This is a genomic window from Amycolatopsis dongchuanensis (assembly GCF_039542405.1).
Taxonomy (GTDB): domain Bacteria; phylum Actinomycetota; class Actinomycetes; order Mycobacteriales; family Pseudonocardiaceae; genus Amycolatopsis_E; species Amycolatopsis_E sacchari.
The window spans coordinates 1-112,862 of the sequence record NZ_BAABIB010000075.1; the positions used below are offsets into that span (position 1 = coordinate 1).

The window sequence follows — 112,862 nt, forward strand, 5'->3', positions numbered from 1 at the left end:
ACCAGCCGCCAGCCTCCCGGCTCCACACCGGCGTCACCAACGTCAACGCCTCATACAGCTAGCACTGATGGCTCGGAGCGGTTTGCCCGGAAGTCCGAGGAGGACGTGATGAGCGGAGCGGCGCGCAGCCTGAGCAAGGACGAGGCTTTCGAGGAGGTCCTCCAGCTGCAGACCGACGGCGTGATCCTGCTCGAGGGCGCGGCGACGGCTGACCAGGTCAGCCTCGACGGCTGGGATCCGGTGCTCGCGCAGAAGTCGAACGGCAACGTGGCCGGAGTGGTGATCCGCTACCTCCCCAGCGGCACCTTGACCTCGGGCACGCCGAGCGGGGGTTCCGCGCCCGACCGGCTCGACCCGCGCAACGCGCTCGCCCTGATCCGCTTGTGCCAGTGGCTGAGCGACAACTACGGCGTGACCGAGCTCTACCACCTGGGCATCAGCGGCGGCGGCACCGACGCGGAGGGCAATCCGCGCGTCGACTGCCACGGCCAGGGCCGGGCGGTCGACTTCGCCGGCGTGCGCGGCAGCACCGCCGACGCCGGAGAGTTCGGCCTCACCGTGCGGGACGACTGGGGCACCGCCGACACCACCTTCACCCCGGGTGGCGACTGGCCGGCCGGTACCGGCGAAAATGTCCAGTACCGGCTGGACGACCCGGCAGCCGACCAGTTCGCGGCCGGTTTTTTCCGTGACGTCTACGCGTTCATCACCAGCGAGTGGCAGGACAGGTCGGACGGTCCCGACGATCCCGGTGGCTCGTCGATCGGCGAGCACAGCTTCGTGATGAACCCGGACCACCCGACGTCGTCACCAGGCCGGCCCAACGGGCGTGAGGCGCACCGCAACCATCTGCACATGCAGATCGGAAAGACCGGCACCGAATAGGGTGGTTCAGGCGCTTTGCCCCGTTCAGGTGATGCCGCTCTGCCGAACGGCTGACCGCGCGGGAATCCGGTAACGCCGGTTCGAAGGCCCGCGAGTTCCATCTCGACCTGCGAGGACACGGTTGGGGTGGCGGAATGGGCGACAGCGCGGAGAGAACCCCGGGGCGTGGCGTACTCGAAGGGGCGTTCCAGGTACTGGACGTGCTGGCGGCCGAGCGCGGCGGCGCCGGGTTGAGCGAGGTCGCGCGTGCGGGCGGGCTGCCGAAGGCCACCGCCTACCGGCTGCTCGAACAACTCGTGGGAATCGGCGCGGTGCAGCGTCACGGGCAGCGGTACTTCGTCGGCAAGGTCCTCGCACGGCTCGGCCAAGCCTGGCAGCCGCACCCGCAGCTGCGGGAAGCGGCGGTCGGGCCGGTGCGGACACTGGCGTCGCTGTCGGCCACGGCGGTGGCGGTGACCGTGCTGCACGGCGACCGGGTGCGGATCGTGGCGGCGACGCGCGGCGCTCTCGGTGAGCTCCCGCAGATGCGGGCCGACAGCGATCTGGCCAGCCGGACCGCGGCCGGCCGCGTACTCCTGGCGGCGCAGCCCGGCGCGGACCCGCCGGACGGGTACTCGCAAGCCGAATGGCGGCGCATCCGTGATGGACTGCGCCACGAGGCGACGATCGCCGTCGACCACCAGGAGGCCGTGCCCGGGATCTGCTGCGTCGCGGCACCCGTCGTGCTTCCCCGCCAGCAGGGCATCGCCTCGATCAGCGCGCTGGTGATCAGCCGCACGGTCCCCAAGCAGCTGCCCGACCTCCTCGTGCGGGCCGCCGCCGAGGTCACCCGCAACCTCGGGGTCCGCTGAGCGAACCAGCGACTTCCGATCAGGCCGGGCGAGGTGGACACTCGGGGGCGATTCCCGCGGCGGCTCTCGTGCGTCGAGCATGGAGGGGGCACATGCCAGCGGTTCCCGTGCCGGCGCCGGTTCCGAGCGCGGCGGCCACCTTGCCGTGGAGCCAGACGCTGCTCGTCGCGCTGATCATCGCGGTTGCCGTGCTGCTGGCCGGACTGATCGTGATCCTGGCCCGGGCCAAGGCACCCCGGTCGGACGCGGGTGGCAGCGTGGTGCGCAGCTGGATCGCGGTCAGCCTCGTGCTCGGCCTCGTCCTGTTCACAGCGTTCGCTTTCGCCGTCGATGACACCGCACTGAGAAGCACGCTGGTCGGCGGTCTCGCAGCGAGCGTGGGCTCGGCTGTTTCCTTTTACTTCTCGGCCAAATCCTCCGACCAGGCACGCCAGGACCTCCTGAGCGCGGCGATCGGCACGGAGCTGGTACCCGACCTGGAGGGGATGACGGAGGCCACCGCCACGGCGACGCTCGGCCTGACCTCCCTCAAGCTGGAGCGCGAACCCACCAGTTCCCCCGACCCCGCGGCGAAGGCCGACAACCAGGACCCGAGCGCCGGCACGATGAGTCCCAAGGGGACCGCCGTGCGCGTCCACTTCTCGGCTTGACAGGTCGGGGATTGTCCGGACTCGGCCAGTCACCGGCCAACGAATTAGATCTCGGCACCTTCGGGTTCGCGGTACTGGCCGTCATATCGCTGATCAGGATGATCCAGCCGCCGCTCACGCCTCCTTCCGCGAAACCGCGGGCCACCAGCGCGAGCGGGCAATTGGGTCACGACCCCAACGCGGCCTTCTATTCAAGCTCGATGGCACGCTTTTGAGAACCGGAGCAGGGGTGGCCCTTCACCCGGAACACCCGCCGGTCCGATTCCCCGCGAGCATCGACGGGCGGTCTACGAGGGCGACCGGGGGCCGTTGTGCACAATGCGGTGCGACCTTCGGCCTCCAGTACGACCACGTTCTTCCGGTCGCCCTCGGTGGCGGGACGACCTCAAAGAACCCTTCAACCGCTCTGCGGGACGTCCTGATTGGACGGAAAAGGGAATCAGCGCCTTCCCTGCTACCGGCTTTTCTGGACCGGCCCCGTCCACGCGTACAGCCTGTTCGACGCCCGCGCCGACCGCCAAGGCTCTCGGCGGTACGTGCCGGAGCCTATTTCTGTCCCGCGCGATGCAATTTGCATTCAGTATCTACCGAACAGCGACTGTCCGCCACGTTGATGACAGCAGTCGCGTCGCGTATCCGTCGCGAGACGGAACTGAGCCTTGACGGCCCCCGCAGGTGGACGTAGCGTTTCGGGCAAGTTAATCGAAGTCCTTCGATCGGAACAGTCCACCGAAGCGTCGCGTGTCCTTCGGCAGTCCTGCCTTCGACCACTGTGGAGGGTCCTGTTGTCGGTTTACGAGCCTCTCGCCACCTCCGCGCCATCGGTCGACGACCACGGCCCCCACTTCGCCGTGGAGGTGGTCCAAGACGTGCGCATCCCCTCGGGGACCCCGGGCACCACGCTGTCCGCGGACCTGTTCCTCCCCGTCGCCGCCGGGCTCGTGCCGGCTCTGGTGACGGTCCTGCCCTACCGCAAGGACGCGACGTGGGGCATCCGCGATTTCCCGACCTCCAGGTGGTACGCGGAGCGCGGGTACGCCTGCGTCCTGGTCGATTTCCGTGGTGTCGGTTCGTCGGACGGGTCGCAGCGCCCCCCGTTCGATCCGGGGGAAGCCGACGACGGGGTGGCCGCCGTCGAGTGGGCCGCCCGGCAACCGTGGTGCAACGGGAACGTGGGGATGTGGGGGCACTCCTACGGCGCGGTGCTGGCGCTGCGCACCGCGAGCCGCGGGCCCGGGCACCTCAAGGCGATCCTCCCCGTGATGGGCATGCTCGATCCGGAACGGGACTTCGCGCATCCGGGCGGTACTCGCGGCGGACTCTTCCCCGTGGCCCGGTGGGGCATGCAGACGTTCTTGAACCAGCTGCTCCCCCCGCTTCGCCAGTACGGCACCGCCGCGGAACAAAAGCGCTGGTCGGACCGGTTGCGCAACGCGGAACCCTGGCTGCTCGACCTCGCGCGGCGAACACCGGGAGATCCGGCCTGGCGCACCCGGGTGGTGGACGCCCGGGCAATCACCACACCCACCTACTGCATCGGCGGCTGGCAGGACATCTTCTGCGACGGCACGATTCGCGCGTTCGAGGAGATCGACGCGCCCAAGAAGCTCCTGGTCGGTCCGTGGACCCACACGATGCCCGATATGTCGCAGCTGGCACCGGTCGACTTCCGGGCACTGAGCCTGCGCTGGTGGGAGCACTGGCTGCGGGAGAGGGACACCGGCCTGTTCCACGAGCCTCCCGTCACGCTCTACGTCCAAGGCGCGGAACCGGGGTGGCGCGGCTTCGATTCCTGGCCGCCCCCCGGCGGACAAGTCCGGCTCGCCACCGGTGCCGACACCGTCCTGCGGCCACGACCCGTCCCGGAGAAGGGCGAGGTGATCTCGGTGTGGTCACCGGACCCCACGGTGGGGACGGTGAGCAGTCTCTGGGCGCTGCCGGCCGAGGATTCCGTCCTTCCGCTGGACCAGCACGAGGACGACATGCGAAGCCTGTGCTGCACCAGCGAACCGCTGGAGCGGGACGTGCTGATCGCCGGCCGTGCCCGGCTCTCGGTCGGCACACTGCCCGGGTCCCCGAGCCGTCCCATGGTGGCGCGGCTGAGCGAAGTCGATGCGGACGGCCGGTCCCGGCTGATCACCGTGGGACTCGCCGTCGCCACCGGACCGGTGACGGAGGTGCCGTTCACCCCGACCTGTTACCGCGTGCGTCGCGGAAGGCGGCTCAGAATCGCCCTGAGCAACGGGGATTTCCCTCGCTTGTGGCCCGTATCGGCGGTGAACGGGAACACCCCGATGCACCTGGTGAAGGTGGCGTTGACCCTGCCCGCCGCTACACTGGGCTCCGCAGATGTCGTACCGCTGCCGCGACCCGCTCCCGATGCCGGTCCGCCGTCGACACCGATCCACCCGAGCTGGACGGTCAGCCGTGACATCGTCCACAGTGGAGTGAAGGTGGCGCTCGGTCAGGAACTGGTCGCGCGGACTCCCGATGGGAAACACCTGCTGGAGCTTCGCCACGACGCGTCCGCCTCGGTGAAACGCGCGGAGCCGGGCGCCGCGCTCACCGTTGCCAGCTCGTACGCCAGGGCTCACCTGTGCAGCGGCGAGAAGATCCTCGCGCGCGGGGAGCTGCGGATGACCGCGACCACGGTGACCTTGTCCGGGGAGGTGGCGGTGGACGGGGCCACCATCTTCTCCCGCACGTGGGAAGTGGCCGTTCCCGATTCGGCGGCCACGCAGCCGACACCAAGGGACGGTGACCGCGATGCGTCCCAGTGACCTCGACCCGGCAGCCCGGGGAGGGCAGTTGCTGGCCGAGCACGGCGCCGACAGGTCCGAGAGGTTCGCCCGGGCACTGGCGGCGCTGGGGGTGCGGCCAGGAGACCGGGTGGCCACGCCGGAGCCGGGCGCCGTCCTGCCCGCGGACGCGTCGTGGCGCGTCATCGTGGTGGGGAAATCGTCCGGGCCGCTCGGCTTCGCCGAACTGGTGGAGGGGAACGAACCCGGGTTTCCCCTCGCGTCGTGGGCCCGGACGGCCCGCTCGGGCACATCCGCACCTCGGGCACGACGGGCACACCGAACGAGTGGGCCGCGCCAGCGCTCGGGGTGCGCGTGCACGATCACTACGGCCAGACCGAGACCGGGAGGGTCATCAACAACCACCACGATCCCCGGCTCGCCGCACCGCTCAAGCCGGGCACGATGGGCCGACCGATGCCGGGCTGGACGGTGCGGGTGCTCGCGAGCGACCGCGACGAACCGGTACCTCCGGGTGAGACCGGCCGAATCGCGGTCGACCTGCCTGCCGGCCCCCTGGCGTGGTTCGGCGGCTACGACGGCGGGGTGGATCCCGGGAAGTTCAGCGCGGACGGCCGCTGGTACTTCAGCGGCGAAGCCGGTCACGTGGACGACCGGGGGGGACTTCCACTTCACCGCCCGCGACGACGACGTGATCATCACGGCCGGTTGCAAGGCGGTGGAAAGCGCCGTGGTGGCGGTACCGGACGAGGTACCCACGCCGGGTTCATTTCGTCGACGAGCTGCCGAAGACACCGAGCGGGAAGATCCAGCGGTTCGTGCTGAGGCAACAACGGCGGTAAGAACTCGACCCGGCCACATCCGTCCCGCGGCACTGACGCGAAGCAGTGCCGCTGTTCCCTTCTAGAGAGGTCTGGACACATGAAAGGCAACGGTGCCTCATTGGTTCGGCGGCGTCCTCATCCCGGAAAACCCCGCTGGCGGAAGGCCGCCGCGGCGTTCGCGGTGGGGCTGGCCGTGGTGTCCCTGACGGCCGCGTGCGGCGGCGGCACGGGCAGTGGTAGCGCGGATCGCGTGCTGAACATCGGCTTCCCCGTCCCGCCGGAAAGCATGGACCCGGCCAAGCTCAGCACGGACGCCTCCCTGTACGCCAACCTGGCCTACGACCCGCTCATCTACCGGGCGCCCGACGGTTCGCTCCAGCCCCGGCTGGCGACCTCCTGGAACTACGTGGGCACGGGCAACAAGCTGTTCGAGCTGAAGCTCCGGTCCGACGTGCGGTTCAGCGACGGCTCCCCGCTCACGGCGGACGTGGTCAAGACCAACATCGAGCACTTCAAGAAGACCTCGAGTTCGGCCTCGCTGCTGGCCGCCGTCGCCTCCATCGAGGCACCCGATCCCCTCACCGTGCGGGTGTCGCTGTCGCAGCCGAACCCGATCCTGCCCGTTTTGTTCACCCAGGATTTCCTGGCGGGGAACGTCGCGAGCGGCCCCGCGCTGGCACAGCCCGACACACTGGCCACCCAGTCGGCCGGCGCGGGACCCTACGTCCTGGACCCGGCGACAACCGTGTCGAAGGACCACTACACGTACGTGCCCAACCCGCAGTATTGGAACAAGAACGCCGTGCACTACGACCGGGTCGTGGTGAAGGTGCTGACCAACGCGAACACCGCGCTGGCGGCGATCAAGACCGGTCAGGTCGACGTGCTGCGCGCCGACTACACCACCGCCGACGCGGCGAAGTCCGCCGGCCTGCAGATCGCCCAGACCCCGTTGAGCTTCATCGGGCTCAACCTGACCGACCGCGCCGGCCAACTGGTGCCCGCACTCGGGGACGTCCGGGTCCGCCAGGCGCTCAACTACGCCGTCGACCGGCAGAAGATCACCAAGGCGTTGTTCGGCGAGTACGGCACACCGACCGAACAGATCCAGCTCCCCGGTGAAGACGGGTACAACCCGCAGGACTTCTACGGCCACGACCCGGCGAAAGCACGGCAGCTGCTCGCGGAAGCGGGCTACCCCAACGGGTTCACCCTGCCGGTGCTGACCAGGACGACCCGCGGCACCGACCTCATCATCCAGGCGATGGCCGACGACCTCAAGCAGTTCGGTGTCCAGGTCCAGCTGACCACGCAACCGGACTTCCAGAAGTACACCCAGGACCTGACGAGCGGGAAGTACCCGGCCTACGGGGTGCTCGCCGGGGCTCTACCGATCTACGCGATGGGTCAGCTGCTGTTCCTGCCCAACGCCTCGGTGTACAACCCGCAGAAGAGCAGTGACGACCAGTTGCAGTCCCTCTACGAGCAGGCGTCGGTGGCCGACGACGCGAACCGGGCGCGGCTGGACCAGCAAGTGGTGCGCAGGCTCGTCGAGCTCGCCTGGCTGGTGCCGGTCGTGTTCACCCCCAACCTGTACTACTCCCGGCCCATGGTGGGCGGCGTAGAGGCGACCGCGAAGGAGCCCAAGGCCAATCCGGTCGAGTGGTTCCCGAAGAGCTGAGCGGGAGGAGACACGCATGAGGCGACTGATACTGCGGCGGCTGCTGATCTCCGTCCCGCTGGTGATCGGGGTTTCGCTGCTGACGTTCCTGTTGCAGGCACTGACTCCCGGCGACACCGCACGCGCCATCCTCGGCATCAACTACACCCCGGAGGCCTATGCCCAGCTGCGCCACCAGCTCGGCCTCGACGAACCGCTGCTGACCCAGTACTGGCACTGGCTCACCCAGGCGCTGCGAGGCGATCTGGGTGTCTCCCCCATCAGCGGGCTGAGCGTGGCGTCGGAGATCGCGAGCAGGCTGAGCGTGACCGTCTCCCTCATCCTGGTCACGACCCTCGTCGCCGCGGCGCTCGGCATCGGGCTCGGGGTGTTCAGCGCGGTGCGCGGCGGCGCGCTCGGCCGGACCGTGGACGTGTTGTCGCTGGCCGGCCACTCCCTGCCGAGCTTCTGGCTCGGGCTGGCACTGGTGACGGTGTTCGCGGTCGGGTTGCGGGCGTTCCCGGCCACCGGGTACGTCGCGCTCGACGCGTCCCCGGGGCAGTGGGCGCTGAGCCTGGTGCTCCCGGTCACCGCGCTGGCCGTGCACGGCATCGCGGTCATCGCCAAGCAGACCAGGGACGGGATGCTCGAGGTGTTGTCGCGGGAGTTCGTGCGGGCGCTGCGCGCCCACGGGGTCTCCGAGCGGTCGATCGTCTTCCGGCACGCGCTGCGCAACGCGGCCATCCCCGTCGTGACCGTCGTCGGCATCGTGTTCGTCCACCTGCTCAGCGGCACCGTGCTGGTGGAGACGGTGTTCGCCATGCCGGGCCTCGGCGGCCTCGCCGTCGACTCGACCACCCAGCACGACCTGCCGATGATCCAGGGCGTCGTGGTGGTGTTCACGTTGATCGTCGTGGCGGTCAACCTCCTCGTCGACCTCGCCTACAGCTGGCTCAACCCGAAGGTGCGTGTCCGATGACCGTGATCCCCCAAGCCGCGACAGCACCTGTGCAGCGGGCCAGGATCCCGCGGGCCGTCGCGCGACGGCCACTCGGCCTGGTGTGCCTCGGCTTCCTCGTCCTGGTCGTGGTCGCGGCCGTCGCGGCGCCCCTGCTCGCGCCCTACGACCCGACGGCGACGGACCTGTTCCACACCAGGTCCGGGCCGAGCGCGCTCCACCCGTTCGGCACCGACAGCCTGGGGCGGGACGTGCTCAGCCGCCTGATGTACGGCGGACGCGTGACACTCACCGGCGTCGGGGAAGCGGTGCTGACCGCACTCGTCGTCGGGGTGTCCGCCGGTCTGGCCGCCGGGTTCGCGGGTGGCTGGACCGACCGGATCGTCTCCTGGCTGGTCGACCTGCTGCTCGCCATCCCCGTCGTGGTCACGCTGCTCGTCGTGGTCGCGGTCGTCGGCAGCAACGAGACTTTGGCGATGATCGCGTTCGGGTTCCTAGGCTCCCCGGCGCTCGCCCGCGTGGTCCGCGGAGCCACCCTCGTCGTCCGCCAGGAGCTGTACATCTCCGCGGCCTACGTGGCCGGTCTGCCGACGGCCTACATCGTTACGCGGCACGTGCTACCCCGCGTGGCGGGACCCATCATCGTGCAGACCGCGCTGTTCGCCGGCTCGGCCGTGCTCGCCGAGACCGGGCTCGGCTACCTGGGCCTCGGCGTACAGCAGCCGACACCCAGCTGGGGCAATGGCGTCGCCGACGCCTCTCACGCCATCGACCAGCAGCCGTGGCTGCTGGTCCCGTCCGGGCTCGTGATCGCGTTGACGGTGCTCGCGTTCGGGCTGCTCGGCGACACCGTCCGCGACGCGACCGTGCAGCGGGACGCCCCGCCACAGCCGCGCCCGAAGGCGCGCCCCCGGCCGGCAGAGTCCACAGCGGACAGTGGCGAGCCGGAACCGGCCGCCCTGCTGTCCATGCGGAACGTGACGGTGGCGCTGAACGAACCCGGGCTTGAGGTCCCGCTGATCGAGGACCTCAGCCTCCACGTGGGACGCGGCGAGACGGTGGGGCTCGTCGGCGAGTCCGGCTGTGGGAAGTCGATGACCGGCAGGGCGGTGCTCGGGCTGCTCCCGGCCGGCGCGGCGGTCACCGGGGGCCGGATCCGGTTCGGCGACGAGGACCTCACCACGCTGAGCCAGACCGGGCTGCGCCGGCTCCGTGGCGCGGAGATCGCGCTGATCTCCCAGGAACCGCTGGCGAGCCTCGACCCGGTGTTCACCGTGGGCCACCAGCTCGACGAGCTCGTGCGGCGCCACCGGCCCGGCAGCCGCAAGGCGGTGCGGGCCCGCAGCATCGAACTGCTGGAGAAGGTCAACCTGCCCGAGCCGGAGCAGGTCGCGCGCCGGTACGTGCACGAGCTGTCCGGGGGGATGGCGCAGCGCGTGTCGATCGCCATGGCCCTGTCGGGGAATCCGAAGCTGCTCATCGCCGACGAACCCACCACCGCGCTGGACGTCACGGTGCAGGCGGAGATCCTCGACCTGCTGCGGGGGCTGCAGCGCGACACCGGGCTGGCGATCCTGCTGATCAGCCACGACTGGGGCGTCGTCGCAGACCTCTGCTCACGGGCCTACGTCATGTACGCCGGCCAGATCGTGGAAACGGGCGAGGTCACCGAGCTGTTCGAGCGGCCACGTCATCCCTACACCACCGGGCTGCTGGGGTCGATGCCGCGCCGCGGCACCCCGCGGACGCACCTGCCCGGTATCCCCGGTTCGGTGCCCGAGCCGGGTCACTGGCCGGCCGGCTGCCACTTCGCGGACCGGTGCGCGCTCGCGACCGAGGAGTGCACCCTCGCGCCGATCCCGTTGCTCCAGGTCGAACCAGGGCACCGGACACGCTGCGTGCACCACGAGGACGTGGCACCAGGACAGGCCACACCGGTCGACGCGGTCGGGAGGACGGCGTGAACACATGCTCCGCTCCGCTGCTCGACGTCGCCGACCTCCGGGTGCGGTTCGCCGTGCCCGGCCGGCACGGGCGGACCGTGCCGGCCGTGGACGGGGTCTCGCTCCGGATCGGCCGCGGCGAGACGCTCGGGCTCGTCGGCGAGTCCGGTTCCGGCAAGTCCACGCTGGGCAACGCCATCCTCGGCCGGGTACCGGTGGCGGAGGGCCGCATCCTGCTCGACGGGGAGGACATCACCAGGCTCAGCGGGAAGCGCCGTCGCCCGCTCGCCCGCCGCCTCCAGGTCGTGTTCCAGGATCCGTACAACTCGCTCAATCCGGCGCGCACGGTGGGGCAGACGCTCGCCGAGCCCCTGCGTTTCGGCGAGCGGCTGACCAGGGCCGAGATCCTCGCCAAGGTCGCGGACACGCTACGCCGCGTGGGCCTGACCCCGGACGCGGCGCACCGGTATCCGACGCAGTTCTCGGGCGGCCAGCGACAGCGGATCGCGATCGCCCGCGCGCTCGTACCGGAGCCGGAACTGGTCGTGTGCGACGAGCCCACGAGCGCGCTCGACCTGTCGGTGCAGGCGCAGATCCTCAACCTGCTGCTGGATCTGCAGCAGCAGTTCGGCTTGAGCTACCTGTTCATCACCCACGACATCGACGTGGTGCGGCACGTGTCGCACCGGGTGGCGGTCATGTACCGAGGCCGGATCGTCGAACAGGGAGACGTCGAACAGGTCACGTCGTACCCCTCCGACCCCTACACCCGCGCGTTGCTCAGCGCCGCGCCCGTGCCCGATCCCCGGGAGCAGGCGCGGCGGCGCGGCGCCCGGACGGCGTCCTGAACGGGAGAGTGCCGATGTCAGGCAGACAGCACTTCACCGGTTCCCGGGTGCCTGACCCGGGAGTCCGCGCCCTCGTCGCCACGCCGAACCGGTGGCAGCGCTGGCTCGACGTCGAGGCCGCGCTGGCACTCGCCCAGGCCGAGCTGGGGATGATCCCCGACAGCGCCGCCAGGGCGATCTCCGCCTCCGCCGATCTCCGGCGGCTCGACGTGCCGCGCATCGAGCGGCGGATGGCCGAGATGAGCCACCCGTTGATGCCGTTGATCGCCGAGCTGGCGGAAGTCGTGGGAGAGCCGGACGGCGGGTGGGTCCACTGGGGAGCCACGTCGCAGAACATCATGCAGACCGGTGACGTGCTCGTGACGCGGGACGTGCACCGGATCCTCCTGCGGTCGCTCGCCGGGTTGCTGTCGGTCGCCGCCGACCTGGCCGACCGGGGAGCCGAGGTGGTCGTGGCGGGACGCACCCACGGGCAGCACGCCGTGCCGGTGACCCTGGGGTTCAAGGTCGCGATCTGGCTCGACCAGCTCGCGCGCCACGGGACCCGGCTCCGGCGGCTGGAGGACGACCTCCTCGTGGCGATGGTGGGCGGCGCGGCCGGGACTTTCGCGTCGTACGGTGCCCGTGGGCCCGAACTCCAGGGACTGGTCGGGCGGCGGCTGGGCCTGGGCTCCATGGCCCTGCCCGCCCGCACGATCGCCGACCCGTTCACCGAGTACGTCTGCGTGCTGGGCCTGCTCGCCGCCACCGGGGCCGCGATGGCGCGGGAGGTCCGGACGCTGATGAAGCCGGAGTTCGGTGAGGTGCGGGAGGGCGCGCCGCCGGGAAGCATCGGCAGTTCCACCATGCCGCACAAGCGGAATCCCCAGCTGTGCGACCACGTCCTCACGCTGTCGGCCCGGCTCCGGGCGCTCGCCGCGCCGGCGCTCGAAGCGATGGTGCAGGACCACGAGGCCGACGGCGCGCAGTCGGCGCTGCTGGACGGCGTCGTCGCCGACGCGTCCGTGCTCGGCGGCGACCTGCTGGCCTACCTGGTCGCGCTGGTGAGCGGTCTGGAGGTCGACGAGTCCAGGATGCGGGTGAACCTCGCGCTGACCGACGGACTGATCAATTCGGAGGCGGTGATGCTGGCGCTCGGGGAAAAAGTCGGCCGCCAGCGGGCGCACGGCCTCGTCGGCGAGGCGGCCGAACGCGCGTCGGCCGGCGAGGGCCGGTTCGCCGACCTCCTCGCGCAGGATCCCCGGATCGCACCTCACCTCACTCCCGGCGAGGTCAAGGGACTGCTGGACCCGAGCCGGTACACCGGCCTGTCCGCCACCTTGGCCCGGCAGACGGCCGAACGCGCCCGGTGCGCCGCCGCCGAGCTCACGACGGAGCACGAGCCGGCGCGTTGACGGGGACGGGAACCGCTCGCGCCCGGCGCAGCACCACCACGCAGCACACCGCGCCGAGCACGAGCAGCACCGCCAGCAGTACCAGCACGGTCCGGGCCGCGTCCGCGTAGCCGAGGGCGAACACCTCGTGCAGCCGGGCCTGGAAGGGCCCGGTACCCGGCTGTGGGACGGCTCCCGCGGATCGGTGCACCTCGGTGAGGAACGCCGCACGGTCCCCCGGCGACAGACCCGCGGCGGAGGTCTCCGCGTGCCCGCGCATCCCCGCGACGAGCAGGCTGGCCAGCACGGCGCCGACGACCACCCCGCCGAGAGCCGCCCCGATCTGGCGGGACGTGCTCAGGCACCCGGCGAGCGCAGCGGTCATCCCCGGCGGGGTTCGCCGGAGCGCTTCGGTGACCAGCGGAGCCAGCAGGCACGCCATCCCGCTCCCACAACAGGCCAGCGGCAGGACGAAACCCGCGGGCCCGGCGCCGCGAGCCGCGACCAAGGCCAGGGCGACCAGGCCACCCGCGTAGACCAGAAACCCGGCCACCAGAACGGCGCGGCCACCCATGCGGGCCGACAGGCGGCCGGCCAGCGGCGCGATCACCGTGAGCACCGCCATCAGGGGCATCGTCGTCAGGCCCGCCTCGGCCGCGCTCAGCCCCAGCACGGACTGGAGGTCGAACGTGAGCACGAGCAGCAGTCCCAGCAGGACGAACTGGACGACCCCGGTCAGCACCACGAGCAGGGTGACCCCCCGGTCCGTGAACAGGGCCAGCGGCAGCAGGGGGTCGGCCTCACGGCGGTGGCGCTCCCAGAGGACGAAGGCCAGCAGCAGGACGCCCCCCGCGAGCAGGACCTCCGGAATGGTCAGCGGGCCGCCCGCGACAGCACCCCAGCGGTACCGCTCCCCCTCGATCAGACCGAACATCAGGCAGGCCAGGCCCAGGGTGACCAGAGCGGCACCGGCGGCGTCGAGCCGGCTCCTGCGACGAGCACGCACCGCGGGCAGGTACCTGCTGCCGAAGAGGATCCCGAGGACCGTGATGGGCGCGTTGACTAAGAAGATCCAGCGCCAGCCCACGTGGGTCACCAGCAGCCCGCCGACCACCGGACCCAGCACGGCCGCGAGCCCGAGCACGCTGTTGTAGAACCCCAGCGCCGTGCCTCGGCGGTTGTCCGGGAACACCGCCGCGATGATCACCAGTGGCTGCGGGGAGATCATCGCCGCGCCGACACCCTGCACAGCGCGCGCCGCGACGAGCGCGGGCACGTCCGGCGCGAGTCCGCAAAGGACGGACGCGAGCCCGAACACCCCCAGCCCGGCGAGGAACAGGGTCCGTGCGCCGAACCGGTCCGCGAGCCTGCTCATCGTGATCAGCAGTACCCCGAACACCAGCTGGTAGACGTTGTTGATCCACAGCACGCCGTCGAGCCCGGCACCGAGCCCGGCTGAGAGGTCCGGCACCGCCACGTTGACGATCGTGGTGTCCATCAGGATGGCGAATGACCCGGCGCACAGCACGATCAGCGTGCGCCAGGCCCGCCACGGCGGGTTCCCGGTCATGGCCGGACTGCCGCGCTGATGGCCCGCAGGTTGCCCAGCACGTCCCCGACCAGTTCACGCAGATCGTCCTTGGAGAAGAACGTCTCCGGATAGCGGCTGGCGAGACTGAGCCTCCCGGCGTAGGTGTAGACGCAGTGCCACGGGTAGCCGACGGTCCGGTCGCTGAAGACGATGATGCGGCGTGGCAGGCTGAGCCCCGGCAGGTCCGGGAAGGCCGGCCTGGCGCCGATGTTCGTGATCAGGACCTTCGCCACGTGCTGTTCGAGCGGACCGTCGACGGGGCGGGTCGGGTCGGTGGCGAAGAGCTCGCCGGATCTCAGTGCCGCGACTGCCGAGGTCAGCTGGCCCTTGACCGTCGCGCCGACCTGGACCATGTCGGACTCCGGGGCCACCTCGACCTCGGCGCGGTGCAGGCCGAGCAGGTTGGTCGTGTCGGTCGCCGAGGCGGGCGGCGGAGTCACCTGTGCCCGGACGTTGACCCGGCTCAGGCACGCCATCCTCGCGGGCCCCGGGGTGGCCGAGCGGCGGCGCAGGCTTGTGAGCACGGCGCCGCAGACGAGCGCGTGCACGGAAGTGCCCAGCGCACGGGCGGCCCGCACCAGCCGGGCCGTGTCCTGCTCGTCGAGCTGGCTCGTCAGTTGCACGGCTCGGTGGTCCAACGGCGCGAAGATCGGCGGGGCGGGCCGGAAGCCCGCTCGTTCGGCCAGGAGCGCGGCGGGCGAACGCGGCAGGGGTTTCGGCGTGATCCGGGGCGTCCGGCCGCCGACCAGCTCGGCGTAGAACGTCCACAGATCGGTGAGCATCTCCTCCGTGGCCGCGTTGTCCGCGACGGCGTGGTCGACGCACAGCACCACGAAACCGGCTGCCGGGCCGCGGACGAGCCGGAGCTCCGAGACCGCGGACGCCGGATCCCAGTCACGGCGCGCCATCGCCCGCAGCGTGGTCTCGTCACCGTCTTCCACGACCAGCGCGGGCGAACTCTCCTCCGGCACCGTCAGCAGATGCCCGTGGCGGTCTTCGACGACCCGGCCGCGCAGGACGGGATAGCGGCGGCAGAGCACCTCGAAGGCCCGCGCCAGCGCCTCCTCGTCGACGGAGCCCGTATAGGCGAAGGTCTGGGCGGCCACCCGGTTGAGCAGCGGCACTTCCGTCACGTCGAGGCGGCGCTCGAGCACCGCCTCGCGATGGCGATCCAGCGCGGCCACCGGCCGGCGATTCGCCTCCGCCGCCGCGTGGATCGTCTCCGCGTAGGCGTCGAGCATCCTGTTCCGGTCGAATCTCGCACGCTCGGGCCGGATCGGACCGCCGGCGCGCTGCGCCACGGCGTCGGACCACGCGGCGGCGATCGCATACGGTTCCGCGGGAGTGACCAGTCCGTGGCCCGAGACGATCGCGGCGCTGTCGCCGACGTCGGTCGTCACCGGCACCGCACCGCACAACATGCCCTCGATCAGGCACAGCGGGGCCGCTTCACCGTAGGCGGACGTCAAGGCCACCACATCGGCGGCGGAGTAAACCTTCGCCATGTCGTTCCGCACCCCGAGCAGGTGTACCCGGTCGCCGGCGTCCGGCAGCAGACCGGCCAGTTCGGCGTTGCCGGACCGCATGCCGGCACCGCACAACAGGACGTGCGCGTCCGGTTCCTTCTCCAGGTACAGCTGCGCCGCCTCGAGGAACAACGGAACGTTCTTCATCCTGTCGTAGCGGGCCGCCATCACGATCACGGGAGCGGACCGTCTGATACCGAGCGCGCGCCGTAGGTCGGTTCTCGCCGTCGCGTCGTGGCGGAAGCGGCCGGTGTCCACACCGTTGGGAATCACCTTCAGGATCTCGCTCGGGATTCCGGCCCTGGCATAGGCTTCGCTCGTGGTGTGGGCGCAGCAGACTGCCGTGGTCACGTATCCGGCCTCGATGCCCGCCTTGAGCACGGCCAGGCTGCGGCCCTGGTGCTCCGGGTCCGTCCGGTGCAGGCACACCACCACCGGGCGCCGGGGAATTCGCGCGTACCCGAGAAGCCTCAGCGGCTGCTCTTTGAGCGACAGGACCACGTCCGCGCCACCGACCAGCCCGGCGGCCATCGCCACCTCGCTCTCAGTCGGCTCCCGGAACGGCTCGTCGCCCGTCCGGTCGAAGGCGTGCACCGCCACCCCGGCCGAGACCAGCCGGCGGTAGCACGCGTCGCTCGTCATCGGCTGACGGGAAGCCTCACGGGAGACCTCGCTGTGCAGGCTCAACACCGAATGGTCCTGGTGCGGCCCGTGCAGGCCGGCTACGAGGTCCGTGTGCAGGATCCTGGCTCCGCCGTGGAAGAAGCCCTCGTACAGGGACAGGACGCGCAGCGGCTGGGTGCTCATCGGCCGGCCTCGCTTCCGGCCGTCCCGCTCCACCGCAAGGCGACACCGCCCCAGGTCATCCCGCCGCCGAACGCCACCAGGAACACCGTCGAGCCCGGGCTCAGCCTGCCGTTCTGCACGGCGTCGTCCAAGGTGAGCGGGATGGAAGCCGCCCCGGTGTTGCCGAACCTCGCCACGGTCAGGTGCATGGTGCCGGGGTGCAGCTCCAGGCCCGCGGCGAGATCGGCGAGCATCACGCCGTTGGCCTGATGCGGTACGAGGAGATCGATGTCGCTGGGACGCAACCCGGTCGCGTCGAGCAGGTCCGAGACCACCGCGGGCATCATCTTCGCGGCCAGGCGGCGGACGTCACCGCCGTGCATCGTGAAGAAGTGCCGCCCGCGCGCCACGGTGTCGGCACTCGCGGGTTCCCGGCTGCCGCCGGCGGGGATCTTCACCAGGTCCGCGGTCGATCCGTCGGAGGACAACGTGGTCGCGAGCACAGCGCCCGCATCGGGCGTCTTTCGCAGCACGACCGCACCCGCGCCGTCGCCGAAGAGCACGGCGGTGCGCCGGTCCGAGTAGTCCAGAACACGCGAATAGGTGTCCGCGCCTATGACGAGCGCGGTCGTCCGCGCGGGATCCGCCAGGAGCATCGCGTGGGCGACCACGAAGGCGTAGACGAAGCCACTGCAGACGGCGTCGACGTCGAACGCGGCGGCACGGGTGGCGCCCAGCAGCGCTTGCACGTGACAGGCCGTGGCGGGCATCGGCTGGTCAGGAGTCGAGGTGGCCAGCACGAGGAGGTCGACGTCGGCAGCGTCGAGCCGGGCCGCGGCCAGCGCCCGGCTCGCGGCCAGCGCAGCCAGGTCGGAGGTGGCCTCCCCGGGCGCGGCCACCCGCCGTTCGCGGATGCCGGTCTTGTCCGTGATCCACTGCGGGACCACGCCCACCCGGGACGCGAGCTCGGTGTTACCCAGCACCGTTTCCGGAACGTGGGAACCGGTTCCCGAAATCGTGACAGTCATTTTGACGGCGCCTTCCTTCGGATGACGGAAAAGAGCGGAAAGTTCTATCGGGAGGGCATTCGGACGGCACCGTCCAGGCGAATGACCTCGCCGTTGAGCATGGGGTTTTCCACGACATGCGCGACGAGTGCGGCGAACTCCTCGGGGCGCCCCAGGCGGCCGGGATGGGGGCTGTGCGCGGCGAGCGCGCGGCGGCTGCCCTCAGGGAGCGCCTTGATCATCGGGGTGTCGAACACGCCCGGCGCGATGGTGTTCACCCTGATCGCGTGCGCCGCCAGTTCGCGCGCCAGCGGCAGGGTCATGGCGGCAACACCGGCTTTCGATGCACCGTATGCCGCCTGCCCCACCTGGCCGTCGTACGCGGCGATCGACGCCGTGCACACGATCACGCCACGTTCCTCACCGACGCACGGGACAGCCGCGATGCGCTCAGCGGCGAGGCGAACCACGTTGAACGTCCCGATGAGGTTGGTACGGACCGTCTCCGCGAAGTCCTCCAGCGAGGCCGGCCCGCGACGGCCAAGCACACGCGCTGAACCGAGAACACCCGCGCACGTCACCACTGTCCGCAGTGGACCGAGATCGGCGGCAACCTCGAGTGCCTGCGCCACCTGGGTTTCGTCGGTGACGTCCGCGGCCGCGAACACCACCCGATCGCCGAAACCGTCCGCGACGACCTTCCCGTTCGACGACGGCCGTCCCACGAGAACCACCGTGGCACCCGCGTGGTGGAACCGCCGCACCGTGGCCAGGCCGAGCCCCGAACTTCCCCCGGTCACGAGCACGACACTATTCGCAATTTCCATACCAATGCCCCCAGGCCGCGCGCGAGCGCGTTTCGACGTATGAGGAAAAAAGGAATGGCACGACCGTGTGCCGGAAGCGGAGCGGCAGCCGATTGGCCGTCCGGGCGAACGATTCAATGCTACGTTCAGCGCCGGCACCTGTCGTCGGCCCTCGTGACGAATTTGCCGTCCACCTGAAGGAGGAGCACTCCAGGCCCTCGCTCCATCCGGCGGCGGGCGCCGGATCATTGGCATGTGGGATGCCGTCAGCTAGGCTTCGGATCGAAGCACTTCGAGACGCGAGGCGGGATGAGGACGACCATCTACGATGTGGCGCTGCACGCCGGCGTGAGCATCTCCACGGTGTCCCTGGCACTCAACTCGCCCAACCGCGTCAAGCCCGCGACGCTGCAACGCATCCTCGCGGCCGCCGACGAGCTCCAGTACGTGCCGAAGGCCGAGGCCGTCGTCCGCGCCCGACGGGGCGTCCGGCGAATCGGTGTGATGGCGCCGTTCACGTCGTACCCGTCCTTCAGCCGGCGGCTCAACGGGGTCATCAAGGCACTACGCGACGACGCGTGGGAGATCGTGCTTTACGACCAGGAGTCGGCCGCGTTCACCCTGCCGAGCCTCGCGAGCATCCCGCTGACCAACAAGCTCGACGGCCTGATCGTCATGGCACTGCCAATCGACGACCCCAGCGCGGACCGCATCCTGCGCCAAAAGCTCGCCACCGTGCTGGTCGAGGTGCAGCGCCCCGGGTTCAGCAGCGTCACGATCGACGATGCCGCCGGCGGCAGGCTCGCTGCGCGCCTGTTGCTGGAACGTGGGCACACGCGGTTCGGCTTCATCGGCGAACAGAAGGAGACCGCGGACGTCACCCTGCCCGCGGAATCGAGGCTCGAGGCGTACGGGCAGACTCTGGCGGCGGCCGGGCACCCGCTCTCCCCCGACCGGGTCCTCGCGGTTCCGCACGCCATGCAGCCGGCCCGCGAGGCCGCCCACGTGCTGCTCGGCTCGCCCGAACCTCCGACCGCGATCTTCACCCACGACGACGTGCTGGCCGGTGGTGTGCTCAAGGCCGCCCGTGAACGGGGGTTGCGCGTACCCCAGGACCTGGCGGTGATCGGATTCGACGACGCCGAGATCGCCGAACACCTGGGCCTGACGACGATACGGCAGCCGCTCGAGGAATCCGGCGAGATCGCGGCCGAGACCCTCGTCAAGCAGTTGACCATCCCGGATCCCACGCTGCGTCACGTCACGCTGAACCTCACGCTCGTCGAGCGGGAAACCGCCTGAGGAAGTGCCTTCAGACGACGTTCGACTCGTGCGCGAACCGGGCGAGCTGAGTGCGGTCGCGCAGGTCGAGCTTGCGGAGGATGCGGGAGATGTGGGTCTTGACGGTCGACTCGGCCACGCTGAGCTCGTTCGCGAGCTCGGAGTTCGACAAGCCGAGCGCCACCAGGCGTAGCACCATGCGCTCGCGGCTGCTCAACAGCAAAGCCTGCGGCGCCGGCCCGGCCCGGTCGACCGTGCCCTCCCGGTAGTGACTCAGAAAGCTGGTGGCGAATTGCGGTGAGAGCCATGCCTGATTTCTGGAGAGGGTGACGATGGCCTCCACGATCCGATGGGGGCCGTCGTCTTCGGTCACATAACCGTCAACTCCACGACGGACGGCGAGCCCGACGTCCAGCTGCTCGGCGTTCGCCGTCATCAGGAGAATTCTCGGGGTACCGTTCGTGATCATTCCGGCGATACCCTCTTTGAGAATTTCCTCAGTGCGTTCCGAAGCTTTGCAGTAGCGCAGGACGACAGCGGGGTGCCGACTTTCCAGCAGTTCGGCCATGTCTTCACCCTGGTCGTCAGCGTGCCCCACGACCTCCACCTCGCCGTATTCGCCGAGCACCAGCACCAATCCGTGCCGGATCACTGGCGAACCGCCAACGATCATCGTGCGAACAGGCATCGCGCACCCCGCACTGACGGCCCCACCACGCGACCTCGCGAGAGACCGCCGACGGCGGCTGTCGACGGCACAGGCGGTCGTAGCCGAAACTTTTCCCCCATGCTCCCTCACCAGAGTCGCGTCGATGTCTTTCCAAGATCGACGCTGACCCCGGCCGAACCACGCCGGTACGGCGAGTCCGGCACTCGAAGCTAGCAGCCAGCCGGACGTTCGTACTGTACTGGAGGCGCACATTTTTATCCAGAACGCGCACGAGTAATCCGCCCGCTGGCGCGGAGACACGTTCCATGAAGCGGAATATCAGTTCTGCGGGAATTGATCAAAACGTAGACCGCGTAATCCTCGAGATGAGCTGCAAACGGTCAAAGCGCCACTGAGCCCGCAGTTCACCGGATGCGCGTGCGACACCGGCCTGACCCGGCAGGTTTCCTCCAGCGCGCCCGAGCATCCGCGGGCCGACCAACGGACCGGGGTCTCCCTGGACGGCGGCGGGCCGCCCACGGTTCAGCCTTTCCTTGCCGCGGCGCTGCGCCTGCTGTTCTCCCGCCAAGTCCCACAGGCGCTCATGCTGCACCAGCGACGCGGTCCGTTCTTGCTGGTGTCGCAGAACAGCCATCCGCAGCCTGCCGTCGTGGCCGAGGCATTTCTTTGATCCGGCTGCAGTCCGCGCCGACCGCGGCTTCCGCCGCGGAGCAGGCCCGCCCGGTTCGCTCCGTTGGTCCCCGCGTTCACGGACCATTCGACCCGCCGATGTGCTCCAGCTGTTCAGGCATCGTGGTCCTCCCGAGCCCTGGTGGCGGCGGTGCGCGGCTCGGCCGCGGGCCCGGGGTTGACGTTCGAGGTCACCCGGGTGCCGGAGGCCATCGGTGCCATGCGCCACCGCACCTCCATCAGCAACCCGAAGAAGCGGTGACCAGCGCGGTGGGTGACCCAGCCGTCGGGGCGCTCCCCCTCGGACGCTGTATTCCGCCGGGGGCCGAGGGTGAGGAACGTGGTGACGGGGCCGCTGACGTCGTGTCGCCCGCCACGGGGAGCGGGTCTTCCCGCAATGCGGCGGGAACGGACGCCGGCGCCGCGACAGTGCTGTGCTGTGGCTCATGAGCCGGGTGGCCGCCCGCAGTGGCTGCGGAAAACGGGCGACTTCCGGGGCGCGGGTGAGCAGTTGCGCAGGTGGGTCACAGCGCCTGCACCGCTTCGCCGAATTTCCTGGCGCGCAGGGCGGTGCCGCAAATGAGGCTGGGCTTCAGCCTGAGCTTGGTGACGTCGTAGTCGATCGCGTCGGCGATGGCGGCGGAGTGGGTGGCACCGATGATCGGGTGGGGCAGCTTGGTGTCCAGCGCCCTCGCGCAGAGGGTGAGCAGCAAGGTTTCGCAGAGCAGGTCCAGGTCCAGGCGCACGAGCTTGCGCTGGACCACCTTCTGCGGAGCACTCGGGCGGGTCGCAGCACGTCGACCCCGGGGAACCCCGGTATCCAGAGGAGCGGAAATCGTTCGCCGCCCGCCGGCGGCCGCGGCGAGAATGAGCGGATGATCGCCGCCGCGCCCCGGGGACCTGTCGAGACACCGCGGATCGTTGCCGAGCTCGCCGCGGGACGGCCGGCGAAAGCCGTGTGGGAGAACGAACTCGGCGGGCTGACCTTCCAGATCGGCTCGGGTGGCACGCGGCAGTTCGTGAAGTGGACTCCGGCGGGCAGCGGTATCGACCTCGCGGCCGAGGCGGTGCGCCTGCGCTGGGCCGCCGAATTCACCACGGTGCCCCACGTACTCGGCGAAGGCGCGGACGAAACCGGGTCCTGGATCGTCACGCGCGGCCTGACCGGGCGCAGCGCGGTGGACGACCACTGGAAACGCGACCCCGCCACCGCCGTGCGCGCGATCGGCGCGGGCCTCCGGGCGCTGCACGACACCCTGCCCGTCGCCGGCTGCCCGTTCGACTGGTCGGCCGAGGCGCGGCTGGAGAACGCGCGGACCCGAGCGGCGGCGCACCTCGACGTGCTCGCCGACATCCCGCCCGTCGACCGGCTCGTGGTCTGCCACGGCGACGCCTGCGCGCCCAACACCCTGATCGGTGACGACGGGCGGTGCACCGGGCACGTCGATCTCGGCGCGCTCGGTGTCGGCGACCGCTGGGCCGACCTCGCTGTCGCGACCTGGAGTACACAGTGGAACTACGGTCCGGGCTGGGAGGAACCGCTGCTGCGGGCCTACGGGGTCGAGCCCGACCCGGACCGGACCAGCTACTACCGGCTGCTGTGGGAAGTGGCGGACTGAGGCACCTGCTCGCCGCGGGGCTGGGGCTTGCGGAACACCAGCAACAGCACGGCGCCCACTACGACCGACAGCACCCCGAGCGCGCCGATCCCGCCCTGCAGACCACCGGTGAACACGGCCAGCCCCGCCACGACCAGCGGCGAGAGGAACTGGCCGACGTACGCCGTGCCCGTCCAGAGCCCCGTTCCCCGGCCGCGCTGGGGGAAGTCGACGTTGTCCAGCACCCAGGACACGAGCGTCGGGAAGAGCAGACCGCTCGCGAAGCCGGTGACGACGGCTCCGACCATCACCACGGCGACGTTCGACGTGGCGAACACGACCACGAGCCCGAGCCCCGAGATCGCGAACTCCACGGGCAGCAGCGTTCGCCTGCCCAGCTTCGCGAGCCGCCCGTAGAGCGCCGCGCCGACGGCGATCGCGACGGCGAGGACGCCGGTCAGCAGGCCCGTGGTCGCGGGGGACGTGATCCCGATCGAAGTGAGCACTGTGGACAGTTGCACGATCAGCACGTAGAAGACGACACCGCCGAAGAGCGTGACCCCGCACGGCGCGGCGAGCGCGCGCCACGGCACACCGGCCGGGCGCGGATCCGCCGCTGCCGTGGATCGCCGGGGCGACCACAGCAGCCACGTCATCGGGACGACGAGCACCAGCGCGATCGCGTAGACCCAGAACGGGGTGCGCCAGCCGGCGGCCCCGAGCGCACCGCCGAGCGCGATGAACGCGACCCCGCCCAAGGACGCGGTCGTCGCCTGAAGGCCGATGTAGCGATCGCGCTTCTCCTTCCAGTAGTCGCCGACCAGTGTGGTCGCCGCCGTCGTGATGCCCGCCTCGAACACCCCGACGAGCACGCGGCTGCCGATGATCGCGCCGAGGCTGTCGAGCCAGAGCGGCGCGGTGCCCGCGATGGCGTAGCCGACCATGCCCGCCTGCAGCACCCGCAGCCGGCCGAGCCGGTCGACGATCTGCCCGGCGACCGGCGCGGTCAGCCCGATGACGAGCGCGGGCACGGTCAGCACGACCGGTACCAGGACACCGGCCCCGGGCACGGCCGCGAAGTGCGCGGCCATGAGCGGGAGCACCGGTGCGATGAGGACGGCGCCCATCACGGGCAGGGAACTGGCCGCCAGCAGCAGGATCAGCTGCGGCAGCCCGGCGGTTCGGGACGTCTCGGTTTTCATGGTGACCTCACGACGTTGTGGGGACGGAACAGGACGGTTTCAGGGACGCGTGCGGGGACGGGGCCGGGCGGCCGGGATCGGGTGCGGTTCCCGCCCGGCGACGATCGTGTTGCGGAGGGTGCCGATGCCCTCGACCGCCATCGTCACGACGTCTCCCGGCTGGAGCGGGGGCAGGTCGGTCCGGCCGCGGCCCCACAGCTCGGCGAGGCAGCCGCCGTTGCCGCACGTGCCGGAGCCGAGGACGTCGCCGGGACGGACCTCGGTGCCGCGGCTGGCGTAGGCGACGAGGTCTTCGAACGGCCAGCCCATGTTGGAGAGCAGGTCACGGCCGATCTCGGTCCCGTTGACCGCCACCGTCATGGCGAGTGCGAGGAAGCCTTCGGGGTCACGGTAGGGCTCCAGTTCGTCCGCCGTGACCAGGACGGGGCCGAGCGTGGTGGCGAAGTCCTTGCCCTTGCAGGGGCCGAGCCGCACGGCCATCTCGCGGTACTGGAGGTCGCGTGCCGACCAGTCGTTGAGGATCGTGTAGCCCGCGATGTGGGCGGACGCGTCGGCTGGGGCGATGTCGGCGCCGCCCCGGCCGATGACGGCCGCCACCTCGCACTCGAAGTCGAGCCTGGCGCAGCCGGGCGGCACCGCGACGTCGTCGTGCGCGCCGACGAGCGCGTACGGGTTGGTGAAGTAGAACGTCGGTGCCTCATACCATTCGGCACCCACCCCGGCACCGGCCGCCATCCCCTCGACGTGCTCCTCGAACGCGACGAAGTCGCGCACGGTGGGCGCTTCGAGCGGCGGCAACAGCCGCAGCCCGGCCAGCGGGACGGCGTCACCGTCGGCCAGGGCACGTGCTCCGGCGTCGGCGAGCCCGCCGGTGCGGAGCAGGTCGAGCACGGTGGTCCCGGCGGGCAGGCGCAGCACGGTGTCGTCCCGCACGACCCCGCACCGCACCTGCCCGCAGGCTTCGGCGATCGTGGCGAAGCGCATCGGCCGGCCTCACACGGGCGGGGCCAGGAACAGGCCCTTGTCCGGGTCGTTGAACGACTTCCGCGCGACGAACTCGTCCATCCGGTTGGCCGTGCCCCACTGGTCGGACACCTCGGGATCGGTGAAGTCGTGCAGCCCGGGGTGCCAGGTGTCCTCGTCCAGGCGCTCCAGCTCGGTCGTGTACTCCACCGTGTTGCCCTGCGGGTCGAGGAAGTAGGAGAAGGTGTTGTTGCCCGCCTTGTGCCGTCCCGGTCCCCAGATCTTCTCCACGCCCGCCCGCAGGAGCCGTCCGGTGCCGCGCATGTACTCGTCGATCCCGCGCAGCTCGAAGCTCGCGTGGTGCAGCGAAGGGTGCGGGCAGCGGGCGATGGCGAAGCTGTGGTGCCACGGGTTGCACCGCAGGAACCACATCATGTGCCCCATGTGCGGGTGGGTGAGGATGTCCGACAGGGCGAACCCGAGGTGCCGCTCGTAGAACGCGACGGTGCCCTCGGGATCGGCGGAGTTGACCACCACGTGCGACAGCCGCACGGGGATCGACTCGCCCTCCTCGACCTTGCGGTGGGCGCGCTTCGCGACGTCCGCGGAGATCTCGATCGTGCGGCCCTCGTTGTCGAAGAACCGGAACCCGTATCCGCCACCGGGCGTCGCCACCGTGCCCGGTTCTGACACGAGCGTCACACCGTCCCGCGCGAGCCTGTCGGCGAGCGCGTCGACGTCGGCCGGGGTCGCGGCGCCGAACGCGATGAGGTCGATCCGCTTGTCCGCGGACTGGCGCAGCCGCACGACGTACTGCTCGGGCGAGCCCTCCGCGGCGAGGAAGGACAGCCCGGAGTCCGTGGCGACCTCCGTCAGCCCCCACTGTCCTTTGTAGAATTCTCGCTGGGCGGCCAGGTCGGGCACGCCGAGGTCGACGTGCCGCACGTGGGTGATCAGGCGTGGAACCGCCAGGTCCGGCATCAGGATTCCTTTCCGGGGACGAGCCCCAGTTTCTGGGCGGTACCGCCGGCGATCGCGGCGCGGTCGGCCGCGTCCAGTCCGGCGGCGTCGAGGCGGGCGACCGGATCGGGCACCCCCATGTCGAAGGGGTGGTCGGACCCGAGCACGACCCGGTCGGCGCCGACGGCGGCGACCAGTGCGCGCAGTGCCTGCGGCGTGTGCACGAGGGAGTCGAACCAGATCCGGCGCACATACGCCGACGGGGGTTCGGCGCACCGGCGGGCCTCCGGGCGCACCTGCCAGGCGTGGTCGGAGCGGCCGAGGTAGGTGGGCAGGTAGCCCCCGCCGTGTGCCGCGACCACCCGCAGGTCCGGGTGGCGGTCCAGGACACCGGCGAAGATCAGGTGCGAGAGCGCGACGGCGTTTTCGACCGGCTGCCCGACCGTGTTGGCCAGGTAGAACCGGTCCAGCCGCTCGTCGAGCGAGCAGCCGAACGGGTGCAGGAACACCACGGCGCCGGTCTCGGCGGCGCGTGCCCAGAACGGGTCGAGCCGTTCGTCGGACAGCTCGACACCCGGGGCGAAGGAGGAGATTTCCACGCCCTTGAGGCCGAGACCCAATGCGTCGTCCAGCGCCTCCACGCACAAACCGGCGTGCTGCAAGGGAACCAGTCCGAACCCCACCAGCCGCTCGGGCGCCTGGGCGACGACGGCCGCCACGCCCCGGTTCGCCGCCCGGCAGACGGCGGTCGCGAGATCAGGGCCGGCCCAGTAGTGGTAGTGCGAAGGGGACGGCGAGACGACCTGCACGTCCACCCCCGCCGCGTCCATATCGGACAGACGCCGGGCCACGGTCGTCAGCGCGGGCAGGGCCGCCCGGACCATCTCCCCCGACACCGCCATCGACTCCGCCCCGTGCCGCCGCAGCTCGACCGCGCGGAGTTCCGCGAGCCCCGGCTCGTCGGCCACCAGCGCCTCCACCTCGGCGACGAGGCAGTGCGCGTGCACGTCGACCACCAGCTCCGTGTTCACGGTTCCTCCACGAGCAGCGAGCGGACCCGGCCCAGCAGGCCCGGCAGGTCACCCTGCTCACCGGCCAGCAGCCACCGGCACATCTGCACCGAGCCTTCGACGACCGTGCGGGCACGGTCGAGCCGGCGGGCGGTGAACGCCGACCACAGGTCCTCGTCCAGGGTTTCGCGCGTCGTCAGCAGTTCGGCCAGCACCAGCGCGTCCTCGAGCGCCTGTGCGGCGCCCTGCGCCATCGTCGGCGGGCAGCAGTGCGCGGCGTCGCCGATGAGCACGGTGCGCCCGCGGTGCCACGGCCCGTCGAGGAAGTGCCACTCGAACCACGTGTAGTGCACCCGGGAGGGGTCGGTCAGGTTCGCGCGGATGTCGTCCCACGGGCCGTGGTAGTGCTCGGCGAGCCCGCGCATGGTCGCCAGCCGCTCCTCGGCGGAGAGCCCGCTCCGGTCCTGCGCGTCCTCGACCAGGTAGGCGTAGAGCGTGTCCTCACCGGTCGGGCAGTACCCGGCGATGTAGGCCGCGCCGCCGTAGCAGAGGTCGGTGCGCGTCACCGACGACGGCCGTTTCACGAAGGCGCGCCAGATCCCCATGCCCACCGCCTCGGTCCGCAACCGGACGCCCAGCGCGTCACGGGTCCAAGACCGCACGCCGTCGGCGCCCACGACAAGGTCGTAGCGGGTGCGCGTGCCGTCGGAGCAAGCCAGGTCCACCCCGTGGTCGTCCTGGGTGAGCGAGACGGGCCGGACCCCGGTCCGGATCTTCACCCCCAGTCCGGTGGCGCGGTCGACGAGCAGGCGCGCCAGGTCGGGGCGGTAGATCCCCACTGTGGCGGGAAGATCGGGGCCGCCGGTCCGGCTGTCCGGTACCTCCGCCAGCAGCGTGCCGTCGGGTGCGCGCAGGCCGGCCGAGTTGAAGGCGTACCCCGCCCGGCTCACCCCCTCCCACACGCCGAGGCGGCGCAGCACGCGCAAAGCGTTGCCCTGCAAGGTAACCCCCGAGCCGAGGGCGCCGACCTCCCCCGCGGTCTCGATCACGTCCACCGGCACACCGGCTTCGGCGAGGAGGATGGCGGTGCCCAGCCCCGCCATCCCGGCCCCGACGATGCCGACCAACCGGACCGCGGTCACGGCGCGACCACCCGCGTGCGCTGCTCGCCGAGCCCGGTGATGGTGCCGGTCATGACGTCGCCGGGGCGGAGCAGGCGGCCGTGGGCGATGCCGTTGCCCGCCGGGCTGCCGGTGAGCAGCAGGTCGCCGGGGCGGAGCGGGGTCGTCCGCGACGCGGCGGCGACGAGGGCCGCGACGTCGCAGATCATGTCTTCGGTCGACTCGTCCTGCATCACCTCGCCGTTGAGCTCGAGCCGGATCCGCGGGTGTTCCGGCACGAACGCGGCCGGCACCAGGTACGGGCCGAGCGGGGTGAAGCCGGGGGCGTTCTTCGCGCGGTACCAGTCCGCGCCGAGTGCCGGCATGTCCTTGCGGAACACCAGATCCCGCATCGTGAGGTCGTTGGCGATCGTGTAGCAGGCGACGTGCTCGAGCGCGCGGTCCCGCTCCACGCGGAACGCCTCGCGGCCGATCACGGCGGCCAGTTCGAGCTCCCAGTCGTGCTGCCGCGAGTACCCGGGCAGGACGACATCGTCGTAGGGACCGGTGATGGCCGAGGGCAGCCCGATGAACAGGAAGGGATCGCTGTCGGCGGTGCGGCGTTCCATCGCCGCGACGGCCTCGGCCCGGACCTCGGACTCCGGCCGTTCCCCCGCGGCATGCTTGACCGCGAGTTCGACGACGTGCGTGCGGTAGTTCGCACCCGCCTGGAGGATCTGGCCCGGCACGAGCGGAGCCCGGAGCTGTTCGCGCGCCAGCGGCCGCGTCGTCTCGCCGGTCAGCGTGAACAGCTTGCGCAGCACCGGATCCCAGTCCTGCAGCAGGGCGTGCACCGTCGGGGCGAGATCGGAAAGGTCGCGCCAGCGCGGGTTTTCGTCGAACCCGACGACGAGCGCGGGACGCTCGGCGCCGCCGTCGGCGACCGTGGCGAGGGCGAAAGGGGCAACCACAGGCGGTCCTTCCGTTTGCTGTGACGGCCACTACTATCTGCTCGTCCCAGCGCATCGGGGAAGCCGAAATGGCTGATGCCCCGTATAAGGCGGACCGATGCGGTTTTCCTGGCGGCCCTCAGTCCTGGCGGGCCAGGCTCCGGGTCGTCTCCACGAGGACCGACCTCAGCCACGCGTGCCCCAGGTCGCGCGTGTGCAGCGGGTGCCACCACAGCGTTTCCACCACGGGCACCACGTCCCAGGGGCACGGCAGCACCCGCAGGCCGCCCCGCGCGGCCAGGATGTCCGCGAGGTGGCGCTGGACGAGCCCGAGCCGGCGCGTGCCGACGATGTACAACGGCAGCACGAGGAAACTCTCGACGACGGCCTGCACCTTCGGTTCGATACCCAGCTGTTCCAGCTGCCGCACGGCGGACAGGAACCGCGTCGGCCCGTGGTAGGTGAGCACCCACGGCATTTCGGCGACGTCGGTCATGGTGAGGACGTCACCCACGGCGTCGTTGTCCTCGTCGGCCACGCACACCCATTCGTCGGTGAACAGGGCGATCGAGGGGACGTCGAACACGAACCCGCGCGGCAGGATCATGCCGTCCACGCCGCGGAGCCAGTCGGCGGGATCGCCCGCGAGCGTGGCCGGGTGGGCTTCGAACCGCAGCATGACCTCCGGCGCCTGCTCCGCGAGCACCTGCGCGACCCGGGGCCCGATCACGGCCATCGCGTAGTCGGAGGCCTGCACCGTGAACGTGCGCTTGGAGGTCGCGGGGTCGAACACGGCCTCGCTGGCGAACACGCGCTCGACCTCGTTCAGCGCGTGCGAGGTGCGGAGCCGCAGCGCCTGGGCGAGCGGGCTCAGCTCCGACGTGTTGCCCGAGCGGACCAGCAGCGGGTCGTCGAAGTGCCGCCGCAACCGGGCGAGCGCACCGGAAAGCGCGGGCTGGGACAGGCCGAGGCGCGCGGCGGCGCGGGTCACCGACCGCTCCTCCAGCAGCACGTCCAGCGACACCAGGAGGTTCAGGTCCAGGTTCGACAGCTTCATCGCGGCCCCCACATCGCTCTCGTTGATGTGGCAATCAGGGAAGTCAGCGTAACCGATGACGGCGGCCGCGCGGCCCGGTCGGCGTGGCCTATAAGCGGGACCGATAACGGGTATCCGCGGAACGCGCTTTCCCAGCGGGGCGCGGGGCGCGAAGGTGGACACATGAGTGACGACGGTGTCGGTGAACCGCGGGTCGAGGACCTGGGCGGCGGGCTCTACGCCTATGTGCAGCCCGACGGTGGCTGGATGATCAACAACACCGGCATGCTCGTCGGGCGGTCGGGGACGGTGGCCGTCGACACCTGCTCGACGGAGCGGCGGACCCGCGCCTTCGACGCCGCGATGCGTGCCGTGTCGCCGGGGCCGGTGCACACGCTCATCAACACGCACAGCCATCCCGACCACACCGCGGGCAACGGCTGGCTGCCCGGCGCGACGATCGTCGCGCACGAGGACACCAGGGCGGAGCTGCTGGCCATGGCCGCCGCACCGCCGTTGACCGGGATCTTCGAGCCGATCGACGAGGGCTCGCTGCCGCCGGCACCCCCGTTCCTGACCTACCGCGACGGCGTGACGCTGTGGGTCGACGACCTGCGCTGCGAGGTCCGGCACGTGGGCACCCCGGCCCACACCACGAACGACTCGATCATCTGGGTGCCGGAGCGGTCCGTCCTGTTCGCCGGCGACCTGCTGTTCGCGGGCGGCACGCCCTTCCTGCTCTCCGGTTCGGTCGCGGGTTCGATCGCGGTCCTGCAGGACGTGATCGCCCCGCTCGCCGCCGAGACGATCGTGCCCGGCCACGGCCCGGTGTGCGGCCCCGACGTCATCGACGACGCACTGGGGTACCTGCGGTTCGTCCAGGAGGTCGCGAAACAGGGCGTCGAGGCGGGGCTTTCCCCGCTCGAAGCCGCCCGCGAGTGCGACCTCGGCGAGTACGCCGGGTGGCTCGACAGTGAGCGAATCGTCGGCAACCTGCACCGCGCGTACGCCGAGGAGAACGGGGCCGCGCCCGGCGCCCGCATCGACATCCCGGGCGCGTTCCGCGACATGGTCACGTACAACGGCGGCCGCCCCCTGACCTGCCGGGCCTGAGGGCGCGCCTGCCAGGCCGTGATCCACGCTCGGCCCGATTCAGTGATTCCACTGCAGCGGCACGCCCGCGCGGTGCCGTAGAACGGCTCCAGTTCGCTGACCTGGACAGGAGGCCACCATGACCGAGACGATCACCCCGGATCGCACCGTGCTGACCGACAAGGTCCTCTCGCACGCCGTCTACACCGCGACCATCGACGCCCCGATCGAGAAGGTCGACATCGCCGAGTGGCTGCGCACGCTGCCGGACAAGGAGTACCAGCGCTGCGCGCCGCCCGACCACAAGGCCGCGGGCTACACGGTCACCGACGACGGCAGGCCGATGTCCATCAACGTGGAGATGATCGGCACCGGCCTGGTCATCCAGCACTACGTGTACGAGATCGCCGAGAAGGACCACTGCCACATGGTGTCCCTTTCGGACGTGTTCACCCCGAGGGGCTGGACCACCACCCAGGTCATCTGGGACCTCAAGGCCGAACGCATCGACGAGCACACCAGCAAGTACACCAACACGGTCACCAGCCACCCGACCGCCGACTTCATGCGGTTCATCGAGGCGCAGGGCCAGACGTTCGAGGAGGCGGCCGCGGCCCGGCAAGCCGCGTCGGGCGACCACTGCCGCAGGGAGACGCCGCTGTACGCCGCGAGCATCGCGCGGCACGCCAACCGGAACAAGTAGCCACCCCCTCCGTGAGGGGCCCGCTTCCCGGGCGGGCCCCTCACCACCCGACCCTGGAGATCCGCGCATGTCCGGCTGGCCCGAGGGCATGGCCCCCGACCAGGCAACCCTGCACGCCCGCAACGAACTGACCATCCCCGCCGCTCCCGAACCCCTGTGGGACCGGCTCGTCGACGCCACCGCCTGGCCTGCCTGGTACCCCAACGCCCGCAACGTGCGTGTCCTCGGCGCCACGGAACTCGCCGAAGGCGTCCGCTTCCGGTGGACGACCTTCGGCCTGCGGGGCACGTGCACCGTCACCACCTTCCGGCCATACCGCGAGCTCGCCTGGAGCAGCGCCTTCCTCGGCTCGCGCGCCCACCACCGCTGGCGGTTCACCGCCAAACCCGACGGCACCACCACCGTGGTCACCGAGGAAACCCAGCGCGGCCTCCTCCCCGGCCTGTTCACCTCGCGCGTGCGCGCCGGGCTGCTGCACTGGCACCAACGGTGGCTCGAAGGACTCGCCTGACGCGGCGGGAGGTCAGTCCAGCCCCGTCCGGGCACTCAGCAGCCCGGCGAGCTGCACCCGCGACGTGACGCCCAGCTTCGGGAAGATCCGGTACAGGTGCGATTCGACCGTGCGGTGCGAGAGGTAGAGCCGGCCCGCGATCTCGCGGTTGGACAGCCCCTCGGCCACCATCTGCACGACCTGCAGCTCCTGCGCGGTGAGCAGCTCCAGCGCGTCCGGGGCGCGCTGCGAGCTCGTCTCCCCGGAGGCGCGCAGTTCCCGGCGGGCACGCTCGCCCCAGGGAACGGCACCCAGTGCGTCGAAGGTGTCCCTGGCGACGCGGAGCACACTCCGCGCTTCGGCGGGGCGGCGCCGTCGGCGGAGCCACCCGCCCAGCGCGAGCTGCAGCCTGGCCCGCAGGAACGGCCATCCCGCCAGGCCCTCGTCCAGGGTGCGCTCGAGGGCTTCCCCCAGCTCGTCGTCGCCGGCGGTGATGGCCCGTGCGTAGCGGATCAGCACACCGAACCGGGGCGACGGCTCCCGCCCGCCCAGTGGTTCCAGTTCCCGCAGCAGCGCGACGGCTTCCTCGCGATGTCCACTGTAGACGGCCGCTTCGGCCAGATCCGCGATCGAGAACGCACCGACCAGGTGGTGGTGCGCCGGGTCGCCGGGCTCGACCACGCGCCGCAGGTACTCATACGCCTCGGCGTGCCTGCTCTGCCCCAGCGCGGAGAGCGCGCGGATGTACTGGACGAGCGCGAGCATGCTGGCCACCGAAGCCGGCAGCGCGACCCGTTCGACCGCGGCCGTCAGCTGCTCGGTCACGTCCGGCTGCCCGCGCAGGGCCGCGATCCCGGCCTTGGCCATCTGGGCACCCAGCGCGAACAGCGGCTGCGCCGTCTCGGCGGTGAGCCGGTCGGCCTCGTCGGCCGCCGGGACCGCGACCGCCAGATCGGCGACCTCCACCGCCGTCCACGCCCTGGCCATCTGCACCTGGGCGAGCAGGCCGAGACTGCCCCGCTCGCGCAACTTCGCGGCGGCCGAGCCCAGCAGGGCCAGCGACCGGCCGTAGTCCCCCACCAGTGTCGCCGCGAGGCCCAGCACGTGCAGGGAGCGGGGGTCGTCGTCGGCGCTTCCGCCGAGTTCTTCCAGGACGGCAGCACCCCGTTCGACGGGCGCCACGCACGCTCGGATGTGCGCGAGCCGGGGATCGTGACGAACGGCGGGCGGCAGCCGGTCGGCCGCAGCCAGGACCTCCCGGCCAGCGCCGTGCCGGTCCAGACCACCCCAGTAGCACCGCAATCCCGTGGACATCAGCAGGTTCAGCGCGAGATCGTGGTCGGCCACGGCCTCCGCGGTCGCGACGAGCTCGTGCACCCGCGCCGGGTCACCCGGCGGGCCGTCCTGGTAGGCGTCACCCAGCCACATCGACCGGGCCCGCTCCTGCTCGCCCAGCTCGAGCGCGTCGGCCTTCCGCAGCAGGCGGAGCACCAGCTCGCGGCGGCCGAGCTCCGCCGCGCCCTCGGCGGCCTGGAGCAGCAGGGCGCCCCGGCGCTCCGGGTCCGGGGACAGCTCCGCCGCCCGTTCGAACGCGGCGAGCGCGGTGACGGTGGCACCCCGCCGCCGTGCCCGGTGACCGGCCTCCGCCAGGCGGTCCGCGACGTCCGGGTCCGGGCCGAGCGCAGCCGCCGCCCGGTGCCAGACCTGCCGGTCCGGATCGGCGGCGAGGACCCGCGCGAGCGCCGAGTGCGCGGCGTGCCGTTCCGCCGCGCTCGCCGCCTGGTAGACGGCCGACCGCACGAGCGGGTGCCGGAACCGCACCCGGGACTCTTCGAGGGTGATGAGCTGGGCCGCCACCGCGGGTGCCAGGTCCGCCACGGACAGGGCACGGCCGGTGACGATCCGGCCGGCCTCGATCGTGGCGGACAGCAGCCCCTCGTCCTCGGCCGAAGCGATCCGCAACAGCGTCCGCGTCTCGGGCGGGAGTTCGTCGACCCGTGCGGCGAAGGCCTTTTCCAGCCGGGCGCTCAGCGGCAGGCGGGCGGGCAGCGGGTGCGGTCCCGGCGTCAGCGCCGAGGGCAGTTCGAGCAGCGCCAGGGGGTTGCCGTCGGCCTCGTCGAGGATCCTCGCCCGTGTCCCGGAATCCAGTGCGGGGTAGCGGGAATCGAGCAGGGACCGGGCCGACGCCTCGCTGAGCCTGCCGAGGTGCAGCTCGGGCAGACGCGTTTCCACGAGCGGGCTGTCGTACCCGTCGCGCACCGTTGCCAGCAGGAGGAGCGGCTCCGGCTCCGCCCGCCTGCCGACGAAGGCGAGGACCTCGGCGGTCGGGCGGTCGAGCCAGTGCGCGTCCTCGGCCAGCAGCACCAGCGGCGCCCGCGCGGCCGCCTCGCTCAGCAGCTCCAGCGTCGCGAGGCCGACGAGGAACAGTTCCGGCGCGGGTCCCTCCGCCAGGCCGAAGGCCACCCGCAGGGCGTCGCGCTGCGGCGGCGGGAGGTGGGCCGCGCGGGGGAAGACCGGCCGCAGCACCTGGTGCAGACCGGCGAACGGCAGCTGCGCCTCGGACTGCACCCCGGTGGTGCTCAACAGCTGCCGGTCCCCCTCGGCGGCGGCCTCCCGGGCCACCGACAGCAGGGCCGACTTGCCGATGCCCGCCTCCCCGGTCACCACCAGCGCGTGGCCTCGCCGGGGCAGCTCCCGCAGCAGGCCCACCACCAGCTCGACCTCACGTTCACGGCCGACCAGCAACGCCACGCGCCCACCTCCCCCGCCACCGGCGCTGTCCACATCGGACGCGATGAGCGCGCTCCCCGGCCGCCGTGATGTTAAGGGTCTTAACATTAGCCGCAGCGGATCCCGTGGCGCAATGACGCGATCAGGGCGCGATCGCCGGGGAGTCCAGGAGCGCGGCGATCGAGCGTGCGGCCAGCTCTTCCGCGTTCTCCCCGACGCCGACGGCCCGGAGCCTCCCCGTGATCCGCAGCAGCGCGGCGCCGTGCACCAGTGACCACATCGGACCGGCGACCGCGAGCGGGTCCTGCCGCCGGATCAGCTCAGCCGTCTGGCAGGCCTCGATCGCGCCGACCAGCGCCAGGAACGACCGCCGTCCGGCCGGACGGAGCTCACCGGCTCCGTGCTCGACGAACATCACCCGGTAGTAGTCCGGATGTGCGACGGCCCACCGGACGTAGCCGCGCGCCAGCGCGAGCAGCCGCTCACGAGGGTCCTGGTGGCCTCCCGCGATCCGGTCGAGCTTCGTGCTCAGGAGACCGAAACCGTGGTCGGCCACCTCGGCGAGCAGGGCGTCCTTGTGGGCGAAATGCCGGTACGGCGCGGCGGCGCTCACCCCGGCCCGTTTCGCGGCCTCCGTCATGGTGAAGCCCTGCGGCCCCTTTTCCGAGACCAGCTCCAGCGCGGCGGCGATCATGGCCCGCCTGAGGTCTCCGTGGTGGTAGGACCCGGCCGGCTCGTCACCGCGAGGAGTTGCGGGACCACCGCGTGCCATGCGGGCGATCCTAGCCCGGCCCCGCCGTCTCAAGCCCGGTCCCGGCAGGCGAGTGCGTCCCGCAGCCCCGCGCGGGTGGTCACCCCGAGCTTGGGGAAGGCCCGGTACAGGTGCCCGCTGACGGTCCGGGCGGACAGGAACAGCCGCTCCGCGATCTGCTTGTTCGTCAGCCCCGCCGCCGCCAGCTGGGCGATCTGGAGCTGCTGCGTGGTGAGGGTGGCGGGTCCGGCCGGGCGGTCCGGCCCGAGGCCGGCGGCACGCAGTTCCGCGCGGGCGCGGTCGGCCCACGGCACCGCCCCGAGGCGGGTGAACGTGTCGAGCGCGGCGGTGAGCGGAACGCGGGAGCGGGGGCCGGCACGCAGCCGCCGCAGGCGCCGGCCGTAGGCCAGCTGGACCCGCCCGTGCTCGAACGGCGAGCGGTCCGCGCCGGGCAGCGCGAGCGCCCGCTCGAACAGGTCCTCCACCTGGTCGTCGGGGGCGGTCATCGCGGCGGCTCCGGCCACCTGGAAGGCCAGCCGCGGCGACAGCCCGGCGACCCCTGCGGCCCGCAGTACGCCGGCCTCGGCCGCCGCCACCTCGGTGCCACCGGTCTGCAGGGCCGCCTCGACCACGAGCAGCGCGGCCGCCGTCGCCGTCGGTACGTCGGCGGCGGGGTCACCCGCCTGCCTGGCCGCTGTGGCGTACCGGAGTGCGTCCGCGTGGTTGCCCGCGCCCAGTTCGGCCAGCGCCCGGGTGTGGAGGGCCTTGCGGCGCACGCCTTCCGCACCCCGCCGGGCCGCCCAGGTGACCATCCCGTCGGTCAGCGCCTTCGTCGTCGCCGGATCACCTCGTGCGGCGGACACCAGCGCGCGCAGGTGGTGGAACCGCCAGGCCAGGTGCGGATGACCGATCCGGCCGCACAACTCGAGCCCGCGGTCGGCGTGCTGCCCGGTCTCGTCCCAGTTCCCGGCGGTGAACGCTTCCAGGCCGAGGAAGTACCACGCCCGGGCGGCCGGGGGTGACGCGTCTTCCCGCGCGATCCGGTGCAGGAGGTGCCGGATCGGCCCGGTCCGGTCGAAATCTCCGGCGGCGGGGCACAGCCGCATTACCAGCAGGGGGTCGGCGTCGTGCTCGCAGAGCGCGGCGACGGCCGAGTCGAGGCGGTCCGGGGCCGGCTCGGCCAGGACGCCGTCCTGGGGCGAGGCGAGCGGGTACCGGGTCAGCCGGTCCCGGTACGCCCCCCACGGTTCCGGCCCGCCGCACAGCCGGGACAGCTCGCCGAGCACGCCCAGCGCGTGGGTCGTGGCGAGCGCACCGGCCCCGGGCGCGGCCGCGTCGATCTCGCCGAGCAGCATCCGATGGGCGACCGCCACGTCGCCCTCGTCGAGGACGAGCAGTGTCGCCGCCGTCGCCGCGGCGTAGAGCCGTCCGGCCGCGTCCGGTCCCGCCTGCCGGGCCTCGGCGAGCAGCGTCCGCCCCCATTCGGCCTGGCCGGTCTGGTCGGCGTTGAGCCACGCGGCCTTCGCCAGGCGACGGCCCCGGTCCGCGCGGACCGGGCTCAGCCGGCCGGCCCGCACCAGCGCGTCGGCGGCCCGCCCGGTCTCGCCCCGGCCCAGGTGCCGCTGCGCGGCCTGCTCCAGCAGCGCGGCCACCGGCCCGTCGGGTCCGACCGCCGCCAGCCCGAGGTGCCAGGCACGGCGTTCCAGCCGGTCCCGCGTCGCGCGTGCGAGTGCCCGGTGCGCGGCCCGGCGCTGCTCGGGCGACGCCGCCCCGACGACGGCCGACCGGGTGAGCGGGTACCGGAAGGTGACCACTCCCCTGTGCTCGTCCACGTCGATCAGCCCGGCCCGTTCCGCGGCGGCGAGGTCGTCGTGGGCGGCCGGGCCGAGCGCGGCGCGGACGGCCCGCAGGTCACCCTCGGTGTCCAAAGCGGACAGCAGCACGGCGCGCCGCGTCCGCGGCGACGACGGGATGTCCGCGGCGAAGGCCTCGTGCAGGCGGGCGGGCAGGGGTATCGGCTCGCCGATTCCTCGGCTCCCCTCACCCAGGACCGGGGGCAGTTCCAGCAGTGCCAACGGGTTTCCCCGCGCCAGGTCCAGCACGGTGGTCCGGACCATGGGGTGCAGTGCCGGGAACCGCGCCCGCAGCAGGGTCGCCGCCGCGACGTGGTCCAGTGGGGCGAGCGGCAGCCGCGGCAGCCCGCAGGACGCGAACGTGCCGCCCTGATACGGCCGGGTCGCGACGAGAAGCCCGATCCGGGTGCCGGAAAGGCGCCGGCTGACGAACGCCAGCACGGCGGCGCTCGCTTCGTCCAGCCAGTGCGCGTCGTCGATGAGCAGGAGGAGCGCGCGAGTGGCGGCGGCCCGCCGGAGGATCGCGAGAACCGCGTGCGCGACGGCCGGTACAGATGGGACCGGTCCATCCGCGAGGCCCAACGCGACCCGCAGCGGCAGGAGCAGCTGACCGAGCGCGGAGAACGGCAGCGCTGTCTCGGCCCCCACACCGGTCGCGCGCAGCACGGTTGTCCCGCTCGCGCTCATCTCGGCCAAGCGCAACAGGGAACTCTTGCCGCTGCCCGGTTCTCCGGTCAGCACCAGTGCGCCGCCGTCGGCGTCCGCGGCACGCAGGAAAGCGAGCAGCCGGCGCTGCTCGTCCTCGCGGCCGACCAGACCCGTGCGGCCGCCGGAACGCGGCGCCTCCACCGGGTTCACGGCCGCGCCCTCCCGGGCCGGAAAATCAGGGCAGTCCGCACCGCCTGTTCGTACCGCGCCCGCGGTGGCCCCCACACCCGTGCGGCCACTGCAACCGCTTCCGTCTCCTCGGATCCCGCATCAGTGGTCCCACTGAAACCGGTCGCTCAGAGCGGCACCTCCGCGTGGACGACGGTGCCCCGCCCCGGCGGGGACTCCAGCCGGAACTTCCCGTCGAGCGCCAGCACCCGGTCGGCGAGACCGAGGAGACCGGTGCCCGTGTCGCCGACGGCCGCGCCGCCCACCCCGTCGTCGGCGACCTCGACGACCAGGGTCCCGTCCTGTACCGCGAGGTCGATGGTGACCTCGGTGGCCGCCGAGTGCTTGATGGCGTTCGTGAGCGCTTCGGACACCAGGAAGTAGACGTTGGCCTCGACGATCTCGGCCGGGCGCGCGGGGATCGAGCAGCGCACCGACACCGGCAGCGGGCTGCGTGCGGCGAGCGATTCCACCGCCGCGGCCAGGCCGCGTGAGCTGAGGATGGCCGGGTGGATCCCCGCCGCGACCGCGCGCACGTCCTCGATCGCCGCCTCGGCCTCGGAGACCGCGTCGTCAGCGAGGCCGGACAGGTGCTCCGGCAGCTCCTCCTTGAGCAGATGCAGGTGGATGAGCAGCGCCACGAGCCGCTGCTGGACGCCGTCGTGCAGGTCCCGTGCGGTCTGCCGCCGGATCCACACCGTCGTCTCCATGGTGCGGCGCTGGGCGGCGCGGGCCTCCTCCGCGCGGATCCGCTCGGCCTCGTGCTCCCGCAGGGCCCGTTCGGCCGCGCGGTGCCGGGTCATGTCCGTGAACGCCACCACCACGCCCCGGCCGTCCTCCAGCGCCAGGGGTGCCGACCACCAGGAGACCGGGAACATCGTGCCGTCCCGGCGGATGAGCCAGTCGTCGTCCGAATGGGCCGGCGAACCGGTGAAGCGCGGCGACAGCATGCTGCACTCCTCGGCCGGGTACGGCTCCCCGGTCACCCGCTTGTAGTGCATCGTGTGATGACTCGACTTGCCCTTCAGCTGGGCGAGGTCGTCGTAGCCGACGGTACGGACAGCCGTCGGGTTGGCGTAGAGGATCCGGCCCGACTGGTCGCACACCCAGACCGGCTGCGGGACGCACTCGAGGATCGAGGCGAGCAACTGTTCGGCGGAAGGCACGTGCCCAGTCTGTGGCCGCGGCGCGGCGGGGGCGATCAGTCATCTGACTCGTTCACCGCGTCCCCGCGCCCGGCGAGCCCGGCCGGATCGACCGCGGTGAACCCGGCGATCGCGGCACCGGACAGCAGGAGCACACCGGCCGCGTGTGCGGCGGGGGCGTCCGCGATGGTCAGCAGCACGAAGCCCGCGACCAGGCAGGCGGCGGCCACCGGGGCGGCCGGGAGGCGGCGGGACCGGGAAACCGGTGCCGGTGCCACCGCGGCGCCGGGAGCCCGCCCGGGATCGAACCGGCCGGACAGGCTCAGCCGGAACAGGTAGCCCAGCGCGGGCAGCACGATGAGCGCACCGGCCACCGTCGCGACGACCAGGCAGACCAGCGTCCGCGTGTCCGCGGCGGCCATCCGCAGGGTCAGGCCGGGCAGCAGGAACGGCCGCTGCGCCACCGCCCAGCCCGCCACCAGTGCCGCGACCGCCGTGGCCGCGGCGAGCCGCGCGACCCCGAAGGACCGGCGGGCCACCAGCGCCAGCGACACGACACCGGCCGCGCCGGACACCACCACCGCCACCACGCCCCAGCCCGTGACGAGCCCCAGGAAGATCCGGTGGGCGTCGTGGTCGACCACGACCAGCCCGCCGATCGCCACGGCCCCGCACAGCGCGCCCGAGATCAGCGCCCGCAGCCGGAACGCGCGCTCCAGCTCGGCCGCCCGCAGCCGCCGGGCGTCGGCCGCCAGGTACACCGCGCCGAGGAAGGCGCTGGTGAGCACGGCCAGGCCACCGGCGAGCACCGAGGTCGGGTTCACCCACGAACCGACGAGGTCCCCACCCGAGGTGCCCACGGGGACGCGCCCGGAGGCCAGGGCGCCGATGACCGCGCCCAGCATGAACGGGGAGACGAGGCAGGCAAGGGCGAACGCGTTCTCGACGAGCGGCACGGGTCTGCCGATCGCCGTCTGCATCGCGTAGGTCAGCCCGCGCAGCACGATGCCCAGCGCCGCCAGCCCCAGTGGCACCGACAGCGTGGCCGACACCGAGCCGATGACGGTGGGGTACGCCGTCCACAGGACTGTGACGACGAAGATGAGCCAGACGTGGTTGGCCTCCCACACCGGTGCGTTGGCCTGGTGCGCGTGCTCGCGGATCCGGTCCGCGGCCGGACCCCGGCCGGCGAGCAGCTGCCACAGCCCGGCGCCGAAGTCCGCGCCGCCGAGGACGGTGTAGAGCACCAGGCCGATGAGCGCGAAAAGCAGGGGTAGCACCGCCATCGGATCACGCTCCTCCTGGTTGGCGCACCGACGGCGCGTCCGGAATGGACAGTGCGGGCAGCGGGGCACGAGCGAGGACCCGCAGCACCCAGATCAGCCCGGCGATCAGCAACGCGTACACCGCGGCGAGTGCGCCGTAGCCGAACGGGACCGTCGTGGCACCGGTGACGGCGTCCTCGGTCCGCATGACGCCGTACACCACCCAGGGCTGCCGGCCGACCTCCGTGGTGACCCAGCCCGCGATCAGCGCCACGTAGGCCACCGGAGCGCTGACCACCGCGGCCCGGTAGAACCAGCGCGTCTCCGGCAACCGCCGCGACCGCCGGACCAGGACGAGGAAGACCACCCCCAGCAGGGCCAGCAGCGTGCCACCGCCGACCATGGTCTGGAAGGCGTACCGCACGACGTTCACCGGCGGCTGGTCCGACAGCGGCACCGAGTCCAGGCCGGTGACGGTCGCGCCGGGATCGTGGAACGCCAGCAGTGACAGCAGGCGGGGGATCTCGATGCCCCAGATGACGTGCCCGTCGGTGTAGTAACCCAGCAGGTGCTCCGGAGCCCCCGCCGTGGTCGTGCCGAGCCCTTCGATCGCGGCCAGCTTGACCGGCTGCTGGACGGCCACGTCGCGGGCCACCCAGTCGCCCACCAGCACCTGCAGGGGTGCGGTGACCGCCGCGGCGGTGAACGGGATGGCGAACGCGGTGCGGTGGTAGCGGTCCCATCGGCCGCGCAGGCGCGCGAACGCGTAGGGCGCCGCGACGGCGAACCCGGCAACGAGATAGCCGGCGAGGTACATGTGCACGAACTCGTGCCAGAAGTACGAGTTGCCGAACAACGCGGTCAACGGCTGCACGTCCACCACGCGCCCGTTCTCGATCCGGAACCCCTGCGGGTGGTTCATCCACCCGTTCACGGCGATGACCATGAACGATCCGGTCAGCCCGCTGATCACAACCGGGATGCCCGACGCGAAGTGCAGCCGCGGGGACAGGCGGTCCCAGCCGTAGGCGTAGATCCCGAGGAAGATGGCCTCGACGAAGAACGAGAAGCCCTCGATCGCGAACGCCAGCCCGAACACGCTGCCGAAGGTCGCGGTGAACGAAGGCCACAGCAGGCCCATCTCGAAGCTGAGCACGGTCCCGGTGACCACGCCCGCCGCGAACAGCGCCACCATCACCTTCGTCCAGCGCCGGGCGAGCACCCGGCACACCGCGTCCCCGGTGCGCAGATAACGCCACTCCGCCCACAGGACCATCGCCGGGAACGCGATACCGAAGCACACCAACGGGATGTGGACCGTGAACGAGAGCGCCTGGAGCTGCCGGGCCTGGTCCAGGTACTCGGGCCCGGGGATCACGACGCGCTCCCGGCAGGCACGACCTCGACGACCACGTGCTTCATCAGCGGCTGGTCGCTCTGGCTGCTGTAGTCGCCGAGGGCGCACAACACGTTCAGCTCCGGCATGTACCCGGCCACGCTGCCGCGCGGCAGGTCGTACGCCACCGCCCGGTACCCGTACACCGACCGGGTGCTGCCGTCCCTGGCGAAGCTGGTGATGTCGATCAGGTCGAACTCGCCCAGCCCCCGCTCGGCCATGTCCGCGGCGTTCATGAACAGCAGCGTCCGCAGGTTGCGCACGCCGCGGTACCGGTCGTTGTCCGAGTAGATCGTGGTGTTCCACTGGTCGTGGGAGCGCATCGTCGACAGCATCAGGCGCCCGGGCGGCAGCACGACGTCCGGCAGCGGTGCGGCGTGGAACCCGGCGCGCCCGCTCGGCGTCTGGAACACCCGCTCCCGCGCGGGCTGGCGGATGCGGAAACCGAGGGGACGGCGGACCCGGCGGTTGAAGTCCTCGAAGCCGAAGAGGACCTTCGCCATGGTGTCGCGGATCCGGTCGTAGTCCTCGACGTAGTACTCCCACGGGGTGGCGGAGTCCGGCAGCGTGGCACGGGCCATCCCGGCGAGGATCGCGCATTCGGACTTGAGGTGCGGCGAAGGCGGCGTGCGCTTGCCGTAGGAGAGGTGGACCATGCTCATCGAGTCCTCGACGGTGACGCCCTGCTCGCCGGCGCGCTGCACATCCCGTTCGGTCCGGCCGAGGCACGGCAGGATCAGGGCCCGCTTCCCGTGCACGAGGTGGCTGCGGTTGAGCTTCGTGCTGACCTGCACCGTCAGCTCGGTGTTGCGCAGCGCCGCGAACGTGGTGGCGGTGTCGGGCGCCGCCAGCGCGAAGTTCCCGCCCAGCGCGACGAAAACCTTGACCCGGCCGGCCAGCATGCCCTGGATGGTGCCGACGGTGTCCAGACCGTGTTCGCGGGGCGACCGGATCCCGCACACCTCGTCCAGCCGGGCCAGGAAGTCCTCCCCCGGCCGGTGGTCGATCCCGCAGGTGCGGTTGCCCTGCACGTTGCTGTGCCCGCGCACGGGTGACACGCCCGCCCCTTCACGCCCGAGATTTCCCTTGAGCAGCAACAGGTTGACGATTTCGCGCACGGTGTCGCAGCCGTGTTCCTGCTGTGTGACCCCGAGGCACCAGGCGATGATCGTGCGGTGCGCGGCCACGTAGCGCCGCGCCAGATCACGCATCTGCCGCTCGGGCACGCCCGACTGCCGGACCAGCTCGGACCACGCCGTGGCCCGCACGGCTTCGCGGTAGCGGTCGAAGCCCTCCGTGTACCGCTCGATGAACTGCTCGTCGAGCGCCCCCGGATCGGTTTCGGCGTGCTCCAGCACCGCCTTCGCCACGCCGCGCAGCAGTGCCAGGTCGCCGCCGATGCGGGGCTGCACGTTCATCGTGCCGGTCCGGGTGGCGTGGAACGTGCCCATCGCCAGGAACTCGTGCGGCACGATCGTGCGCCGGGAAGCCGCCTCCACCAAGGGGTTGACGTGCACGATCTGCGCGCCGCGCCGGTGCGCCCCGGCGAGCGTGGTCAGCATCCGCGGCGCGTTCGAAGCGGCGTTCACCCCCATCACGACGATCAGGTCCGCCAGGTCCCAGTCGTCGATGTCGCACGTGCCCTTGCCGGTGCCGAGCGCCGCGGTCAGCGCCCGGCCGGAAGCCTCGTGGCACATGTTCGAGCAGTCCGGCAGGTTGTTCGTGCCGAACTCGCGCACCCACAGCTGGTAGAGGAACGTGGCCTCGTTGGACAGCCGGCCCGAGGTGTAGAACGACGCCTCGTGCGGGCTGTCCAGCCCGCGGAGGGTGGACCCGACGAGCTCGAAGGCGTCGTCCCACGAGATCGGGACGTAACGGTCGGTCGCGGGATCGTAGGTCAGGGGCTCGGTCAGCCTGCCCTGGTCCTCCAGCGCGAAATCGGTCCACTCCGCGAGCTCGCTCACGGTGTGCCGGGCGAAGAAGGACCGGTCCACCCGCTTGCGGGTCATCTCCCACGTGACGTGCTTGATCCCGTTTTCGCAGATGTCCAGGTGCAGGCCGTGCCGGTCGTCGGGCCAGGCGCAGCCGGGGCAGTCGAAACCGCCGTTCTCGTGGTTCATCCGGAGGATCGCGCGGGGCGCGGCCACGTACTCCCCCGATTTGGCGACCACGTTGAGGACGCTGCGGGCGGCGCCCCACCCGGCCGCCGGCGCGGAATCGTCCTTCTGCGAGAACGGCTCGTCGCGGTTGGGACCCCGCCCGCGCGCCGGTTCGCCAGGCGCGCCGCGGCCGAGTTCGTCCCCACGAAGAGCGTCCGGTTCCAGCGTCATGGTCTCGTCCCCTCTGTGTCACGCATGGGAAGTCCGCCCCCTCGATCCTCGAAGCGAGCAGGTGCGGACGCCATTACGCGCGCCCCACAGCGGTGCGTGGGGTTATCCCCACACGCGACGACGGAACCGGCGCTCGGCCGTCCTCAGTGGACTGGAAACCTTCGCCGCACGCGGCTCACTGACGGCCGAGGAGCGAGTCGGCGACGTGCTGGAGGTGCTTCCGCATCTCCTCGCCCGCGCCGTCCGGGTCGCGGTCGCACAGCGCCTCGACGATCCCGGTGTGTTCCCGGTGGTAGCAGCGGCGCAGTTCCGGGGTGGAGGTGCGGCGCTTGAGGCTGCCCCACACGGGCAGCGACCGGGCCGTGTTCATCACGTCGAACATGCTCATCAGCAGCCCGTTGTGCGCGGCCGTGGCGATGGACCGGTGGAGCCTGGCGTCCCAGCGCTCGAAACCGTCGAAATCGTCGCAGGCGCCGCCCGCGGCGAGGCATTCCCTGATCCGGTCGAGGTCGGCCTGCGTGGCCACCCTGGCCGCGAGCGTCGCCACCTGCGGTTCCAGCAGCTGGCGCACCTGCATGATCTCGGCCGGGCTCGTGTCCGCGGGCGCGCCGTCGAGCTGCCGCGACGCCTGCTCGGTGAGGAACGTGCCCCGGCCGACGTGCCGGACGACCAGCCCCTCCCGTTCGAGGGCCTCCAGTGCGCGGCGGACCGCGCTGCGGGGGGCGCCGAGCCGGCCCACCAGGTCCCGCTCGGTGGGCAGTTTGCCCCCCGGAACGAGGGTCCCTTCCGCGGTCCCCGCGCTCACCAGCGCGCGCAGCGCCTGCTCCACCGTCGTCACCGGCACACTGTACCGCACCGCTATTTGACCAATCGAGACCAATTGGTGCGGCAGCAACCTTTTTCTTCGCAGCTCTAGCCTCGCGACCACTTGTTCGCGTAGGGTCCTGGTGGTCAGATTGGTAATTATTGGTTAAGATTGGTTCAGCATATGAAGCTGGTGACCTTCGCCGCCGGGGACGCACCCCGGGTCGGCGTCGCCGATCCGGAGGCCGGCCTGGTGCGGGACGCGGGCGGCCTGCTCCCCGCGGGGACCGGCCTGCTCGACGTGATCGAGCGGTGGGACGAGCTGGGCCCGGTGCTCGCCGCCGGGGCGGCGGACCTGCCCGCGGTGCCGCTGGAGTCGGTGCGGCTGCTGGCCCCCATCCCGGTGCCGCGGCGGGACGTGTTCTGCGTGGGCAAGAACTACCGCGAGCACGCGGCGGAGTTCGGGCGCAGCGGGTACGACTCCCCGAGCCGCTCCGAGGAGCTGCCGGACAAGCCGATCTTCTTCACCAAGGCCACCACCGCGGTGATCGGACCGGACGCCGAGATCGACCCCCACCACGGCGTGACGAGCGAGCTCGACTACGAGGGCGAGCTGGCGGTGATCATCGGCCCCGGCGGGCGCGGGATCAGCCGGGAAAACGCTTACCAGCACGTGTGGGGCTACACGATCCTCAACGACGTCACCGCCCGCGACCTCCAGCGCGACCACAAGCAGTGGGTACTGGGCAAGTCGCTGGACACCCACTGCCCGATGGGGCCCTACGCGGTGACCGCCGACGAGGTCGCCGACGTGGCCGGGCTCGAACTGGAGACCACGGTCAACGGCGAGAACCGGCAGCTCGCGCTGGTGAAGGACCTGATCTTCGACATCCCCGACCTGATCTCGACGCTGTCGGCCGGGATCACCCTGCTGCCCGGCGACGTGCTCGCCACCGGCACCCCGGTCGGGGTCGGCATCGGCTTCACCCCACCGAAGTTCCTGCGCAGCGGCGACGTCGTCGAGGTGGCGGTCACCGGGCTCGGCGTCCTGCGCAACCGCGTCGCCTGACCAGCAAGGAGAAGCAATGCGAATCAACGGTAAGGACCTGGCCGTGGAGGTCGAGGGCGAGGGCCCGGCGGTGCTGTTCGTGCACGGCCTCGGCGGCACCTCGAACTTCTACCAGATCCAGGCCGGCGCGCTCGCGGCCACGCACCGCGTGATCCGCGTCGATTCCGCGGGCGCGGGCCGCTCCGGCCTCGCCGACGGCATCAGCGTGGAGTCCCACGCCGACGACCTCGCCGGGGTGCTCGACGCCCTCGGTGCCGAATCCGCCGCGGTGGTCGCCCATTCCATGGGGACACTCGTCGCGCGGGTCTTCGCGAACACCTACCCCGGCCGGATCACCGCACTCGCCCTGCTGGGCGCGGTGCGCGAACCGGCCGAGGCCGGGCGCCAGGCCCAGCGCGACCGGGCGGCCGTGCTGCGGGAAAAGGGCACCGCCGCGGTCGCGCCCGGGGTGGTCGCGAACGCGCTGTCCGAGACCACGCGGCGGGACAAGCCCGAGGTGGCCGCCTTCGTCCGGGAACTGGTGATGCGCCAGGACGCCGAAGGCTACGCCCGCAACTGCGAAGCGCTCGCCGCCGCCACCGACCCCGGTCCGGTCGACCCGGCGCTCCCGCTGCTCCTGCTCACCGGCGACCAGGACAAGGTGGGGCCGCCCGAGGCCAGTCACGAACTGGCGGACGCCCACGGGAACGCGACCGTCGACGTCCTGCCCGGCGTGGGGCACTGGACCGCGCTCGAAGCCGCCGACGCCGTCACCGAGCACCTGCGGAAGTTCCTGTAACAACCTCAACGAGGAGGAGGGCACCGATGCCCACGACCACCAGCAAGATCCTGTTCCGCGACGTGCGCATCCTCGACTCCACCGGCGCGGAGCCCTATCCCGGCGACGTGCTGGTCGAGGACGACCGCATCGCCGCGGTCGGCACGGTCGAGGCGGCCAGGGCCGAGGGCGCGCGCGTCGTCGAGGGACGCGGCCGGACGCTGATGTCGGGCCTGTGCGACGCGCACACGCACCTGTCCTGGAACAACTCGGCGGACCTCGAAGGGCTCGGCAACACCCCGGTCGAGGAGCACCTGCTGTTCTGCCTGGAGTCCGCGCGCACCTACCTCGACTCCGGCTACACCATGTGCCTCGGCGCGGCGTCGGCGAAGGAACGGCTAGACGTCGTCACCCGCGACGCCATCGACTCCGGCCGCTTCCCCGGGCCGCGTTACCTCGCGAACGGGCCCGAGATCGCCGTGACCGGCGGCGCGATCGTCAAGTCCATCACCAAGTTCGCCGACGGGCCGGAGGGCATGCGCAAGGCCGTGCGGGAGCTGGTGGCGATCGGCGTGGACCAGATCAAGCTGTCCATGACCGGGGAGGAGTTCACCGGCGACCTGCACGCAAACGACACCTTCTTCTCGGAGGAGGAGCTGGCGGCCGCGGCGGCGGAGGCGCACCGGTTCAACAAGCGGGTGTGCGCGCACGCGCGGAGCGCGGAAAGCGTGAAGATGTGCGTGCGCAACAAGGTGGAGATCATCTACCACGCCAGCTTCACCGACGCCGAGGGCATGGACCTGCTGGAGGCCAACAAGGACTGGGTGTTCGTGGCGCCGGCGATCAACTGGCTGATCGCGACCCTGTACGAGGCCGAGTCCTTCGGTTACCCGCAGGAGGCCGCGGAGGCGGCGGGCTACAAGATCGAACTGGACGCCGCCGTCGAGGGCCTGCGGGAGATGCACCGGCGCGGGATCCGGGTGCTGCCCGGCGGGGACTACGGGTTCGCGTGGACCCCGCACGGCACCTACGCCCGGGATCTGGCGCACTTCGTCGACCTGCTCGGCTTCACGCCCATGGAGGCGATCATCGCCGCCACCGCACAGGGCGGCGAGATCATGATGCGCCCGCACGAGCTGGGCAAGGTCCAGCCCGGCTACCTGGCCGACCTGCTGCTGGTCGACGGCGACCCGCTCGCCGACATCACGATCCTCCAGGACCAGACCCGGCTGAACTACATCATGAAGGACGGCCGGTTCCACAAGGAGGCCAGCGAAGCGCCGGCCAGCCTGCCGCAGCCCGTCTGACAGGTGCACGGGGTGCGGGGCCACCGTCTGAGTCCCGCACCCCTTTTCGCCCAGCATCGAGGAAACCCATGGCCTTGTTCGTCTGCCGCACCTGTCCCCGCTACGACAGCGCGGCCACCGGCACCTTCTGCCACGCCCTCCGCGCGGCCTTCGAGCGGAACGCGGGCACCGCACCCGGCGACGTGCGGTACGTGCAGTGCCTCGGCGGCTGCCCGGACGACGGCGTCGCCGCCGTCGACGGCCCTGGCAAGGCGCGGGTCCGCTTCACCGGCCTCACCGCCGACGACGCCGATGTACTGGCCGAGGCGGCCCGCGCCCACGACGCCTGCCTGACCGGCGCCCCGGGCGACTGGGAAATCCCCGCCGCGCTGCAGGACCGCATCAGCTCCATCACCCTCAAACGGCGGCCCACCGGCCCTCCCGGCGACTGAGCCGGGCGGCCTCGGCACCACCGCCGGGTCAGTCGCACCAGTACAGGGACGTCGGCGTGTCCGCCAGCACGCGTTCGCGGTCCGCCTCGTCCGGCAGCCAGACCGCCAGCCGGTCGAGCAGTGCCGCGTCGTCGGGCAGGGTCTCGCCCCGCAGGAACGCGACCGGGTGCGGCCAGTCGGTACCCCACACCACCCGCTCGGGAACACGGCGGCACACGGTCGCGGCGAAAGTGTCCACATCGGAGTATGTCGGCGGCCCGGTCACCGAGGAGAGGTAGAAGCCGGAGATCTTCACGTAGACGTGGCCGCGCTCCGCGAGCCGGAAGAGGGTGTGGGCGGTGGCGCTGTCCGCACCCGCCGGCTGGGGCGTCCACCCGAGGTGGTCGATGACCACGCGGCACGGCAGCGCGGCGACGACGTCCTCCCACCGGGGCAGGACCTCCTCACCGGAACCGGCGACGAGCTGCATCACCCAGCCGCGATCGGCCACCTTGCGCGCGAGGACGCGCAACTCGTCGGCCGTGGGAACGCGGTTCTTCGTGAGGTACACCCGAACACCGCGAACACCCGCGGCGTGCAGGTCCCACAGTTCCGCGAGATCCACGTCGGGGTCGACGATGACCACGCCCCGGGTGACGTCCGGCCCCAGCTCCGCGATCGACTCCAGCACGTTGAGGTGGTCGGTGCCGTAGTTCGACGGCGCGACGACGACCGACCGCGACAAGCCGAGCCACGTGCGGAACGACCGGTAGTCCTCGGCGGTGGCCTGCGGCGGTTTCGGTCCGCTGCCGGGAAAGCGGTCGTCGAAGATGTGGTGGTGGGTGTCGGTGGCCAGCGGCCCGGCGCGCAGTGCGGGCGGGGCCGTCTGGGTGGTGTAGGGGACCCCGGTCATGCCCTCACCGGTCCGCGGCGCGGTCGATGTGCCAGATCTCGTCGAGCATCCGGGAGCACTGCCGCGCCGAAACCGACCACCGGGCGCACCGTGCACCTCGCGGACCAGCTCCGCGCCGGAGGCGAGACGAACGGTGCGAGGGGACGTGCTGCGTGGTCACCGTCGTCATCGGCGTGACCTTCCCTCCGGTGTCAGTGGAAGCGCCACGCTACTTTTGCTATAGCACCGTGTCAAGAAGTGGCTTAATCTCACGCCGCGCGCGGGATGGCGGCACGAGTCCGGCCCGCGGCCTCGGCCAGGCGGGCGGCGAAGGTGCTGTCGGCTTCCGCGCGCGCGGCGATCCCGGCGAGTTCCGGTCCACCCGGGAGCAGCAGCAGGTCCACTCCCGCGTCAACGGCGGCAAGCGTGGTGTCGAGCAGGCCGCGGCCGTGCGTCGTGCTCGGGGTGTCCAGGTCGTCGCTGACGACGAGGCCGTCGAAACCCAGCTCCTCACGCAGTTCCCGCACGATCACGGGCGAGGTCGACGCCGGTTCGGCCGGATCGCTCGCCGCCACGACGACCGGGCCGGTCATGATCCCGCGCAGTCCTGCCGTGATGGCGCGGCGGAACGGCGTGTCCGCCACGCGCTCGCCGGTGGACGTCACGTCGTGCAGTGCGGGGTCCGCCGCGAGCTCCGGATGGCCGGGGAAGTGCTTGGCCACCGCGAGCACACCCGCACTCTCCACACCGGACACGAACGCGGCGCCGATGCGCGCCACTTCCTCCTCGTCGAACGGCAGCGTCCTGCCCTCCAGCCAGGAGTTGGCACCGGAAAGGACGTCCAGGACCGGCGCCAGGAACATGTTCACGCCGAGGGCGCGGGCGGCCCGGCCGACCGCGGCGGCGGCCGTGGCGATCTCCTCGTCGGGCAGCCCACGCAGCGAATCCGCAGCAGGAAACGCGGGAACCAGGTCGTGGAGCCGCGCGATGCCCCACGGTTCCTGGTCCACCGCGACGAGCACCGGCGCACCGGCCTCCGCTTCGACCGCCGCGACGAACTTCCGGAAGTCCTCCGCGGTCTCCTCCGCGCGCCGTTGGGGCGTCATCTCCCGCGCCACGTACTCCTCGCGGGTTTCGCCGATCAGCACCGACCGGGTGCCCCGCCGCAGCAGGTCCCGCAGCCAGGGCCCGACCGCCAGTTCACCCGCCACGGGCAGCAGGACGGTGTGCGCGTCTCGTTCGTGCGCGGTCATGGCCGCCTCTTCCCCAAGGGTTGGTTATACGATTAACTAGACGGCAGCGTACGCACGGATCCTTTGCCCCGCAAGCACAGCGGTAAGCTGACGGCCGGCACGAAGGGGAGCAGGCGTGACAGTCACGATGAACGACATCGCGCGAGCGGCGGGGGTCTCCCAGGCAGCCGTGTCCTACGCGTACAACCAGCCGCACAAGCTGTCGGCGGCGCGGCGCGAGCACATCCTCACGGTCGCGGCCGAACTCGGCTACGCCGGGCCGAACCCCGCCGGGCGCACCCTGCGCACCGGGCGCGTCGGCGCGATCGGCCTGCTGATCACCGACACCCTGGGGTACGCCTTCGACGACCCCGCGGCGGTGCAGCTGCTCAAGGGCATCTCCGAGGTCGGCGAGTTCGCGGAGGTCGCCCTCACCCTGCTCCCCTGCCCGCTGGAATCGCCCCGCCTCACCGAAGGCGGCGGCGTCCTGGTCCGCGGCGCGGTGGACGGGTTCCTCGCCTACGCCATGCCGGACGGGCATCCCGGCATGGCGACCGTCGTGGCGCGCGGCCTGCCGATCGTGGTGATCGACGGCTCCGATCTCGGGCACCTCCCCCGGGTCGGCATCCCGGACCGGAAGGCGGCGCGCGAGATCGCCGCACACGTCCTCGGCCTCGGCCACCGGCGCGTCGGCGTCCTCGTCGACCGCCTGGTGCCGGACGGCGCCGCGGGCCCGGTCACCCCGGCCCGCGAACGCGCGGCACGCGACCTGGTGAACAAGGAACGCTTGGCGGGCTATCGCTCGGCCTTCCGCTCAGCCGGGGTCAGCCGGCGGGAGACGACCGTGATCGAGGCGGGCGGCTTCGACTACGCGGCCTCCCGCGCGGCAGCCGCCGCGCTGCTGCGGGACCGGTCGCTGACCGCGGTGCTCGCCGCGACCGACGTGCTCGCCCTCGCGACGATCGACGCGGCCACCGAGCTCGGCCTGCGGGTCCCCCGCGACCTGTCCGTCACCGGGTTCGACGACATCGCCGAGGCGGCCAAAGCGGATCTCACCACGGTCCGGCAACCCCTCGTCGAGAAGGGACGTCAGGCCGCACGGCTGCTGCTCGACGTCATCGCGGGCGAGCAGGCCACCGCGGTCACGCTTCCCACCGAACTCGTGGTCCGCGGCAGCACAGCGCCTCCGCGACGCCGCTGAGTGATACGAATAACCCGCGACGCCACAAGGTGTGCAGCCGCGCCGCCGATCATTGCACACCTCGTGCCTCCCGCCCCTCGGCCTCGTCTCCTTACGCTGCGGACGACACACCACGACCATCCACTGAGGAGAGCCGAATGACCGAAACCTACGACTACGTCGTGGTCGGAGCGGGATCGGCCGGGTGCGCACTCGCGGCACGGTTGTCGGAGAACCCGGACGTCACCGTCGCGCTGGTGGAGGCGGGACCGATGCCTGCCGGGCGGTTGTTCGAGATCCCCGCCCTGTTCTCCCAGCAGCTCAAGACGTTCTACGACTGGGATTTCGAGACCGAGCCCGAACCGCACCTCGGCGGCCGCCGCGCCTACCTGCCACGCGGGCGCGTCGTCGGCGGGACGAGCTCGATGAACACGATGCTGTACGTGCGCGGTCACCGCTACGACTACGACACGTGGGAACGGCTCGGCAACAAGGGCTGGGCCTACGAGGACGTGCTCCCGTTCTTCAAGAAGTCCGAGGACAACCAGCGCGGCGCCGACGAGTTCCACGGCGTGGGCGGTCCGCTGACCGTCAGCGATCCCGTGTCCGTCCACCCGCTGCTCACGGCGTGGGTGGAGGCCGCCCAGAACGCCGGCCACGCCCCGAATTCCGACTTCAACGGCGCCGAGCAGGAAGGGGTCGGCTACTACCAGGTGACCCAGCGCGGCGGGCTCCGGTGCAGCAGCGCCGTGGCGTTCCTCGGCCCGGCCGCCGGACGTCCGAACCTGACCGTGCTGCCGTCCACACTCGCCTTGCGGGTGCACTTCGACGGCGACCGCGCGACCGGACTCGACGTCGACCACGCCGGCACGGTCCGGCGGATCGGGATCGACCGCGAGGTCGTGCTGTCGCTCGGTGCGTACAACTCGCCGCACCTGCTGCTGCAGTCGGGAGTCGGCCCGGCGGACGAACTGCGTGCCGCGGGTGTCGCGCCCCGGCACGACCTCCCCGACGTCGGCCGGAACATGCAGGACCACGCGGGCTGTTTCCTCAGCTTCTTCAGCAGCACTCCCCCGGTGCTCGGCCCGGACACCTCCGCGGAGGAGCGGCGGCTGCGGGAGGAGGGCACCGGCCCGATGGCCTGGACCGAGGTCGGTGGCTTCCTGCGGTCCGGCGACGACCTGCCCGCCCCGGACATCCAGGTGCACGCCGCGCTGGGCATCGTCCGGGACCAGGGGCTCGCCGCCCCGCTGGAACCCGGTATGTCCTTCGGGCCCTACGTGGCGCGTCCCGCCAGCCGGGGCAGCGTGACGCTGCGCCACTCGCACCCGTACGCCAAGCCTAGGATCCGCCACAACTACCTCGCCGACCCCGACGACCGGGCGCGGCTGCGGGAAGGCGTGCGGATGTGCCTCGAGATCGCCCGCCAGGCTCCCTTGACCGACCTCGTCGACGGGAACCTGAAGACGGCGGCCGAGGCCGGTCTCGCCCCGCGGTCCGACCGCGACGCCGACATCGACGAGTACATCGCGAGCCAGGCGTTTTCGTTCTACCACCCGTCCGGCACCTGCATGATGGGCAAGGTCGTCGACTCCCGCCTGCGGGTCCAAGGCCTGGAGAACGTGCGCGTGGCGGACACGTCGATCATGCCGACGCTGGTCACCGGCAACACCAACGCGCCCGCGATCATGATCGGCGAACGGGCCGCGTCGTTCATCCTCGAAGCTGTTTCCTAAGCGGCGGAGCCGCTTGCTCCCGCGCCGTCGACCGGCACCGCCACCCGCACCGCTACACATGCCACTTTCACAACATCCTCGAAGGAGATGACTGAACCGATGCGGGACTACCTGCCCGAGGACGTCGACCCCGGTTCGCTGGTGACCGTGGACGGCGAGCTCGACACCGACGTGCTGATCATCGGTTCCGGCATGGGCGGTTCGGCGCTGGCCTGGGCGTTGCGGAACTCGGGTGCGCGGGTCCTCGTGGTCGAGCGCGGCGGTTTCCTGCCGCGTGAGCCGGAGAACTCCCGGCCGGAGGAGATGCACCTCAAGGGCCGCTACAAGAACGCCGGCTCGTGGTACGACGGCTCCACCGGGCGCCCGTTCGCGCCGGGGACGTACTACTGGGTCGGCGGCAACACCCGGTTCTACGGCGCGATGCTCCCCCGGTTCCGGCGGAGCGACTTCATGGAGGTGCCGCACGCGGAAGGCGTGTCGCAGGCCTGGCCGTTCACCTACGACGACCTCGAGCCGTACTACGGTGAGATGGAGCGGGTGCTGCAGGTGCACGGGCAGGTCGGCGAGGACCCGACGGAACCGCCGCACTCGACGCCGTACCCGCACCCGGCCCTGCCCCACGAGCCGGTGATCGAACGCTTCTCGGAATCCCTGCGGCGACAAGGGATGCACCCCTTCCACACGCCGAACGCCATGAACGTCACCACGCTCGCCGACCGGGCCGCGGTGACCGCGGCGGACGGGTGTCCCGACAACACGGGCATGAAGTCCGACGCGGAGAACCGGCTGCTGATCCCCGCCCTGAACGCGGGCGTGCAACTCCTGACGCACGCACGCGCGACCAGGCTGATCACGTCGGCGGACGGCACGAAGGTCGTCGCCGCGGAGGTCGAGCACGAGGGGCGCACCATCCGGATCAACGCCCACCGGTTCGCGCTCGCGGCCGGTTCCGTCAACTCCGCCGCGCTACTGCTGAAGTCGTCCTCGGACCAGCACCCCGAGGGTCTCGGCAATTCGTCGGGGTTGCTCGGCCGGAACTACATGGTGCACAACAGCACGTTCTTCGTCGGGGTGAACCCGCTGCGCACCAACCGGACGAAGTGGCAGAAGACGTTGGGGCTCAACGACTTCTACGAGGCCGGCAACGGGGTCCCCTATCCGCTGGGAAACCTGCAGATGCTCGGAAAGCTGCAAGCCCCGATGCTGAAACCAGCCCGCCCGTGGGCGCCGATGTGGGCGTTGAAGTTCATGTCGGCCCGCAGCATCGACATCTACCTCACCAGCGAAGACCTGCCCTCGCGGGACAACCGGGTGCGCGTCGATGGCGACCGGATCATCATCGACTGGCAGCCGAACAACCTGCGTGCGCACCACGAACTCGTGTCGCGGGTGACGAAGCTCGTGCGCCGGTCCGGGTACCCGCTGACTTTCACGCAGCGCATGGGGATCGAGACGAACTCGCACATGTGCGGCACCGCAGTGGCGGGCACCGATCCGGCGCACAGCGTCCTGGATCCCCAGTGCCGCAGCCACGACGTCGGCAACCTGTGGCTCGCCGACTCGTCGTTCTTCCCGTCGTCCGCGGCGCTGAACCCGGCGCTGACGATCGGGGCCAACGCGTTGCGCATCGCCCCGTCCATTGTGGATGGTCTCGATGGCTGACCACCGGGTCGAGCACGACATGCTGGGTGACGTAAGAGTGCCCGCCGACGCGTACTACGGCGTGCACACCGTGCGGGCGCTGGCCAACTTCCCCCTCAGCGGGGAGACGTTGCGCGCCCGCCCGCACTTGATCACCGCGCTCGCCACGGTGAAGCAGGCGGCCGCGGGGGCCAACGGTGAGGTCGGCGCGCTCGACCGCACGCGCACGGAGGCGATCGCCGTCGCGTGCGCGGAAATCCGGCACGGGGCGCTGCACGACCAGTTCGTCGTCGACCTCATCCAGGGCGGTGCCGGGACGTCGACGAACATGAACGCGAACGAGGTCATCGCGAACCGTGCGCTGGAGTTGCTGGGCCACCGGCGCGGCGAGTACTCGGTCCTGCACCCGCTCGATCACGTCAACCTGGGGCAGAGCACGAACGACGTCTACCCGACAGCGGTGAAGCTGGCCCTGGACAGCCATGTCGGCGAGTTGCTCGGCGCGCTCGGCGGCCTGCGTGCGGCGTTCGCGGCCAAGGCGGGCGAGTTCGCCGACGTGCTGAAGATGGGCCGCACGCAGCTGCAGGACGCCGTGCCGATGACGCTCGGCCAGGAGTTCGGGGCGTTCGCGGCCACGATCGGAGAGGACGAGCAGCGGCTCGCGGAGGCGAGGCTGCTGCTGCACGAGCTGAACCTGGGCGGCACGGCGATCGGCACCGGTCTCAACGCCCGCCCGGGATACCGCGCGGCGGCGCTGGCGCACCTGCGCTCCCTCACCGGCATCCCGACGCTGGTGTCCTCACCGGACCTCATCGAGGCCACCCAGGACGTCGGCGTGTTCGTGCAGCTGTCCGGGGTGCTCAAGCGGGTGGCGGTCAAACTGTCCAAGATCTGCAACGATCTGCGGCTGCTGTCCTCCGGGCCGCAGGCGGGTCTGGGCGAGATCGGGCTCCCGGCGCGGCAGGCGGGGTCGTCGATCATGCCCGGCAAGGTCAACCCCGTGATCCCCGAGGCGGTCAACCAGATCGCGTTCGAGGTCATCGGCAACGACCTGACAGTGACCCTCGCGGCCGAAGGCGGGCAGCTGCAGCTCAACGCGTTCGAGCCGGTCATCGCCCGCGCGCTCACGGCGAGTCTGGACCACCTGACGGCGGGGGCGCGGGTGCTGGCGGACCGCTGCGTGCGGGGTATCACCGCGAACAGCGACCGGCTGCGGGAGATCGTGGCGTCCTCGACGGGTCTGGTCACGGCGCTCGGCCCCGCGCTGGGCTACGAGACGGCGAGCGCCATCGCGCTCGAAGCGCACCACACCGGCAGGCCGCCACTCGACCTCGTCCGCGAACGCGCCCTGCTCACGGAGGAGGAGGTGCTGGCGCTCACGACACCGGAGGCCCTCACGGGCCGGTGAAGGAGTGCAGCCGAACCGCTCCCCGGAAGCCGCGCTGGGAACCCCAGCTCCGGCCCTCCGGGGAGCGGTTCGGTGTATCCGGAAGGCGCCTGGTCCGTGCGGGGAGGCGGGTGAGCTGTGGGCGTTGAGGGACCAGCTTGACGCCCCAGCCCAAGTTCGGAGCTGCGAAGCTGCTGGTGCTCACAACCCCGGACCACTCACCGAACGGTGAAGCGCGAAGGGGCGGGAACCCGATCCGGGTTCCCGCCCCTTCGTGTGTGTTTCCCCGCGCGGGAACAAAACTCCCCGGCATCGAGAAGGCGATCCCACACCCGTGGAGGCTACGGCTGTGGGATCGCCTCGATCAGTGTCCCGTCAGAGGTGTTGTTCCGTGGCCCTCGTCTGGCGGTACTCGTCCTGCCGTTCGTCGGTCACGTAGGCGGGCACGGGGAAATCCCACCAGCCCGGGACCCACGGGCCGGCCGCGTCGCGGTCGGTGGGGACCTCCACGAGTGCGGGGCCGCCGGACTGGACGGCCTTGTTCAGCACCGGTTCGAGCGAATCGGCGTCGGTGACCTTCCACGACTCGATGCCGAAGGACCGCCCGAGCGCCGCGAAGTCCGGGCTGTATGGCGTGCCGTCGGGGTGCGAGAACTCGGTGCCGATGTGCCGCGACGTCTGCTTGCGCTGCCCGCCCCGGATCGACATGTACCCCGCGTTGTTCTGCACCACGAACACCACCGGCGCGCCCGTCGTCACGCTCAGCGCGATCTCCTGCGCCGTCATCAGGAAGTCCCCGTCGCCGAGGACGCACACCACGGTCCGGTCCGGCCTGCCCAGCTTCGCCCCCACCGCCGCCGGAACCGCCCAGCCCATGCTGGAGAACCCGCCGGACGTCAGGTGCGTGCGCGGCTCGTACACCGGGAACGTCTGCTTCACCGCGCCCTGCGTGTTGCCCGAGCCGACGACCACGATCGCGTCCCCAGGGAGCACCGAGCGCAGCGCGCCCAGCGGACGCTGCGAGGTGAACGGGAAACGGTCGCTGTCACGCCGGATGGCGAGCTTCTCCTCCCAGTCCCTCTTGAGCCCGGCGAGTTCTGCCAGGTACTCGGACCGGTCCGGGGACGCGGAAGGCAGCGAGTCGACGATCGCGGCGACCGTGCGCTGCGCGTCGGCCACGATGCCCACCTCGGCGGGGTAGTTCTTGCCGATCTCGTGGGGATCGATGTCGATGTGGATCAGCTTCGCGGGCGGGATGGAGAAGCTCACGCCCTTGGCGTAGCTGGACGCCGACCAGTCCGTGAACCGGCAGCCGATCGCGACGACGACGTCCGCCGCACTGGCCACCGCGTTGCCCACCAGCGTCCCGGTCTGGCCGACGCTGCCCGCGAACAGCTCGTGGTCCTCCGGGAACGCGCTCTTGCCGTTCCACGTCGTCACCACCGGGATGCGCCACCGCTCGGCAAGCGCCCGCACGTCGTCCGCGGCGTCCGAGGTGATGGCGCCACCACCCACGACGATCACCGGACGGCGTGCCTCACGCAGCACCGACACCGCGCTGTCCACGGCCTCGGGGTCCGGGTGCTGCTTCCCGACCGGGATCCGGCGCCGCAGGTCGTGCAGGTCGACCTCGGCGGCCTCGGCCTGCACGTCCATCGGCACTTCGAGGTGGACGGGGCCGGGCCTGCCGGTGAGCATCGAGTTGAAGCACCGGTGCAGCACGAACGGCAGCTCCTCGACCCGGGTGACCACCCAGTGCCGCTTGCTCACCGCCTCGGCCACCTTGGGGAAGTCGTTGGCGGTGTAGCGCTCCAGCTCCTGCAGCAGGCCGTGGCCCCGCATGTGGGTCGGCGGGCCGCCGGTGATGACCAGCACGCTGGTCGAGTCGGTGAAGGCGGTGCCCATCCCGATGACGGTGTTGCTGGCGCCGGCGCCGATCGAGGTCACGGCCGCCATCGGGCGCCCGGTGGCGCGGTAGAAACCGTCCGCCAGGTGCACGGCGCTCTGCTCGTGGAACGTCTGCACGAACGGGATCTTCGACTCCTCGTCGAGGAAGGCGTCGGTCAGCGACCAGATCCCGTGGCCGGGGATGCCGGCCACGTAGTCGACGCCGTAGTTGCGCAGCGTCTGCGCGACGATCTGACCTCCGGTGAGGACAGGCATGGGGTTGCTCCCAACTCGCTCTGGTGTTCGGTGTTCCTCGTCATGCGCCCTTGCGGGCCGCCCAGGCGAAGCCCTGGGCGCACAGCCGCGTCACGGCGGGGTTCTGGAGGTCGTCCAGGTCGTGCCCGACCGCGCTGTAGAACACGCGGCCGCTCCCCCACGTGCGCGTCCACGCCTGCGGCATGGTGCGGCCCGCCAGCCACGGCAGGTGCTCGCCGTCGAAGGTGGTCTCGGCCAGCACGGTGTTGTTGGGGTCGACCGACATGTAGTACTGCTCCGAGGCCACCCGGAAGTCCAGCACCCCGCGCGTGATCTCGTGTTGCTTGTCCACAATGGACACCTGGTAGGGGTGCTTGACCCCTTCCCCGGCGGGGTGTTCCAGGAAGCTCCCGCCGAGGAGCAGGTGGTACCTGATGCTCAGCCGGAAGGCCGCGGCGGCGCCGTGCCACGCGGCGATCCCGGTGCCCGCCTCGACCGCCGACAGGAGGCTGTGCTCCTGTGCCGCGGACAGTCCTTCCGCGAGGAGGGCGTTGTTCCAGTTGAGCGCGATCAGGTCGTAGCCGGTGAGGTCCGCGTCGAGCGCGAAGATGTCGTTGGTCTCCTCCACGTCGAAGCCCAGCTCGGCGAACAATGGCTTGGCCCACTTTTCGGCGATCTCGTAGGGCTTGTGCCCCGGCCAGCCGCCGTAGAGGTACAGCACACGGGTCATGGTTGCTTCCTTTCTGCCGTGACCGCCATCCTCGCCGCCCGGGCGCGAAGCCGCTCCGCGATTTCGATGGCGTCCCCCTCCGGGGCCGTCGACTTCCGTTCCGGCTTGGCCACCAGCAGGTACACCAGCCCCACCGCGGACACGACGAGGAAGCCGATCAACGCGATCCACCGGTCGACGAACGGCGTGTCGGCGTCCCCTGTCGGCGCTGCCAGCAGGATCATCGCGAGCACCCCGTAGACCAGCGCGGCGACGTTGATCGCCAGTCCCGACCGGCCCAGGGTCCACGCGCCCGCGGGCCGCCAGCCCTTCAGCCGCATCCGCAGCGCGGCGAGGACGACCAGCTGGAACGCCGCGTACCCGGCGAGGACCTGGAAGGCCGCGATCCGCACGAGCGAGTCCGGGGAGAAGTAGACGAACACGAAGATCAGCAGCGGCGCCACGTTCACGGCGAGCAGGGCGTTCCTCGGCGCGCGGTGCTTGCGAGTCACGCGCGAGAACAGCCGCGAGCCGGGGAACATGTCGTCGCGGGCGAAGGAGAACACGATCCGGCTGGCCGCGGCCTGCTGGCTCATCACCCCGGCGATGAACGACGTGATGGCGACCGCCAGGACGATCTTGGTGCCGACCGTGCCGAGCGAGGCCTGCAGGATCGCGGGGATCGGGTTGGCGTCCTGCCCCGCGATGATCGACTGGAGGTCGGGTGCGGCGAGCGCGTACCCGGCGAAGGCGAACAACGCCGCGAGCCCGCCGACGACCACCGTCAGCTGCATGGCCTTCGGGATGCTGCGGGCGGGGTTGGGCACCTCTTCGGCGACCTCGCCACACGCCTCGAACCCGTAGTACAGGAACAGGCCGACGAGCGACGCGCCGAGGAACGCGCCGAGGTAGCCGCCTCCGTCACCGGTGCCGATGCCCTCGAAGAAGATCGACACGGAGTTGTGCCGCTGGAAGATCAGCAGGTACAGGCCGACGAGGATGATCCCGATCAGCTCCGCGGCCAGCCCGATCTTGGAGATCAGCGCGAGCGTGCGCGTGCCGAAGCTGTTGCAGACGAGGCAGACCAGGGTCACGGCGACGGCGATGACGAGCCGCTGGCCCGGTGAGGACGAGATCCCCGGCTCCTCCGCCGTGCCGCCGAACAGGCTCGCCACGAAGTCCGAACTGAACAACGCGGTGCTGGTGATGCCGATGGTGATGCAGCAGATGTAGGTCCACGCGGTGAACCAGGCGTAGCGCCCGTTCCACAACCGCCTCGACCACTGGTAGAGCCCGCCCGCGAGCGGGAACTGCGAAACCACCTCGCCGAAGACGAGCGCGACCAGCAGCTGCCCGAGCCCGATGACCACGATCCAGAAGATCGACGGGCCGCCCGCCGCGGACAGCCCCACGGCGAACAGCGACACCACCCCGACGAGCGGGGACAGGTACACGAAGCCGAGCGCGAAATTCCCCCACAGGCTGACTTTCCGGTCGAAGCGTTGCTCGTAGCCGAGTGCGGCGAGCAGCTCCGCGTCCTCTCGGGACGACACCGGTCCTTGCGGTGAGGCGGAAGCACTCCCCTTCACCGCTCTTGCTGCGTTCTCCGTAGCTGACATGACGACCTCCGTTGGCCGGGGGGTTGGTGGGTGGGATCAGGACTCAGGAGTGGCTGAAGTGGTCGGTCCACTCCAGCCGTGCGCCGCCGTACCGCGCGACGCGGATGTCGCCGGAGCGCGCGTGTCCTTCGAAGTTCTCCAGGCGGGACGCCCGGCCGCAGATCTCCCCCAGCTCGGCGCTCGACGCGGCGTCCCGGATCTCCTGGTAGGTCACCGTTTTCAGGTACTTACCCACCCAGAGCCCGCCGGTGTAGCGCGCGGCGCCCAGCGTGGGGAGCACGTGGTTGGTGCCGATCACCTTGTCGCCGTACGCGACACACGTCTTGTCACCGAGGAAAAGCGCGCCGTAGTTGCGCATCCGGTGCAGCGCGACGCGCGGCTCGGCGGTGAGGACCTGCACGTGCTCGCTGGCGTACTCGTCGGCCAGCGCGTACGCCGCGTCGAGGTCCGGCACCACGATCACCTCGCCGTGGTCGCGCCACGCGACTCCGGCGACCTCCTTGGTGGGCAGGCCGGGCAGCAGCTCCTCGATGCGCTGGATCGTCCGCGCGGCCAGGGTTTCCGACGTCGTGATCAGCACGGCGGGTGAGTCGGGACCGTGCTCGGCCTGCGACAGCAGGTCGGTCGCGACCACGAACGGGTCCGCCGTCTCGTCCGCGATGACCAGCACCTCGGTCGGCCCGGCGAACAGGTCGATCCCGACCTCGCCGAACAGCTGCCGCTTGGCCTCGGCCACGTAGGCGTTGCCGGGCCCGGCGAGCATGTCGACCGGCGCGATGGTCTCGGTGCCGAGCGCGAGCGCCGCGACGGCCTGCACCCCGCCCATCACGTAGATCTCGTCCGCGCCGGCGAGGTGCATGGCCGCGACGCTCACCGGCGGCGGCGCGCCGCGGTCCGGCGGGGTCGTCGCCGCGACGCGGTCCACACCGGCGACCTTCGCGGTCACGACCGTCATGTGCGCCGACGCCGTCAGCGGGTACCGTCCACCCGGGACGTACGCCGCCGTCGCGCCAATCGGGATGTTCCGCTGTCCCAAGTAGACGCCGGGCAGCGTCTCGACCTCGAAGTCGGCGAGCGAATCCCGTTGCGCCTGCGCGAACCCGCGCACCTGCCGCTGCACGAACCGCAGGTCGTCGAGCACGGTTTCGGGGACCGACGCCACGACCTCGGCGATCTCGGCGGGCCCGAGCCGGTAGGAGTCCGGGCTCCACGAATCGAACTTCTCCGACCAGCGGCGGACGGCGGCGTCGCCGTTCTGCCGCACGTCGGCGATGATCTCGGCGACGCGATCGGCGATCTCCGGCGGGGTGCTCCGCCCGGTCGCCGCCGCGATCGGTTGCTTCACAACGGTGTTCATTCACGCAGTCTCAGCGAACCGGCACTGCCGACGACAGGCACAACCTGTGTAATATCCGAACCGTTCGTTGCACACAGTGGAGATCCGATGCCCGAAGCGCTGACCGTACGCACCGCGCTGGATCTCGAGGTCTTCCACCGGACCACGGTCCACGTCTACGCCGGGGAAAACCAGCTGGAGCGCCCCGTGCGGTGGGTGCACACCGGCGAGATCCCCGACATCCACCGGTTCCTCTCCGGCGGGGAGATGCTGCTGACCGCCGGTCTCGGCATGGGGGACACGGCGGCGCCGCAGCGCGCCTACATCCGGCGGCTCGCGGAGGCCGGGGCGGCGGTACTGGTCGTCGAACTCGCCGGGCGCATGTTCGAGTCGATGCCGGAGGCCGTCATCGACGAGGCCCGCGCGCTGGGCCTGCCGCTCGTCGGGCTCGCCGACGAGATCCCGTTCGCCGTGGCCTCGGCGCAGGTGCACGAGGTCCTCGTGGAGCAGCGGGTGCGGCAGCTGATCACCGAGGAGGCCACGGGACAGGCCTTCATGGACCTCCTGCTCGCGGACGAGGACTACGTCGGCATGGTCGGGGAACTCGCGAAGCGGACCGGTTGTCCCGTCGTGCTCGAAGACATCGCGCACCGGATGCTCGCCTACGGGGGCGCCACCCCGGAGGGGGATGAAACGGTGGCGCGGTGGGACGTCCATTCCCGGGCGATCCACGAGAGCCACCAGAACCTGCTGACCGGCGCGCGCCGCACGCCCGTGTCGTTCAGCGACGTCGCCGCGTGCGCGCGCCGCCCGGTCGTGCTGCGGGGCGAGTCCTGGGGGTGGCTGCACCTGCTGCACGGCGGTGTGCAGCCCAGCACGTCGGATCTGCGCGCGCTCGAGCGGGCGGCGGCGGCCATCGCGATCACGCTGCTCAGCGAGCGCGAGAGCGGGGCGCGCTCGGCCCAGCGGCAGGCCACGCTGCTCAACCGCCTGCTGCTGGGCGACATCACGGGCGAGAAGTTCGTCGGCCGCAGCCTCGCGCTCGGCCAGGACCTGCGTGACCGGCAGCTCCTGGTCGTGGTCACCGGGCGCACGGCGGGCGAGCGCCCGTTCGGGGACCAGGACCTCGCCCGCGTGCTGCACGACGCGGGCTGGCCCGCTGTCGTCGGCGACATCGGCGACTACGACATGGCTGTCGTCGGGCTGCGCGCGGCGGACGAGGAACAGGCGGTGCTGGACCTGCTGGCCGGTGAGGGGGTGCGGGGCGGGGCGAGCCGCGTCGTCACCCCGGCCGGGCTCCCGCTGGCTCTCCGCCAGAGCCGCAACGCCGCCTCGGTCGCGCTGGCCTCGGCCGAGCAGGGCATGCGGCGCTTCGACGACCTCGGCGCGCTGCGGTTGCTCGTCGCCCTGTCCGAGGGACCGGAGCTCACCCGCTACGTCGAGGACGAGCTCGGAGTGCTCCTCAAACACGACGCGGTCAGCAGCAACCCGCTGCTGCCGACGCTGCGCGCCTACCTGGACTGCAACGGCAACAAGGCCCGCGCCGCGGACAAGCTGTTCATCCAGCGGCGCACCCTCTACCACCGGCTGCAGAGGATCGAGGAGATCCTGGGGCTCGACCTGTCCGAACCGGACACCCACCAGCGGCTCCAACTGGCGGTGCGGGGCCACGACCTCTTGCGGCGCCCCAGCCCCCGGCTGGCCTGAACCTTTCCCCAGGCGCAAGGCTTCCTTTCCGCCGGAGCCGTTGTGCGGCCGGGGGTGGATTCCCTAGGTTGCCTGGCGTGCCTCGACGGCCGGAGCGGTATCGAGGCATCCATTTTCCTTGGCACCTCAGGTAAAGGCAGGTCCTCGTTCGTGAACGTCTCTCGCTCCTCCGTGCTGCGAGCCGGGCTTTCCTCACTCATGGTCTGCGGCGTCGTCGTCGCCGGGGGTACCCGCGGCGGCGGCGACCCAGGCGAATGAGGGGCTGGCCCCGCTGGTCGGGCTGGCCGCCGAGCGGATCCTGCTCGCCGACAAGGTGGCCGCGGCCAAGTTCGGCACGAGCACGCCGATCGACGACCCGGCGCGGGAGCGGCAGGTGCTCGACCAGGCGGCGTCGCTCGCGGGCGCGGCGGGCCTCGACGTGCCGGACACCGTCGAGTTTTTCCGCGCCCAGATCGAGATGAACAAGGTGGCGCAACGGTGGCTGTACGAGAAGTGGACCCAGCACCCGGAGCTGGCGCCGACGGCGCGGCCCGACCTCGCCACCGAGGTGCGCCCGCAGCTCGACCGGATCACGGGCGCGTTCATCGACCACCTCGGCGCCACGGCGGACCTCCGCCGCCCGACCCCGCGCTGCACGATCGCACTCGTCGTGGCCGAGGCGAAAACCGACCTCCGCTACGACCTCGACCGGCTCCACCAACGCGCCCTGCACGGAGCGGTCGGCGCCCTCTGCGGCTGATCCACAATGGAGTGACGGCCGTCACGGTGCGACGGGTGTGCTTTCGGGCAGCGTCACGTGCACGGTGAGGCCGCCGCCGGGGCGCGCTTCCGCACTGACCGAGCCGCCGTGTGCCTGGACGATCGACCGCACGATGGACAGCCCCAGCCCGGACCCGCCGTCCGTGCTGCCGCGGCCCGATCCCCGGCGGAACGGCTCGAACAGCTCGGGCACCTGGCCCTCCGCCACTTGCCTGCCGGAGTTCAGCACGCACAGCCCGTCTCCCTCACCGGTGCGCACGCACAGTTCGCCGCCGGGTTCGTTGTACCGCACGGCGTTGCCGACCAGGTTGTCCACCAGCTGCCCGACCAGCACCGGATCACCCGACACCCAGCACTCCCCCAACTCCCCGGTCACACGCAGGCCGCCAGCGGCAATGTCGTCGGCGTGCTGGGCCAGCACCTCGCGCGCGACCTCGTGCAGCGGGACCGGCTCCCGGTGCTCCAGCCCGCGGTCGCTGCGGGCCAGCAGCAGCAGGCCGTCGATCAGCAGTTCACTGCGCCGGTTGGCGGCCAGCAACCGCGCCACGATCTCCGGATCGGCGTCGGGCAGGCCGATCTGCACCGCGGCGCGCTGGATCGCCAGCGGGGTCCGCAGCTCGTGGGAGGCGTTGGCGACGAACCGCCGCTGGCTGTCGAACGCCGCCTCCAGCCGGTCCAGCATCTCGTCGAACGTCTCCGCCAGCTCGGTCAGCTCGTCCCGGGGCCCGGCCAGCGCGATGCGCTCGTGCAGGTTGTCCGAGGACAGCCTGCGGGCGGTGGCGCTGATCCGGTGCAGCGGGCGCAGCACGCGGCCGGACACCCACCAGCCGACCGCGGCGGCGATCACGGCGAGCGTCAGCAGCGAGATCCCGGAGACGAGCAGCAGCTTCGCCAGCACCGTGTTCGACGAGACGACGGCCACCGCCTGCGCCGCGGGCTGCGCCGGCTGTGCCGCGGGGAGCCTCTCGGCGGCCGCGGGGAGCTTCTGCGCGACGGTCACCTGGAGCTGGTTGACCAGGTTGGCCCGCAGCAACAGGTAGATGGCCAGCACGAGCAGCAACCCGCCGGCGATCACCATCAGGCTGTAGAGCAGCGTCAGCCTGGTGCGGACGGTCATCACGGCGCGATCCGGTAGCCGGCACCGGGGACCGTCTCGATCAGCGGCGGCTCACCGAGCTTGCCGCGCAGCTTGGACATCGCGACCCGGACCGCGTTGGTGAACGGGTCGGCGAACTCGTCCCACGCCTGCGTCAGCAGCTGCTCGCTGCTCACCACCGCGCCGCGCGCCCGCAGCAGCACCTCCAGCACCGCGAACTCCTTCGGCGTCAGGCGGATCCCCCGGCGGCCCCTGGTCACCGTGCGAGTGGCCGGATCCAGCACGAGGTCGGCGGCCTTGAGCACCGGCGGCAACGCCGCCTGCGTCCGCCTGCCCAGCGCGCGGACCCGCGCCAGCAGCTCCGGGTACTCGAACGGTTTGGTCAGGTAGTCGTCCGCACCCAGCTCCAGCCCGTCCACCCGTTCGTCCAGCGTGGCCGACGCGGTGAGCATCAGCACCCTGGTGCGCGCGCCGGTGCCGGCCAGCTCCCGGCACAGCACGTCGCCGTGCACGCCGGGCAGGTCCCGGTCCAGCACCACCACGTCGTAGTCGTGGACCGCCAGCCGCTCCTGCGCGGCGAGCCCGTCGTAGCAGACGTCCACCGCCATCGTGGCGGCACGCAGGCCGCGTGCGACGAGATCGGCGAGCGCCCGCTCGTCCTCGGCCACCAGTACGCGCATCCCCACCTCCCCGGCACTGTCTAGTGTGCCCGCTGTTTCCAGAACCTTTCCGGTCTCGGCAACGTTCCGGAAACGGCCGTCCCACTAGGAATCACGGCATGAAATCACTTCTCAGGTCGGTACCCGTCGCGCTCGTGCTGTTCGGGATCGCGGCGTGCGGCGGACAGCAGGACCCGGACCCCGGCCAGGTGCCCACCGACCCGCACCAGAAGATGCTGGCCTTCGCCAAGTGCATGCGGGAAAACGGGGTCGACATGCCCGACCCCGAGCCGAACGGGGACGGGACGTCCATGCCCGGTATCCGCGCCGGCGACGCGGGCAAGGCCGAAAAGGCGATGGCGGCGTGCCGGCAGTACGCACCGCCGAACATCGCCAACCCCGACGACCCGGCGGCGCAGGCCGAGGATGCGGCGTTCGCCAAGTGCATGCGCGAGCACGGCATCGACATGCCCGACCCGGGTACCGGCGGCGGCGCGGTTGCGCTCGACGGCCCCGCCGACAAGCTGCGGGACGCGCTGAAGGCGTGCCGCAAGTGAACCGGAAGACCTGGCTGATCGGCGGCGGCGCCGTGCTCGCGGTGTCCGTCGCCTGCCTGGGCACCGCGTTCGTCGTCGCGACGCCCCCGGCGGACGACCCCGGCGCCGGGCAGTCCGCACCGACCGCGACCGCACAGGTCAAGCGGCAGAAACTCGTGGTGTCCGACCGCCAGTCCGGCACGCTCGGCTACGCGGGTGAATACCACGTCACCGGGAACAGGCCGGGTGTGCTGACCGGGCTGCCCCCGGTCGGGCAGGTCATCACGCAGGGCAAGGCGGTGTTCCACCTCGACGGCAGGCCCGTGCCGCTCTGGCACGGGGACACGCCGTTCTGGCGGCCGCTCGAACCCGGGGTGGAGGCCGGTGTCGACGTGCGGGAACTGGAGCAGAACCTGAAGGACCTCGGCTACTTCCGCGGTGCGGTGGACCGGAAGTTCACCGACGCCACGGCCGCGGCGATCAAAAACTGGCAGAAGGCGCTCGGCCTGGAGGAGACCGGGAAGGTCGAACCCGGCAGCGTCGTCGTGCTCCCCACCGACATCCGGGTCACCGCGGTGACCGGCGTCCCGGGGGCCGCGGCACAGGGCAAGATCCTCGACGCCTCCGGTACCGGGCGTGTGGTGACGGTGAAAATGCCGGTGAGCAAGCAGTCCGAGGCGGTCGCCGGGTCCGAAGTGGACATCACGTTGCTGGACGGCACGCACACCCCCGGCACGATCACCTCGGTCGGCACGGTGGCCAGGGAGCCGGATCCCAACGGCGGCAACCCGGCCTCGGGCCACGAGCCGACGGTGGACGTGCAGGTCACGCCGAAGAACCCGGACGCGGTCGGCAAGCTCGACGGCGCCCCCGTCACCGTGGCGTTCACCAGCGAGCAGAAGGACAACGTGCTGACCGTCCCGGTGGGCGCGCTGCTCGCCACGCCCGAGGGCGGCTACGCCGTGGAAACCGTCGACGGCCGTCTCCTGCCGGTGGAACTCGGGCTGTTCGCGAACAGCCTGGTCGAGGTCAGCGGGGCCGGTATCCACGAGGGGATGGCGGTGAAGGCGGTGGGGTCGTGACCACACCCGTGATCGAGCTGACCGATGTCTCCCGCGACTACGGCGAAGTGCGGGCGCTGCGGGAGGTGACCTTGAGCATCCACGCCGGGGAACTGCTCGCCGTGGTCGGGCCCTCGGGGTCCGGCAAGTCCACTCTGCTGCAACTGATGGGCACGCTGGACCGGCCGTCGACCGGGACCGTCCGCGTGCACGGGCACGACGTGCTGGCGCTGCCGGACCGGTGGCTGTCGGCGGTGCGGGCACGCTGGATCGGCTTCGTCTTCCAGCAGTTCTTCCTCACGCCGTACCTCAGCGCTGTGGAGAACGTCGCGAACGGCCTGTTCTACCACGGCCTCCGCCGTTCGGTCCGGCTCCGGCTGGCCGAGCAGTCGCTGCGCCAGGTCGGTCTCGGGCACCGCGTGTCCCACCGCCCCCAGGAGTTGTCCGGCGGCGAGCGGCAGCGGGTCGCCATCGCCAGGGCGCTGGTCGCGCGGCCGTCGATCCTGCTGGCGGACGAGCCGACGGGCGCGCTGGACTCCCGGTCGGGCGAGGAGGTGATGGCGCTGCTGCGGGAACTCAACGGCGACGGCACCACCATCGCCGTGATCACCCACGACCGCGCCCTGGCGGCGGACATGCCGCGCCAGGTTCAGCTGTTCGACGGCCGGATCAGCCAGGACACCGCGGCGGTGGTGGTGCGATGAGCGCGCTGCCTGCGCCCGCCAGGCTCGGGCTGTCCGACCTCGTGCGCGCCGGGTTCACCGGGGTGATCGGCCGGCCCGCGCGAGCCGTGCTGTCCGCGCTGGGCATCGGCATCGGCGTCGCCGCGATGGTCGCCGTCCTGGGGATCACCACGGCAAGCCAGGCCCGGCTGTCCGCGCAGCTGGCGTCACTGGGCACCAACCTGCTGCGCGCGGCACCCGGCGACACCCTGTTCGGCGAGGCCGCGCAGCTGCCGGCCAACGCCATCGAGATGGTCAGGCGCATCAAACCGGTCACCGCGGCCAGCGGTACCGGTGCGGTGAAGAAACGCTACGTGTACCGCAGCGATTGGGTCGACCCGCGCGACACCAGCGGCATTGCCGTGCTGGCCGCCAAGCTGGACCTGCTGCCCACGGTGAGCGGGCGGCTCGCGGCAGGCCAGTGGCTCAACGGGGCCAGCCAGCGGTACCCGGCGGTCGTGCTGGGCTCGACCGCCGCCCGGCTGCTCGGGATCGACCAGCCGGGGCGTCAGGTCTACCTCGGCGGCAAGTGGTTCACGGTGGTCGGCGTCCTGGCGCCGGTGACGCTGGCTCCGGAGCTGGACATCGGCGCGCTGATCGGCTGGGACGCGGCCGTCTCCGAGCTCGGTTTCGACGGCCGTCCGACCACCGTCTACGAGCGGTCGGACGACCAGGCGGTCGCCGAGGTGCAGCAGGTGCTGGCGGCGAGCATCAACCCCGAGCACCCCGAGGAGGTGGCGGTCAGCCGCCCGTCCGACGCCCTGCAGGCCCAGCTGGCCGCCAAGACGGCGTTCCTCTCGCTGTTCCTCGGGCTGGGGGCGGTGGCGCTGCTGGTCGGCGGCGTGGGCGTGGCCAACACGATGGTGATCTCCGTGCTGGAGCGGCGGTCCGAGATCGGGCTGCGACGGGCGCTGGGCGCCAGCCGCGGCCAGGTGCGCACGCAGTTCCTCACCGAGGCGGTACTGCTGTCCGGGCTGGGCGGGCTGTTCGGTGTCTTGCTGGGCTTGGGGGTGAGCATCGGCTACTCGGTGACGAGCGGCTGGCCGGTCGTGCTGCCCGCGACGGCGATCGCGGCGGGCGTCGGGGCGTCGGTGGTCATCGGTACCGTCGCGGGGTGGTTCCCGGCGGCCAGGGCGGCGCGGATGCCGCCCAACACGGTCCTGCAGGCGGGCTGACCGGGGCGACGTTTGAGTCGCGAAACGACCGTCCACAATGGCCTCGGACCGGCTCATCGAGGTCGCTGTCCTCGGTGCGGGATCCTGCCCGCTGACGGCGGCGAAGCCGTCAGCGGGCCAAGGACATCCCCATCAGCCACGCGTCCCGGTGCGCGGCCGACAGTTCGGTGTCCGCCATCGCCGCGTCCCCGGGCGCGTCCCGCAACGTCAGCGCCTCCGCGTGGCGCGCCCGCGAGACCGTCACCGCCGGCCAGTGCCCCAGCGCCAGGTTGTGCCGCACCGCCGTCCGCAGGTGCCACACCGCGCGATCCAGCTCGCCCGCCGCGAGCGAGGCCACACCGAGCGCGTAGTGCGCCGAGCCGAAGCAGGCGACCGCGAGGCTCGCCATGATCGGCAGGTCCGCGTAGGGGCTGAGCAGTGCGTACACCTCCGCGGCCGCCGCGGCGTCGCCGAGCCGGAAGGCCGTCTCCGCCACCCCGTTCATCGCCACCAGCCACGTGCTCGACCGCGGCACGCCCGCCACGTCGCGGCCGGTCAGCCGCGCCAGGGAGCTCGCCGCCTTCCGGCGGTCGCCCGCGACCGCCGCCGCGACGGCCCGTGCCGCGAAGTAGGAGTTGTCGATCGTGCTCAGGCTCGAGGAGTGCACCAGTTCGTCCAGCATCGGCAGCAGCTCCCCCAGCCGCCCCTGGAACCACCGGATCGCCACGAGGTGCGCGCCGTACCAGCCCATCGCGTCCGCGTCGCCCGCCGCGTCACCGAGCTCGGCGCACGCCTGCGCCTGCTTCTCCGCCTCCTCGAACCGCCCGGACCGGATCGTCAGCATCACCCGCATCGCCGCCGCCGCGAACCCCACGGCGAGGTTGTCCCGCTCGGCCAGCGCTTCCTCCAGCTCTACCAGCCGCCGTTCGGCGTGCGGGTCGGCGGCCAGGAACAGGTCGACCGTGTGCCACAGCAACCCCATCAGCCGGTCGGCCCGCCGCCCCGTGCGCAGGCTCTCCCCGATCAGCTCCCACGCGAGCGACTGCCGCAGCCGCCCGTGTTCCGGGCCGAGCAGGCAGTGGTGCGCGATGCTCAGCGCCTCCGCGTGCGCGACCGGATCGCCCGCGACACGGGTTTCCTCCAACAGCGCCAGGATTTCCGCGTGCCCGCCCGAGCGGTAGTCCGCCTCCCCGGCCTGGCGCACCCGCAGCCGCAACGCGAGCGAGTCGTCGTCGGCGACGACGGAAAGCGCATGGTGCAGCCGTTCCCGCATCTGGTGCACGCCGGTCGCCGTGCGGTGCTCGTGCACCCACAGGCCGGACAGGCCCAGTGCCGCGCGCGCCAGCACGTTCGCGTCACCCGCCCGTTCCGCGCGCTCGTACGCGATCTCGAAGTGCCGCCTGCTCGTGCGCAGGTCCCCGTCGTCCAGCAGCGCCCGCGTCCCCGCCGGCAGCGGCCCGCTTTCGTCGGCCGAGGCCAGCAACGCGGTGTCGTGGGCGAGGATCTGCCGTTGGATCCCGGTCAGCAGCGGGGACGGTTCGACCCCCGCCTCCTCCAGCAGCAGCTGCCGCGCGCGGCGGAACGTCCGCAGCGCGTCCGCCTGCCTGCCCGCGCGGTAAAGCGCTTTCATGAGCTGTGCCCAGAACCGTTCGTGGTCCGGGTGCGCGGCGGTAAGCGCTTCCAGCTCACCGACCAGTTCCCGGCCGAGACCCCGCTCGAGGTCGGCGTCGATCCGGTCCTCGAGCGCGTTGTCCCGCAGCTCGGTCAGGCGGTGCGCCTCGGTCCGCAGCGACGGGGTCTCGTCGAACCCGTCGTACGCGGCGCCTCGCCACAACGCCAGCGCCGCGGCAAGCTGCTCGGCTGCCTCCCCTGGCCGCCCGGCGCCGAGCGCCGCGCGTCCCGCCGCCGCGAGCCGTTCGAACCGGCCCGCGTCGAGGAGGTCGGGGTCGAGCAGCAGGGCGTAGCCGGGTGCCCGGGTGACGATCACCGCGGCCCCCGCGGCGGGCTGCAACGACTTCCGCAGCCGCGACACGTACGTCCGCACGGTCCGGTCGGCGTCGTGCGGCGCGTGCGGGCCCCACAGCTCGTCGACGAGCGTGCCCACCCCCACGGCCCGCCCGCCGGCCGCGAGCAGCAGGGCCAGCAGCACCCGCAGCTGCGGGCCGCCCAGTGCGAGCACGTGCTCGCCTGCCACGACCTCCAGCGCGCCCAGCACGCGGAAGTCGGCGGTCCGCGGGATACCGCTCATCCTGTCCCCCGGGTTCGGCCGGACCCTTCCGGGAAAAGAGCCTGGAACCCGGGGGACAGATACGAGCCGGGCTCACTCCGGCGGATAGCGGTGGTCGGCGAGGTCGGCGAGCGGCAGCCTGACCAGCTGGCGGCGGCGTTGCGGGGTGAGCCGCCGGTACGCGGGGAGCATGTCCGCCTCGATCCAGCGCCACCGGTCGGCGAACACCGTGATGTCCCCGTCCGGCAGGACTTCGGCGAACGGTTTCCCGCCGGGGACGGGCGAGCGCGCCGTGGCCGACATCTGCGCCGGGATCCGGTCGAAGTCCTGGATGTCCCGCACCGCCTTGAAGAACGGCCCCAGCACGATCTCCTGTTCGTGGTGCGCGATCCCCGCCGTGCCCCGCCAGATCCGGTCCTCGTCGCCCGAGGCCATGTCGCGCCACGCCTCGATCGGCACGTCCGCCCCCGCCGCGCGCTGCGCCTCCAGCTCCGGCAGCCCCGCGGTGACGTACGCCTGCATCTGCCACGCGAGGTCCCAGAAGACCGCCTTCTGCCCTTCGAGGACGAGCACCTGCAGCTCACCCGCGTACGCCGCGGCGACGCTGGGCAGCACCGCGAACCCCTTGTCCACGCTGAGCACCGGCGGCGACTTCGCGAAGTCGATGAGCGCCTGCGAGGTCCGCAACGCGTACAGGATCTCGCCGCCGGCCAGCTTCGCGAGCCCCGCCCACCGCATGTTCTTGTCCTCTTGCAGGTAGATCTTCGCGTAGAACGCGTACACCTTGTCGCAGACCGAGCGGAGCTTTTCGAACCCGTCGACCGGTTTCCAGGTGTTCGGGTCGATACCGGCCTCGGTGAGCGCGCGGTGCCGCCAGTCCGCCGGCGACAGCCTCGGCTGCCCCTGGAACGGCGGGCTCGGCGGCTTCTGGGGGATCGCTGCTGGCGGCGCCCCTGCCGCCGCCAGCAGCGGGCGCACGAACTTCGTGCGCAGCTCCACCCAGTCCCCGGCCAGCTTCGTCTCCCCCGGCCGGATGTCCCGCCCGTGCAGCTCCGGGTGGCGGAAGTGGAAGACCAGGTCGGTCAGCCAGTTCTCGTCCCGTTTGCCGCCCGCCACGAGCAGCTGCACCGCGAGCGGCACGTTGCCCTTCCGCAGCGCCTCGTTGACCTGCGTGGGCAGCTTCCGCAGCGTGTCCGCCCAGTTCTCCAGCTCGTTGTCCACGGAGAACCCCCCGGGGGCGGCGAACGGGCTGAGCAGCTCGCGGTCGTCCTCCCGGGATTCCGGCTCGTAGGCCGTGGTGTCACCGTTCGCCAGCAGCTCCGGCAGTGTCCACGCCCGCTGGTCCTGGCGCTGGGACCGCACCGGGCTCACCCCTTCCCGCTGAACGCGGGCGCCGCCGACCCGTTCGTCGCGGGCACCCCCGGCGCGGGGACCGGCACGTGCAGCGGCTGCGAGGCGCGGGCCAGCTGCTGCTGGGCCGGGCTCTCCTTGATCCGCTCGCCGGTGGCCGACTGCCAGTTGTTGATCGTGTCGAGCACGTCGCGGAAGATGTTGCTGTTCGCGGTGAACAACGTCGTCGCGGTCTCCTCCGTGTCGAACAGCCCGAGCTCGACGCCGCGCAGCAGCGTGGACATCGGCTCGGACAGGTCGAACAGCTCACGCGAGCGCAGCGCCGGGACGATGCCGACCTTCTGCCCGAGCGCGCCGAGCCGGTCGGCCGGGTTGCTGGCCTGCGCCTGCAGGTCGACGACCACCGACGTGTCGGTGTCCACAGTGAGGTGGAACCAGTTCAGCATCGTCACGTAGGCGAACTCCTCACGGGCCAGCGCACCACCGCGGCGGCGGTTGCCGAGCAGGTCCCTGATGGCGCGGGCGAGCAGCGCGATGTAGCTGGGGTCGGTCGGGTTCGCGCCGGTCCGGTTGTCCCGGTTCTCCACGCCGATCCAGATCTGGCGCAGGAACTCGCTCCAGTTCTTGCGGAAGTCGACGTTGACCGGCCCGGTCAGCTCCTTCCAGTCCGCGAGCGGCCCGTGCCCGGCCCACAGCGGCGGGACCGCGTGCGCGAGGTCGAGGCCGAACATGCGCCAGTAGGCGTTGCGGCGGTTGGTGCGGTCGTACGGGCGCACGTCGGACAGCACGCTCGCCACCGAGAACGTCGGCAGGTCGCGGAAGAACAGCTGTTCGGTGGCGCGCAGCCACGCGATGCTGTCCGGCGAGAGGACCCCGAGCGTCTCCCCGACGACCAGCCGCCGCACCAGCTCGGCGAAGATCTCGACGATGCCGGTGCTTTCGAGCACGTAGGCGTAGGCCAGGTGGTGCCACAGCAGCGGCGGGCAGAACAGGTTGTTGGGCCTGCCGCTCCACTCGAACCGCCCGCCCGCGTTCACGCCGGAGGGCGCGAGGAAGGCGTTGAGCCCGTCGGTCGAGGTGAACGGGTCGTCGCCCGGCTGCGTCGGCAGGTCGAGCGCGTTGAGCACGGTGTCGTCGAAGAACGTGGCGTAGAAGACCAGGTCCTTCTCCCCCGACGGGTCGGGGATCTGCGGGGTTCTTCGCGCGCCGTCCCAGATCTCGTCGAGCAGCGCGGCGATCTGCGCGGGGTGCAGGCGGAAGACCGCCTGCGTGCCCAGCGCCTTGGCCAAGGGAAAGAACATCGGTTTCTCCTAAACGACGATCGGGCCGGACACGGCGTCGAGGCAGGGGCCGAGGGCGACGGGGAGTCCGCCGACCGCGGTGAACGTGACGATGGAATCGATGCGCTGGTCGTCCTGGATCGCGTTCGCGCCCTGGTCGATGCGCACGGGCACGCCCTCGGCGAGCCCCTGCAGCAGCTGGGTGACGTTGTTCGCCGCGCGGATCTTCGCGGCCGTCGCGCCGCCCAGGCCGGTGAACGTCAGCGTGCCCGGCTTGCGGGTCACGGTCACCTTCGTCAGCTGGAACACGCTCGGCGCGCGGCGGCCGAGCACCACGCCGAGGAAGTCGTAGGCGAACACGACCCTCGCCTGCTCGTCGGCGTCGGCCGCCGTGGTGGTGGTGTCCTGGACCTCCGCGTTCTGCCGCACCAGGTCCGAGATCGACCGGGTGAGCGAGACGAGCTGGTCCAGCACCGGGTCCGGTGCCACCGGCGCGGGCTCCTTGCGCTCCGCACCGTCCGTTGTGGACACCGTTTTTGACACTGCCATGGGTTTCCCTCCTCTTGTTTGCTCCGCTCAGGCAGCACGCCGGGCGGGCGTGGCGTCGGCACCGACGTCGGTGACCCACGCCAGCAGCGCCGCCTGGTGCTGTGCCGCGGCGCCCGGGTCGAGCACCGCGCGGGTGGACAGGTGCGCCAGGATCCGCAGCGGTTCCCGCCGCCGCAGGTAGGCCGACGTCAGCAGGGACTCCCCCGCCTGGACGGCCAGCGCGTGCAGCGCCGCCGGGGACACGCGGCGCAGGTCGAGCAGCGCCGAGAGCGGGGCGCCCCCGAAGGCCGCCATCGGCCGGCACGTGCACACGTCGACGATGTCGGGCAGCGCCGCGAGACTGGCGCGGGTGAGCGCCGCGACGTCGGCGGGGGCCCGCTCCACCGGATGCCGGCGCTGCCAGGCCGCCGCGAGGTCGTCCCACGGCCCGCCGCCGAACCAGCGGCGGCACAGCTCGACGTTGAACAGCACCCGCAGGAACCCGAAGGGGTGCGGATCGCCGAAACCGATGCGGTAGACCGCCTCCGTCGTGCCGTCGACGACGTTGGCCAGCGCGGCCACCGGCGCCCAGCCCGCCTGGGCGAACGCGTGCACGTCCCCCGCGACCTCGCTCGCCCAGCCCCGCCACACCGCCGCCAGCTCCGCCGAACGCGGCGCGAGCCGGGTTTCGAGTGCGTCGGCCAGTTCCTGGTGCCAGCCCGTCAGGTGCGCGACCTGGTGTCCGGTCTCGTGCAGCAGCGCCGTGGGGTGTGCGAGGTTGTGCCGGGTCAGCTTGATCGCCGCGGCCGGCGACGGGTGGCTGGAGTCCCACAGCCTGATCCCGGCGCGCAGGATCGCCGCGCCGAGCCCGCCGTCGAGGTAGACCAGCGCGGGCGGCGGCTCGATGCCGACACGGGTGAGCACCGCGGCCATGCTGTCCCCGGCCAGCGCGTCGTACCCGCGCAGCAGCGCCCGCAGCGCCGGGTTGGTGCGGCTGTTCACCGCGTCGCCGTAGAAGTCGAGGATCGTCTCGACCTGCAGGTAGCGGGTGCGCAGCCGGAGCACGCCCGCCCGCACCGCCTCCCCGTCCTCCCCCAGTTTCCGTTGCAGCGCCTCGGCTTCCGACACCAGCACGGCGACGACCTCGCGCAGCCTGCCGCGGACCCGGCGCTGCAGGTAGTCCTCCAGCGCCTGCCACGCCTCGGGCGCGGCCACCATGGACAGGTCGGCCAGGCCGGCGGCCGCGAGCCGCCAGTGCACCAGCTCGGCCTCGGTCTGCCGGTCGAGGACCTGCTCAGTCACGGTGCTGCCCCGCTCGGACCGTCAGCGCCGGGTCGCCCGCCGGGGTGCCCGCGGCGACCGCGGCGCGGTCGGTGAAGGCGAACGTGAAGGTGAGCGTGACGCCGGACGCCGGGTCCTGCGCGGCCTGGGCGAGGGTGGCCGCGGCGGCGGGCAGCTGCTGGGCCAGCGACCGCAGCATGCCTCCGGCGAGCGTGCCCGCGAGCGCCTGCGCGGCACCGGCGGGCGCGGCGATGCCGTGCTTGGACATCAGGTGCTCCAGCCGCCGGCCGAGCGCGGCCACCGCGGGTTCGCCGAGCAGCTTGCGGACAGTCGACACGACCTGCACGAGCTGGCGGCGCTGCAGCTGGGCGACCAGTTCGTGGCTGTCGCGCTCGCCGATCGGCAGGTTGACGCGCAGCACCGGCTGCGGCGCGGTGAGGTCGAACCCGAGCGCGAAGAAGTGCCGGTGGTGCAGCGGCCGTCCGCGGTGGTGGAAGCGGAAGAACCGGCTGCCCGGCCGTCGTGAGCCGACGCGGTGTCCATTGTGGCCCCAGTGCGGACGGCCCATCAGCGTGCCCGCGGCGCTTTCCGTCAGCACCTCGAACTCGCTCACCGCGCCGTCGTCGGATTCGAACGCGGCGACGTGCCCGAGCGTGCCGCCCGGCAGCAGCTCGTAGAGCTCCACCTCGCCCTCGACGGGCCAGGTCTCGGTACCGTCGTCGAGCAGCCGCCGCTCCAGGGTCTCGCCGCTCGACAACACGACCGCTCGCGCGATCGGCCGCGACACCCGGACCGGAATGGCGTGGCTGTACTTCTTGTAGCGGAAGCACGGCCGCGTCGCGCGCGGCATCAGCACCCACACCCCGTGCTCGCCGTCGAACTCGCGCTCGACCAGCTCGCTGCGCAGCACCGCGGCGGGCATGTGCCGGGCGACCGACTCGGCGAAGGCGTCCTGCACCGCGGCTTCGAGCACGAGGTCGTTCTCCAGTGACTCCGGCGGGAGCTTCAGGACCTCGCGCACGGTGTCCTCGGTGGCGGCCACCATCGCCTCGGCGCCGAGCGACTCGGGTTCGGACGTCTCCAGCCCGAGCAGGCCGAGCCCGGTGCTCGCGATGTGGCGGGACAGCAGTTTCGCGGCCTCGGGCCCGACCATGCCCTGGATCAGCCGGGCGATCAGCTCGGCGATCTTGTTCACGATCCGGTCCCGGCCGACGACCTTCACCGCGGTGCGCACGAGCGGCAGCGCCGCCATCACGACGGGCAGGAACTGCTGCAGCTGCTCGGTCGGCGGTACCTCGGGGTCGGCGGCGGACAGCTCGCGGTTGAGCCGCGCGCGGGCCTCGTCGAGGTCGTTGCCCACCGCTTCGTACCCGTCGAGGGCGGGGTGCTCTTCGAGGGTGTCCTTCCGCAACGTGACCGCCTCCGTGATGGCCTCGTCGAACTCCTCGGCGAGACCCGTCTCGCCGTTGAGCTTGGCGGCGAGCTGCCCGGCCAGCGGGCGCAGTGACTCCGGCAGCTTGCCGATCGCGGTGTCGAGCACCTTCTTCAGCAGCGGCCGGACGAGCTTGCGCAGGGTGGCGAACAGCGGGCCCAGCGCGAGGTTCCCGAGTGCGGAAAACCCTTTCTTCGCGAGCTTGCCGACGCCCTTGGCGAGCTTCTTCGCCTTGTCCAGCAGGCCACCGAGGAACAGCTGCTGCGCGTCGAGCGGATGCGTGAAGCCGTCCATCGCGGGAAGACCCGCCACTGCCTCGATCTCCCCGTCCTGCAAGGAACCCGCGGGCCGCTCACCGAAGTGCGCTTCGAGCCCGCGCAGCACGCGGTCGGACTCCCGCGCCAGCTCCTCCAGCCACTGCCCGGTGTCGATGCTCGCCAGCGCCGGGGCTTCCGAGGCGGAGGACCAGGTGCCGACGGAACGCAGGTGCCGCGCGGCGGCCTCGTCCACCAGCACGTCCAGCGTCTCGGCGAACTCCTCGTCGTCGAGCTCGGCCAGCAGCGCACCGGCGGTTTCGGCCCCGCGTCCGGCCTCCCCGGCGGCGACGGCCGCCTCGGCGAACGGGGAGTTCAGCACCTGTGCGGGAGCGGCCACCGGCGCTTCGGCGGCGGCGAGCCCGGCCGGGGCGAAGGGCGAGGCCGATCGTTCGCCGTCCCCCGCCGCGCTGTCCAGGCCGTACGGCCTGAGCACGGACATACTCATCTGGACCTCCTTGGATCGCTTCCCCAGAACGGCCCTCACCCTCGCACCGGCCGTCGACAATCCGTCGACAGTGCGGTTCTGGCGGGAAACCGCGGCAGCCGGGCGGAGTTCGACGGCGCCCGGTTCGCCCCACCAGGCACACCTCACCCCGATTGTCCGTTTTCCCTTGTCCCACAAGGAAAAGACCGCGTTCCGCGGATGTTCACCCCGGCGTCGACGGGCGAACCTAGGTTTCCTTCGATCTTGCGAGGAGGCCACCCATGTCCCAGCAGTCCGTCACCCGCCGCAGCGCCCTGGGCCTGCTCGGCGCCGGAGCCGCCGCGAGCCCGCTGCTCGGCGGGGCCGTGGCCGCCGCCGCACCCGTCTCACCGGTCACCGGTACCGGCTCGACGCCCGTGCAGGGCCTGCACCTGCAGTTCGGCAAGGACCCCGCGCGCCAGATGGTCGCCTCCTGGATCACCGACGCCGCCGTCCGGCGGCCGCGCGTCACCTACGGCACGCTCGACGGCGGTTTCGGCGCGGTCGCGCAGGCCGAGACCCGCACCTACGTCGACGGCACGTCGGGCCGCACGGTGTGGGTCCACCACGCCGCGCTCGACCGCCTGCACCCCGGCACCGACTACATCTACGCCGTCTCCCACGACGGCGCGACGCCCGACGCCGGCACGTTCCGCACCGCTCCGGCCGGCCGCGCGCCGTTCACCTTCACCAGCTTCGGGGACCAGTCCGCGCCCCAGGTCACGTGGGCCGCCAACGGCAGCGTCGGCCTCGACGCCAACTCCACCCCCGCGACCAAGGACATCGTCACCGGGATCGAGACCGTCGGCCCGCTGTTCCACCTGCTCAACGGCGACCTCTGCTACGCCAACCTCGACGTCGACCGCGTCCGCACCTGGAACAACTTCTTCACCAACAACACCCGCTCCGCGCGCTTCCGCCCGTGGATGCCCGCCGCCGGCAACCACGAGATCGAACGCGCGAACGGCCCGATCGGGCTGGCCGCGTACCAGACGTACTTCCGGCTGCCGTCCACCGAAACCGACCCGGAGCTGGCCGGGCTGTGGTACTCGTTCACCGTCGGCTCGGTGCACGTGATCGTGCTGCAGAACGACGACAACTGCCTGCAGGACGGCGGAGACGTCTACATCAACGGCTACTCCGGCGGCCGCCAGCTCGCGTGGCTGGAGCGGGAACTGCGGGCCGCGCGCTCGTCACGGGACGTCGACTGGGTCGTCGTCGCGATGCACCAGGTGATGATCAGCTCCTCCGACGCCAACGGCGCCGACCTCGGGCTGCGCGAGAAGTACGGCCCGCTGTTCGACCGCTACGGCGTGGACCTCGTCCTGTGCGGGCACGAACACGACTACGAGCGCTCGCTGGCGGTCCGCGGCGTGGTCTCGGGCAGCGAGACGCTGACGCCGAACCCGGTGTCCTCGCGCACCGACGTCATCGACACCACGCACGGCACCGTGCACATGATCCTCGGCGGCGGCGGTGTTTCCGGGACGACCAACCAGAGCTTCTTCAAGGACGGCACGGCGAAGGTGATCACCGCGGTCACGCCGAACTCCTCGGGGGGCAAGCGCACATCGGTCTACGTCAAGGAAGAGGCCGTCTGGAGCGCCGTGCGCGACCTGGAGCACCCGTACGGCTTCGCGGCCTTCACCGTCGACCCCGGCCGGCACCCCGGCGACACCACCTCGATGTACGTCACGTACTACAACGTCAACAAGCCCTCAGGAGAACTTTCGGTTTTCGAGCGGTTCACGCTCCGGCGCCGTCGCTCGGACGGCTGACGGGGTTCAGTGCAGGTACGCGGAGATGGTGTACGTCAACGCCGGATAGGCGGCGGTGAAGGCGAACAGGAAGTTGACGAGCCCCATCGTGACGGCGATGCCCAGGTGGAGCGCGAAGGCAGCCGCCAGGACGCACCACAGGGCAGGCGCGGGCAACACGAGCGTCCCGGCGAAGGTCACCTCGAGCACGATGACGAACCACGCCATGGCCAGCGCCAGTGCGGGCCGTGCCCGCAACGTCGCGGCCAGGCGGGGCGAGCCGTACGAGTCGGTCGACAGGATCAGTGCCAGGCAGCTCCCGTCGCGCCACACCGGTGAGACCAGCTTGGCCGCGCCGGAGATCGTGTAGCTGAGCAGCAGCTGGGCGCTGAGGAAGGCCAGCAGCAGCCGGCCGATCACGCCACCGACGACGAGCGTCCCCGCCGCCGCGATCAGGTCCAGCACGACCATCTGATCCGCCCCGTCGAGCCCGTACCCGGTGCGCTCCACGGTGAGCAGCACGGTCGTGAGCAGCACGCACGCCACCACCGCGGAGCCGGCACCCGGGCTCGCCGCCACGACCGGGGCGGCGAGCCCGGCCACCAGCTGCGCCGCCAGCACCAGCCGGTGACCGGGCCAGCCCATCAACCGGCCGAGCCACGGCAGGCGGCGTAACCGGCCGACACCCACGAGATCCCAGGACAGGACGCCACGGCCGGTGAATTCACCGCCGGTCCGCAGGTCCCGGAGGGCCGTCCAGGCCAGCCCGATACCGCTGACGGCCAGCACCAGGCGTGCGGCCTCGTACTCGGTCATGACACACCCGCCCACCGCGGACGCGCATCGACTTGGTGGACTGCCGACGCGTACACCAGCCGGGGTGGTTCGTCCCGCCGGCTCGTGGCGACGACACAGAACTGGACACCGACCGCGGTCGCGTCGTGCGGGACGCGCGACGCCGCGGTGAGCAGCAGCAGGTACGACGTGCTGATCAGCAGGCCCGCTCGCCGGGTCTCCACCTCGGCCGGGGTCAGCGTGCCCGCCAGCCGGGCACGCTCGATGACGCCGTTCGCCTGGATCAGCAGCGAAACGGCGTCGTCCACGGCCTTGCCCGCCCGCCCCCTCGGCCTGCCCGCCGGCCACACTTCCCGCAGCGCGCTGACCGTGCCGTTGGCCAGCCGGTCGCGGTAGCAGAGCACGTGGTCGACCGTCCCGGGGTGCGGGGCGAAGAACGTCCAGGTCGGGACCAGCGGGGAGAGCCAGCGCGGCAGCCGGAGCCGGAGCACCGGGCCCACGCGGGGCAAGGCCGCGAGCACGGTGAGCAGCAGCCAGCCGCCCGGCAGAGCGGCAACCAGGCAGGAAATCATCCGTTCCTCCCGCGGAACCCGGTCAGCCGCCGAGGATCCGGCGCCGGATGGCGAGCAGTTCGGCCACCGGTACGGCAGGCTCGCCTGGCTGGCCGGCGATCGCCTCGACGAGATCGTCGGGCAGCCTCTTGGCCGGGCCCTCGGCGTCGACACAACCGTGCCTGCGGGTCAGCTCCGCGCGAGCCGCTTGTTCGACCACCTCGCACACCTGGTCGAACGTCGTCGTCTGGCACGGCAGGTGCGGTCCGACATTGAGCTCCCGCAGATCCGGGCCGAGCGTGGCGACCAGCCGTTGTTCCAGCGGCGTCAGCTCAGGCGCCCGGCGCGCGAAAACATAACCCAAGGAGGACACGTCCCGGGTCCGGTGGTATTCGACGATCTCGAAGTCGGTGTCCTCGATCAGCCCGCCGGTGTAGGGAAACGTCAGCGTGCCGTACGGGTGGCCCGCGAGAAGCGCCATTTGCTGGATCAAGGTTCTGCCCGCACAACGCACGTCGAAATACACCGGGCTGGCGAGTACGTCGTCGTCGGTCCAGCCCTTCGCCACCCGGCTCGCCGTCGAGTCACGCAGCTTTTCCCAGTCCTGCCGCGTGACCGCGTCGCGGAGGTCCCGCCAGGCCGGTGCCGTGGGATCGCCGAAATACACCACGACGGACCCAGTCGGCGGTAACAGTCCGCCCAGGGCCGTTCCGCCAGCATCGGGCGGAACCTCGACCACTGGAAACGAAGGCTTCACGACCGTCCGCAGTGCGCGATCTTCGAACAGCCGCGCCGTGAAGTCCGTCATCACAACCCCCTCGCCCATCCGGGCAGAAATCCGGAACGAGCCGAGTCTTTCCTTTCCGGTGCGTCAGGGAAATCCCGAGACATGAGGGGTTGACACGGCGATACTGGATGCTGTGAAAGATGAACTGGGGGCGACCGGTCGTGCCATGCTGCTGGCGGCCTGCGAGGCGAGCAGCGCGAAGGAATTCGCGGAGGAGGTGCCCGGGCTGGTCCGGCACTGGATACCGCACGATTCCTATTTGATCAGTGGTCAGGACCCGGTGACCGGCGCGATTTGCTTCTGGCTGGCCGACCAGGCCTACCTCGCCGAACTCATCGGCCGGGTGTGCCGGATCGACACCCCGCTGTACTGGTACGGAACCGGCTCGGCCGAGCCGGCCGGGCCCCGGGTCTGCGAGCGGCCACACCGGCTGATCACGAGGCTGGCCGATCGTCGCCACACCCTCGGCGCACTCACCCTGGTCCGCACCGGCGCGTGCCCGTTCAGCGGCGACGAGGTGGCTCGTGCGGCTGCCCTCTCCGGGCCGGTGGCGCAAGCCCTGCGGCGGTTCATCGCCGGCACCTCACTGCCCCCGCCGCCCCCGACGGCGCCGGGTGTGGTCACCGTCGGGACGGACCACACACTCCTCGGGATCACGCCGACCGCCCGGGACACCCTCCGCGTGCTGTGGCCGGACAACTCCGCCGTGGACGACCGGCGGCTGGTCAGCGTGCTCTGGAACTCGGTCCACCTCACCCGTCAAGCGGGCCGGCACACGGTGAGCCGGCTGCCGACACCGGACGGGTGGCTGGCGGTGCACGCGGAACCGCTCGAACCGGACGGTTCCGCCGCGGTGGGCGTGACCATCGAGCCCGCACGCGGCGAGCTCCTGCTGCCCGTGCTGGCGGCGTGGTACGGCGCGTCCCCGGCGGAGCTCGGCGTCGTCCGCCAGGTCACGGCCGGACTGCCGGCCAAGCAGATCGCCCGCAGGCTGAACCTCTCCCTGCACACCGTGCACGACCACCTCCGGTCGATCTACCGCAAGACCGGGGTCACCGGTTGCCACGAATTGCACGCCCGGCTCGGCTGAGCAAGAGGCCCCGGCGGTCAATGAGCGGTCTGCCCACCGTCCACTGTGAACACCGCGCCCGTGACGAACGACGCGAGCGGTGAGGCGAGGTACAGCACGACCCCGGCGATCTCCTCCGGGTCCGCGGCACGCCCCATCCGCGAACCGGCGAGCACGGTCTCCCGCATCTCCGGGTCGTCGAGCCAGCCCTGCGTCATCGGGGTGCGCACCAGGCCCGGCGCGACCGCGTTGACCCTGATCCCCTCCGTGGCGTAGTCGATCGCCGCGGCCTTGGTCAGGCCCACCACCCCGTGCTTCGCCGCGACGTAGGGCGACATGCCCGGATCGGCGATCAGCCCGGCGATCGAGGCCGTGTTGACGATGGCGCCACCGCCCGCGGCACGCATGTGGGCGATCTCGTACTTCATCGACAGGAACACACCTTTGGTGTTCAACAACGCGGGCGTCCACTGGAAATCCACGGTCCGCGAGCGCGCGGCAGGGGCCACCGTCCTTTCGCGTGAGGAGTTCGCCGCCGCCGTCCGCGACGCGTACAAGTGCCTGCACCGCCCCGCGGAGCTGGCCGCCAACCCGCGGGCCGTGACCGAGTACGGCTAGGAGGACGAGCGGCACGGCGGCTCGGCCTGTCGTTCAGCACGTACCGGCGGCAGCTTTCCCGTGGTCTCGACCAGGCCGCCGCACGCCTGTGGGCGCGGGAGCTGAGCGCCTGAAGGGGGGTCAGCTTGTCCCCCGACAGCGGGGGCGCTTTTCGACCCCCTTTTCCTCCCCCGGAACTGGTTTCTTGGTGGTGCCGAACAGAAACCCCTACCGGGAAAGGAAAACATGATGTCCCAGATCATCGGCAACACACCTCTCGCCGGCCGCGTCGCCGCCATCACCGGGGCCAGCAGTGGCATCGGCGCCGCCACCGCCGAACGCCTCGCCGCACTGGGCGCCAAGGTCGCGATCGCCGCGCGGCGCAAGGAAAACCTCGACGCGCTCGCGGAACGCATCACCGCCGCCGGCGGCACCGCGCTCGCGCTGCCCCTCGACGTCACCGACCGGGACGCCGTGACCGCCGCGGCCGGGCAGGTCCAGCAGCGGCTGGGCCGCGTCGACCTGGTGGTCAACAACGCCGGCGTGCAGCTGATCTCGCCCATCGAGGACCTCAAGGTCGACGACTGGCAGCGCCAGATCGACCTCAACATCACCGGCGTGATGAACGTCCTCGGCGCGTTCCTGCCGCAGCTGGTCGACGCCGCGGCGGCGGGCGGTCCCGCCGATCTGATCACCACCTCCTCGATCGCGGCCACCCGGATCCTGGAGAAGTTCTCCGTCTACTCCGGCACCAAGGCGTACCTGAGCCACTTCACCCGGCTGGCCAGGGTGGAGCTGGGCCGCAAGATGGTGCGCGTCTCGGCGATCGAACCGGGCATGGTCGACACCGAACTGCCCGACCACGTCACCGATCCCGACGCCAGCAAGCTCATGGCAGACCTGCTCCGCGACATCGAGTGCCTCAGCCCGGCCGACGTGGCCGAGACGATCGCCTTCATCGCGTCGGTGCCGCGGCACGTCAACCTCAGCGAGATCACCATCCTGCCGACCGCGCAGGCGGTGTGAGGTAGCGGAACCACGCGATGGCGCGGTTTCACGACGTGGCGGGCACGAGCTGCCGCGGTCCGGTCGCGACGCCGTCGAGCGCCAGGACCCGACCACCCTTCGCGGCGGTGACGACGAGCGTTTCCCGCCCGGCTCCGGCGAAGCACAGGTTCGTGGGAAAGGTACCGCCGGGGAAGCGGATCGCGTCCTCCCCGGTGCCGTCCGGGCGGAGCACGGCGATCCGGTCGGCGTCGGGCAGCGCCGCGTACAGGCGACCGTCCGCGTCGAACGCCAGCCCGTCCGGGCCTCCCGGTACCCGGGCGAAAACGCCCGCCGGGCGCAGTGCGGCGCCGTCCCAGTCGAAACGCAGGATCGCGCGGGCACGGGTCGCGGCGACGTACAGCCGCCGTCCCGCCAGGTCGAAGGCCAGCCCGTTGGGGAAGTCGATCCCGTCGGCGACACGTTCGAGCAAGCCCGTGCGCGGCTCGTACGCGTAGACCTGCCCGGGCACCGGATCGTGCGGGCTGCCGGGATCGGTGAACCAGATGCGCCCGTCCGGCCCGCGCACCAGGTCGTTGGGCGCACGCACGCCGGCGGCGAGCGCGTCCAGCACCGTGTCACCGGACAGGGTCTGCAGACCCGCGGCCACCGGCCGGGACGAGCTGCTGGGCCGCACCGAGCCGCCGTTCTGCGCCACCCACACGCGACCGTGCTCGTCCTCGGCCAGCCCGTTGGGGCCACCACCGGTCTCGATCCGCCGGAGCACGGAGCCGTCGCGCGGGTCCAGTTCCAGCACCTGCCCCCGGGAGACGCTGGTCACCAGCAGCCGTCCGAGGGAAGTCCACAAGGGACCCTCGGTGAAACCGATCCCCTCCGCCAGCAACCGGAATTCACGCATCGAGCACCTCCCGCAGCTTGAGCTTGCTGACCTTGCCCGTGTCGGTCAACGGCAGGTCCGCACCGGCCATCAGGTGGAACCGCGAGGGCACCTTGTAGCTCGCGGCCCGCGAGCGGATGTGCGCCACGAGGTCCCGCACGAAGGCGTCCTCGTCGGGCACCGGCTCACGGGGCACCACGACGCACGCCATGACCTCGCCCTCCGGTCCGGGCAGTCCCATCACGAAGGCCTGGTCGACGGCGGGGTGTCCGATGAGGACGTCCTCGACCTCGGCCGGCGCGATGTTGATGCCCTTGATCTTCATCATCTCCTTGCGCCGTCCGGCGAAATGCAGCCGCGCGTGCTCGTCGAGCCAGCCGAGGTCCCCGGTGCGGAACCAGCCGTCCCGGAACGCGCCGGCGTCCAGTTCGGCGGAACCGAGGTAGCTGTCGATCACTGCGCCGGCCAGTTCGATCTCGCCGGTCACCCCGGCCGGGCAGGGCCGCCCCCGCTCGTCGGTGATCCGGATCCGCTGGGTGGGCAGCGCCGTGCCGCAGGTCTGCAGCTTGACGTCGACCGGGTCGAGCGCGTCGCTCACCGCGGAGTGCCCGTAGCCCTCGGTCAGCCCGTACATGCTGCACACCTGCGTGACACCGAGTTCCTCGATCACCAGCCGCTTGTCCTCGGCGGTGAACCCACACGTGCCGGTGCGCAGGGACGAGATGTCCCTGGTGCCGAACGTCGGCGCGGCCAGCAGCGCCCGCGTGGTGGGCGCGAGTCCGTAGTAGACGGTGCACCGCTCGCGCTCGATGAACGCCAGCGCCTCGTCGCCGTCCAACCGTTCCTGCAGGCACAGCGTCGTGGCGTGGGTCAGCGCCACCGGCAGCGCGTTCGCGCAGCCGTAGCCGAAGAAGAACGGCGCCGAGATCCACAACCGGTCGCCGGGCCGCAGGTGCTGGCGCCTGCCGATCTCCCGCGGGTTGGCGACCAGGTGCCCATGGCGCAACGGTACGGGTTTGGGTTTCGCCGTGCTGCCGCTGGTGAACAGGATGAGGGCGAGGTCGTCCGGCGCGACGGGCACCTCGACGGGAGGACCCGCGGGCAGCGCGGGCGGCAGGTCCTCCCCCGCGGGCCAGGTGAGGGCGCCGCGGTAGCCGTCCCGCGAGGCGTCGAACAACCCGCCGTACCCGGCTTCGGCGAGATCGGCCAGCACGTTCCGGCCGAACAGCGTGGCGTCCACGACGATCGTGCTGAGCCGCGCGCGTTCGATGACGTAGGCGTACTCCGAGGACCGGTACCAGGTGTTGACGGGCACGGCGACGAGGCCGGCCAGGTGCGCGCCGAGGGTCGCGGTCAGCCAGCGCAGTCCGTTGGGCAGCAGAACGCCGACCCGCTCACCCGGCCGCAGCCCCGCCGCCGCGTAACCCGCCGCCACGCGTTCACACGCGCGCAGCCAGTCGCCGAACGACACGCGCCCGTCTGCGGCGACCACGGCCTCGTGGTCGGCGAAATGCTTGCCCAGCGCGCGGAGCACGCCGGGCAGCGTGTCCTGGTCGAGCAGTCGGTAGTGATCCATCGCAAGCTCCTTCAGACGGCCCGGAAACGGACCAGGGCGGCGTCGAACACGGCCTGGACGGGCAGGCCGACCCGCACCCCGTCCCCGATGACGTTGGTGAGGATTTTGATGCCTTCGGTGAGCAGCACCACGGCCACCACGTAAGGGGGCTGAGGCCCCGGAGGCGGGAAATAGGCCTTGTGGAAGACCGCGTACGACCACACGGTCCCGGTGCCCGCCGCGGTGATCCACTCCAGGGCACCGTCCACCCGGCAGTGCGGGCACACGGGCGTCGGCGGGAACCGCGGCGCGCCGCACGCGCCGCAGCGGGAGACCCGCAGCTCCCCCGCTTCGAGCCCGGCGAAATGCGGGGTGAGGTCGGCGGCGCTCACGGCTGGTTCCCGTAGACGACCGAGGAGACCAGGGGCGCCGCACAGGCGTACTGGATGTGCGCGGCGCCGGGGATCTGCCGCTCGCCGCACTGGCCCCGCAGCTGCCGCACCGCCTCCACGTTGAGGCCCCACCCCTGCAGGTAGCTTTCCGACAGGTGGCCGCCGGAGGTGTTGACGGGCAGCTGCCCGCCAAGCCCGATGCCGCCGTCCCCGATCCACGGGCCGGACTCGCCCGGCGCGCAGTAACCCAGTCCCTCCAGGGTGAACAACACGTTGGGGCTGAAATTGTCGTAGCTCATCAGACCGTCCATTTCGGACCTTTCCCGGCCCGCCTGGCGCAGCGCGGCGTCGCCCACCTCGCGCAGGGCGCCGCGCCAGTAGTCCTCCGGGGGGAAGTCGGAACCGAGGAACTGCGCGCGCTGCGCCGCCCCGAGCACGTAGACCGGGGGCTGGGGCAGATCCCGTGCCGCCTCGGGCACGGTCAGGATCATGGCGACGCCGCCGTCGTTGATCAGGCAGTAGTCGAACAGGTGCAGGGGCTCGACGATGTAGCGCGAGCCCAGGTAGGTGTCCAGGTCCAGCGGGTCCCGCAGGACGGCCGCCGGGTTGAGGGCGGCGTGCCGGCGGAAGGTGAGCGCGACCTGTGCCAGCTGTTCGGCCGTGGTGCCGTACTCGTGCCGGTGCCGCTGGAACATCAGGGCGGAGAAGGCGCCCGGCGACGTCATCCCGTACGGGCGCGTCAGCTCGGGGCGGGTGCCGTAGCCCTCGCCCGCCGCGGTGTAGCCGGTGCCGCCCGCGCCGTAGGTGGCTCCGGCGGAGCGGCCGTCGTTGCCGTAGACCAGCGCGATCGTGCGGCACAGCCCGGCGGCGAGCGCCGCGGTGGCGAGTTCGATGGCGGCGCCGCACATCCGCCCCTCGGCGGGCAGTTGCACGCACCAGCGGGGCTGGAGCCCGTACGCGGCCGAGAAACTCTCGTAACCGCTGACCCGGCAGGCGACCAGTCCGTCGATCGCGCCGACCGGCAACGCCGCGTCGGCGAGCGCCTCCCGCAGCGCCCAGCCCGCCAGGTCGTCGGGCGAGTACCCCGGCAGCTTGCCGAAGCGGGTCGTCCCGACCCCGGCGATCGCCGCGAGGGGAGCACGGCCCTGGCTCATCACGACTCCCTTGTCAGAAGAATTGATAATGTATCAAATTGATGTGCGGAGACAAGCCTCGAGCGCGGGGCCCCGCGGTCCTGCCCGGCGGAGCAGGTGGGCGCGCAGCCGCCCTCAGAACGCGTCGTCGGCCAGTACGCCCTGCTCGCGCAGGGTGCGCACGACGTGGTCGCCCTCCAGCCGGACGTGCTCGCGGCTGGCGGCGTCCGCCGCGGCCGCGTCGCCGTCACGCAGGGCCTCGAGGATCCGGGCGTGCCCCTTGTTCGCCTCCTGCCCCCCGTCGGAGGGCACCTCGTAGACCGAGCGGGGCAGGTTGCGCGACAGCTGCCGCAGCACCGACAGCAGCCTGCGGCTGCCCCCGGTCTTGTTGATCAGCGCGTGGAACTCCCAGTTGAGGTCGTGCAGCTCGTCGCCGTCGGCACTGCGCTGCATCTGCTCGTGCAGCTCCTCCAGCTTCCGCAGCACGGGCTCGGTGATCCGGGTCGCGGCGCGGGCCGTGGCCAGCCCCTGCACCATGCCGTAGATCCGGTAGTGGTCCTCGATGTCCTCCTGCCGGATCGGCACGATGAACGTGCCGCGGTGCGGTTCGGAGTCGACCAGGCCCTCGGTCTCCAGCGTGATGAGCGCTTCGCGGACCGGGAGCCTGCTCACGCCCAGCTCCGCCGCGATCGCGTCCTGCGGCACCCGCTGGCCGCGGGCGAGGCTGCCGTCGAAGATGCGCTCCCGGATGTGGTCGGCGACCTCGTCGCTCATGCTCCGCCGCCGTTTGGGCGGCACCGCCCTGGCCATCCCGCCACCTCGTCCCCATGCGCGCGTTGCCGGATACTTTATCAACGCTACTCCCCCTTCCGGGACAGGCGCGGGGCCGGGGCGGGTTCGACGCGGCCGCCGGCCGTGCGCAGCGTGCCGCGTGCCGTCAGGTGCGCGTCGGCGGCCGCCTCCGCCATGCTCAGCACCGGGGTCACGCACGCGTCGAGCGGTTCGAACACCGCGGTCCACTCGGCTCTGGTGCGGGTCGCGAAGACCTCGGCGAACAGCTTCTTCGTCGCGGGCCACGAGGACCGGTCCCCCTGCTCCGGCAGCTGCGCCGGGTCGAGGCCGAGGCCCCGCACCAGCCGCTCGTAGAACTGGGGCTCGATGCTGCCCACCGCCATGTACTCGCCGTCCGCGGTCTCGTAGACGTCGTAGAAGGGCGCACCGGTGTCGATGTCGTTCGTGCCGGGTTCCGGCGACCAGCGGCCGACGGCAGCCCGGTTCCAGACCCCCGACATCAGCAGGCTGACGCCGTCCACCATCGCCGCGTCGACGACCTGTCCCCCACCGCCGCGCAGCGCCGCGAGCACCCCGAAGGCGAGCAGCATCCCGCCACCGCCGTAGTCCCCGACGAGGTTCAGCGGGGGCACGGGCGCCTGTCCCCGGCGCGCGATCGACCGCAGGGCGCCGGTCAGCGCGAGGTAGTTGATGTCGTGCCCGGCCTGGTCCGCGCGCGGCCCCGTCTGGCCCCAGCCCGTCATCCGGCCGTAGACCAGCTCCGGGTTGAGCTGCAGGCACACGTCCGGGCCGAGCCCGAGGCGCTCCATCACGCCGGGGCGGAAGCCTTCGAGCAGCACGTCGGCGGAGGCGACGAGCTCCTTCGCGCGGGCCCGCCCCGGCTCCGACTTCAGATCCAGGTGGACGGTGTGCCGGCCGCGCTCGACGATGCCACCGGCCGGTCCTGCGCCGGGTCGCTCGATGCGGACGACCTCGGCACCGAAGTCGGCGAGCATCATCGCGGCGAAGGGCGCCGGGCCGAGTCCGGCGAACTCGACGACGCGGAGTCCGTGCAGCGGTCGCATCAGCTGTCCTTTCCCGCCGGCTGCCGGTAGGGGTCGCCGATGCTGCGGCCGCCGCAGACCACCAGCACCTGCCCGGTCACGTAGGAGGCGCCACTGAGGTAGGCGACCGCTTCGGCGACGTCGGAGGGCTTGCCCGCCCGGCCGACCGGGATGGCCTCCAGCGTCCGCTCCCGGATCTTGCCGGGCAGGCCGTCGGTCATGCGGGTCGCGACGAACCCCGGCGCGACGCAGTTGACCGTGATGCCCTGGGGCGCGACCTCCAGCGCGAGTGCCCGGGTGGCGCCGACGAGGCCGCCCTTCGCGCTGGAGTACGCGGTGGATCCGAAGGTGCCCAGCCAGGCGCGGGAGGCGATGTTGACCACCGCTCCCCCGCCCCGCCGCGCCATCGGCTCCAGCAGCAGCCGGGTCAGCGCGAGCGGGCCCAGCAGGTTGATCGCGAGCAGACGCCGGAACAACTCCGGATCGAGCGCGCCCACCCTCGCGTCCTTCAGCACTCCCGCGCAGTTGACGAGGATGTCGACGCCGCCGGTATCCTCCGCCGCGGCTTCGCGCGATTCCGGTGACGTGATGTCGAGTTCGAGCGGTCGCGCCCACGGCCCGAGTTCCCCGGCGGCCGCGTACGGATCGAGGTCGGCGACGAACACGACGTCCACCTCGCGTGCCAGCCGCTCGCAGATCCCCCGGCCGATGCCCCCGGCGCCACCGGTGACCAGTGCCGTCCTCATGGCCGCAACCTCCCCAGTCCGCTGCCCGCCGTCACGTAGATCTCCTGACCGGTGACGGCGTCCCCCGCGGGCGCGACGAGCGCCGCGACCTGCCCGGCGACGGCGGGTTCGGTGCCCTCGGCGTAGAGGATCGTGTTCACCGTGATGCCGTCCCTGCCGAGTTCGATCGCCAGCGTGCGGGCCATCGACAGCAGTGCCCCGGCCACCGCGCCCGCCGCGGTGGCGTGCGGGCGGCCCAGCGCGACGTCGTGCGGCAGCAGGAACACGATCCGTCCACTGTGGCCGGTCAGCCCGGGCAGCGCGCGCTGCACGTCGGCCAGCACGTCCGCGAGCACGGCGCCGATCTCGGCGTCGAGCAGTTCGTCGGACAGCTCCGCGAAGTCGCGGTCCTCCGGCATCCGCGGCGCCACGAACAGGACCGGGTGCGGCGATTCCACAGTGGACAGCGAGGAACGCAGCGCCTCGCTGTCGATCCGCGCGGTGAGACCCGCCGTCATCGCGCCATCACCAGCGTCGTCACCGAGCCCCCGTCCGTGCCGTTGACCGTGCCGCCCTTGCAGTAGGCGAGCCCGGTGCGCGCGCCCTCCACCTGACGGCCACCCGCCGTGCCGCGCAGCTGCCACGTCAGCTCGACGGCCTGGGCGACGCCGGTCGCGCCGACCGGGTGCCCCCGCGACAGCAGGCCGCCACTGGGGTTCACCGGCAGGCGCCCGCCCAGCGACGTGGCGCCCGACTCGGTCCAGCGCCCGCCCTCGCCTCGCGGGATCAGGCCGAGCCCCTCCATCCGCACGATCTCGGCGATCGTGAAGCAGTCGTGCATCTCGACCACGTCGACGTCCTCCGGGCCGATCCCCGTGAGCTTCCACGCCTCCTCGGCCGCGCGCCGCGACACGTCCTCCTCGTTGACGTCGCCGGTGCCAGGCCGCACGCCGCCGCTGACCAGCGCGCAGCCGAGCATCCGCGGCACCGGCGCGGACAGGCCGAGCCGGCGCAGCCCGGCGGGCGAGCACAGCACCATCGCGGCGGCCCCGTCGGAGATCGGGCTGCAGTCCAGCAGGCCCAGCGGCTCGGCGATCGGCCGGGCGGCGAGCACCTCGGCGAGGGTGACCGGGCGCTGGTACTGGGCGAAGGGGTTGTGCACGGAGTGGGCGTGGTTCTTCACCGCCACGGCGGCGATCTGCTCGCGCGTCGCACCGTGGTCGGCCATGTACCGGCGGGCGCTGAGCCCGTGGCCGGCCGCCATCACGTAGCCCACGGCGGCGTCCAGGTCACCCGGGTCCGGCCGCACCCCACCGGAAACCCGGTCGGTCATCTTCTCGACGCCGATCACCAGCACCACGTCGTGCAGGCCGGCGGCCAGCGCCACCCACGCCTCGCGCAACGCGGTCGCGCCGCTGGCGCAGTAGTTCTCGTGGTTGGACACCGGGCGGCCGTCGAGCCCGAGCTGCGCGGCGATCCGCTGCCCGGCGACGGGACCGCCGAAGACGTGCCCGACGTAGAGCGCGTCGATCCGCGTGAGGTCGGCAGCGGCGTCGGCCAGGGCCGCACGGGCGGCGCCGACGGCCATCCGCTCGAGCGTCACGTCCGCGGGGTACTTGCCGAACCGGATCATCCCGGCACCGGCCACGTGGGCGGGAGCGAGTGTCACGCCTCCTCCTTCCCGGTCGCGCGGAAGCGGTAGCCGACGAGTTCGGTGCCGTCGTCGTCCCGGCCGAAGGGGGTCAGCTCGAGGTGGACGGGCAGCCCGATCGCCACCTCGTCCGGCTCGATCCCGGCGACCTGGCCGAGCACGCGGACGCCGTCCGGCAGGTCGACGTAGGCGAGCACGTACGGCACCTCGATCCCGGGCGGGGCCTGGCGGACGATCGTGAAGCTGTACACGACGCCCTCGGCCGGCAGCGCGGTCCCGGTGATCCCGGTGGTGGCGCGGCACGCGGGGCAGAACTCCCGTGGCGGGAAGGCGACGGTGGCGCAGCGGCCACAGCGGGAACCGAGCAGACGCGGCGGCGCCAGCTCGAGCAGCCCCTCCCGGAACGGGCGGGCCGCGGCGACGGCGGACATGGGGACCTCCAGCGGTCTTCGATGGATGTCCGCACCGTACAAGTTTGATACATGATCCGACAAGTCGCTCTGTCAGCTGCTGGACCCTCACCTGCGAGTTCTGTGCATTTCCGCCCAGGTCTGGACTTTCGTCGCGGTGCTGTCGTAGCCTCCGTCACACCAGTTTGTATCAAATATTGAAAAGGTGGCACGCAGATGTCGACGACGACACCCGCCCGCAGCACCTCCCCCGCCGTGGCCACGCGGCTGGCCGCCGAACCGCACCTGTTCATCGACGGACGGCGCACCGAAGCGCGCAGCGGGCAGACCCTCCCCGTCCTGGATCCCGCCACCGGCGACGAGATCGCGACCACCGCGTGCGCCGGGCGCGATGACGTCGACACCGCGGTGGCCGCTGCCGTCCGGGCCTTCGACGAGCGCTCCGAGTGGCGCCGGATGAGCCCGCTGGAGCGGGGCCGCGTGCTGTCCCGCATCGGCGAGGCGATCTACGCCAACGCCGACTCCTTCGCCGAACTGGAAGTGCTGGACGCCGGCAAGGTCCGCGGCGCGGCCCGCGCCATCGACGTCGAGTTCGCGGCCCGCACGTTCCTCTACTTCGCAGGCTGGCCCAGCAAGATCCAGGGCACCACCGTGCCGGTGTCGCACCCCGGCGTCCACGTCCGCACCGAGCGGGAACCGGCCGGGGTCGTCGGGGCGATCACGGCGTGGAACTTCCCGCTCCTGCTGTGCGCGTGGAAGATGGCGCCCGCGCTGGCGGCGGGGTGCCCGGTGGTGTTCAAACCGTCGGAGGAGACCCCGCTGTCCGCGCTGTGGCTGGCCGAACTGGCCACCGAAGCCGGCCTGCCCGACGGCGTGCTCAACATCGTTCCCGGGTACGGCGCCGAGGCGGGCGAAGCGCTCATCGCCCATCCCGGCGTGCGGAAGCTGACGTTCACCGGCTCCACCGCGGTGGGCCGCCGCATCGCGCGGGGCGCGGCGGAGCGGATCAAGCGCGTCACGCTGGAACTGGGCGGCAAGAGCGCCAACATCATCTTCCCCGACGCCGACCTCGACGCCGCCGTCGCGGGCTCGGCGGGCGGGATCTTCTGGCACTCCGGGCAGACGTGCAGCGCGCCGTCCCGGCTGTTCGTGCACCGGGACATCCACGACGAGGTGGTCGACCGCCTGCTGGCCGAGGCCGCGGCGCTGACCATCGGGCACGGGCTCGACGAGGGTGTGGACTTCGGGCCGCTCGTGAACGCGCGCCAGGTCGAGCGGGTGCGCGGCTACGTCGAGCGCGCCGCCGCGGAGGGCGCGAAGGTGCACCAGGCGGGTGAGCTGCCGGATGGCGGCGGGAACTTCTTCCCGCCCACCGTCATCGCCGGCGCCACCGACGACATGGAGTGCGCGCGCGAGGAGATCTTCGGTCCGGTCGTGGTGGTGCTGCCCTTCGACGACGCCGACGAGGTCGCGGAGCGCGCCAACGCGAGCGACTACGGGCTCGCCGCGGGGCTGTGGACCGGCAGCGTCACGACCGAGCACGCCATGACCCGCAAGCTGCGCGCCGGAACGGTCTACGTCAACGGCTGGGGCCTGACCGACCCGGCCGCGCCGTTCGGCGGCTTCGCCCAGTCCGGCTACGGCCGCGACCTCGGCCCCGACAGCCTCGACGGCTACCTCGAGACCAAGTCCCTGTGGACCTTCCACGGCTGACCCCGCCCACCGAAGAGGAGAAAGACGATGAAGACTCGCGCCGCCGTGCTGACCGGCTACCACCAGCCCTTCCAGGTCCGGGAGGTCGAACTCGACGAACCCGGCCCGAACGAGGTGCTGCTCAAGGTATCCGCCGCGGGGTTGTGCCACTCGGACCTGCACATGATGGACGGCGACAACGTCGTGCGGTTCCCGATCGTCGGCGGTCACGAGGCCGCCGGGATCGTCGAACGCGTCGGCCCCGGCGTCACCAGGGTCGCCGAGGGCGACCACGTCGTGTGCAGTTTCATCCCCAGCTGCGGCAAGTGCCGCTACTGCTCCACCGGCAGGCAGAACCTGTGCAACATGGGCGCCACCATCCTCGAGGGCAGCATGCCCGACGGCACCTTCCGGATGCACGACCCGGAGCTGGGCGACATCGGCGCGTTCTGCATGCTCGGCGCGTTTTCCGAGTACGCCACGGTTTCGGAGCTGTCGTGCGTGAAGGTCGACGACTGGCTGCCGCTGGACAAGGCCGTCCTCGTCGGCTGCGGGGTGCCGACCGGCTACGGCAGCGCCGTCAACGCCGGTGAGGTCAAACCCGGTGACACCACGGTGATCTACGGGATCGGTGGCGTCGGCATCAACGCCGTGCAGGGCGCGGTCCAGGCAGGCGCGAAGAACGTGGTGTGCGTGGACCCGGTGGCGTTCAAGCGGGACACCGCGCTGGAGTTCGGTGCCACGCACGTGTTCGCCACCGCGGAGGAGGCCGCCGCCGCCGTCAACGAACTCACCTGGGGCGAGGGCGCGGACCAGGCGATCTGCGTGGTGGGGGTGATGACGGAGAAGGTCGTCGCCGACGCCTTCGCCGTCATCGGCAAGGGCAGCACCGTCGTCGTCACCGGGGTGGCGAACCCGGCGAACCTCACCGTGCACGTGTCCGGTTCGGACCTGGTGTTCAACCAGAAGACCATCAGGGGCACGCTGTTCGGCTCGTCCAACCCGCAGTACGACATCGTGAAGATGCTGCGCATGTACGACGCCGGGAAGCTCAAGCTCGACGAGCTGATCACCGCGCGCTACACCCTCGACGAGATCAACGAGGGGTACCAGGACCTCCGCGACGGCAAGATCATCCGCGGCATCATCGACTATTCGGAGTAGGCAACGCCGGGGTGGCCGGACGGGGGCCGGCCACCCCGCTTCCCCTGGGAGCTCACCGATGCGCTCACCGTCCACAGTGGTCGCGGCGACCCTGGTCGGCAACTTCACCGAGTGGTTCGACTTCGCCGTCTACGGCGCGGTCGCCGTCACGCTCGGCCGCGTCTTCTTCCCCACCGGCGATTCCGTCGCCTCACTGCTCGCGTCGCTGGCGGTGTTCGGCATCGCCTTCGTGTTCCGCCCGCTGGGCGGCGCGCTGCTCGGCTCGCTCGGCGACCGCCGGGGCCGGCGCACCGCGCTGTCACTCGCCGTGATCGGCATCAGCGGCGCCACCACCCTCATCGGCGTGCTGCCCTCCTACGCCACCATCGGGTTCTGGGCGCCGCTGCTGCTGGTCCTCCTGCGCTGTGTCCAGGGGTTGTCCGCCGGTGGCGAGTGGACCGGGGCGTCGGCGTTCCTCGCCGAGTACGCCCCGCCCGGCCGCCGCGGCCTGCGCGCCAGCCTGATCTCCGCCACGGGCGGGCTCGCCATCGTCGCGGGCACCGGATCGGTGCTGCTGCTGGAAACCCTGCTCAGCCCGGCGCAGATGCAGTCGTGGGGCTGGCGGCTGCCGTTCCTGGCCGCCGCGCCGCTCGGGCTGATCGGCCTGTACCTCCGCCTGCGCCTGGACGAAACCCCGGTGTACCGGAACCTGCGCGCACGGCACGAGGTCTCGGCCACGCCGCTGCGCACCGCGCTGCGGACCGAACGCCGGACGATGGTGCTCGCCTTCGCGTGCGCCTCGGCCACCGGCATCGGCTTCTACTACCTCACCACGTACTTCACCAACGCGATGTCGGCGGGCGGCCACCGGACGTCGGCGCTGCTCGTCAGTTCGCTGGCGCTGCTGTTCTACTCGGCGCTCTGCCCGGTCGCCGGGTGGCTGTCCGACCGCATCGGTCGGCGGCCGGTCTACGTCGGCGGGGCGCTCGCGCACGCGGTGCTGGCCGTGCCGGTGCTGCTCCTGATCGGTTCGGGCGCGCCGCTCCCGCAGCTGCTCGGGCTGTGCCTGTTCGCGCTCCCCCAGGCCGGGCTCAACGTCATGTCCTCGATCGTGCTGGTCGAACTCTTCCCGGCCCGCACCCGCTCAAGCGGCTCGGCCGTGGCCTTCAGCCTCGGCGTCGGCCCCGTCGCGGGCACCGCCCCGCTCGTGGCGACGGCACTCGCCGCCGCCACGCACAGCCCGCTCGCCCCGGCCCTCTACCTCGGCGTCATCACCCTCGTCGTCGGCCTCGTGCTGCTGCGCAGGCTCCCCGAAACGTCGGCGAGGCCGCTCGGCGAAACCGCCGCGGCCCCCGCACGCTCGCTCTGACCCCCTTTCCTGGAGACCGCCATGTCCATCCTCGCCAGACTCGAACGGCTCCCGATGAGCCGTCCCCAGTACGGGATCCTCTTCGCGGGCGGCCTCGGCCACCTGTTCGAAGCACTCGACATCGTGATCATCGGCTTCATGCTCCCGCACCTGAAAGCGGAGTTCGGCCTCGACAACGCCCAGATCGGGCTCATCGGCGGCGCCGCACCGGTCGGCATGATCATCGGCGCCGTCCTCGCCGGCGTCGTCGGCGACCGGTTCGGCCGCAAGCGCGTGATGCTCTACGCGCTGTCGCTGTTCTGCGCGGCCTCGATCGCGCTCGCCTTCGCCAACGGGTTCGCGTTCATCCTCGCGGTCCGCGTCGTCGGCGGGCTCGGTGCGGGTGCGGAGGCGGCGATCGTTTCGCCGTACATCTCCGAGTTCGCCACCGGGCGCAACCGCGGCCGGTTCGTCAGCGGCGTGACGTTGTTCTTCTCCCTCGGCAACGTGGTCGCCGCGGTGCTGGGCTCGCTGGTCGTGCCCCTGCCCGGCGGGTGGCGCATCGCCGCGGTCGTGTGCGGCCTGCCCGTGCTGGTGTTGTTGTGGTGGCGGCGTTCCCTGCCCGAATCGCCGCGGTGGCTGCTCAGCCAGGGCCGCGTCGCCGACGCCGACGCCGTCGTGACCCGGCTCGAGGAACGCGTGACCGCCGCGCGGCACGGCGCCGCACTGCCGCCGGTGCCGCCCGCCGCCGTCGTCGCCCCGGCCGCGCCCGCGGTGTCGTGGTCGCCGCTGCGGGTGTGGCGCGGCGGGCTCGCCAGGGTCTCGGTCGCCACGTGGCTGGGGTCGTTCGTGTTCCTGTTCGCGTTCTTCGGGTTCTTCACGTGGATGCCGTCCCTGTTCCTGGAGATCGGCGTGGACCCCGGCATCGCGGCGACCTACAGCTTCTTCCTCTTCGTCGCCCAGCCGATCGGGTACCTCGTCGCGATCGCCGTGAGCGACCGGTTCGAGCGCCGCACCCTGCTGGTGACGTTCTTCGGTTTCGCCGCGCTGGCGTCGATCGCGCTGGGGATCGTGCCCCGCGACAGCGTCGCGCTGCTGCTGATCGGGATGGTGCTGTCGGTCTGCATCACGTGCATCTCCGGCATCGTGTTCCCGTACTGCTCCGAGGTCTACCCGACCGCCATCCGCGCGACCGGCGCCGGTCTCGCCTCCACCGCGGGCAACGCGGGCGGGCTCGCGGCGCCGGTGGTCATCGGGCTCACGTTCGGCTCGATCGGGTTCGGCGGCGTGTTCGCGGTCATGGCGGCGCTGCTGGCGCTCGGCGGGCTCGTCATCCGGCTGTTCGGCCCCCGTGTCACCGGCAAGACACTGGAGCAGGTGTTCGCCGCCGAAACCGCACCGATCCCGGCAGGAGAAGTCCATGCGCGACAGTGACGTCCTCGACCGCGGGCACGGCCCCGCCGTGGTGTTCAGCCACGGCACCCTGCTGGACCGCACCATGTTCGACCCGCAGATCGCGGCGCTGGGGGACGCCTACCGCACCATCGCGTACACCAGCCGCGCCGGCACTTCGCGGTACGGCACCGAGCGCTCGCTTGACGATCTCGTCGCCGACTGCCTCGACGTCGTCGACGGCATCGACCGGTTCGTCCTCGTCGGCATGTCGGTCGGCGGGTTCATGGCGATCGAACTGGCGCTGAAACACCCCGAGCGGCTCGCGGGGCTGGTGCTCGTGTCCACGATGGCCGATGCGTACACGCCGGAGGAACGCGCCCGCTTCGGCGCCCTGCTGGAACCGATGAACACCGAGGAGCCCATTTCGGCGGAGTTCGCCGAGGCGTTCGTCCCGGTGATCTTCGGCCCGCGCACGATCTCCGAAAACCCGGGGCACGTCGAGCGGTGGGTGCGGAAGTGGCGGGCGCGGCCGTCCCGGTCCGTGTGGGGCGAGTACCGGTCCTGGATCGACCGCGAGGACCGTCTCGGCCGGCTCGCCGAGATCACCCTGCCGACGCTGATCGTCCACGGCGAGGAGGACGGCGGTATCCCGATCGCCCGCGCGGAGGCCATGCACGCCCGGCTCCCCCGGTCGACGTTCGTCCGCGTACCGGGCAGCGGCCACCTCGTCACCGAGGAGGCACCCGAAGCCGTGAACCGCGCGCTGCGGTCCTTTGTGGACGGGATCGCGCCGTGGTGAGCCTCGACGGGCAGGTGGCCGTCGTGACCGGCGGCGCCCGGGGTATCGGCGCCGCGATCGTGCGCACGCTCGCCGGGGCCGGTGCGGCGACCGTGATCGCGGGCGGGCGCGAGACCGACGGGCGGGCGCTGGCGGACGAGCTGGGCGGCGACGCGGTCTACGAATCCCACGACGTCGGCTGCGAGCGGTCCTGGGACCACCTGCTGGCGCGGGTGTCCGCGCGTTTCGGCGCCCCGACGATCCTGGTCAACAACGCCGGGATCTACCGCCCCGGTCCGGACGTAGCGGACACCACGCCGGAAAACTTCGACGAGCACTACCGGGTCAACCAGCGCGGCACGTTCCTCGGCATGCGTGCCGTCGCCGGGCCGATGAAGACCGCGGGCGGCGGCGCGATCGTGAACATCTCCTCGATCGCGTCGCACCGCCCGTACCCCAACCAGATCTCCTACGCCACGACCAAGTGGGCGGTCCGGGGGATGACCAAGTGCGCGGCGGTCGAACTGGGTGCCCACGGCATCCGGGTCAACTCCGTGCACCCCGGCTTCATCGACACCGAGATGCTCGACGTGATCACCGACGAGTGGAACGAGCAGGTCCTCGCCGCCACCCCGCTGGGACGGCGCGGCCTTGCCGAGGAGGTCGCGGAGACCGTCCTGTTCCTGGTCTCACCCTCCAGTGCCTTCGTCACCGGGGCGGAGCTGGTCGTCGACGGCGGGCTGGCCGCGTGAGCCGGACGTCAGGCCGCCGCCGTCCCGGGTGCGGCACGCCCGCCTCAGCCCGCCGAGCCCGACCAGTCCTGGACGTCGTCCTCCGCCTGGTGCCGCGCGCGGTACCGCCCGGGAGCGACGCCGTGTTCGCGTTTGAAGGCCGTGGCGAAGGCGAACGGCGAGGAGTACCCGCACCGCTGCGCGACCGCCGGGAGCGGCAGGTCGGTCTCCCGCAGCAGGCGCGCGCCGATCGTGAGCCGCCAGTAGGTCAGGTAGGCCATCGGCGGCTGCCCGACCAGTGCGGCGAACCGGCGGGAGAACGCCGCCCGCGACAGCCCCGCCCTGGCGCCGAGCTCCTCCACCGTCCACTGCCGCACGGGGTCGCCGTGGACGCAGCGCAGCGCCTCGCCGACGACCGGATCCGTGAGCGCGGCACACCACCCGGCCGCGTCCCGGCCCGGTTCCTCGGTGAGCCACTCCCGCAGCAGGAACAACAGCAGCAGGTCCAGCAACCCGGGAATCGCGGCGTCCGCGCCCAGCCCCGGCGCCGTCAGCTCGCCGCCCAGCAGAGCGACCACAGCGGACACCTGGGGGTGGCCGCCCGCCCGCGCCCGCAGGTGGAAGACCTCGGGCAGGTCACCGAGCAACGGGTGCAGGCGAGTCCGGTCGAGCTGGTAGGCCCCGCACAGCAGCTGTGCGGTCTCGTCGACGCCGGTGCCGGGATCCGTGAGCGCGTGGGCGGTGCCCCGCGGGGTGAGCACCACGTCCCCGGCGTGCAGCACGATGGGCGCGGCACCCGGGGTGACCATCCGGCAGCTGCCCTCCAGCACCAGGTGGAACCCGATCCCGGAGAAGGCGGCGAAGTCGGTTCGCCACACGCCGTGCCGGTCCTCCCGGTTCGCGAACGGCCGTCCCGTCCGCACGGCGCCGATCACGTCGCTCAGCACATCCACGCCACGACTGTACGCCGGGCGAGACGATCGCGTATGGGAACGACACTTCAGATTATCGTTCGTGCTCCCCGTAGCACTTACCGTGCAGGCATGGACACCATCAACCTTGGCGACGTCGAAATCACCCGGGTCGTCGAGTGGCAGGGCCCGATCGCCCCGATGCCCGCACTGTTCCCGGATCTCGAACGACACGGCTGGCGCGCGGACGGTGGGCGGCTCACCCCCCACTTCTGGCACCCCGGCACCGATGAGTACCTCGCCGCGGTCCAGACGTGGGTGCTGCGCAGCGAGGGCAAGATCGTCCTCGTCGACACCGGCGTGGGCAACAACAAGGAACGGTCGTACATGCCCGCGTGGCGGCACCGCGACGGGGACTTCCTCGACCGCCTCGCCGCGGCCGGGGTCCGCCCGGAGGACGTCGACCTCGTGATCAACACGCACATCCACTCCGACCACGTCGGCTGGAACACCCGCCTCGCCGACCGCGCGTGGGTGCCGACGTTCCCGAACGCCACGTACCTCATCGCCCGCCCGGACTTCGACTACTGGAACCCCCGCAACGACATCCCCAAACGCGGATCGGTCAACGGCATCAACGCGCGGCTTGCGAACGGCAGCACGTTCGAGGACAGCGTGGACCCCGTGCACGAGGCCGGGCAGACCGTGCTGTGGGAGGGCACCAGCCACCGCATCGACCGGAACCTCACACTCGAACTCGCGCCGGGGCACACCCCGGGTTCGACCGTCGTGCGCCTGGAGTCCGGCACCGACCGGGCGTTCTTCGTCGGGGACGTGGTGCACACGCCGTTGCAGTTCACCCACCCCGACTGCGACACGTGCCTGAGTGAGGACCAGGCCGAGGCGGCCAGGTCCCGCATCCGCGTGCTCGGCGAGGCGGCCGAGCACCACGCGCTGGTCTTCCCCGCCCACTTCCCCGGCGCGGGCGCGGCCGAGATCAGGCGCACCGGCAGCGCGTTCGAGGTCCGGCGGTGGGCCCCGTTCACGCCACCGGAGGTCCACTCCTAGTTCATCTTTGTTGACGCATCCACATTCCACGGTTAGCTTGTGGTCACATCAACAAAACTGTGATCACCCCAGTGAGAGGACACCCCGCACCGTGACGACTCTGGCGACGCCCGCGACCGCGGCCGTCGCACTCGAAGGTGTCAGCCGGACCTACGGCTCCGGCTCCGCCGCGGTCCGCGCGGTCGACGACGTGACGATCGGCTTCCCGCGCGGCGGCTGGACCGCCGTCATGGGGCCCTCGGGTTCCGGGAAATCGACGCTGCTGCACCTCGCGGCGGGCCTGGAGAAGGCGGACAGCGGACGGGTGCTGCTGGGCGGCACCGACATCACCGCCGCGGACGACGACGAGCTGACGGCGTTGCGGCGGACCCGGATCGGGTTCGTCTTCCAGTCCTTCAACCTCGTCGGGTCGCTCACCGCGGCCGAGAACGTCGCGTTGCCGTTGCGGCTGGCCGGCCGCAAACCGGCCCGGTCGGAGGTCACCGGCATCCTCGGCGCCGTCGGGCTCGCCGACCGCGTGCACCACCGGCCGCGGGAGCTGTCCGGCGGGCAACAGCAGCGGGTGGCGATCGCCAGGGCGATGATCACGCGGCCGGAGATCCTCTTCGCCGACGAGCCGACGGGCGCGCTCGACACCCGCTCGGGGGAGCTGGTGCTCGATCTGTTGCGCACCATGGCCACCGGCGGCCAGAGCATCCTCATGGTCACCCACGACCCGGCCGCCGCGGCCCGCGCCGACGCGGTGGTGTTCCTCCGCGACGGGCGCCTGGCGGGCCGGCTCGAAGGCGCCGACGCCGCCACGGTCGCCGACCGCCTCGTCGCACTGGAGGACTGACCGGTGATCCGCTTGAGCTGGGCCGGGTTCCGCGAACGCTGGCCGCTGTTCGCCGGGGCGATCGTGACCACGGCGCTCGGGGTCGCCCTCGTGCAGTCGTCGTTGCTGCTGCTGCTCGCGGTGGCCGGCCTGCGGGCCGCGCCGGGTGCTTCCGCCGTGACGGCGATGAACGTGGCGGCGGCCCGCGAGACGGGTGTCGCGCTGATGGGCGTGACGCTGGGGTTCGGCGCGTTCCTCGCCGTGTTCATCATCAGCTCGACGTTCGCGTTCACGGTGGCGCAGCGGCGGCGCGATCTCGCGTTGCTCCGGCTCGTGGGCGGGTCGCGGCGGCAGCTGCGGCGCGTGCTGACCGGTGAGGCGGTGCTGCTCGGCGCCGTGGGCGGACTGGTCGGTGTCCCGGCAGGGGTGCCCGTCCTCGCGGCGCAGACGCGGCTGCTGCGGCAATTCGGGTTCGTCCCCGCGGGTTTCGAGGCCGGCTGGGTGTCGTGGGTGCCCGCGGCGTCACTGGGTTGCGGTGTCGCGCTCGCGGTCGCGGGCGTGCTGGTGGCGGCGCGGCGCGCGGCGGCGGTGCGGCCCCTGGAGGCGCTGCGTGAGACCGGTGCGGCCGCCCGGGCGATGACGCGGGGGCGCTGGTGGTTCTTCGCGCTGTCCGCGGCGGGCGCGGTCGCACTGGTCGTGCTCGCGCCGGCAGGCGGCGCGGCGGGCGGGCAGGCGATGGCAATTTCGGTCAGCGTGTGCGCTTCGATGGCGTTCACCGCGATCAGCCCGGTGCTGGTGCCCGCACTGGCTCGGGCGCTGCCTACGCGGGGTGTGCTCGGGCGGCTGGCGGCGGCGAACCTCCGTGACGGGATTCGCCGCAGCGCGTCGATCGCGGCCCCGCTGATCGTGCTGACCGGACTGGTGCTGGGCCAGTCCACCGCGGTGGCCTCGTTCGCCGACGCGGGTCAACGGCAGGCCGAGCGGGACACAGTGGCCGACTTCGTGGTGGCGGCTCCCGTCGCTGCCGGGCTGCCCGGCGTGGCGGCGGTCTCGACCGAAACAGAGGTGCCGGTCGTGCTCACCGTCGGCACCGGAGAAATGGCCTACACCGAAACCCGCACCGCGCTCCTCGTGGATCCCGCGGAATACCAACGGGTTCATCCCGCTTCCGGTTCGCTCGCCGCGTTGCGCGGCCACGTCGCCGCCGCCGATCCCGGCGGGGACGACGTGTCGGCCGGGGACGAGGTCGGCGTCCGCTTCGGCGACCTCGATCTCGGACGCCTCCCGGTGGTCGCCGAGGTGCCCGCAGGCGCCGGAGGCGGCCCCGCCGTGCTGCTGCCCAGCGGGCTGTTGCCCGCCGACCAGCTGGCCGGGGCCGCGGTACGGACGTTCGTCGCGGTCGAGCCCGGCGCGGACCACGCGCGGGTCGCCGCCGCGCTGTCCGCACTGGGGCCCGTGCAGCCGCTGGACGAGTGGCTGACGGCGAACGCGACAGCGCAGGACGACAGCACCACTGGGGTGCTGCTGGTGGTGCTGGGATTGGGCGCGTTGTTCGCCGCGATCGGCGTGGTCAACTCGGTGGTGATCGCGACCGGCGAACGCCGCCGCGAGTTCGCCACGGCCAGGGTGACCGGGCTGACGCGCGGTCAGGTGGTCCGGGCTGCGCTGCTGGAGTCGGCCGCGGTCACCGTGGCGGGCCTGGTGCTGGGGCTGCTGGCCGCGGCGGGCACGCTGGTGGCCGCACTGGCCTCGACCGCCGCGGTCACCGGCAGCGCGACGGCCGCCGTGCCGTGGTCGCTCGTCGCCGGCGTGGTGGTCGGCGCCGGGGTGATCACGGGCGTCAGCAGCCTGCTCGCGTCCTGGTCGGCGACGCGGCCGAGCCCCGTGTCGCTGTTGCGGGCGCGGGATTAGACCTCGTCGTGGTGCAGGCGGTCGAGCATGCGCTCGAAGATCCGGGTCAGCGTCGCCTGGTCGCGCTGCGACAGCTGGTCGAAGAAGTAGCGGCGGACGGTCGCGACGTGTTCGGGGGCGGCGGCCTCGATCGCGTCGCGGCCCGCGGGGGTGATGCGCACCATCGCCCCCCTCGCGTCCTCGGCGCAGTCCTCCCGCGCGACCAGTCCCCGCTTCTCCATCCGCTTCACCTGGTGGGACAGGCGGCTGCGGTCCCAGCCGACCTGGCGGCCGAGCTCACGCATCCTGATCAGCCCGTCCTCGGCCTCCGACACGGGCGCCAGCACGGCGTACTCGGCCCCGGACAGGCTCGCGTCGCGCTCCAGCTGGCGGTCGAAGGCCCGCTGCAGTTCCCGGGACAGCGCCCGGTACGCCTCCCAGAGCCGGGCTTCGCGGTCGTCGAGCCATCGGGGGTCAGCCATGGGCCCAGCGTACGCCCTCTGTTGACGCGTCACCAAAATCTGGCTACTTTGTGGACACATCACCAAACTCACGGAGAGAGACGGACATGACACGGGTCGCGATCATCCTGGGCAGCACCCGCCCGGGCCGGAACGGGGAAGCGGTGGCCCGCTGGGTCCACCAGCTCGCCTCGGCGCGCGGTGACGCGGAGTTCGAACTGGTCGACATCGCCGACTACCACCTGCCGCACCTCGACGAGGCCGCTCCCCCGTTGCTCGGGCAGTACGCGCACGGGCACACGAAGGTGTGGGCGGAGAAGATCGCGTCCTTCGACGGCTACGTGTTCGTGACGCCGGAGTACAACCACTCGACCTCCGGCGCGCTGAAGAACGCCATCGACCTCCTCTACGGCGAGTGGAACAACAAGGCGCCGGGTTCGTCAGCTACGGCAGCGTGGGCGGCACCCGCGCCGTCGAGCACCTCCGGCTGGTCATGGGCGAGCTGCAGGTGGCCGACGTCCGCAACCAGGTCGCGTTGTCGCTGTTCGCCGACGACTTCACCGACCACACCCCGCAGCCGGGCAGCACCCCGGACAAGGACGGCGTCCGGGTCCTGTACCACGCGCTGCGCTCGGCGTTCCCCGACTTCTCCGCGAAGATCCACTGGCAGACGGTGGAAGGCGACGTGGTGACGACCTTCAAGACCTACTCCGGCACGCACGAGGGCGAACTCCTCGGTCTCGCCCCCACCGGCAAGCACGTCGAGTTCGGGACGGTGGACGCGATGCGCGTCCGGGACGGCCGGATCACCGAGCACTGGGGCGTGGCGAACCTGTATTCGGTGCTGCAGCAGGTGGGCGCGCTGCCCACCGGCGCGGGGAAGTGACGGCCATGCCCGAAGCGGTGCGGTTTTCCCGCTACGGCGGTCCGGAAGTGCTGGAGCTGGCCGAGGTCCCCCGGCCCCGCGCCGGGCGCGGGCAGATCGTCGTGGCCGTCGTCGCGGCGGCGCTGAACCCCGGCGAGACCGGCATCAGGGAAGGCGTGTTCGCCGGCATCTGGCCCGCGCACTTCCCCGAGGGCCAGGGCAACGACTTCGCCGGGCGGGTGGCCGAAACCGGCGAGGGCGTCGAGGGGTTCGCGGTGGGCGACGAGGTCCTGGGTTTCGCTCCGCGTGCGGCCCAGGCCGAGTTCGTCGTCGTGGGACCGGATGTCCTGGCGCCCAGGCCCGCCGCGCTGGGCTGGGCCGAGGCGGCGAGCATCGCCGGCGCCGGCGCGACCGCGTGGGCCGGGGTCCGCGCGGTCGATCCCCGCCCCGGCGAGACCGTCGTGGTCTCGGCCGCCGCGGGCGGGGTCGGTGTCATCGCGGCGCAGCTGGCGAAACTGCGCGGGGCCACGGTGATCGGCACGGCGAGCGAGGGCAACTTCGCGTTCCTGCACGGCCTCGGGATCTCGCCGGTGACCTACGGACCGGGGCTGGCGGAGCGGCTGCGCGCCGCGGCTCCGCAGGGCGTCGACGCCTACCTCGACACGTTCGGCGGCGGCAACGTGGACGTCGCGATCGAACTGGACGTCCGGCCCGGCCGGATCAACACCATCGCCGACGAGCCCGCCATCTGGGCGGCACTCGCCGAATCCGCCGCGACGGGCGAGTTCACCATCCCCATCGACCGGGTCTACCCGGTTGCCCAGGTCCGCGACGCGTACCGGGACCCGGCCACCCGCCACGTCCGCGGCAAGCGGGTACCGGCATTCGAGCCGTTGTCCACTGTGGAAGGAGAAACCCGGTGAAAGCCTTGGTAGCCCGCGAGTACGGGCCGCTGGACCAACTCGAACTGACAGAAGTGCCGCGGCCCGTCCCGGGCCAGGGGCAGGTGCTGGTGCGCACCGAGGCGGCGGCCGTCAACCCCGTCGACCTCGTGCTCGTCACCGGCGGCATGCGCGACGCCCTGCCGGTTTCGCACCCGTTCGTACCCGGCGTGGACGTCAGTGGCGTGGTCGAAGCCGTCGGGTCCGGTGTGGACCGCTTCGCGGTGGGCGACCCGGTGATCGCGTGGACAGGGGTGCCGTCCGGGGCGTTCGCCGAGTACGCGCTCGTCCGCGCCGACGATTCGGCGGTCGTGCGCCCGGCGGCCCTGGACGCCCGGCGCGCAGCCGCGCTGCCGACCGGCGCGCTGACCGCGTCGGCGCTGCTGGACGAGGCGAAGCCGCGGGCCGGCTCGACCCTGCTGGTGGTGGGCGCGGCGGGCGGCCTCGGCAGCTACGCCGTCCAGCTGGCCAAGCGCGCCGGGGCCACCGTGTTCGCCACCGGCCGCGAGGACGACCTCGACTACCTGACGCGCCTCGGCGCGGACGGGGTGCTCGACTACCGCGGCGAGAACGTCGCCGAGCGGGTACGGGAGTGGGTGCCCGGAGGGGTGGACGCGGTGATCGACGTTGCGCTGGCGGGGCCGGACCTGGCCACGTCCGCGGCGGCGGCGAGACCGGGCGGCGTGCTGGTCTCGCCGCGGGGTGGTCCCGCCGAGTTCGACTGCGGCGTGACCGCCGTGTACACGGGCACGACCACGCCTTCCGGCCGCCTGGCCGAACTCGCGCGGGCGGCCGCGGCGCACGAGCTCCACATCGAGATCAGCGCACAGTACCCGTTCGCCGAAGCCCGGCAGGCGCTGCTGGACTTCGCCGGTCAGCACGTCCGGGGCAAGGTGGTCATCACCTTCTGACCGCCCCGTCCCGGGCCAGCCGATCGACCGCGGTGCTCGCGTGCACGGCGTTCCGGAACGCCGCGACCGTCCCGCGGCGGTCACGCTTCCGGCAGGCGATCGCGACGGTGGCGCGCGGACCGTCCTCCAGCGGCAGGTAGCGGACCCCGGGGTGGGGGAAGAAGCGCGCGGCCGGTTCTCCGTGCAGCCCGAGGCAGCCGGTGGTCGCCACGGCGATCGGGATGTGCGTCGGCGAGCGCACCTCCACCCGGTTGCGGGCCGTGCGGCCGCCGGTCCAGTCCGCCAGCCCCGGCTGGCCGACCGGCGCGACCCACGGCCGTTCCCACGCGTCGGTGCCGGTGAGCCGGTCGGCGTCGGCGAGGTCCGAGTCCGCCGGGACGACGGCGTAGCGCCCGGTGTCCATGACGGTCTCGACGAACAGGTCGTCGTGCCCGCCCACGTCGTGCACGATCGCCACGTCGACCTCGCCCGAGCGCACCGCGTCGTACTGGTTCGCCCAGTCCAGTTCGACGTAGGTGAGCTCGAGGTCGGGGCGGCACCGGGCCAGGACCGAGCGGGTCACCGGCCAGCGGTCGGCGAGCCCGTAACCCAAGACGCCGATCCGCAGGACGGGCTCGGCCGGGTCGCCCTCCGCGGCCTCCATCAGCGCGTCCAACTGCGCCAGCACCCGGCGGGCCCGCGGCAGGAACCGCTCCCCCGCCTCGGTGAGGGACACGCGGCGGCTGGTGCGGTCGAACAACCTCGTGCCGAGCTCCCGTTCCAGCTCCTGGATCCGGCGGCCGAAGGCCTGCGCGGCGATGAAGTGGGCCCGCGCGGCACGGCCGAAGTGCAGCTCCTCGGCCAGGGTGAGGGCGTAGCGCAACGACCGGACGTCCATGTCCCACCTCTTTCCGCGCGGGCGGAGTCTAACCCGGGAAAACCTCCCCATCACAACCGTTTCCGCTGATGATCGGCGGCCGCGGGCGAGGCGATGCTCTTCCCGGCAACGACGCTGAAGGAGATCGACGATGAGCCCGCACCGCACCCTGGTCCGCAACGGTCACGTCCTGACGATGGACCCCGCACTCGGGGACCTCCCCACCGGGGACGTGCTGATCGAGGACGGCGTGATCGCCGCCGTGGCCCCCTCCCTCCCGGTGACCGACGCGGAGGTCATCGACGCGACCGGGCACCTCGTGCTGCCGGGGTTGATCGACACGCACCGGCACACCTGGCAGTCCCTGGTCCGCGGGATCTGCGGCGACTGGACGCTCGCCGACTACTACTTCGGGATCCGCCTCGGCGTCTCCCCCGCCTACACGCCCGGCGACGTCCGCCTCGGCAACCTGTTCGGCGCCGTCGACGCGCTGAACTCCGGCGTGACCACGATCCTCGACTTCTCCCACTGCAACAACACCCCCGACCACTCCGACGCCGCCGTCCAAGGCCTGCGGGAGGCCGGGATCCGCGCGGCTTTCTGCTACGGCTTCTTCGAAAGCTCGCCGGAGGAGAGCCGGTTCGGCGACCACGCGGCGCGCGTCGCCGACTTCCACCGGATCGCGGACACGTACTTCGCGTCCGAAGGCCTGCTCACGCTCGGGGTGTCGCTGTCGGAGCTGTTCGGCCTGCCGTGGGAACACACCGTCGACGAACTGGCGGCCGCCCGCGAGCGGCGCGCGCTGCTCGTCAACCACGCCGGGTGCGTCTTCGGCAGCGTCCTGTGCACCGGCATCACGGAACTGGACGCGCTCGGGCTGCTCGGGCCGGACATGGTCCACGTGCACTGCAACGCGTTCACCGACGCCGAGTGGGACGCGGTCGCCCGCAGCGGGGGCAAGGTGTCGATTTCGGTGGAAACGGAGCTCAACATGGGGTTCGGCCGTCCCGTCTTCGAGCGCTGCCGGCGCCACGGGATCGCCCCGACCCTGTCCGTCGACGTGGTTTCCCTCAACAGCGGCGACCTGTGGCACGAGCTGCGGTTCGGTCTCGCCTGCGCGCGGGAGGACGTGCTGGGACCGGTCAACGCCGCCGGGGCGATGCCTGACAGCGTGGGGATCCCGGCCCGGGAGGCGCTCAGGTGGAGCACCGTCAACGCCGCCGACGCGCTGGGCCTCGGCGACCGGATCGGCTCGCTGACCCCCGGCAAGCGCGCCGACCTGCTGCTCGTCGGCGGCCCCGCGGTCGAGCAGCACCCGGTGGTCGACCCGTACGCCACCCTTCTCTTCCAGACCACGGCAGCCGACGTGCGCACCGTGCTCGTCGACGGCAGGGTCGTCAAGCGCGACGGCGTACTGGCGACGACCGACTTGACCACCCTCACCGCCGAGGCCGACTCCGCCGCGGAGCGCATCCTCGGCCGGATCCGCGACGCGGGCCGGGCGCTTCCCGGGACCCCGCCGGGCGCGTGGGCCGCGGTCGAGCCCATGGCCCGCGAGTTCCACGAGCATGCCGTGCAGACGGCGAAGAAGCGGTGACGCCGGGAGCGTCAGCCGAGCCCGGCCAGCAACGGCGCCCAGCGGGGGTCGGACAGCCGGGCTCCCGCGAGTTCGGGGTGGGTGAGCACGATCCGTTCCGACACCGCGTGGTACTCGTCCGCGGCGGCGACGGCGCGGGCGCTGTCGTGGTCGGTCAAAGCCCGCAGCAGGCGGAGCCGGATCGGCCGGATGTGGCCGATCTCCGTGGCGAGGGCCGTGGAACCGGGCGACAGCACGTCCGCGGTGACGTTCAGGACGACGCGGTCCAGCGTGTGGCACAGTGCCGCCAGCAGCGGGTCGTGCGCCGTGGCGACGAACGCGTCGAGGAACCGAGCGACCTGTCCGGCCACTGCGGCGGACGCTTCGCCGTCGATGGCGTCGATGGCGGCGGCGAGCGCGGCGAGGTCGGCATCGGTCGCGCGTTCGGCACCCGAGAGGGCGACCTGCCGGTGCAGCACCCCGGCCAGGCGGACGACGTCGACGAGCCCGACGGGCTCGAACCGCAGCAGCATCTGCAGCGAGCTGCCGACGACCCCGGTCGCGGACCCCTTCACGTAGGCGCCGCTGCCGTGGCGCACCTCGACCAGGCCCATCAGGCTGAGCCCGCGCATGGCTTCGCGGATCGTGTGATGCTGACGACGTACCGGGTCGCCGAGGCGGGGAACCCGTGGGGCAGGCCCGGGTACTCGACGTACCGCACCGGCACCCCCGCTCGTTCCAGCGCGGCGGCGTAGCGGCGGTTCTGCAGGACGAACGGGTCGAGGCCCGACGAAACCAGGAACGTGGGCGGTTCTCCCCGGAAGTCGTTGCGGCGCAAGGGACTCACCCTCGGGTCCGAGTTCGGGTCACGCCGTTTCCGGGGAAAGGTCCGGGTGATCCCCGATGCGCGAACCCCGCGTGTTCCGCGATCTTGACACCATGAACGTGCGAGTAGCGGAGGCGGCCACGCTCGCGGAGGTGGGCGCGGTGCTGCGGGCGTCGGTGCTACCGCC

The 112,862-nt window shown here is 71.9% G+C and carries 102 protein-coding genes and 1 pseudogene (1 of these 103 running past the window's edge); 48 read left to right on the forward strand and 55 right to left on the reverse strand.

Features of this window, described 5'->3' with window-relative positions:
• Window positions 1-108 precede the first annotated feature (108 nt).
• From ABFX51_RS17645 to ABFX51_RS17690, 10 genes are all read left to right on the forward strand, one after another.
• Window positions 109-885 (forward strand): hypothetical protein, encoded by a 777-nt coding sequence (locus ABFX51_RS17645; RefSeq protein WP_091510793.1) that lies wholly within the window; start codon window positions 109-111, stop codon window positions 883-885.
• A 134-nt stretch (window positions 886-1,019) separates the two neighbouring features.
• Window positions 1,020-1,736 carry an IclR family transcriptional regulator gene (locus ABFX51_RS17650; protein WP_091510791.1) on the forward strand — a complete coding sequence of 239 codons (717 nt, stop codon included), beginning with the start codon at window positions 1,020-1,022 and terminating at the stop codon, window positions 1,734-1,736.
• Window positions 1,737-1,828: 92 nt separating this feature from the next.
• Entirely contained in the window at window positions 1,829-2,386 is a 558-nt protein-coding gene (locus ABFX51_RS17655; RefSeq protein ID WP_346054269.1) for a PASTA domain-containing protein, read from the forward strand.
• Between the two features lie 659 nt (window positions 2,387-3,045).
• Window positions 3,046-5,166: a CocE/NonD family hydrolase gene (locus ABFX51_RS17660; RefSeq protein WP_346054271.1), complete on the forward strand. Its 2,121-nt coding sequence runs from the start codon at window positions 3,046-3,048 to the stop codon at window positions 5,164-5,166.
• 243 nt (window positions 5,167-5,409) lie between these two features.
• Window positions 5,410-5,970: an AMP-binding protein gene (locus ABFX51_RS17665; protein ID WP_346054272.1), complete on the forward strand. Its 561-nt coding sequence runs from the start codon at window positions 5,410-5,412 to the stop codon at window positions 5,968-5,970.
• A 96-nt stretch (window positions 5,971-6,066) separates the two neighbouring features.
• Window positions 6,067-7,650 carry an ABC transporter substrate-binding protein gene (locus ABFX51_RS17670; protein ID WP_346054274.1) on the forward strand — a complete coding sequence of 528 codons (1,584 nt, stop codon included), beginning with the start codon at window positions 6,067-6,069 and terminating at the stop codon, window positions 7,648-7,650.
• A gap of 16 nt (window positions 7,651-7,666) precedes the next feature.
• Window positions 7,667-8,608, forward strand: coding sequence for an ABC transporter permease (locus tag ABFX51_RS17675; RefSeq protein ID WP_091510783.1), 942 nt, complete (start codon window positions 7,667-7,669; stop codon window positions 8,606-8,608).
• Window positions 8,605-10,551, forward strand: coding sequence for a dipeptide/oligopeptide/nickel ABC transporter permease/ATP-binding protein (locus tag ABFX51_RS17680; protein WP_346054275.1), 1,947 nt, complete (start codon window positions 8,605-8,607; stop codon window positions 10,549-10,551). Before ABFX51_RS17675 ends, ABFX51_RS17680 begins: the two co-directional genes overlap by 4 nt.
• Window positions 10,548-11,378, forward strand: coding sequence for an ATP-binding cassette domain-containing protein (locus ABFX51_RS17685; RefSeq protein WP_218153525.1), 831 nt, complete (start codon window positions 10,548-10,550; stop codon window positions 11,376-11,378). Before ABFX51_RS17680 ends, ABFX51_RS17685 begins: the two co-directional genes overlap by 4 nt.
• A 14-nt stretch (window positions 11,379-11,392) precedes the next feature.
• Window positions 11,393-12,772 carry a class-II fumarase/aspartase family protein gene (locus tag ABFX51_RS17690; protein WP_091510778.1) on the forward strand — a complete coding sequence of 460 codons (1,380 nt, stop codon included), beginning with the start codon at window positions 11,393-11,395 and terminating at the stop codon, window positions 12,770-12,772.
• Here the strand turns inward: ABFX51_RS17690 and ABFX51_RS17695 are convergent.
• From ABFX51_RS17695 to ABFX51_RS17710, 4 genes are read right to left on the reverse strand one after another with little or no spacing between them, the layout of a single operon-like run.
• The gene (locus tag ABFX51_RS17695) at window positions 12,744-14,321 is read right to left on the reverse strand and encodes a DHA2 family efflux MFS transporter permease subunit (RefSeq protein ID WP_091510775.1); all 1,578 of its coding nucleotides are present in this window, start codon (window positions 14,319-14,321) and stop codon (window positions 12,744-12,746) included. The genes ABFX51_RS17690 and ABFX51_RS17695 overlap by 29 nt on opposite strands.
• Entirely contained in the window at window positions 14,318-16,675 is a 2,358-nt protein-coding gene (locus tag ABFX51_RS17700; RefSeq protein WP_143249917.1) for a phthiocerol/phthiodiolone dimycocerosyl transferase family protein, read from the reverse strand. Before ABFX51_RS17700 ends, ABFX51_RS17695 begins: the two co-directional genes overlap by 4 nt.
• Window positions 16,672-17,682, reverse strand: coding sequence for a 3-oxoacyl-ACP synthase III family protein (locus ABFX51_RS17705; protein ID WP_091510773.1), 1,011 nt, complete (start codon window positions 17,680-17,682; stop codon window positions 16,672-16,674). The genes ABFX51_RS17700 and ABFX51_RS17705 overlap by 4 nt, the downstream gene beginning before the upstream one ends.
• A 44-nt stretch (window positions 17,683-17,726) precedes the next feature.
• Window positions 17,727-18,488, reverse strand: a complete 762-nt coding sequence (locus tag ABFX51_RS17710) for an SDR family NAD(P)-dependent oxidoreductase (protein ID WP_091510771.1) — start codon at window positions 18,486-18,488, stop codon at window positions 17,727-17,729.
• Between the two features lie 288 nt (window positions 18,489-18,776).
• On the opposite strand from ABFX51_RS17710, the gene ABFX51_RS17715 reads away from it, so the two are divergent.
• Complete coding sequence (locus ABFX51_RS17715) at window positions 18,777-19,769, forward strand: LacI family DNA-binding transcriptional regulator (protein WP_091510768.1); 993 nt, start codon at window positions 18,777-18,779, stop codon at window positions 19,767-19,769.
• A 10-nt stretch (window positions 19,770-19,779) separates the two neighbouring features.
• Here ABFX51_RS17715 and ABFX51_RS17720 read toward each other — a convergent pair whose 3' ends face one another.
• From ABFX51_RS17720 to ABFX51_RS17730, 3 genes are all read right to left on the reverse strand, one after another.
• Window positions 19,780-20,436: a LuxR C-terminal-related transcriptional regulator gene (locus tag ABFX51_RS17720; RefSeq protein ID WP_091510767.1), complete on the reverse strand. Its 657-nt coding sequence runs from the start codon at window positions 20,434-20,436 to the stop codon at window positions 19,780-19,782.
• Window positions 20,437-20,940: 504 nt separating this feature from the next.
• Window positions 20,941-21,168, reverse strand: coding sequence for a CGNR zinc finger domain-containing protein (locus tag ABFX51_RS17725; protein ID WP_091510764.1), 228 nt, complete (start codon window positions 21,166-21,168; stop codon window positions 20,941-20,943).
• Window positions 21,169-21,611: 443 nt separating this feature from the next.
• Entirely contained in the window at window positions 21,612-21,851 is a 240-nt protein-coding gene (locus tag ABFX51_RS17730) for a hypothetical protein (RefSeq protein WP_091510763.1), read from the reverse strand.
• A 111-nt stretch (window positions 21,852-21,962) separates the two neighbouring features.
• Here ABFX51_RS17730 and ABFX51_RS17735 point away from each other — a divergent pair, with 111 nt between their 5' ends.
• On the forward strand, window positions 21,963-22,706 hold the full coding sequence (locus tag ABFX51_RS17735) for an aminoglycoside 3'-phosphotransferase (protein ID WP_346054276.1): 744 nt from the start codon (window positions 21,963-21,965) through the stop codon (window positions 22,704-22,706).
• Here the strand turns inward: ABFX51_RS17735 and ABFX51_RS17740 are convergent.
• The 7 genes from ABFX51_RS17740 to ABFX51_RS17770 form a co-directional block, all read right to left on the reverse strand.
• On the reverse strand, window positions 22,676-23,887 hold the full coding sequence (locus ABFX51_RS17740) for an MFS transporter (RefSeq protein WP_091510758.1): 1,212 nt from the start codon (window positions 23,885-23,887) through the stop codon (window positions 22,676-22,678). The two genes, ABFX51_RS17735 and ABFX51_RS17740, sit on opposite strands and share 31 nt — an antisense overlap.
• Window positions 23,888-23,926: 39 nt before the next feature.
• Entirely contained in the window at window positions 23,927-24,871 is a 945-nt protein-coding gene (locus tag ABFX51_RS17745) for a fumarylacetoacetate hydrolase family protein (RefSeq protein WP_091510757.1), read from the reverse strand.
• Window positions 24,872-24,880: 9 nt separating this feature from the next.
• Entirely contained in the window at window positions 24,881-25,831 is a 951-nt protein-coding gene (locus ABFX51_RS17750; RefSeq protein ID WP_091510754.1) for a VOC family protein, read from the reverse strand.
• Window positions 25,831-26,841, reverse strand: a complete 1,011-nt coding sequence (locus ABFX51_RS17755) for an amidohydrolase family protein (RefSeq protein WP_346054277.1) — start codon at window positions 26,839-26,841, stop codon at window positions 25,831-25,833. Before ABFX51_RS17755 ends, ABFX51_RS17750 begins: the two co-directional genes overlap by 1 nt.
• Window positions 26,838-27,962: an FAD-dependent monooxygenase gene (locus ABFX51_RS17760; RefSeq protein ID WP_346054278.1), complete on the reverse strand. Its 1,125-nt coding sequence runs from the start codon at window positions 27,960-27,962 to the stop codon at window positions 26,838-26,840. Before ABFX51_RS17760 ends, ABFX51_RS17755 begins: the two co-directional genes overlap by 4 nt.
• On the reverse strand, window positions 27,959-28,891 hold the full coding sequence (locus ABFX51_RS17765; RefSeq protein WP_346054279.1) for a fumarylacetoacetate hydrolase family protein: 933 nt from the start codon (window positions 28,889-28,891) through the stop codon (window positions 27,959-27,961). The genes ABFX51_RS17760 and ABFX51_RS17765 overlap by 4 nt, the downstream gene beginning before the upstream one ends.
• A 118-nt stretch (window positions 28,892-29,009) precedes the next feature.
• Window positions 29,010-29,927, reverse strand: a complete 918-nt coding sequence (locus tag ABFX51_RS17770; RefSeq protein ID WP_346054280.1) for a LysR family transcriptional regulator — start codon at window positions 29,925-29,927, stop codon at window positions 29,010-29,012.
• A gap of 162 nt (window positions 29,928-30,089) precedes the next feature.
• Between ABFX51_RS17770 and ABFX51_RS17775 the strand changes: the two genes are divergently transcribed.
• The 3 genes from ABFX51_RS17775 to ABFX51_RS17785 all read left to right on the forward strand — a co-directional run bounded on the left by ABFX51_RS17775 (window position 30,090) and on the right by ABFX51_RS17785 (window position 32,212).
• Window positions 30,090-31,019: an MBL fold metallo-hydrolase gene (locus ABFX51_RS17775; protein WP_091510748.1), complete on the forward strand. Its 930-nt coding sequence runs from the start codon at window positions 30,090-30,092 to the stop codon at window positions 31,017-31,019.
• Window positions 31,020-31,137: 118 nt separating this feature from the next.
• Window positions 31,138-31,701: a hypothetical protein gene (locus tag ABFX51_RS17780; protein WP_346054282.1), complete on the forward strand. Its 564-nt coding sequence runs from the start codon at window positions 31,138-31,140 to the stop codon at window positions 31,699-31,701.
• A 67-nt stretch (window positions 31,702-31,768) separates the two neighbouring features.
• Entirely contained in the window at window positions 31,769-32,212 is a 444-nt protein-coding gene (locus ABFX51_RS17785) for an SRPBCC family protein (RefSeq protein ID WP_346054283.1), read from the forward strand.
• Window positions 32,213-32,224: 12 nt separating this feature from the next.
• Here the strand turns inward: ABFX51_RS17785 and ABFX51_RS17790 are convergent, their stop codons facing one another.
• From ABFX51_RS17790 to ABFX51_RS17825, 8 genes are all read right to left on the reverse strand, one after another.
• Window positions 32,225-34,942: an ATP-binding protein gene (locus ABFX51_RS17790; RefSeq protein ID WP_346054284.1), complete on the reverse strand. Its 2,718-nt coding sequence runs from the start codon at window positions 34,940-34,942 to the stop codon at window positions 32,225-32,227.
• 121 nt (window positions 34,943-35,063) lie between these two features.
• The gene (locus ABFX51_RS17795; protein WP_091510740.1) at window positions 35,064-35,693 is read right to left on the reverse strand and encodes a TetR/AcrR family transcriptional regulator; all 630 of its coding nucleotides are present in this window, start codon (window positions 35,691-35,693) and stop codon (window positions 35,064-35,066) included.
• Between the two features lie 29 nt (window positions 35,694-35,722).
• Window positions 35,723-38,383, reverse strand: a complete 2,661-nt coding sequence (locus ABFX51_RS17800; RefSeq protein ID WP_143249916.1) for a helix-turn-helix transcriptional regulator — start codon at window positions 38,381-38,383, stop codon at window positions 35,723-35,725.
• 146 nt (window positions 38,384-38,529) lie between these two features.
• On the reverse strand, window positions 38,530-39,567 hold the full coding sequence (locus ABFX51_RS17805; RefSeq protein WP_091510736.1) for a PAS domain-containing sensor histidine kinase: 1,038 nt from the start codon (window positions 39,565-39,567) through the stop codon (window positions 38,530-38,532).
• A 35-nt stretch (window positions 39,568-39,602) separates the two neighbouring features.
• Window positions 39,603-40,832 (reverse strand): cytochrome d ubiquinol oxidase subunit II, encoded by a 1,230-nt coding sequence (locus ABFX51_RS17810; RefSeq protein ID WP_091510734.1) that lies wholly within the window; start codon window positions 40,830-40,832, stop codon window positions 39,603-39,605.
• Window positions 40,833-40,836: 4 nt separating this feature from the next.
• A complete protein-coding gene (locus ABFX51_RS17815; RefSeq protein WP_346054285.1) occupies window positions 40,837-42,189 on the reverse strand; it encodes a cytochrome ubiquinol oxidase subunit I in 1,353 nt (450 codons plus the stop codon).
• Window positions 42,186-44,537, reverse strand: a complete 2,352-nt coding sequence (locus ABFX51_RS17820; protein ID WP_346054286.1) for an FdhF/YdeP family oxidoreductase — start codon at window positions 44,535-44,537, stop codon at window positions 42,186-42,188. The genes ABFX51_RS17815 and ABFX51_RS17820 overlap by 4 nt, the downstream gene beginning before the upstream one ends.
• Window positions 44,538-44,712: 175 nt before the next feature.
• Window positions 44,713-45,375: a FadR/GntR family transcriptional regulator gene (locus ABFX51_RS17825; protein ID WP_245783191.1), complete on the reverse strand. Its 663-nt coding sequence runs from the start codon at window positions 45,373-45,375 to the stop codon at window positions 44,713-44,715.
• Between the two features lie 150 nt (window positions 45,376-45,525).
• Between ABFX51_RS17825 and ABFX51_RS17830 the strand changes: the two genes are divergently transcribed.
• The 4 genes from ABFX51_RS17830 to ABFX51_RS17845 all read left to right on the forward strand — a co-directional run bounded on the left by ABFX51_RS17830 (window position 45,526) and on the right by ABFX51_RS17845 (window position 48,905).
• Window positions 45,526-46,410: a fumarylacetoacetate hydrolase family protein gene (locus tag ABFX51_RS17830; RefSeq protein WP_091510728.1), complete on the forward strand. Its 885-nt coding sequence runs from the start codon at window positions 45,526-45,528 to the stop codon at window positions 46,408-46,410.
• A 16-nt stretch (window positions 46,411-46,426) separates the two neighbouring features.
• Window positions 46,427-47,188, forward strand: a complete 762-nt coding sequence (locus tag ABFX51_RS17835; RefSeq protein WP_091510726.1) for an alpha/beta fold hydrolase — start codon at window positions 46,427-46,429, stop codon at window positions 47,186-47,188.
• 26 nt (window positions 47,189-47,214) lie between these two features.
• Window positions 47,215-48,474 (forward strand): metal-dependent hydrolase family protein, encoded by a 1,260-nt coding sequence (locus tag ABFX51_RS17840; RefSeq protein ID WP_091510723.1) that lies wholly within the window; start codon window positions 47,215-47,217, stop codon window positions 48,472-48,474.
• A gap of 68 nt (window positions 48,475-48,542) precedes the next feature.
• Window positions 48,543-48,905, forward strand: a complete 363-nt coding sequence (locus tag ABFX51_RS17845; RefSeq protein WP_091510720.1) for a thioredoxin domain-containing protein — start codon at window positions 48,543-48,545, stop codon at window positions 48,903-48,905.
• A 28-nt stretch (window positions 48,906-48,933) separates the two neighbouring features.
• On the opposite strand, the gene ABFX51_RS17850 is transcribed toward ABFX51_RS17845, so the two are convergent.
• Window positions 48,934-49,797 carry an amidohydrolase family protein gene (locus tag ABFX51_RS17850; protein ID WP_091510717.1) on the reverse strand — a complete coding sequence of 288 codons (864 nt, stop codon included), beginning with the start codon at window positions 49,795-49,797 and terminating at the stop codon, window positions 48,934-48,936.
• Between the two features lie 248 nt (window positions 49,798-50,045).
• Complete coding sequence (locus ABFX51_RS17855) at window positions 50,046-51,029, reverse strand: glycoside hydrolase family 3 N-terminal domain-containing protein (protein WP_091510715.1); 984 nt, start codon at window positions 51,027-51,029, stop codon at window positions 50,046-50,048.
• Window positions 51,030-51,144: 115 nt separating this feature from the next.
• Here ABFX51_RS17855 and ABFX51_RS17860 point away from each other — a divergent pair, with 115 nt between their 5' ends.
• From ABFX51_RS17860 to ABFX51_RS17875, 4 genes are all read left to right on the forward strand, one after another.
• Entirely contained in the window at window positions 51,145-52,209 is a 1,065-nt protein-coding gene (locus tag ABFX51_RS17860) for a LacI family DNA-binding transcriptional regulator (RefSeq protein ID WP_218153522.1), read from the forward strand.
• A gap of 137 nt (window positions 52,210-52,346) precedes the next feature.
• Complete coding sequence (locus ABFX51_RS17865; protein WP_091510711.1) at window positions 52,347-53,924, forward strand: GMC family oxidoreductase; 1,578 nt, start codon at window positions 52,347-52,349, stop codon at window positions 53,922-53,924.
• Window positions 53,925-54,011: 87 nt separating this feature from the next.
• Window positions 54,012-55,586, forward strand: a complete 1,575-nt coding sequence (locus ABFX51_RS17870; RefSeq protein WP_346054287.1) for a GMC oxidoreductase — start codon at window positions 54,012-54,014, stop codon at window positions 55,584-55,586.
• Entirely contained in the window at window positions 55,579-56,973 is a 1,395-nt protein-coding gene (locus ABFX51_RS17875; protein WP_346054289.1) for an aspartate ammonia-lyase, read from the forward strand. Before ABFX51_RS17870 ends, ABFX51_RS17875 begins: the two co-directional genes overlap by 8 nt.
• A 354-nt stretch (window positions 56,974-57,327) precedes the next feature.
• Here ABFX51_RS17875 and ABFX51_RS17880 read toward each other — a convergent pair whose 3' ends face one another.
• The 4 genes from ABFX51_RS17880 to hisD form a co-directional block, all read right to left on the reverse strand.
• On the reverse strand, window positions 57,328-59,115 hold the full coding sequence (locus ABFX51_RS17880; RefSeq protein ID WP_091510695.1) for a thiamine pyrophosphate-binding protein: 1,788 nt from the start codon (window positions 59,113-59,115) through the stop codon (window positions 57,328-57,330).
• 40 nt (window positions 59,116-59,155) lie between these two features.
• Window positions 59,156-59,824 (reverse strand): ThuA domain-containing protein, encoded by a 669-nt coding sequence (locus ABFX51_RS17885; protein WP_091510694.1) that lies wholly within the window; start codon window positions 59,822-59,824, stop codon window positions 59,156-59,158.
• Complete coding sequence (locus tag ABFX51_RS17890) at window positions 59,821-61,356, reverse strand: APC family permease (protein WP_218153521.1); 1,536 nt, start codon at window positions 61,354-61,356, stop codon at window positions 59,821-59,823. The genes ABFX51_RS17885 and ABFX51_RS17890 overlap by 4 nt, the downstream gene beginning before the upstream one ends.
• A gap of 109 nt (window positions 61,357-61,465) precedes the next feature.
• Complete coding sequence (gene hisD, locus ABFX51_RS17895; RefSeq protein ID WP_091510690.1) at window positions 61,466-62,779, reverse strand: histidinol dehydrogenase; 1,314 nt, start codon at window positions 62,777-62,779, stop codon at window positions 61,466-61,468.
• Between the two features lie 87 nt (window positions 62,780-62,866).
• Between hisD and ABFX51_RS17900 the strand changes: the two genes are divergently transcribed.
• Together ABFX51_RS17900 and ABFX51_RS17905 are read left to right on the forward strand one after the other, a co-directional pair.
• A complete protein-coding gene (locus ABFX51_RS17900) occupies window positions 62,867-64,465 on the forward strand; it encodes a PucR family transcriptional regulator (RefSeq protein WP_091510689.1) in 1,599 nt (532 codons plus the stop codon).
• Window positions 64,466-64,778: 313 nt separating this feature from the next.
• Window positions 64,779-65,204, forward strand: coding sequence for a chorismate mutase family protein (locus tag ABFX51_RS17905; RefSeq protein ID WP_245783190.1), 426 nt, complete (start codon window positions 64,779-64,781; stop codon window positions 65,202-65,204).
• A gap of 21 nt (window positions 65,205-65,225) precedes the next feature.
• On the opposite strand, the gene ABFX51_RS17910 is transcribed toward ABFX51_RS17905, so the two are convergent.
• Complete coding sequence (locus tag ABFX51_RS17910; RefSeq protein WP_218153520.1) at window positions 65,226-66,341, reverse strand: sensor histidine kinase; 1,116 nt, start codon at window positions 66,339-66,341, stop codon at window positions 65,226-65,228.
• On the reverse strand, window positions 66,341-67,000 hold the full coding sequence (locus ABFX51_RS17915; RefSeq protein ID WP_091510821.1) for a response regulator transcription factor: 660 nt from the start codon (window positions 66,998-67,000) through the stop codon (window positions 66,341-66,343). The genes ABFX51_RS17910 and ABFX51_RS17915 overlap by 1 nt, the downstream gene beginning before the upstream one ends.
• A gap of 98 nt (window positions 67,001-67,098) precedes the next feature.
• Between ABFX51_RS17915 and ABFX51_RS17920 the strand changes: the two genes are divergently transcribed.
• Genes ABFX51_RS17920 through ABFX51_RS17935 form a run of 4 tightly spaced genes read left to right on the forward strand, consistent with a single transcriptional unit; the run spans window position 67,099 to window position 70,473 of the window.
• Entirely contained in the window at window positions 67,099-67,536 is a 438-nt protein-coding gene (locus ABFX51_RS17920; RefSeq protein ID WP_177228815.1) for a hypothetical protein, read from the forward strand.
• Window positions 67,533-68,597 carry a peptidoglycan-binding domain-containing protein gene (locus ABFX51_RS17925; protein WP_177228814.1) on the forward strand — a complete coding sequence of 355 codons (1,065 nt, stop codon included), beginning with the start codon at window positions 67,533-67,535 and terminating at the stop codon, window positions 68,595-68,597. Before ABFX51_RS17920 ends, ABFX51_RS17925 begins: the two co-directional genes overlap by 4 nt.
• Window positions 68,594-69,280: an ABC transporter ATP-binding protein gene (locus ABFX51_RS17930; protein ID WP_091510685.1), complete on the forward strand. Its 687-nt coding sequence runs from the start codon at window positions 68,594-68,596 to the stop codon at window positions 69,278-69,280. The genes ABFX51_RS17925 and ABFX51_RS17930 overlap by 4 nt, the downstream gene beginning before the upstream one ends.
• Window positions 69,277-70,473: an ABC transporter permease gene (locus ABFX51_RS17935; protein ID WP_091510684.1), complete on the forward strand. Its 1,197-nt coding sequence runs from the start codon at window positions 69,277-69,279 to the stop codon at window positions 70,471-70,473. Before ABFX51_RS17930 ends, ABFX51_RS17935 begins: the two co-directional genes overlap by 4 nt.
• Window positions 70,474-70,582: 109 nt before the next feature.
• Here ABFX51_RS17935 and ABFX51_RS17940 read toward each other — a convergent pair whose 3' ends face one another.
• From ABFX51_RS17940 to ABFX51_RS17965, 6 genes are all read right to left on the reverse strand, one after another.
• Window positions 70,583-72,700, reverse strand: a complete 2,118-nt coding sequence (locus ABFX51_RS17940; protein ID WP_091510682.1) for an AfsR/SARP family transcriptional regulator — start codon at window positions 72,698-72,700, stop codon at window positions 70,583-70,585.
• Window positions 72,701-72,772: 72 nt separating this feature from the next.
• Window positions 72,773-74,041 carry a hypothetical protein gene (locus ABFX51_RS17945; protein ID WP_143249914.1) on the reverse strand — a complete coding sequence of 423 codons (1,269 nt, stop codon included), beginning with the start codon at window positions 74,039-74,041 and terminating at the stop codon, window positions 72,773-72,775.
• 5 nt (window positions 74,042-74,046) lie between these two features.
• Window positions 74,047-75,330 carry a hypothetical protein gene (locus tag ABFX51_RS17950; RefSeq protein ID WP_091510679.1) on the reverse strand — a complete coding sequence of 428 codons (1,284 nt, stop codon included), beginning with the start codon at window positions 75,328-75,330 and terminating at the stop codon, window positions 74,047-74,049.
• A gap of 9 nt (window positions 75,331-75,339) precedes the next feature.
• A complete protein-coding gene (locus ABFX51_RS17955; protein ID WP_143249913.1) occupies window positions 75,340-75,858 on the reverse strand; it encodes a hypothetical protein in 519 nt (172 codons plus the stop codon).
• A gap of 27 nt (window positions 75,859-75,885) precedes the next feature.
• Entirely contained in the window at window positions 75,886-77,139 is a 1,254-nt protein-coding gene (locus ABFX51_RS17960; RefSeq protein WP_091510676.1) for a hypothetical protein, read from the reverse strand.
• Window positions 77,132-79,312 carry a hypothetical protein gene (locus tag ABFX51_RS17965; RefSeq protein ID WP_177228813.1) on the reverse strand — a complete coding sequence of 727 codons (2,181 nt, stop codon included), beginning with the start codon at window positions 79,310-79,312 and terminating at the stop codon, window positions 77,132-77,134. Before ABFX51_RS17965 ends, ABFX51_RS17960 begins: the two co-directional genes overlap by 8 nt.
• A gap of 260 nt (window positions 79,313-79,572) precedes the next feature.
• Here ABFX51_RS17965 and ABFX51_RS17970 point away from each other — a divergent pair, with 260 nt between their 5' ends.
• Window positions 79,573-81,108 (forward strand): purple acid phosphatase family protein, encoded by a 1,536-nt coding sequence (locus ABFX51_RS17970; protein WP_346054290.1) that lies wholly within the window; start codon window positions 79,573-79,575, stop codon window positions 81,106-81,108.
• 6 nt (window positions 81,109-81,114) lie between these two features.
• On the opposite strand, the gene ABFX51_RS17975 is transcribed toward ABFX51_RS17970, so the two are convergent.
• The 3 genes from ABFX51_RS17975 to ABFX51_RS17985 are packed head-to-tail and all read right to left on the reverse strand — an operon-like array spanning window position 81,115 to window position 83,241.
• On the reverse strand, window positions 81,115-81,903 hold the full coding sequence (locus tag ABFX51_RS17975) for a hypothetical protein (RefSeq protein ID WP_091510670.1): 789 nt from the start codon (window positions 81,901-81,903) through the stop codon (window positions 81,115-81,117).
• Window positions 81,900-82,454: a hypothetical protein gene (locus ABFX51_RS17980; RefSeq protein ID WP_091510669.1), complete on the reverse strand. Its 555-nt coding sequence runs from the start codon at window positions 82,452-82,454 to the stop codon at window positions 81,900-81,902. Before ABFX51_RS17980 ends, ABFX51_RS17975 begins: the two co-directional genes overlap by 4 nt.
• Window positions 82,455-82,476: 22 nt before the next feature.
• The gene (locus ABFX51_RS17985) at window positions 82,477-83,241 is read right to left on the reverse strand and encodes a hypothetical protein (protein ID WP_143249912.1); all 765 of its coding nucleotides are present in this window, start codon (window positions 83,239-83,241) and stop codon (window positions 82,477-82,479) included.
• Window positions 83,242-83,353: 112 nt separating this feature from the next.
• Here ABFX51_RS17985 and ABFX51_RS17990 point away from each other — a divergent pair, with 112 nt between their 5' ends.
• Window positions 83,354-84,310, forward strand: a complete 957-nt coding sequence (locus tag ABFX51_RS17990; protein ID WP_143249911.1) for a helix-turn-helix transcriptional regulator — start codon at window positions 83,354-83,356, stop codon at window positions 84,308-84,310.
• Window positions 84,311-84,327: 17 nt separating this feature from the next.
• On the opposite strand, the gene ABFX51_RS17995 is transcribed toward ABFX51_RS17990, so the two are convergent.
• On the reverse strand, window positions 84,328-84,717 hold the full coding sequence (locus ABFX51_RS17995) for an SDR family NAD(P)-dependent oxidoreductase (protein ID WP_218153519.1): 390 nt from the start codon (window positions 84,715-84,717) through the stop codon (window positions 84,328-84,330).
• Between the two features lie 19 nt (window positions 84,718-84,736).
• Between ABFX51_RS17995 and ABFX51_RS18000 the strand changes: the two genes are divergently transcribed.
• Window positions 84,737-84,907, forward strand: a complete 171-nt coding sequence (locus ABFX51_RS18000; RefSeq protein WP_177228812.1) for a hypothetical protein — start codon at window positions 84,737-84,739, stop codon at window positions 84,905-84,907.
• Window positions 84,908-85,135: 228 nt separating this feature from the next.
• A complete protein-coding gene (locus ABFX51_RS18005) occupies window positions 85,136-85,912 on the forward strand; it encodes an SDR family oxidoreductase (protein WP_091510661.1) in 777 nt (258 codons plus the stop codon).
• Window positions 85,913-85,940: 28 nt separating this feature from the next.
• Here ABFX51_RS18005 and ABFX51_RS18010 read toward each other — a convergent pair whose 3' ends face one another.
• The 10 genes from ABFX51_RS18010 to ABFX51_RS18055 form a co-directional block, all read right to left on the reverse strand.
• Complete coding sequence (locus ABFX51_RS18010; RefSeq protein WP_091510660.1) at window positions 85,941-86,789, reverse strand: SMP-30/gluconolactonase/LRE family protein; 849 nt, start codon at window positions 86,787-86,789, stop codon at window positions 85,941-85,943.
• Window positions 86,782-88,344: a class I adenylate-forming enzyme family protein gene (locus tag ABFX51_RS18015; RefSeq protein ID WP_091510658.1), complete on the reverse strand. Its 1,563-nt coding sequence runs from the start codon at window positions 88,342-88,344 to the stop codon at window positions 86,782-86,784. Before ABFX51_RS18015 ends, ABFX51_RS18010 begins: the two co-directional genes overlap by 8 nt.
• A gap of 11 nt (window positions 88,345-88,355) precedes the next feature.
• The gene (locus tag ABFX51_RS18020) at window positions 88,356-88,715 is read right to left on the reverse strand and encodes a Zn-ribbon domain-containing OB-fold protein (RefSeq protein ID WP_091510655.1); all 360 of its coding nucleotides are present in this window, start codon (window positions 88,713-88,715) and stop codon (window positions 88,356-88,358) included.
• The gene (locus ABFX51_RS18025; RefSeq protein ID WP_091510653.1) at window positions 88,712-89,869 is read right to left on the reverse strand and encodes a thiolase family protein; all 1,158 of its coding nucleotides are present in this window, start codon (window positions 89,867-89,869) and stop codon (window positions 88,712-88,714) included. Before ABFX51_RS18025 ends, ABFX51_RS18020 begins: the two co-directional genes overlap by 4 nt.
• Window positions 89,870-89,983: 114 nt before the next feature.
• Window positions 89,984-90,658 (reverse strand): GntR family transcriptional regulator, encoded by a 675-nt coding sequence (locus ABFX51_RS18030; protein WP_245783189.1) that lies wholly within the window; start codon window positions 90,656-90,658, stop codon window positions 89,984-89,986.
• A gap of 47 nt (window positions 90,659-90,705) precedes the next feature.
• Window positions 90,706-91,704 carry a CaiB/BaiF CoA transferase family protein gene (locus ABFX51_RS18035; RefSeq protein ID WP_091510650.1) on the reverse strand — a complete coding sequence of 333 codons (999 nt, stop codon included), beginning with the start codon at window positions 91,702-91,704 and terminating at the stop codon, window positions 90,706-90,708.
• Window positions 91,704-92,429, reverse strand: coding sequence for an SDR family NAD(P)-dependent oxidoreductase (locus tag ABFX51_RS18040; protein WP_091510648.1), 726 nt, complete (start codon window positions 92,427-92,429; stop codon window positions 91,704-91,706). Before ABFX51_RS18040 ends, ABFX51_RS18035 begins: the two co-directional genes overlap by 1 nt.
• Window positions 92,426-92,926 (reverse strand): SDR family oxidoreductase, encoded by a 501-nt coding sequence (locus ABFX51_RS18045; protein ID WP_091510646.1) that lies wholly within the window; start codon window positions 92,924-92,926, stop codon window positions 92,426-92,428. Before ABFX51_RS18045 ends, ABFX51_RS18040 begins: the two co-directional genes overlap by 4 nt.
• A complete protein-coding gene (locus ABFX51_RS18050) occupies window positions 92,923-94,077 on the reverse strand; it encodes a thiolase family protein (RefSeq protein WP_218153518.1) in 1,155 nt (384 codons plus the stop codon). The genes ABFX51_RS18045 and ABFX51_RS18050 overlap by 4 nt, the downstream gene beginning before the upstream one ends.
• Window positions 94,074-94,490 carry a Zn-ribbon domain-containing OB-fold protein gene (locus tag ABFX51_RS18055; RefSeq protein WP_091510641.1) on the reverse strand — a complete coding sequence of 139 codons (417 nt, stop codon included), beginning with the start codon at window positions 94,488-94,490 and terminating at the stop codon, window positions 94,074-94,076. The genes ABFX51_RS18050 and ABFX51_RS18055 overlap by 4 nt, the downstream gene beginning before the upstream one ends.
• A 195-nt stretch (window positions 94,491-94,685) precedes the next feature.
• Here ABFX51_RS18055 and ABFX51_RS18060 point away from each other — a divergent pair, with 195 nt between their 5' ends.
• From ABFX51_RS18060 to ABFX51_RS18085, 6 genes are read left to right on the forward strand one after another with little or no spacing between them, the layout of a single operon-like run.
• A complete protein-coding gene (locus tag ABFX51_RS18060; RefSeq protein ID WP_346054292.1) occupies window positions 94,686-96,182 on the forward strand; it encodes an aldehyde dehydrogenase family protein in 1,497 nt (498 codons plus the stop codon).
• 27 nt (window positions 96,183-96,209) lie between these two features.
• Window positions 96,210-97,325 (forward strand): NDMA-dependent alcohol dehydrogenase, encoded by a 1,116-nt coding sequence (locus tag ABFX51_RS18065; RefSeq protein ID WP_346054293.1) that lies wholly within the window; start codon window positions 96,210-96,212, stop codon window positions 97,323-97,325.
• 58 nt (window positions 97,326-97,383) lie between these two features.
• Entirely contained in the window at window positions 97,384-98,673 is a 1,290-nt protein-coding gene (locus ABFX51_RS18070; protein ID WP_091510636.1) for an MFS transporter, read from the forward strand.
• Window positions 98,674-98,694: 21 nt separating this feature from the next.
• The gene (locus ABFX51_RS18075) at window positions 98,695-100,086 is read left to right on the forward strand and encodes an MFS transporter (protein ID WP_091510634.1); all 1,392 of its coding nucleotides are present in this window, start codon (window positions 98,695-98,697) and stop codon (window positions 100,084-100,086) included.
• Window positions 100,073-100,846, forward strand: coding sequence for an alpha/beta fold hydrolase (locus ABFX51_RS18080; RefSeq protein ID WP_091510631.1), 774 nt, complete (start codon window positions 100,073-100,075; stop codon window positions 100,844-100,846). The genes ABFX51_RS18075 and ABFX51_RS18080 overlap by 14 nt, the downstream gene beginning before the upstream one ends.
• Window positions 100,840-101,577 (forward strand): SDR family NAD(P)-dependent oxidoreductase, encoded by a 738-nt coding sequence (locus ABFX51_RS18085; RefSeq protein ID WP_091510630.1) that lies wholly within the window; start codon window positions 100,840-100,842, stop codon window positions 101,575-101,577. Before ABFX51_RS18080 ends, ABFX51_RS18085 begins: the two co-directional genes overlap by 7 nt.
• A 44-nt stretch (window positions 101,578-101,621) precedes the next feature.
• Here the strand turns inward: ABFX51_RS18085 and ABFX51_RS18090 are convergent, their stop codons facing one another.
• Window positions 101,622-102,509, reverse strand: a complete 888-nt coding sequence (locus ABFX51_RS18090) for an AraC family transcriptional regulator (protein WP_091510626.1) — start codon at window positions 102,507-102,509, stop codon at window positions 101,622-101,624.
• Between the two features lie 90 nt (window positions 102,510-102,599).
• Here ABFX51_RS18090 and ABFX51_RS18095 point away from each other — a divergent pair, with 90 nt between their 5' ends.
• From ABFX51_RS18095 to ABFX51_RS18105, 3 genes are all read left to right on the forward strand, one after another.
• Window positions 102,600-103,535, forward strand: a complete 936-nt coding sequence (locus tag ABFX51_RS18095) for an MBL fold metallo-hydrolase (RefSeq protein WP_091510623.1) — start codon at window positions 102,600-102,602, stop codon at window positions 103,533-103,535.
• A 100-nt stretch (window positions 103,536-103,635) separates the two neighbouring features.
• Window positions 103,636-104,370: an ABC transporter ATP-binding protein gene (locus tag ABFX51_RS18100; protein WP_425425844.1), complete on the forward strand. Its 735-nt coding sequence runs from the start codon at window positions 103,636-103,638 to the stop codon at window positions 104,368-104,370.
• Window positions 104,371-104,373: 3 nt separating this feature from the next.
• Window positions 104,374-106,260, forward strand: a complete 1,887-nt coding sequence (locus ABFX51_RS18105) for an FtsX-like permease family protein (protein ID WP_091510619.1) — start codon at window positions 104,374-104,376, stop codon at window positions 106,258-106,260.
• Here ABFX51_RS18105 and ABFX51_RS18110 read toward each other — a convergent pair.
• A complete protein-coding gene (locus tag ABFX51_RS18110; RefSeq protein ID WP_091510616.1) occupies window positions 106,257-106,721 on the reverse strand; it encodes a MarR family winged helix-turn-helix transcriptional regulator in 465 nt (154 codons plus the stop codon). The genes ABFX51_RS18105 and ABFX51_RS18110 overlap by 4 nt on opposite strands.
• Window positions 106,722-106,807: 86 nt before the next feature.
• On the opposite strand from ABFX51_RS18110, the pseudogene ABFX51_RS18115 reads away from it, so the two are divergent.
• The 4 genes and pseudogenes from ABFX51_RS18115 to ABFX51_RS18130 all read left to right on the forward strand — a co-directional run.
• Window positions 106,808-107,098, forward strand: a pseudogene (locus ABFX51_RS18115) (NADPH-dependent FMN reductase); the annotation flags it as partial.
• Window positions 107,099-107,115: 17 nt separating this feature from the next.
• Entirely contained in the window at window positions 107,116-107,586 is a 471-nt protein-coding gene (locus ABFX51_RS18120) for an ester cyclase (protein WP_245783188.1), read from the forward strand.
• A gap of 5 nt (window positions 107,587-107,591) precedes the next feature.
• Complete coding sequence (locus ABFX51_RS18125) at window positions 107,592-108,488, forward strand: NADP-dependent oxidoreductase (RefSeq protein WP_091510615.1); 897 nt, start codon at window positions 107,592-107,594, stop codon at window positions 108,486-108,488.
• On the forward strand, window positions 108,485-109,417 hold the full coding sequence (locus tag ABFX51_RS18130; RefSeq protein ID WP_091510612.1) for a quinone oxidoreductase family protein: 933 nt from the start codon (window positions 108,485-108,487) through the stop codon (window positions 109,415-109,417). Before ABFX51_RS18125 ends, ABFX51_RS18130 begins: the two co-directional genes overlap by 4 nt.
• Here the strand turns inward: ABFX51_RS18130 and ABFX51_RS18135 are convergent.
• On the reverse strand, window positions 109,407-110,294 hold the full coding sequence (locus ABFX51_RS18135; RefSeq protein ID WP_091510610.1) for a LysR family transcriptional regulator: 888 nt from the start codon (window positions 110,292-110,294) through the stop codon (window positions 109,407-109,409). The genes ABFX51_RS18130 and ABFX51_RS18135 overlap by 11 nt on opposite strands.
• A 130-nt stretch (window positions 110,295-110,424) precedes the next feature.
• On the opposite strand from ABFX51_RS18135, the gene ABFX51_RS18140 reads away from it, so the two are divergent.
• Window positions 110,425-111,870: an amidohydrolase family protein gene (locus ABFX51_RS18140; protein WP_091510607.1), complete on the forward strand. Its 1,446-nt coding sequence runs from the start codon at window positions 110,425-110,427 to the stop codon at window positions 111,868-111,870.
• Window positions 111,871-111,881: 11 nt separating this feature from the next.
• Here the strand turns inward: ABFX51_RS18140 and ABFX51_RS18145 are convergent, their stop codons facing one another.
• On the reverse strand, window positions 111,882-112,481 hold the full coding sequence (locus ABFX51_RS18145; protein WP_091510605.1) for a hypothetical protein: 600 nt from the start codon (window positions 112,479-112,481) through the stop codon (window positions 111,882-111,884).
• The gene (locus ABFX51_RS18150; protein ID WP_091510813.1) at window positions 112,463-112,747 is read right to left on the reverse strand and encodes an alpha/beta hydrolase fold domain-containing protein; all 285 of its coding nucleotides are present in this window, start codon (window positions 112,745-112,747) and stop codon (window positions 112,463-112,465) included. The genes ABFX51_RS18145 and ABFX51_RS18150 overlap by 19 nt, the downstream gene beginning before the upstream one ends.
• A gap of 41 nt (window positions 112,748-112,788) precedes the next feature.
• On the opposite strand from ABFX51_RS18150, the gene ABFX51_RS18155 reads away from it, so the two are divergent.
• On the forward strand, window positions 112,789-112,862 hold the start of the coding sequence (locus ABFX51_RS18155) for a hypothetical protein (RefSeq protein WP_143249910.1). 241 nt of this gene lie beyond the right edge of the window; only the first 74 of its 315 coding nucleotides appear in the window; its start codon is at window positions 112,789-112,791; its stop codon lies off the right edge, out of view.

Excerpts from the sequence above, each read along its gene's own strand:
- ABFX51_RS17645 (WP_091510793.1), top strand. The coding sequence starts at position 109 with ATGAGCGGAGCGGCGCGCAGCCTGAGCAAGGACGAGGCTTTCGAGGAG.
- ABFX51_RS17650 (WP_091510791.1), top strand. The coding sequence starts at position 1,020 with ATGGGCGACAGCGCGGAGAGAACCCCGGGGCGTGGCGTACTCGAAGGG.
- ABFX51_RS17655 (WP_346054269.1), top strand. The coding sequence starts at position 1,829 with ATGCCAGCGGTTCCCGTGCCGGCGCCGGTTCCGAGCGCGGCGGCCACC.
- ABFX51_RS17670 (WP_346054274.1), top strand. The coding sequence starts at position 6,067 with ATGAAAGGCAACGGTGCCTCATTGGTTCGGCGGCGTCCTCATCCCGGA.
- ABFX51_RS17675 (WP_091510783.1), top strand. The coding sequence starts at position 7,667 with ATGAGGCGACTGATACTGCGGCGGCTGCTGATCTCCGTCCCGCTGGTG.
- ABFX51_RS17680 (WP_346054275.1), top strand. The coding sequence starts at position 8,605 with ATGACCGTGATCCCCCAAGCCGCGACAGCACCTGTGCAGCGGGCCAGG.
- ABFX51_RS17690 (WP_091510778.1), top strand. The coding sequence starts at position 11,393 with ATGTCAGGCAGACAGCACTTCACCGGTTCCCGGGTGCCTGACCCGGGA.
- ABFX51_RS17695 (WP_091510775.1), bottom strand. The coding sequence starts at position 14,321 with ATGACCGGGAACCCGCCGTGGCGGGCCTGGCGCACGCTGATCGTGCTG.
- ABFX51_RS17700 (WP_143249917.1), bottom strand. The coding sequence starts at position 16,675 with ATGAGCACCCAGCCGCTGCGCGTCCTGTCCCTGTACGAGGGCTTCTTC.
- ABFX51_RS17705 (WP_091510773.1), bottom strand. The coding sequence starts at position 17,682 with ATGACTGTCACGATTTCGGGAACCGGTTCCCACGTTCCGGAAACGGTG.
- ABFX51_RS17710 (WP_091510771.1), bottom strand. The coding sequence starts at position 18,488 with ATGGAAATTGCGAATAGTGTCGTGCTCGTGACCGGGGGAAGTTCGGGG.
- ABFX51_RS17715 (WP_091510768.1), top strand. The coding sequence starts at position 18,777 with ATGAGGACGACCATCTACGATGTGGCGCTGCACGCCGGCGTGAGCATC.
- ABFX51_RS17720 (WP_091510767.1), bottom strand. The coding sequence starts at position 20,436 with ATGCCTGTTCGCACGATGATCGTTGGCGGTTCGCCAGTGATCCGGCAC.
- ABFX51_RS17735 (WP_346054276.1), top strand. The coding sequence starts at position 21,963 with ATGATCGCCGCCGCGCCCCGGGGACCTGTCGAGACACCGCGGATCGTT.
- ABFX51_RS17740 (WP_091510758.1), bottom strand. The coding sequence starts at position 23,887 with ATGAAAACCGAGACGTCCCGAACCGCCGGGCTGCCGCAGCTGATCCTG.
- ABFX51_RS17745 (WP_091510757.1), bottom strand. The coding sequence starts at position 24,871 with ATGCGCTTCGCCACGATCGCCGAAGCCTGCGGGCAGGTGCGGTGCGGG.
- ABFX51_RS17750 (WP_091510754.1), bottom strand. The coding sequence starts at position 25,831 with ATGCCGGACCTGGCGGTTCCACGCCTGATCACCCACGTGCGGCACGTC.
- ABFX51_RS17770 (WP_346054280.1), bottom strand. The coding sequence starts at position 29,927 with ATGAAGCTGTCGAACCTGGACCTGAACCTCCTGGTGTCGCTGGACGTG.
- ABFX51_RS17775 (WP_091510748.1), top strand. The coding sequence starts at position 30,090 with ATGAGTGACGACGGTGTCGGTGAACCGCGGGTCGAGGACCTGGGCGGC.
- ABFX51_RS17780 (WP_346054282.1), top strand. The coding sequence starts at position 31,138 with ATGACCGAGACGATCACCCCGGATCGCACCGTGCTGACCGACAAGGTC.
- ABFX51_RS17785 (WP_346054283.1), top strand. The coding sequence starts at position 31,769 with ATGTCCGGCTGGCCCGAGGGCATGGCCCCCGACCAGGCAACCCTGCAC.
- ABFX51_RS17795 (WP_091510740.1), bottom strand. The coding sequence starts at position 35,693 with ATGGCACGCGGTGGTCCCGCAACTCCTCGCGGTGACGAGCCGGCCGGG.
- ABFX51_RS17810 (WP_091510734.1), bottom strand. The coding sequence starts at position 40,832 with ATGGCGGTGCTACCCCTGCTTTTCGCGCTCATCGGCCTGGTGCTCTAC.
- ABFX51_RS17820 (WP_346054286.1), bottom strand. The coding sequence starts at position 44,537 with ATGACGCTGGAACCGGACGCTCTTCGTGGGGACGAACTCGGCCGCGGC.
- ABFX51_RS17830 (WP_091510728.1), top strand. The coding sequence starts at position 45,526 with ATGAAGCTGGTGACCTTCGCCGCCGGGGACGCACCCCGGGTCGGCGTC.
- ABFX51_RS17835 (WP_091510726.1), top strand. The coding sequence starts at position 46,427 with ATGCGAATCAACGGTAAGGACCTGGCCGTGGAGGTCGAGGGCGAGGGC.
- ABFX51_RS17840 (WP_091510723.1), top strand. The coding sequence starts at position 47,215 with ATGCCCACGACCACCAGCAAGATCCTGTTCCGCGACGTGCGCATCCTC.
- ABFX51_RS17845 (WP_091510720.1), top strand. The coding sequence starts at position 48,543 with ATGGCCTTGTTCGTCTGCCGCACCTGTCCCCGCTACGACAGCGCGGCC.
- ABFX51_RS17850 (WP_091510717.1), bottom strand. The coding sequence starts at position 49,797 with ATGACCGGGGTCCCCTACACCACCCAGACGGCCCCGCCCGCACTGCGC.
- ABFX51_RS17855 (WP_091510715.1), bottom strand. The coding sequence starts at position 51,029 with ATGACCGCGCACGAACGAGACGCGCACACCGTCCTGCTGCCCGTGGCG.
- ABFX51_RS17865 (WP_091510711.1), top strand. The coding sequence starts at position 52,347 with ATGACCGAAACCTACGACTACGTCGTGGTCGGAGCGGGATCGGCCGGG.
- ABFX51_RS17870 (WP_346054287.1), top strand. The coding sequence starts at position 54,012 with ATGACTGAACCGATGCGGGACTACCTGCCCGAGGACGTCGACCCCGGT.
- ABFX51_RS17875 (WP_346054289.1), top strand. The coding sequence starts at position 55,579 with ATGGCTGACCACCGGGTCGAGCACGACATGCTGGGTGACGTAAGAGTG.
- ABFX51_RS17880 (WP_091510695.1), bottom strand. The coding sequence starts at position 59,115 with ATGCCTGTCCTCACCGGAGGTCAGATCGTCGCGCAGACGCTGCGCAAC.
- ABFX51_RS17885 (WP_091510694.1), bottom strand. The coding sequence starts at position 59,824 with ATGACCCGTGTGCTGTACCTCTACGGCGGCTGGCCGGGGCACAAGCCC.
- hisD (WP_091510690.1), bottom strand. The coding sequence starts at position 62,779 with ATGAACACCGTTGTGAAGCAACCGATCGCGGCGGCGACCGGGCGGAGC.
- ABFX51_RS17900 (WP_091510689.1), top strand. The coding sequence starts at position 62,867 with ATGCCCGAAGCGCTGACCGTACGCACCGCGCTGGATCTCGAGGTCTTC.
- ABFX51_RS17910 (WP_218153520.1), bottom strand. The coding sequence starts at position 66,341 with ATGACCGTCCGCACCAGGCTGACGCTGCTCTACAGCCTGATGGTGATC.
- ABFX51_RS17915 (WP_091510821.1), bottom strand. The coding sequence starts at position 67,000 with ATGCGCGTACTGGTGGCCGAGGACGAGCGGGCGCTCGCCGATCTCGTC.
- ABFX51_RS17920 (WP_177228815.1), top strand. The coding sequence starts at position 67,099 with ATGAAATCACTTCTCAGGTCGGTACCCGTCGCGCTCGTGCTGTTCGGG.
- ABFX51_RS17935 (WP_091510684.1), top strand. The coding sequence starts at position 69,277 with ATGAGCGCGCTGCCTGCGCCCGCCAGGCTCGGGCTGTCCGACCTCGTG.
- ABFX51_RS17940 (WP_091510682.1), bottom strand. The coding sequence starts at position 72,700 with ATGAGCGGTATCCCGCGGACCGCCGACTTCCGCGTGCTGGGCGCGCTG.
- ABFX51_RS17950 (WP_091510679.1), bottom strand. The coding sequence starts at position 75,330 with ATGTTCTTTCCCTTGGCCAAGGCGCTGGGCACGCAGGCGGTCTTCCGC.
- ABFX51_RS17955 (WP_143249913.1), bottom strand. The coding sequence starts at position 75,858 with ATGGCAGTGTCAAAAACGGTGTCCACAACGGACGGTGCGGAGCGCAAG.
- ABFX51_RS17965 (WP_177228813.1), bottom strand. The coding sequence starts at position 79,312 with ATGAGTATGTCCGTGCTCAGGCCGTACGGCCTGGACAGCGCGGCGGGG.
- ABFX51_RS17970 (WP_346054290.1), top strand. The coding sequence starts at position 79,573 with ATGTCCCAGCAGTCCGTCACCCGCCGCAGCGCCCTGGGCCTGCTCGGC.
- ABFX51_RS17975 (WP_091510670.1), bottom strand. The coding sequence starts at position 81,903 with ATGACCGAGTACGAGGCCGCACGCCTGGTGCTGGCCGTCAGCGGTATC.
- ABFX51_RS17980 (WP_091510669.1), bottom strand. The coding sequence starts at position 82,454 with ATGATTTCCTGCCTGGTTGCCGCTCTGCCGGGCGGCTGGCTGCTGCTC.
- ABFX51_RS17985 (WP_143249912.1), bottom strand. The coding sequence starts at position 83,241 with ATGACGGACTTCACGGCGCGGCTGTTCGAAGATCGCGCACTGCGGACG.
- ABFX51_RS17995 (WP_218153519.1), bottom strand. The coding sequence starts at position 84,717 with ATGAAGTACGAGATCGCCCACATGCGTGCCGCGGGCGGTGGCGCCATC.
- ABFX51_RS18005 (WP_091510661.1), top strand. The coding sequence starts at position 85,136 with ATGTCCCAGATCATCGGCAACACACCTCTCGCCGGCCGCGTCGCCGCC.
- ABFX51_RS18010 (WP_091510660.1), bottom strand. The coding sequence starts at position 86,789 with ATGCGTGAATTCCGGTTGCTGGCGGAGGGGATCGGTTTCACCGAGGGT.
- ABFX51_RS18015 (WP_091510658.1), bottom strand. The coding sequence starts at position 88,344 with ATGGATCACTACCGACTGCTCGACCAGGACACGCTGCCCGGCGTGCTC.
- ABFX51_RS18025 (WP_091510653.1), bottom strand. The coding sequence starts at position 89,869 with ATGAGCCAGGGCCGTGCTCCCCTCGCGGCGATCGCCGGGGTCGGGACG.
- ABFX51_RS18030 (WP_245783189.1), bottom strand. The coding sequence starts at position 90,658 with ATGGCCAGGGCGGTGCCGCCCAAACGGCGGCGGAGCATGAGCGACGAG.
- ABFX51_RS18035 (WP_091510650.1), bottom strand. The coding sequence starts at position 91,704 with ATGCGACCGCTGCACGGACTCCGCGTCGTCGAGTTCGCCGGACTCGGC.
- ABFX51_RS18040 (WP_091510648.1), bottom strand. The coding sequence starts at position 92,429 with ATGAGGACGGCACTGGTCACCGGTGGCGCCGGGGGCATCGGCCGGGGG.
- ABFX51_RS18045 (WP_091510646.1), bottom strand. The coding sequence starts at position 92,926 with ATGACGGCGGGTCTCACCGCGCGGATCGACAGCGAGGCGCTGCGTTCC.
- ABFX51_RS18055 (WP_091510641.1), bottom strand. The coding sequence starts at position 94,490 with ATGTCCGCCGTCGCCGCGGCCCGCCCGTTCCGGGAGGGGCTGCTCGAG.
- ABFX51_RS18060 (WP_346054292.1), top strand. The coding sequence starts at position 94,686 with ATGTCGACGACGACACCCGCCCGCAGCACCTCCCCCGCCGTGGCCACG.
- ABFX51_RS18065 (WP_346054293.1), top strand. The coding sequence starts at position 96,210 with ATGAAGACTCGCGCCGCCGTGCTGACCGGCTACCACCAGCCCTTCCAG.
- ABFX51_RS18070 (WP_091510636.1), top strand. The coding sequence starts at position 97,384 with ATGCGCTCACCGTCCACAGTGGTCGCGGCGACCCTGGTCGGCAACTTC.
- ABFX51_RS18075 (WP_091510634.1), top strand. The coding sequence starts at position 98,695 with ATGTCCATCCTCGCCAGACTCGAACGGCTCCCGATGAGCCGTCCCCAG.
- ABFX51_RS18080 (WP_091510631.1), top strand. The coding sequence starts at position 100,073 with ATGCGCGACAGTGACGTCCTCGACCGCGGGCACGGCCCCGCCGTGGTG.
- ABFX51_RS18095 (WP_091510623.1), top strand. The coding sequence starts at position 102,600 with ATGGACACCATCAACCTTGGCGACGTCGAAATCACCCGGGTCGTCGAG.
- ABFX51_RS18110 (WP_091510616.1), bottom strand. The coding sequence starts at position 106,721 with ATGGCTGACCCCCGATGGCTCGACGACCGCGAAGCCCGGCTCTGGGAG.
- ABFX51_RS18125 (WP_091510615.1), top strand. The coding sequence starts at position 107,592 with ATGCCCGAAGCGGTGCGGTTTTCCCGCTACGGCGGTCCGGAAGTGCTG.
- ABFX51_RS18135 (WP_091510610.1), bottom strand. The coding sequence starts at position 110,294 with ATGGACGTCCGGTCGTTGCGCTACGCCCTCACCCTGGCCGAGGAGCTG.
- ABFX51_RS18140 (WP_091510607.1), top strand. The coding sequence starts at position 110,425 with ATGAGCCCGCACCGCACCCTGGTCCGCAACGGTCACGTCCTGACGATG.
- ABFX51_RS18145 (WP_091510605.1), bottom strand. The coding sequence starts at position 112,481 with ATGCGCGGGCTCAGCCTGATGGGCCTGGTCGAGGTGCGCCACGGCAGC.